This is a genomic window from Pseudomonas sp. PDM10 (genome assembly GCF_014852295.1).
Lineage (GTDB): Bacteria > Pseudomonadota > Gammaproteobacteria > Pseudomonadales > Pseudomonadaceae > Aquipseudomonas.
On the sequence record NZ_JACVBJ010000006.1, the window covers coordinates 1 to 115343 of the forward strand.

Below are 115343 nucleotides of genomic sequence, written 5' to 3' on the forward strand. Positions count from 1 at the left end.
GCAGTGAAACGATGCATCGCCGATGGTAGTGTGGGGTTTCCCCATGTGAGAGTAGGTCATCGTCAAGATTAAATTCCGAAACCCCTATCTGCGTATGCAGGTAGGGGTTTTGTTTTGTCCGCAGGAAAGTTCGTACAGCAATACCGGACGGCTCCCGGCTGTCACAGTCTCCCGACAATGCTAAGGTTCGGCCCTAGTTTTTGTATTTTTCCAAGGAAGCCTTTATGCCGGACGCGACGTCCCTCAGTGCTGGTTTTATGGTGGTTCACGGCAACCGCCTGGACGAGTTGCGCAGCCTGGTGGTCAGCTGGATGCGGCGTTACCCGCTGGCTCCTTTGGAAAATGAAATTGCCCTGGTACAGAGCAACGGCATCGCCCAATGGCTGAAGCTGGCACTGGCGGAAGACCCTGAAGACGAGGACATGGGTGGCTGCGGAATCGCAGCAGCCATCGACGTGCAGTTACCGGGTAGCTTCATGTGGCAGCTCTATCGCATGGTGCTTGGCCGTGACGAAATCCCGGTCAAATCCCTGCTCGATAAAGCTCCTTTGACCTGGCGCCTGATGCGTCTGCTTCCGCAGTTGATCAATCAACCTCACTTCGAACCGCTGCAACGTTTCCTTACCCATGACACCGATTTACGCAAACGCTATCAGTTGGCTGAGCGGCTGGCGGATTTGTTTGACCAATACCAGGTGTATCGTGCCGACTGGCTTGAAGACTGGGCCGAAGGTCGCCATCAATTACGAAATGGTAGAGGCGAAACCAAACCTCTGACCGCGGCTAACTGTTGGCAGGCAGAGTTGTGGCGTGCGCTGTTGCTGGATGTGGGTGAACAAGGCATGGCGCAAAGCCGAGCCGGCGTCCATCAACGGTTTATCGAGCGCATCAACAGCCTCGACGTAGCCCCCAGCGGATTGCCTTCACGGGTGATCGTTTTCGGGATTTCTTCACTGCCCGCTCAAGCCCTGGAAGCACTGGCGGGGCTGGCCCGGTTCAGCCAGGTTCTGCTCTGCGTACACAACCCGTGTCGTCACCATTGGGCAGACATCGTCGCCGATAAAGACCTGTTGCGGCATCAATACAAGCGTCAGGCTCGCAAGAGCGGAATGCCGGTTGCGCTCGACCCGCAAACCCTTCACCAGCATGCCCATCCACTATTGGCGGCGTGGGGCAAGCAGGGGCGGGACTATATCAATCTGCTCGACAGCTACGACGATCCCAACAGCTATCGCTCGGCATTCCGCGATGGCCGTATCGACCTGTTCAGCGATAGCCAGCCACAGAACATGCTCAATCAATTGCAGGACGACATTCTTGAGTTGCGTCCCTTGAACGAGACTCGCGAGCGCTGGCCAGCTGTCGATCCGGCGAAGGACGAGTCGATCCGTTTTCACATTGCCCATAGCGCCCAGCGCGAAGTGGAGATCCTCCACGACCAGTTGCTTGCACGCTTCAGTGCTAATCCGGAATTAAGGCCTCGCGATGTGATCGTGATGGTCCCGGACATCGACAGTTACGCACCGCATATTCGTGCGGTATTTGCTCAGCTTGAACGCCACGATCCACGTTTCATTCCCTTCACGCTCGCAGATCAAGGCCAACGTGGTCGTGACCCGTTACTGATTGCTATCGAACATCTGCTCAAGTTGCCCGACAGCCGTTTCCCCGTGAGCGAGATCCTCGATCTGCTGGATGTTCCTGCGCTGCGCGCTCGCTTCGGTGTAGAGGAACGCGATCTGCCGACCCTGCACCGTTGGATCGAAGGCGCAGGCATCCGTTGGGGCATGAATGCCGAGCAGCGCGCGGGTCTCGGTCTGCCGCAGGAGCTGGAACAAAACAGTTGGCGTTTCGGTCTGCGACGGATGCTGCTCGGTTATGCCGTGGGCAGTGCCAGTGCCTGCGAGGGTATCGAACCCTACGACGAGATCGGTGGTCTGGATGCCGCGCTCATTGGGCCTTTGGTCGCGTTGCTGGACGCATTGGAGATTGCCCACCAGGAGCTCTCTCTACCCGCAGCTCCTAAACAATGGGGCTTTCGATTGCACGCACTCGTTCAGTTGTTTTTCCTGGCCAGTAACGAGCATGACGACTACGTGTTGGCCCAACTCGAAGAGCTGCGTGAAACCTGGCTTGAGACCTGTGAGTCAGTTGGTTTGCATGATGAACTGCCGTTGACCGTGGTCCGTGAAGCCTGGCTCGCCGGTCTTGATCAGGGCCGCCTGTCCCAGCGTTTTCTGGCCGGTGCGGTTAACTTCTGCACTTTGATGCCCATGCGAGCGATCCCGTTCAAACTGGTCTGTCTGCTGGGCATGAATGACGGGGACTACCCGCGTGCACAACCGCCACTTGACTTCGATCTCATGGGCAGTGATTACCGCCCTGGCGACCGCTCCCGACGCGAAGATGACCGCTACCTGTTGTTGGAAGCGCTGTTGTCGGCACGTGACCAACTCTATATCAGCTGGGTCGGTCGCAGCATTCGCGATAACAGTGAACGCCCCGCGTCAGTACTGATTGGCCAATTGCGAGATCATCTGGCCAGCGGTTGGCGACTGCATGATGTCGACGAAGATCTGCTTGAGGCCATCACTCAGGAACATCCACTGCAACCGTTCAGCGCCCGCTACTTCCATGAAGGCGATGACTTGTTCAGCTACGCGAATGAATGGCAGGTGCTGCATCAAACCAGTGAGCCGTCGACTGATATCGAAGTCCTTGATCCCTACATTCAGGAAGAGCCGCTGAGTCTCGGTCAACTGCAGGATTTCCTGCGTAATCCTGTACGACATTTCTTCAGTCAACGACTGAAGGTGTACTTCGAAGCGGCTGAAATGCCCTTGGCTGATGAAGAGCCATTTGTACTCGATGCGTTGCAACGTTACAGCCTCAGCGACAGCTTGCTTGAAGCGGCGCTGAGGCATCTGGATAGCACCGACCAGGTACTGGAAGCACAGGCAAAACGTCTGCAAAACAGTGGGCTTCTGCCCATGGCGGGGTTCGGCGAATGCCTTCAGCGCGAGTTGATCGAACCGTTGCCTGATCTGTTGCAGCGTTACCAACAGCTTTTGGCGTTATGGCCAACACCGCTCACCAACGCTCTGCCAGTGAGTCTGGAGTTGCTGGGTCTGCGCCTGGAAGGTTGGCTCAGCGGCCTGCATCAACGTGCGGATGGTGGCTTGCTATCAGTCACTACAATCCCCAACAGCATCGGCTCAATCAAGTCTCGCAAATGGCATCGGCTGACACGGCCATGGGTCAATCATCTGGTTGCCTGCGCCAGTGGTATGGCGATGACCACCGCGTTGGTGGCCAGCGACGACAGTCTGCTGCTCGGTCCGATGCCGGAGGATGCAGCCTTGCGGATTCTGGGCGACCTGTTAATGGCTTGGCAAACGGGCATGCGTCAACCACTGCCGATTGCGGTGAAGACCGGCTTCGCATGGCTGGGTCAAACTGATCCGGTCAAAGCCCAGGCCGCAGCCCGCAAGGCCTATGAAGGCGATGGCCTGACCACCGACGGCGAGCGTCGCGAAAGTCCGGCACTCGCCCGGCAGTTTGCCGACTTCGACTCGCTTGCCGCAGACGAAACCTTCCCGGATTGGTGCAACGCGTTGTACCGGCCGTTGCTTGAGGCGCCTTGGCGTTCATTGAACAGCGAGGAGGCGCGCACATGACCACAAAACCTCTGGCTTTGGCATTTCCCCTGCGCGGCAGCCAATTGATCGAAGCGAGCGCCGGGACCGGCAAGACCTTCACCATTTCCGCGCTTTATCTGCGTCTGGTCCTTGGCCACGGCGCAGAGTCGAGCGGCTTCGGACGTGAACTGTTGCCGCCGCAAATCCTGGTTGTGACGTTCACCGATGCGGCGACCAAAGAATTGCGCGAACGTATCCGCACGCGTCTCGCTGAAGCTGCACGGTTTTTCCGTGATGAAACACCGGCGCCCGATAGCCTTATCGCGGAGCTTCGTGAGGAGTACCTTCCCGAGCAGTGGTCCGGCTGCGCGAACCGTCTGGACATCGCCGCGCAGTGGATGGACGAGGCGGCAGTTTCGACCATCCACAGTTGGTGCCAGCGCATGTTGCGCGAACACGCGTTCGACAGTGGCAGTCTGTTTACCCAGACCCTGGAAACCGATCACAGCGATTTGCTGGGCGAAGTCTTGCGCGATTACTGGCGCCTGTTTTGTTACCCGATGCAAGGTGATGCGCTGAGCTGGGTGCGTGGGAATTGGGGCGGTCCGGCAGCCTTGCTGCCGCGAGTACGCGGTTTGTTCGCCAGTGAGCGAGACAGTGTTGAAGGTAAAGAACCTGCCGAGCTGATCACGGCGTGTCTGCAAGAGCGACGGGCAGCCTTGCTCGAGCTCAAGATGCCCTGGCGCCAGTGGGCAGACGAATTGCTTGCTATCTGTCACCAGGGTGTTGCGGGCAAGAGCGTCGACGGTCGCAAGATGCAGGCGCGCTATTTCGAACCCTGGTTCGAAAAGATCAGGGCCTGGGCTGAAGACGAATCCCTTGAGCAACTGGATATCGGCACCGGATTCACGCGCCTGACTCCCGAGGGTATGGCCGAAGCCTGGAAGGGTGAAGTACCCAGTCATCCCGGGTTGGACGCCATGCCCGGCCTCAAGGCCAGTCTCGATGGATTGCCGACACCTGATGCCGCCGTGCTGCAACACGCCGCCCAGTGGGTCGGTACTCGGTTCGAGGAAGAAAAGCGTCGCCGTGCGGAGATGGGCTTCGATGACATGCTGCTCCGCCTCGATGCAGCGTTGCAATCCGATGGCGGTGAGCGGCTGGCGACCCTGATTCGCGAGCAGTTCCCGGTCGCGCTGATCGATGAGTTCCAGGACACCGACCCGGTGCAGTACCGGATCTTCGAGAGCATCTATCGCATCGAAAACAACAACCCCGAATGCGGTCTGTTCCTGATCGGCGACCCCAAGCAAGCGATCTACGCATTCCGCGGTGCCGACATCTACACCTACCTGCGCGCCCGTCAGGCCACTGCTGGCCGACTGCATACCCTGGGTACGAATTTCCGTTCCAGCCATGGCATGGTCAGAGCGGTAAACCATGTGTTCGAGCGCGCCGAGTCTCGCGAAACCGGTCGGGGCGCGTTCCTGTTTCGTGAAAAGAGCGGCGAGAACCCGGTACCGTTCCTGCCGGTCGAATCCCAAGGGCGCAAAGAAGTTCTGCACATCGACGGCCAGGTCGTGCCCGCCCTGAACATCTGGCACCTGTCCGCCGATCAGCCGCTGTCCGGCGCGGTGTACCGACAACAACTTGCCGCCGCCTGCGCCAGTGAAATCACCACTTTGCTTAACGGTGGGCAGCACGGTCGCGCGGGTTTCATACAGGACGGCAAGGACTTCAGAGGTCTGTTGCCAGCGGATATCGCGATCCTGGTCCGCGACGGTAAAGAGGCCCAGGCTGTGCGCGGCGAACTCTCCGCCCGTGGCGTGCGCAGCGTCTATCTGTCGGATAAGGATTCAGTGTTCGCCGCCCAAGAGGCCCACGACGTACTGACCTGGCTCAAGGCCTGTGCCGAGCCGGATGTCGAGCGTCCACTGCGGGCCGCGTTGGCCTGCATCACGCTGAACCTGTCGCTGGCTGAACTCGAGCGGCTTAATCAGGACGAACTGGCCTGGGAAGCTCGGGTCATGCAGTTCCGCCATTATCGAGAGCTCTGGCGCAAGCAGGGCGTGTTGCCCATGCTGCGGCGATTGCTGCATGACTTCCAGCTGCCTCAGACATTGATCACGCGCAGTGACGGCGAGCGGGTGCTGACCAATTTGCTGCACTTGTCCGAATTGCTGCAACAAGCGGCCGCCGAACTCGATGGTGAGCAAGCGCTGATCCGTCATTTATCCGAGCATCTGGCGTTGTCCGGTCAGGCCGGCGAAGAGCAGATCCTGCGTCTTGAGAGCGACGAACAACTGGTCAAGGTCGTGACCATTCACAAGTCCAAGGGGCTTGAGTATCCCTTGGTGTTTCTGCCGTTCATTTGCTCGGCGAAACCGGTGGATGGCAGCCGTCTGCCGCTGCATTACCACGACGCCACGGGCAAGGCCCAAGTGACCTTGAGGCCGACTGCCGAGTTGATTGTCCAGGCGGATGATGAGCGTCTCGCCGAGGATCTGCGTTTGCTTTACGTGGCCCTGACACGGGCGCAACACGCCTGCTGGCTCGGAGTGACGGATCTCAAGCGCGGCAATAACAACAGCTCGGTGCTGCACTTGTCAGCATTGGGCTATCTGCTGGGCGGCGGAGCGCCATTGGCCGAGTCGGCAGGCTTGAAGCGTTGGCTGGAAGACCTGCAGCAGGACTGTCCTGCTCTGAGCTACGGTGAAATGCCTGAAGCGACAGTCGAGCACTACCATCCACCACGCAACGATGCGACGTTACTGGCTCCGCTGATACCCAAGCGCAAGGCCAGCGAAAACTGGTGGATTGCCTCCTACAGTGCCCTGCGCATTGGCGACAGCATGAGCGTGGGCACTGATGAAGCGCCGGAGAGCCCGCAAGCGCAAAAGCTCTTCGACGATGAACGCCTCGATCCTCAGGCACCACGCGAAGTGGTGGCCGGCGGCGCTGACATCCATCGATTCCCTCGTGGCCCGAACCCCGGCACCTTTCTCCATGGTTTGCTCGAGTGGGCCGGTGACGAAGGTTTCACTGCCACCCCGCAAGCGGTGGAAGACGCCATTGCCCGTCGTTGCAATCGACGTGGCTGGGAAGGCTGGATAACCGCCCTGAGCGACTGGCTGCAGCATCTGCTTACGTCCCCGCTGCATATCGGCGGCGGGCAGGCTCCCGTGGTATTCGAGCAATTGACCCAGTACCGGGTCGAGATGGAATTCTGGTTCGCCAGTCATAAAGTCGATGTGCTCAAACTCGATGAACTGGTGCGCCAATACACCCACAACGGTGTGGCCCGGGTGGCTGCCGAGTCGGTGTTGCTCAATGGCATGTTCAAGGGCTTCATCGACCTGACGTTCGAGCACGACGGCCGCTACTACGTCGCCGACTACAAATCCAACTGGTTGGGCGTCGATGACGCGGCCTATACCGAGCAGGCCATGGAGCAGTCGATTCTCGATAACCGTTACGACCTGCAATACGTGCTGTACCTGTTGGCCCTGCATCGCCAGCTCAAGGCGCGACTGGTCGATTACGATTACGACCGGCATGTCGGCGGTGCGTTGTACCTGTTCCTGCGTGGTACGCGTGCGCCCAGCCAAGGCGTGTATTTTGCCCGTCCACCAAGAGAGCTGATCGAGCGTCTGGACCGGCTGTTCCAGGGCAAGCCAGAACCCAAGGCCGAACCCGCCTGGGAACAGGGAGTTTTGCTATGAGTCGCACCTTCGCTGATTTGCTGCCCACTTCGTTGACAGCCGAAAGCCTGGCGGATCTGGCGCCGTTGAGTCGTGCCGATGACTTGCTGCTATTGCTGACGCGCTGGGTTGAGCGTGGCTGGCTGCGAGCGTTGGATAAAGCCTTCGTTGCCTTTCTTCACGAGCTCGCTCCCGGCGATGATCCACTGGTGCTGCTGGCCGCTGCGTTGGCCAGTCATCAACTGGGCCACGGTCATGTGTGCCTGGATGTGTTCGAGACACTTAAGGAACCGGACTTCGCCCTGTCGCTGCCACCGGAAGGTGACGTGCAAAGTGGCGCAATGTTGTTGCCGTCGCAATTGCTTGAGGCGCTGGACGGTGCCCATTGGTGCAAGGTCCTGGCCTCCAGCAGTCTGGTCGCTTTGGCGGTCGACGGTCGTGAGGCGGCGCAACATCGGCCATTGGTGTTATCGGGCAAACGCCTGTACTTGCGTCGCTACTGGGCTTACGAACGGCGTATCGACACCTCGCTGCGTCAACGCCTGGTCGAACACGAAACCACGCCGGATGATCTGTCCCAACGCCTCACCCGTTTGTTCGGCCCAGCCCAGCCTGGCGAAGTGATTGACTGGCAGAAACTCGCCTGCGCCCTCGCCACCCGCAGCGCATTCAGCATCGTTACCGGTGGCCCGGGGACCGGCAAGACGACGACGGTCGTGCGTTTGCTGGCGTTGCTCCAGGCGCCGGCGGTGGAGGCGGGCAAGCCGTTGCGCATCCGTCTCGCGGCACCCACCGGCAAGGCTGCAGCCCGACTGACGGAGTCCATCAGTCAGCAGGTCAGAACCCTGGAAGTCGATGAAGCCGTACGAGTGAAGATCCCGTCAGACGTCACCACCGTGCACCGTCTGCTCGGCAGTCGTCCCGGTACTCGGCACTTCCGTCACCATGCTGGTAATCGCTTGCCGCTGGATGTCTTGGTGGTGGACGAAGCCTCGATGATCGATCTGGAAATGATGGCCAATCTGCTCGATGCGTTGCCGGCCCATGCCCGTCTGGTGCTGCTCGGTGACAAGGATCAGCTGGCATCGGTGGAGGCCGGCGCCGTGCTGGGTGACCTGTGCCGCGACGCCGAGGCCGGTTGGTACAGCCCACAGACTCGCCTGTGGCTGCAAGCGGTCAGTGGTGAAAGCCTGGATGCCAGCGGTTTGCAGGAAGACACTCAGGGCACTCATCCACTGGCCCAGCAAGTTGTGATGCTGCGTCATTCACGTCGGTTCGGCGAGGGCAGCGGTATCGGCCAACTGGCCCGTTGGGTCAACCAGCAGCAACCCGAACAAGCTCGCAAATTGTTGGCGGCTGGAAGCCATGACGACGTGTTTTCCTTGTCCCTCAAGGGGGAGCAGGACCGGGCGCTGGAGCGCTTGCTGCTTGAGGGGCATGGCGATGGACCGCAGGGTTATCGGCATTACCTGAGTCTGTTGCGCAGCCTGCGGCCACCGCTCGACAGCACGCTTGATGATCCCTGCTGGACCGATTGGGCTCGCCAGGTCCTGCAAGCCTTCGACACCTTCCAGTTGTTGTGCGCCGTACGCAAAGGGCCGTGGGGCGTTGAAGGTTTGAATCAACGCGTGACCGCCGCGCTGCTCAAGGCCCGGCTGATCGACAGCGACCAGCAGTGGTACGAAGGCAGGCCAGTGCTGATGACCCGCAATGACTATGGCCTGGGCTTGATGAACGGCGATATCGGCATTGCCCTCAAGTTGCCGGAACGCGAGGGGCCAGAGGTTGGGAAGCAGGTGTTGCGTGTGGCGTTCCCGCGAAATGATGGTCAGGGCGGCGTACGTTTTGTACTGCCGAGCCGGCTCAATGATGTCGAAACGGTGTACGCCATGACGGTGCACAAATCCCAGGGCTCGGAATTTGCCCACACGGCGTTGATTTTGCCGGATGCCCTGAACCCTGTGCTCACCAAAGAGTTGATCTATACCGGGATTACCCGCGCCAAAAACTGGTTCACCCTGATCGAGCCGCGTACCGGCGTGTTCGAAGAGGCGGTGAGGCGCAAGGTCAAACGCTTGAGCGGGTTGATGCTGGAACTGGATGAGGGGGTTGAATCAAGGGATTGATAAGGACGGTGCCAAGCGTCGGAAACTGACCGAAGTGCCGTAGGACGTGACCTCGCTGGCGTCTGAACGCTGTGCTATCGTTGCGGCATCATTTCGCTACGATCGAAGAGAATCCCTGCATGAAGGTCGCTGTCTGGACGACACAGCGCGTTACCGGGTGCAAACGCGTGCTGTTCGCCGGCCTTCTCTGTTTGTTCACCGGCGTCGTTTTCGCTCAGTCGCAAACGCCTGTGAGCATGGCCGATCAGCGCGCAAAATCCGTCACGCAGGTGGTCCTCGGGATTCTCAGTTATGCCCGTTGGCCTGTTGAGCCAGCACAACTGCGCTTGTGCATCGTGGGCCCCACCGAATACACCGACGATCTGGTCAAAGGCACGACCCAGGCCACCGGTCGTCCCGTCACGGTGCGACGTCTTTTGGCCGACAACCCGTCGATTACCGGTGAGTGCGATGCGGTGTATATCGGCAAACTGAGCAGTGATGAACGCAGCCGGCTATTCGCTTCGTTGGCAGGGCGCCCGGTGCTGAGCATCAGCGAACGCGACGACCCCTGCACCGTCGGCAGTCTGTTTTGCCTGCGGGTCAGCGATGAGCAAGTGTCCTTTGAAGTCAACCTGGATTCCGTCGCCCGAAGCGGCGTGCATATTCACCCCAATGTGTTGCAACTGTCCCGCCGCAAGCCGGCGGCGCCATGAGTCTTTTCAAGCCGGATAGCCGCCCAACCTTGCGCTCGGTCATCGGGCGCGGACATTTGATCGTCGCACTCGTGGGTGTGGCCATGGCCAGCATCTCGCTGACGTTGCTCGGCGTACTGGCCTTGCGGGTCTATGCCGACCACAATTTGCACCTGATTGCGCGCTCGATCAATTACACCGTGGAAGCGGCGGTGGTGTTCAACGACAAGTCTGCCGCTAGCGAAGCGTTGGCATTGATTGCGTCCACCGAAGAAGTGGCCGATGCCCAAGTGCTGGACGAGCAAGGCACGTTGCTGGCTCGCTGGGAACGGCCGGAAACGGGCTTGTTCTCGGATCTCGAAATGCAGATTGCCAAGGCGTTGCTGGAAAAACCGATCAGCATGCCAATCGTCCATCAAGGTCAGGAAGTCGGCAGCATCCAGCTCACCGGTCACGGGGGCAGCCTGTTGCGATTTTTGCTCAGCGGTCTGGTCGGCATCGTCCTGTGTACGGCCGTCAGTGCCTGGGTGGCGCTCTATCTGGCGCGCCGACAACTTCGCGCAATCACCGGCCCATTGCGCAGCCTGGCGTTCGTGGCTCACGCCGCCCGCAGCGAGCGAGCCTTCGATCAGCGTGTGCCACCCGCCGCCATCGCCGAACTCGACAACCTGGGCAATGACTTCAATGCCTTGCTCGATGAGCTCGAATCCTGGCAAACCCACCTGCAAAGCGAAAACGAAACCCTGGCCCACCAGGCCAGCCATGACAGCCTCACCGGGTTGCCGAATCGGGCGTTTTTCGAAGGCCGGCTGATTCGAGCGCTGCGTAACGCCAACAAGCTCAATGAGCAAGTGGCGGTGCTGTTTCTCGACAGTGACCGGTTCAAGGAGATCAATGATGGTTTCGGTCATGCCGCTGGCGATGCGGTGTTGGTGGCCGTGGCCAATCGGGTTCGTGCGCAACTGCGTGAAGAGGATCTTGTGGCGCGTTTGGGGGGTGACGAATTTGCCGTCCTGCTGACGCCGCTGCACAGGATCGAGGACGCCGAGTGGATTGCCGACAAAATCATCGCCAGCATGGAAGTACCGATTCCGTTGCCGGGCAATATCCAGGTGTTGACTTCACTCAGCATCGGCATCGCCGTGTACCCCGACCATGGGACCACACCGGGTGCTTTGCTTAACGCCGCCGACGCGGCCATGTACCAAGCCAAGCGCCTTTCCCGAGGCGCACAGCACACGGCAGGGGCGGAGTACCCTGTCGCCGATGTTCAAACCAGGAGCTGATTTTTGTGTTCTCACTGACCCGGCGTTCTCTGCAATTTTTCACGTTCACCTTATTGATGACCTTGCTGGCATTGACCGGTTGCCAGACGGCGCCGCAAAAAGGCCTGACCCCGGCGCAGGTCGCTGTGCTCAAGCAGCAAGGTTTCGAATTGACCGACGAGGGCTGGGCCTTTGGCCTGTCCGGCAAAGTGCTGTTTGGCAGTGACGACGACAGCCTCAACCCTGCCAGTACCGACATCGTCGAGCGTATCGGCAAGGCGTTGCTGGGTGTCGGAATAGAGCGAGTGCGGGTCGACGGCCACACCGATACGTCAGGCAAAGAGTCTTACAACGAACAGCTCTCACTGCGCCGCGCAAAAAGCGTCGGCAAGGTGCTGACCGTTGTCGGGATGAAAGAACAAAACATCCAGCTGCGCGGCCTCGGCAGCAGTGAACCGGTTACTTCCAACAACACGCCGGCCGGCCGTACCGAGAACCGCCGGGTGTCGATCGTGGTGAGCGCCGACTAATCGGCGAACAGGGTCTCGCGACTTTCCCCCATCAACAGACCCTGATTCCGCTCAGTCACCTCCCGGATGTAATCCCACAACAGGGTGATCCGCTTGAGCTTGCGCAGGTCTTCGCGGCAGTACATCCAGAACTGTCGAGTGATGTTGATTTCCTTCGGCAACACCGGCAGTAATCGCGGATCCTGGGCCGCCAGGAAGCACGGCAGAATCGCCAGCGACCGCCCTTGCTGTGCGGCCACGAATTGCGCAATCACACTGGTGCTGCGCAGGTTGGCACTGGCGCCGGGCAACACATTCGCCAGGTACAACAGCTCCGAACTGAACGCCAGATCGTCGACATAGCTGATGAATGAATGCTTGCCCAAGTCTGCCGGGCGGCGGATCGGTGGGTGCTTGTCGAGATAATCCTGAGTCGCGTAGAGCTGTAATTTGTAGTCGCAGAGTTTGCAGCAGACGTATGGACCATGCTCCGGGCGCTCCAGGGCGATGACGATGTCCGCCTCGCGCTTGGACAGGCTGATGAAGTGCGGCAGCGGCAGGATGTCCACGGAGATTGCCGGGTAGGCGTCGACGAAATGGCTTAGCTGCGGAGTGATGAAAAAGCTGCCGAAGCCTTCGGTGCAGCCCATGCGCACATGCCCGGACAAGGCAACGCCTGAACCCGAAACCTGTTCACAGGCCATGTGCAGCGTGCTTTCGATCGACTCGGCATAACCGAGCAACCGCTGGCCTTCGGCGGTCAGGACAAAACCGCTGGTCCGGGATTTCTCGAACAGCAACGTGCCCAACGCGGCTTCCAGCGAGCTGATGCGTCGCGACACCGTGGTGTAGTCGACCGCCAGGCGCTTGGCAGCGGTGCTGGCCTTGCGGGTGCGGGCGACTTCAAGGAAAAACTTGAGGTCATCCCAGTTCAACGAGCCTAGAGACGTGATGTTTTTTTGCATGATGGACCGGCTTTTATGTGCGTTCTTATTAGAAGTTTGCACATCTATACTCCAAAAACAGTCCGAGAACCAACTCGCGACACACGTCTCGTCTCAAGGCGACAGTCTCGCCTTGGCTATACAGATAGCTCTCTAAATAAGAACAACTTCCCGGAGACCCAACATGAACGTATCGCTCACGCCAAACGAAACCACTGTCCAAACGGTAAAACTGTTGATCGACGGCGAGTGGGTCGAGTCCCAAACCACCGAGTGGCACGACATCGTCAACCCGGCGACCCAGCAAGTGCTGGCAAAAGTTCCGTTCGCCACCGCACAGGAAGTAGACGCTGCGATCAGTGCCGCCCATCGCGCCTTCCAGACCTGGAAGCTGACGCCGATCGGCGCGCGGATGCGCATCATGCTCAAGCTCCAGGCGTTGATTCGCGAACACTCCAAGCGCATTGCCGTGGTGCTCAGCAACGAGCAAGGCAAAACCATCGCCGACGCTGAAGGCGATATCTTCCGCGGCCTGGAAGTGGTCGAACACGCCTGCTCCATCGGCAGCCTGCAAATGGGCGAGTTCGCCGAGAACGTTGCGGGCGGCGTCGATACCTACACCCTGCGTCAACCAATCGGCGTTTGCGCTGGCATCACGCCGTTCAACTTCCCGGCGATGATTCCGCTGTGGATGTTCCCGATGGCCATCGCCTGCGGCAACACCTTTGTGCTCAAGCCGTCCGAACAGGACCCGATGTCGACCATGCTGCTGGTGGAACTGGCGATCGAGGCCGGTGTTCCGGCGGGCGTGCTCAACGTCGTTCATGGCGGTAAAGACGTGGTGGATGCGCTCTGCACCCACAAGGACATCAAGGCTGTTTCCTTCGTCGGTTCGACCGCCGTCGGCACTCACGTCTACGACCTGGCCGGTAAACACGGCAAGCGCGTGCAATCGATGATGGGCGCGAAGAACCACGCCGTTGTGCTGCCGGATGCCAACCGCGAACAAGCGCTCAATGCGCTGGTCGGTGCCGGTTTCGGTGCGGCCGGGCAACGCTGCATGGCCACCTCCGTGGTGGTGCTGGTGGGCGCGGCCAAGCAATGGCTGCCTGACCTGAAGGCGCTGGCGCAGAAACTCAAAGTGAATGCCGGCAGTGAGCCGGGCACTGATGTCGGCCCGGTGATTTCCAAAAAGGCCAAGGCGCGAATTCTGGATCTGATCGAGAGCGGCATCAAGGAAGGCGCGAAGCTGGAACTGGACGGACGCGATATCACGGTTCCAGGCTTCGAGAAGGGCAATTTTGTCGGCCCGACCCTGTTCTCCGGCGTAACCCCAGAGATGCAGATCTACACCCAGGAAATCTTCGGTCCAGTGCTGGTGGTGCTGGAAGTCGATACCCTCGATGAGGCCATCGCACTGGTCAACGCCAACCCGTTCGGCAACGGCACTGGCCTGTTCACCCAAAGCGGTGCAGCGGCGCGTAAGTTCCAGACTGAAATCGACGTCGGCCAGGTCGGCATCAACATCCCGATTCCGGTGCCGGTCCCGTTCTTCAGCTTCACCGGTTCGCGCGGGTCCAAACTCGGCGACCTCGGTCCGTATGGCAAGCAAGTGGTGCAGTTCTACACTCAGACCAAGACTGTCACCAGTCGCTGGTTCGATGACAACAGCGTCAACGACGGTGTGAACACCACCATTAACTTGCGTTAAGGAGCCGAACATGAAAATCGCTTTTATCGGTCTCGGCAACATGGGCGCGCCGATGGCGCGCAACCTGATCAAGGCCGGCCATTCGTTGAACCTGGTCGACCTGAACAAAACCGTCCTGGCGGAGCTTGAGCAACTGGGCGGCAGCATCAGCGCTTCGGCGCGTGAAGCGGCTCAAGGCGCAGAACTGGTGATCACCATGCTGCCCGCCGCGGTGCATGTGCGCAGCGTGTGGCTGGGTGAAGACGGCGTGCTGGCGGGTATCGCCAAGGGCGTGCCGGCAGTCGATTGCAGCACCATCGATCCGCAGACGGCGCGTGATGTTGCGGCGGCGGCGGCCAAGCAAGGCGTGGCCATGGCGGATGCGCCGGTGTCGGGCGGTACCGGTGGTGCAGCAGCCGGGACCCTGACCTTTATGGTCGGCGCTACCCCTGAGCTGTTCGCCACCCTGCAACCCGTGCTGGCGCAGATGGGCCGCAACATCGTCCATTGCGGCGAAGTCGGCACCGGGCAAATCGCCAAGATCTGCAACAACCTGCTGCTGGCGATCTCGATGGTCGGTGTCAGCGAAGCGATGGCGCTCGGTGATGCGCTTGGCATCGACACAACGGTGCTGGCCGGGATCATCAACAGTTCCACCGGTCGTTGCTGGAGTTCGGAGATGTACAACCCGTGGCCGGGTATTGTCGAAACGGCGCCGGCCTCGCGCGGTTATACCGGCGGTTTCGGTGCGGAACTGATGCTCAAGGATCTGGGGCTGGCCACGGAAGCGGCACGTCAGGCGCACCAACCGGTGATGCTCGGCGCAGTGGCCCAGCAGTTGTATCAGGCGATGAGCCAGCGTGGGGAAGGTGGCAAGGACTTCTCGGCGATCATCAACAGTTATCGCAAGCCGCAATAATCGGGTTGGAAAACTGTGGGAGTGAGCCTGCTCGCGATAGCGGTAGATCAGTTATCGTCGATGTTGAATGTGCTGGCCTCATCGCCAGCAGGCTGGCTCCCACAGGGGCAGCATGTCCCCATAGCTATTTACCGGGAAATCACGTCGGGTGATCTCCCGGTTTTTTTGCATCAGGCAAACACGAAATACTTGCGCACGGTTTCAACCACTTCCCACGTGCCTTTCATGCCCGGCTCGATGACGAAAATATCACCGGCGCGCAGATGGATCGGCTCTTTTCCTTCTGGGGTGATGATGCAGTACCCCTCGCGGAAATCGCAGTATTCCCACTTCACGTATTCCACATACCATTTGCCCGGCGTGCAGATCCAGGTGCCCATGATCTTGCTGCCGTCTTCGCTGGTATAGGCGTTGAGGTTGACGGTGTGCGGGTCGCCTTCGAGTTTTTCCCATTTGCAGGCGTCGAGCACCGGCAGTGGGTGGGTATCGCGAAGAACGGTAATAGGTGCGGTCATGTGGACTCCGGGGCAGTGGACTAGAGAACTGAAGTCGCACCCTATAGCGCCCGTCCACCGGTCAGTTGTCTGTGCTCGACATTGAGCTGTCCAGAAACGCGCATTGCCCTCAAAGATGAAAGCCCAGGGGTAAAGTCTGCCCCTCAGGGGAGAGTCAAGGCGTGCAGCAAGGCCTTCGCATAACCTGGCAGCGTCTCAAAGTCCCGCGCACAGAGCAGGAGTTTGCGCATGGCCCAAGGTTCTTGCAGGGCGAGGCGGTTGAAGGATTGTTCGCCGCGCCAGCGCTCGACTGCCGCGAGGGGCACGATCGCCAGCCCGGCCCCCCGAGCGACCATGCGCATCACGCCATCGAAACCGTCGGCGCGGATGCGGATTTGCATGCGTGACCCGGTGTGCAGCGCCTGTTCTTCCAGGTACACCGCCAACGCGCCGTTGGCGTTCAGGCCGACATAGTCGTGGTGCAAGGTGTCGTTGAAGCTCACGACATCTTCGGGTGCCAAGGGATGATCGCGGGGCATTATCAGCACCAGCGGATCGTCGCGAAAAGGGCGGGTCTGCAGGTCATCGGTGTCCACGGCGTCAGAGACGATGCCCAGGTCTGCCGCCCCTTGGCGCAAGGCGTGGGTAATGCGTGCACTGGGCAGTTCTTGCAGATCGATGTCGAGGTTGGGGTGGCCCCGCAGAAAATCAGCGAGCAACTCCGGCAGGTATTCGGTGATTGCCGTGGTGTTGCACAACAACCGCACCTGGCCTTTGACGCCATTAGCGTATTCCGCCAGATCCTGCTGCATGCGTTCGGCTTGTTGCAGGAGAACGCGGGCGTGTTGCGCCAGGGCCTTGCCGGCCGGGGTCGGGCTGACACCGCGGCGACCTCGCTGCAGAAACTCGATTCCCAACGAAGCCTCCATGGCGCGGATGCGCGCACTCGCTGCTGCCAGGGACAGATGACTGCGAGCCGCGCCGGCGGTGATGTTGCCGCTGTCGAGGATGTTCAAGTAAAGACGCAGGTCGGTCAGGTCGAAGTGCATGGTGTGTCCCAAAGATCGTTCCCACGCTCCTGCGTGGGAATGCCTCACTGGACGCTCTGCGTCCGCTTCGGCATGTGACGCGGAGCGTCACGGGCTGCATTCCCACGCAGAGCGTGGGAACGATCATGTCTCTTGCTGAGCAAGAGGCTGCCTCAGTATATGGCAGATTTTCAAGCAGCCAATCCGGGCTCACGATAGCGCCATGAATACTCTCGCTGCGTTCTATCAAAACCTCGGTTTGGCCCTTTCATTGATGGTCATCGCGACCTTTCTGCTGGCCGGGATGATCAAGGGTGTGATCGGCCTCGGTCTGCCGACCATCGCGATGGGTTTGCTCGGTCTGGCTATGGCGCCGTCGCAGGCTGCCGCGCTGCTGATCATCCCCGCGACGCTCACCAATGTCTGGCAACTGGCATTCGGTGGGCATCTGCGGGGGTTGATCAAACGGTTGTGGCCGATGCTGCTGGCGATCTTCATCGGCACCGGAGCCGGCACGTTGTGGATCGGCATGGCCGGCGGTCATTGGGTCGTGCGGGGATTGGGCGCGGCGCTGTTGCTCTATGCGTTGAGCGGATTGTTCCTGCCGACCTTGCGTGTCGGCCGTCACACCGAGCGCTGGCTCGGTCCGCTTGGCGGCCTGTTGACGGGCGTCATCACTTCGGCCACCGGCGTCTTCGTGATTCCGGCGGTGCCTTATCTGCAAGCCTTGAGCTTGAGCAAGGATGAACTGGTGCAGGCGCTGGGTTTGTCGTTCACCGTCTCGACCCTGGCCCTGGCCGCCGGCCTGTTATGGCGCGGCGCACTGGGCGGTGGCGAGTTAAGTGCGTCGTTGCTGGCGCTGATCCCGGCGGTGCTCGGCATGTTGCTGGGGCAATGGCTGCGCCAGCGGATCAGCGCCGTGCTATTCAAGCGTGTGTTCTTCATCGGCCTGGGCGTGCTCGGCGGCCACCTGCTGATCAGCGGGTAGCGGACGACGGGCTGAGCATGTCGATGGCGCGGATATCGAAATCCCGTTCCAGGTACTCATCGCGCTGCTCGAGGAATTGCTTCATGTGCGGCAGGTTCGAATGCACGTCCAAGTGAGCCTGGGACTGCCAGATCTCGTAGAAGATAAACAGCGTCGGGTCCTGTTTGTCGCGCAACATGTGGTATTCGATACAACCGGGTTCGGCGCGGCTCGCTTCTACATAACCACTGAAAAACGCTTCGAAGGCGTCGGATTTTTCAGGGCGGGTCTTGGCGTGCAGAATGAAGCCTTGCATTTCACTCATCAGAAATCTCCTCAAGTTCAGAATCGGCGCAAGTCTATGGCAACAATCGCCTCTCGATTCGTGCGTATTGGTCAAATGAATTTTGTGAATTCAGCGCTTATTCCGCGCGAGGCAGATCGCTACTCTGCCGCCATCGAATTCCAACCTTCCGAGACTTCCCATGAAAAAAGTCCTGTTGCTCAATGGCGGCAAAAAATTTGCCCACTCCGATGGCCGCTACAACGCCACCCTGCATGAAGCCGCGCTGAGCGTGCTGGATCGCGGCGGCGTCGACGTGAAAGCCACCTTCATCGACGAGGGTTACGACGTCGCCGAAGAAGTCGCCAAATTCCTCTGGGCCGACGTGATCATTTATCAGATGCCCGGCTGGTGGATGGGCGCGCCCTGGACCGTCAAGAAGTACATCGATGAAGTCTTCACCGAAGGCCATGGCAGCCTCTACGCCAGTGATGGCCGCACCCGTTCCGACTCGTCGCAAAAGTACGGCAGCGGTGGTCTGTTGCAGGGCAAGCAATACATGTTGTCCCTGACCTGGAACGCGCCGCAGCAAGCCTTCGACGACCCGACCGATTTCTTCGAAGCCAAGGGCGTGGACGCAGTGTACTTCCCGTTCCACAAGGCCAACGCCTTCCTCGGCATGACCGGTTTGCCGACGTTCCTGGCTGTCGATGTGATGAAACGCCCGAATGTCGAGGCTGACGTGGCGCGCTATGAGCAGCATTTGACCGAGGTGTTCGGCCTTAAGGCATGAGGCTCGGCTACTATCGATACTTGGAGCCCGAACCTGTAGGAGCACGGCTTGCCGGCGATGGCGCTCTTGAGGACGCCATCGCCGGCAAGCCGTGCTCCTACAAAAAGCGATTTATGCGCTGTGCGAAATTATCGATAAGGAACATCCGTGAAAGCCAGATCCGATGAGTTGCAGATTTTCGTCTGCGTGATTGAATGCGGGTCGATTTCCGCTGCGGCCGAACAGGTCGGGCAAACACCTTCAGCGGTCAGCCGTACGCTGTCGCGGCTGGAGGCGAAACTCGATACCACGCTAATCAACCGCACCACGCGGCGCATGGACCTGACCGAAGAGGGCAAGTATTTCTTCGAGCACGCCAAGCTGATTCTCGATCAGATGGACGAGCTGGAAGAGCGCCTGACCTCACGTCAGCAAACCCCGTCCGGGCGTCTGCGGATCAATGCCGCATCGCCGTTCATGCTGCACGCCATCGTGCCGTACATCGACGAGTTCCGCCGGCTCTATCCGGACATCCAGCTGGAACTCAACAGCAACGATTTGATCATCGATTTGCTCGAGCAAAGCACCGACATCGCCATCCGTATTGGCACGCTCGCCGACTCGACCTTGCACGCTCGATCCCTGGGTTGCAGTCCGCTGCACATCGTCGCCAGCCCGGCGTATCTTGAAAAACATGGAGTACCGGCTGAAGTGGCGGATTTGTCCGGACACACGCTGCTGGGCTTTACCCACAACGAAGGCCTCAACCAATGGCCGCTGCGTTACGTTCACGGTGATCGTTGGCCGATTCAGGCGTCGATCAGCGCCTCCAGCGGCGAGACGATCAGGCACTTGGCGCTGGAAGGCCAAGGCATTGCCTGCCTGTCGCACTTCATGACGATTGATGACATCCGCGCCGGACGTTTGCAGGTGCTGCTGGCGGATTTCAACAGCGGCTATCGTCAGCCGATCAATGCCGTGTACTACCGCAACTCGCAACTTGCCCTACGGATTCAATGCTTCCTGGACTTCATCCAAGGCAAATTGGCGGCTTATGCGAACGCGGATTTCAAGGGCTGATTCGTGACCCCTGCGCAAGAGTGAATTGGGCAACGCTGTCTGTTTCCACAGGCATCGGTCCTCAATACTGGCTGCATCACTTATTAACGCAGGGAGTTTCTCCATGAACGTATTCGTAACCGGCGCTGCAGGTTTTATCGGCGGCTCCATCGCCACGGGGCTGGTCCGCGCCGGCCACAAGGTCACCGGCCTGGTGCGCAACGCCGAACAAGCCAATGAACTGAGCGCTCTGGGTATCACCCCGGTGCTCGGCACGCTTGACGACAGCGCCCTACTGGCCGAACAGGCTCGCGCTGCCGATGCCGTGATCAACGCCGCCAGCAGCGACCATCGCGGCGCGGTGGAAGCGTTGCTCGATGCACTTCGCGGTTCCAACAAAGTGTTCCTGCACACCAGCGGCTCGAGCATTGTCGGCGATGCGTCGGGCGGCAAATCCAGCGATGTTATCTATTACGAAGACAACCTGCCGGCACCGACCGTCGACAAGGCTGCGCGCGTGGCCATCGACAACCTGATCCTGGCCGCAGCAAAGGACGGGGTGAACTCGGCAGTCATCTGCAACACCCTGATCTACGGCCACAGCCTGGGCGTGAATCGCGACAGCGTGCAGTTGCCGCGTTTGGTGAAGCAGGCGCGTAAAAGTGGCGTGGTCCGGCATGTCGGTACCGGCCAGAACATCTGGTCCAACGTGCACATCGAAGACGTGGTTTCCCTGTACCTGCTGGCGCTGACCAAAAACGTACCGGGCACCTTCTACTTCGTCGAAAGCGGTGAAGCATCGTTCATCGACATGACCACTGCGATTGCCCAAGCGCTGGGTCTGGGTGAGCCACAAGACTGGCCGCTGAAAGAGGCCGAAGCCGAGTGGGGTTATGAAATGGCCAACTATGGCCTGGGCTCCAACAGCCGGGTTCGCGGTAAAAAGGCGCGGGAGTTGCTGGGCTGGGTGCCGAAGCGGGCATCGGTGATTGAATGGATTCGTGACGAGATGGTTTGAGTTCGCTTTAAACCGAGTCATCGTTCATCGTCGGAACGCCGCCCGGAGCCGGCTCGCTCCCACATTTGATCTCCACTCGACACAGATTTTGTGTACGACGGAGATCCACTGTGGGAGCGAGCCTGCTCGCGATTGCGTTTTCAGCAGCCCAACAACTGGCCGGGCCGCCTTCAATTCCGTAACATCCGCCCCCTCTTTTCCCGCCTGTATTTAGATCAGACATGAAACCCAAACATCTGCGCGCCGATGTCCTGGCCGGGCTCACCACGTCTTTCGCTCTTCTACCCGAATGCATCGCCTTCGCGCTGGTTGCCCACCTCAATCCATTGATGGGGCTTTACGGCGCTTTCATCATTTGCACCTTGACCGCGCTCTTCGGCGGGCGACCGGGCATGGTGTCCGGTGCTGCCGGATCAATGGCCGTGGTGATCGTCGCGCTGGTGGTGCAGCACGGTGTGCAGTATTTGCTGGCTACCGTGTTGCTGGGTGGGTTGATCATGCTGGCGTTCGGGCTGCTGAGGCTTGGCAAGTTGGTGCGCATGGTGCCGCACCCGGTGATGCTCGGCTTCGTCAACGGCCTGGCGATCATCATTGCCCTGGCGCAGCTGGAACACTTCAAGAGCGGTGACGTCTGGCTCAGCGGCACGCCGCTGTACCTGATGGCGGGGCTGGTTGCCGTGACGATGGCCATCGTCTACGTGCTGCCGCGCCTGACGCGCGCCGTACCGCCGGCGCTGGTGGCGATTCTGGGTGTCGGGCTGGCGGTTTATCTGCTCGGTCTGCCAACCCGCACCTTGGGTGACATGGCGCACATTGCCGGCGGCTTGCCGACCTTTGCGCTGCCAGACATCCCTTGGAGCCTGGAAACCCTGCGCATTATCGCCCCTTACGCAATATTGATGGCATTGGTCGGTCTGCTGGAAACCTTGCTGACCCTGAACCTCACCGACGAGATCACCGAGAGCCGTGGCTACCCGGATCGCGAGTGTGTGGCGCTGGGCGCGGCCAACATGGTTTCCGGTGTGTTTGGCGGCATGGGCGGTTGCGCCATGATCGGGCAGACGGTGATCAACCTCAGTTCCGGCGGTCGCGGTCGGCTATCCGGTGTGGTGGCCGGGGTGATGATTTTGCTGTTCATCCTCTTCCTTTCGCCGCTGATCGAGCGCATCCCGCTGGCCGCATTGGTCGGGGTGATGTTCGTGGTGTCGCAGCAGACCTTCGCCTGGGCCTCGCTTCGGGTGTTGAACAAAGTGCCGGTGAATGACGTGTTGGTGATCATCGCGGTAACGGTCATTACGGTGTTCACCGATCTGGCCACTGCGGTCCTCTGCGGGATCATCATTGCAGCGCTGAACTTTGCCTGGCAGCAGGCCCGGCAGCTTTACGCCGACAGTCATCTGGAGACCGATGGCAGCAAGCTTTACCGCGTACATGGCACCTTGTTCTTTGCCTCTACCACGGCCTTCCTCCGGCAGTTCGATCACACCAATGACCCGGTTCAAGTGGTCCTGGACTGTCGCCATCTGAGCTTCGTCGACTACTCGGCCATCGCCGCGCTGAATGCGCTGCGAGAGCGCTATGCCAAGGCCGGCAAGCACCTGCGCGTGCTGCACTTGTCTGAACGCTGCAAGAAACTGCTCAAACGCGCCCGCGTGAATCACGACTAACGCCCAACTCCGGCAGGCGGCTGATCGTTCCCACGCTCTGCGTGGGAATGCCTTACCGGACGCTCTGCGTCCGCTCTTGGGACGCAGAGCGTCCCTGGCTGCATTCCCACGCAGAGCGTGGGAACGATCATGTAAATAACTCCCCTCGATTTTCATAACCTACGACCGCTCATACCTCTGCGCGACAACCCTTATCCCTCCACGAAAATTACTTTCACCTCGTTTGAAAGTCACACCTCGAAATGTTTTATGAGTTTCACAACCCATTCGACGTGACCCTTTCGAGGAGTACCGCATGACACCGTCCTTCGGCTATTGGCTGCTGGTTTACGCCGCCATCGCCATCATCGCGCTGATCGTTCTGATCGCCCGTTACCGACTCAATCCGTTCATTGTCATCACCTTGGTGTCCATCGGCCTGGCGCTGCTGGCCGGGATGCCGCCGTCGGGCGTGGTGGGGGCGTATGAGGCGGGTGTCGGCAAGACGCTGGGCCATATCGCACTGGTGGTCGCGCTGGGCACGATGCTTGGCAAAATGATGGCCGAGTCCGGCGGTGCCGAGCAGATGGCGCGAACGTTGATCGACCGCTTCGGTGAGAAAAATGCGCACTGGGCGATGGTCTGCATCGCTTTCCTTGTCGGACTGCCGCTGTTCTTCGAAGTCGGTTTTGTATTGCTGGTGCCGATCGCATTTACGGTGGCGCGGCGCGTGGGCGTGTCGATTCTGATGGTCGGTTTGCCGATGGTCGCCGGGCTCTCGGTGGTCCACGCGCTGGTGCCGCCACACCCGGCGGCGATGCTGGCAGTGCAGGCTTATCAGGCCTCGGTGGGGCAGACCTTGCTCTACGCGATCCTGATCGGGATACCGACCGCGATCATCGCCGGTCCCCTCTACGCCAAGTTCATCGTTCCGCGCATTCAACTGCCGGAAGATAACCCGCTGGAGCGTCAGTTCCTTGAGCGTGAACCGCGCGACAGCCTGCCAGGTTTCGGCATCACCATGGCGACCATTCTGCTGCCGGTGGTGCTGATGCTGATCGGCGGCTGGGCCAATCTGATTTCCACGCCGGGCAGCGGTTTTAATCAGTTTCTGTTGTTCATCGGCAATTCGGTGATCGCCTTGCTGCTGGCGACCTTGCTGAGCTTCTGGACCCTCGGTCTGGCCCAGGGCTTCAACCGCGAATCGATCCTCAAATTCACCAACGAATGCCTGGCTCCGACCGCCAGCATCACTTTGTTGGTGGGCGCGGGCGGTGGCTTGAACCGGATTCTGGTGGACGCTGGTGTCACTGACCAGATCGTCAGCCTTGCCCAGGTATTCCACCTGTCGCCGCTGTTGATGGGCTGGCTGTTCGCTGCATTGATGCGCATCGCCACCGGTTCTGCCACGGTGGCCATGACCACCGCGTCGGGAATCGTCGCGCCGGTGGCCATTGGTCTGGGTTATCCCCATCCAGAGCTGTTGGTGCTGGCGACGGGCGCGGGGTCGGTTATCTTTTCCCACGTCAATGACGGCGGTTTCTGGTTGATCAAGGAATACTTCAACATGACCGTCGCCCAGACCTTCAAGACCTGGACGGTGCTCGAGACCATTATCTCGGTCGTCGCCTTCGGTCTGACCGTTGGCCTTTCTTGCCTGCTTTAGCCGGAGTCGCCCGCCATGGACATCCTCTACCAGATCCGCGCCCGTCAGGATTCCTTCAGCGCGGGCGAAGGACGCATCGCTCGGCTGATGCTCGACGACGTAGGATTTGCCTCCGCCGCCAGTCTCGATGAACTGGCGCTGCGAGCGGAAGTCAGCACCGCCACGCTCTCGCGTTTCGCTCGCACCGTCGGCTGCCGCGACTTGCGCGATCTGCGCCTGCAACTGGCCCAGGCCAGCGGCGTCGGCAGTCGCTTTTTGGACCCGGCGGGCACGCCCGAGCAGTCGGCGTTCTATGGGCAAATTGTTGGCGATATCGAATCGACCCTGCGCCAGCATCTGTCGGCCTTCGACGAATCACGTTTCGCCGACGCGGTGAAATTGCTGGGCAAGGCGCGGATGATTCACGCCTTCGGCATGGGCGGTTGCTCGACCTTGTGCAGTGATGAATTGCAAGTGCGGCTGGTGCGATTCGGCTACCCGATTGCGGTGTGCCACGACCCGGTGATGATGCGCGTCACCGCCGCCAGCCTCGATGCCGAACGCGTCGTCATTGCCTGCTCGCTGACCGGCATCACCCCCGAATTGCTCGAGGCCGTCGAGCTGGCGCGCAGCTACGGCGCACGAATACTCGCCATCACCCGGGCCGACTCGGCGCTGGCGCAATTGGCTGATGTGCTGCTGCCGCTACAAGGTGTCGAAACCTCGTTCATCTATAAACCCACGGCAGCGCGCTACGGCATGTTGCTGGCCATCGACGTGCTCGCCACCGAGCTGGCGCTGGCCAATCCTGAAGACAATCAAGAGCGTCTGCGGCGGATCAAACTCGCCCTCGACGATTACCGCGGCGGCGACGATCATTTGCCGCTGGGAGACTGACATGATGTACGACACGCTGATCCGCAACGCCCTGATCATCGACGGCAGCAACGCGCCCGGTTATCCCGCCGACGTGGCGATTCTGAACGGCCGCATCGAGCGTATCGGCGACTTGCACGATGCCCGCGCCACCGAAGAAATCGACGCCGCCGGCCGCGTGTTGGCGCCAGGTTTCATCGACGTGCACACCCACGACGACACCGTGGTGATCCGCCAGCCGCAGATGCTGCCCAAGCTCAGCCAGGGCGTGACCACGGTGATTGTCGGCAACTGCGGGATCAGCGCTTCGCCGGTGAGTTTGCGCGGCAATCCGCCCGACCCGATGAACCTGCTCGGCACCGCCGCGGCGTTTGTTTATCCCAGGTTCAGCGACTACCGCGCAGCCGTCGAAGCGGCGCACACCACGCTGAACGTGGCCGCACTGGTCGGCCATACGGCGCTGCGCAGCAACCACCTCGACGATCTGTTTCGCACCGCCACGCCGGACGAAATCAGCGCAATGCGCGAGCAACTGCGCGACAGTCTTGAGGCCGGTGCGTTGGGCCTGTCCACGGGGCTTGCTTATGCCAACGCGTTCTCGGCTTCCACCGATGAAGTCATGCAACTGACTGAAGAGCTGACCGCCTTCGGCGCGGTCTACACCACCCATTTGCGCAGCGAATTCGAGCCGGTGCTGGAGGCCATGGATGAGGCGTTCCAGATCGGCCGTCATGCCAAAACACCGGTGATCATTTCCCACCTCAAATGTGCCGGCGCCGGTAACTGGGGGCGCAGTCCCCAACTGTTGGCGGCCCTTGAACAGGCGGCGAAAACCCACCCGGTAGGCTGTGACTGTTATCCCTACGCGGCGAGTTCATCGACGCTGGACCTCAAGCAAGTCACCGACGCTCATCGCATCACCATCACCTGGTCAACGCCGCACCCTGAAGTGGGTGGCCGTGACCTGATGGACATCGCCGCCGAGTGGGGCGTGCCGATACTGGATGCCGCTCGACGCCTGCAACCGGCCGGCGCGGTGTATTACGGAATGGACGAGGCGGACGTACGAAGAATCCTCGCGCATCCGCTGTCGATGGTCGGCTCTGACGGATTGCCGGAAGACCCGTTTCCGCATCCACGCTTGTGGGGCGCATTCCCACGTGTACTCGGACATTTCAGTCGCGACGTGGGGCTGTTTGCGCTGCACACCGCCGTGCACAAAATGACCGGGTTGTCGGCAGCGCGATTTGGCTTGAAGGAACGTGGCGAAATCCGTGAAGGACATTGGGCGGATCTGGTGTTGTTCAATCCTGTGACGATTCGCGATGTGGCGGATTTCAATGATCCGCAACGGGCGGCGGAAGGTATCGATGGGGTTTGGGTCAACGGTGTCTTGAGCTACAGCGAAGGCCAGGCAAACGGCAGAAGGGAAGGGCGGTTTCTGGCACGGCAAGGGGACTTGCGTGAGGGATTCCGGTAACCATTCCGAGCGCTGCGTCACAGTGATGGCACATTGAGACTAAAGAAAGCCATTACCAAGCCGAAGCGCTGACATCTCGCCCGGCTACACTCTGGGCCTTATCAGTCTGGGAGCAACTCCATGAGCTTCGGTAAAACCACCCCGATCCTGCGGATTTTCGATGAAATCAAGGCCGTGGAGTTCTACGTCGACTTCCTGGGATTCAAGATCGACTGGCAGCATCGTTTCGAGCCCGACTTTCCGTTGTACCTGCAAGTCTCCCGTGGTGAGTGTGTGCTGCATCTATCCGAACACCATGGCGACAGCACACCGGGCTCGGCGTTGCGGATCGAGACCGATGAGCTGGAGGCCTTTCAGCAACAATTGCTGGCCAAGGAATATAAATTCGCATACCCACAGATCCAGGCGATGCCGTGGGGCAGCCAGGACATGACGATCAGTGATCCGTTCGGCAATCGGTTGGTATTTACCAATGCGATTTGTGTGTAAGGCGGATTGATCGTTCCCACGCTCTGCGTGGGAATGCAGCCCGGGACGCTCCGCGTCCCAAGAGCGGACGCAGAGCGTCCATTGAGGCATTCCCACGCGGGAGCGTGGGAACGATCAGGTGTGATTACACCCGGAAGTGGCTGACCATCTGCTGCAACTGACTGCCCAACCGCGCCAGTTCAACACTGGACGCTGCCGTTTCGTCGCTGGCGGCGGCGGTCTGTTCGGACACGTCGCGCACGTTGATGATGCTGCGGCTGATCTCTTCGGCCACGGCGCTTTGCTGCTCGGAGGCGGCAGCGATCTGCTGGTTCATCGACTGGATGTTGGACACCGTGCGGGTGATGTTTTCCAATGACACGCCAGCCTTGCGAGTCAGCGCGACGCTGCTGTCGGTCAGGGCGCGGCTGTTGTTCATCACCGCCGACACTTGTTGCGTGCCGTTCTGCAGACCGGCCACCAGGCCTTCGATTTCTTCGGTGGATTTCTGCGTGCGCTGAGCCAGGCCACGGACTTCGTCGGCAACCACGGCAAAGCCTCGACCGGCTTCACCGGCACGGGCCGCTTCGATGGCGGCGTTGAGCGCCAGCAGGTTGGTCTGTTCGGCCACGGCCTTGATCACGTCCATGACGCTGCCGATCTTGTCGCTTTCCTGTTGCAGCACGCTCATGGCTTCGGTGGAGCGCGCCACTTCGGTGGCCAAGCGTTCGATCTGGGCGATGGCTTCGTTCACCACCTTATCGCCTTCGCGGGCTTCGCCGTCAGCAGCGGCGGCCGCCTGGGAGGCTTGTTCGGCGTTGCGCGCGACTTCCTGCACGGTGGCCGTCATCTCGTGCATGGCGGTGGCAACTTGATCGGTTTCGATCTTCTGGCTATTGACCCCGGCGCTGGTTTGCTCGGTCACGGCGGACAGCTCTTCGGCAGCGCTGGCGATCTGGGTGACGCCGTCGCGGATGCCGCTGATCAAGTCGCGCAGGGTTACGCCCATGCGAGCGATGCCTTGTTGCAACACGCCGAGTTCGTCGCGGCGAGTCACTTTGACGTCCTGGGACAGGTCGCCGCTGGCGATGCGTTCAACCACGGCCAACGTGTCGCGCAGCGGGCCGGTAATCTGACGGGTGATGATCACGGCAGCAATGATGCCCACCAGCAACGCCAGCAAAGTGCTGATCAGCTGCAGGGTGCGAGCCTGTGCGCTTTCGATGTCACGGCGGTCGAGCTGGATCTGATACAGCTGATCGCTCAGGGTCACGATGGCGGCGCCCTGGTCGGTCATTTCCTTGCGCGCCTGCACCGCATCGCTGTTCGCCGCTTTATAAGCCTGCAAGGCGCTGCGGTAGTTGGTCAGTGCGGTTTCCAGCTGACGCAAGGCGTCTTGCTGAGTGTCGGCGAAATGCACATTGAGGGGTTTCAGGCTGGCGATCGCTACGTCCAGTTGGCCGACGGCTTTTTGCTCGGTCTCGGCGTTGGTGGTCGCGGTGTAGCCGCGCACTTCGTAGCGGGCCAGCAAGAAGGCTTCCTTGGCCGCCGTGATGGCCTGGAATTGTTCGAAGCGCTGGTCGCTCAGAGGCATTTGCTGCACGCGGGTGTTGATGGCGTTGATCAGCGTGTTCGCGGTCTCGGCATTGGCGCCCATGGTGTCGCGCGCGCTGTTCCCGGTGCGGTACGCGCTGCGCATTTTGTTCAGGGACGTCTTGTAGGCGTCGATGACGGCGCCTTGCTCTTTGAGCAGCTTGAGGTTTTCCGGGCTCTTGAATTTCACCAGCAGCGCTTGTTGCTGAGCGGAGAACGCCTCGAGCGTGGTCTGGACATTCTGTGCGGCAGTTTCATCGCCGTTGGTCAGCATGTATTGCAGGCGTACTACACGCAGCTTGGTCAGGCCGGCATTGAGCTGGGTGATGTCGCTCATCCAGTTGCTGCGGTCAATCAGTCCGCCCAGGCTTGTCCAGCCGGTCAGGGCGAGGACGCAGGTCAGGGCCAGGACCAGGCCGAACCCCAGGCCCAGCTTCATGTTCACGCTGATATTGCCGAACCAGCTATTCATCAAAAGTCCTCCAGGAACGTTGTGCTTCTAGATCGTCGGTTGGCTGGAAGATTGTTGTTTTTGGTAGCCAGCAAGGTGTGTAGCAGGACTGTATCGGCAGCAATTACGAGAGCTGAATGGTTTTTGCGGGACCGATGTGTAACAAGGCTTTTGCAGGTCTTAAGCTTTTTTTCACATGCGTTTCACCGACTGCCGACGCCAGCCTCTTTACTCTCGCCGCACCGAATGAACGTGATGCGTGCCGGCGAGGCGGTTTGATGTGGAATTGAGACTGAATCTGTTCGGGGTAAAACGCTCGATTGATCTGAGCCGTTTTGCCCGCTATCGCAATGCGGCTGTCGTGCTCGCCTCGGCGCTGCTGGTGATTCCGCTGACGGTGTGGCTGTTGCAGCCGGCCGCTGTACCGGACCTGGCCCATGGCAATGTGACCGGCGCCCGGGTGTTGGCGGCCGATTGGGCCAAGGGCAACGTAATCGTGCTGGTGCGTCACGTTGAACGCTGCGATCATTCCAGCGCCGCCTGCCTGAGCGGTAACGATGGCATTACCGCTCGCTCTCGCAGCGTCGCGGTGGGTGTGGGTGCGCAGTTCGAACAACTGGGGCTGAACAAGGCCGACATTTACAACAGCCCCATGTTGCGTACAGCGCAGACCGCGGGTTACATGTTCAACAAGGTCGGGGTTGGTGAAGAATGGTTGATCAATTGCAAGGGCACCATGCTGCGTGATGCTCTGGCGCACAAGGTGGCCGGGCGAAACCTGATTCTGGTGACCCACAGCGAATGCATGTCGCAACTTGAGAAAGACCTCAAGTTGCCGGCGTCTACGCTTGGCTATGGCGCTTCTTTGTTTATCTCGGCCGAAACGCCTCTGGCACCCCGCATGCTCGGTTTCATCGAAGCCTCGGACTGGCGCTCGATGACTGCCGAATGAATTCACTTTCTGGATCAGGACACACGATGTTGACTTCTTCCCGTTACCGCTTTTATTGGGTGAACTTTGGCATTCCGCTGGCCTGTGCGGTCGTGGTTTTCCTGATGTTCGACCTGACCAAAATCGACATCGCTTTCAATGATCTTTTTTATGATCCGATCACGCAGACGTTTCCGCTGGATCATATCCAACTGTTCGAAAAGATCACCCATAAATGGGCGCGGATCATCCCGAACTGGACCGGTGAAATAGCGATCATCGGCGCTTTGCTGTCGTTTCTCTGGCCGCGTCTGAAGGCCGAAAAGCATTCGAAAATCATCGCATTCCTGGAAAAAATCAAAGTCGCGCCGGTGCTTCGGTTCGCCACCAAGCACCGCCGGGACTTCCTCTATGTGGTGCTCGCGTTCTCCATCAGCACTGGGGTGATCCACTACCTCAAGGGCCACACCAGCGTGTACTGCCCGGTCGAAACGACCCAGTACGCGGGGAAAATCGAGCATAAGGAGTGGTATCAGAATTTCGATCTGCTGAAAGTCGCCGGCAAGGGGCGCTGCTGGCCGGGCGGACATGCCTCGGGCGGTTTCACCATGCTGGCGCTGTACTTTGTGGCGCGCCGCTACCGCTGGCGCTATTCCAAAGCGATCATGTACGGCTCGCTGCTGCTCGGTTTTGTCTACGGCACGACGCGGGTTGTGCAGGGCTGGCACTACATGTCCCACACCTTTTGGGCCGGGATCTTCGTATGGCTGGCGTGTTTGCTGACAGCGTTGGCGTTCTATGGGCGAGCCCGGCTGGAGCTACCGGTGCTGCAAGCGCATGAGCGACCTAAAAGCGTTGCACAGACGCAAACGGTTAGCTGATTCAAAAGACTTGAACAATAAAACCCGCCAGTCCTGAAGAGGGTGGCGGGTTTTTGTTATCCGTCTTGTGGGGCGGTGTTCGGGAGATTGCCTTTTCAGCAGGCTCGCTCTTACGAAAAAACAACGGGCTAAAAAAGGTATACGGGGTGAATTCTTAACAAAGTGTGAACAACTGGTGTGATCTATTAATAGCAACCCTTGCTATCCCTTAACGCCTGGCTGGCCATGCCAAGTGAGCCCTTGATTGAAACGCCCCCTAATTCCATCGCCGGCTGCAAAACGTTTTGTGCCCGGAAAAGCTGTTCGCAAGTTAAGCATCGTCGCGGTCATCCTACTGATTGGCGCCGCGATGGTCGGGTACTGGATGTTTATACCGCCGGCGCCATTTGTTCCGTTGAGTGGCCTGGATCCTTCTGCCGTGTCGATGATTGCCTTGGGCGACCAGGGCAGTGGTGATCTGCAACAGTGGCGGGTGGGGCAGGCCATGGAGAGAGTCGCGGACAGAGACGGGCGGCTGGACATGGTCGTGTTGTTGGGCGACAACTTCTATGGCAAACCGCTGACCAGTACCCACGACCTTGGCTGGCAAATGAAATTCGAGCGCGTCTATTGGGGCCAGTGGCTGAGTCATGTGCCGTTTTACGCCGTACTGGGCAATCACGATTACCCCAAGTCGCAAAAGGTCGAGCTCGAATATGGCCGGCAGCGCAAGGGCTCGGGTCGCTGGCAGATGTCGAGCAATTTCTACGTCAAGGATTTCGGCAGCGTCGATGGGCGCCCGTTGGTGCGAATGGTGTTCCTCGACACCTCGGCGCCACGGGAATCCTTTCAGCGCCAGATCGACATGCTTGACCAGGCCTTCCAGCAACCAGGACCGGCACCGGTATGGCGCATCGCGGCGGCCCATCACCCGGTCCGCAATCATGGCCAGCATGGTGAGGACGGTGAACTGGTCAACCTGTTGTTGCCCGCACTGGAACGCAACAAGGTCGACGTGTTCCTGGCCGGGCACGACCACAATCAGCAACTGCTGCTTCGCGCCGCCGAGCCAGCTTGGGTGGTTTCCGGGGCTGGGGGCCAGAAACTCTACGCCCTTGGCGCCGGAGGGCAGGACAGCTCGTTTGCCACCGCGCACGCCGGTTTTGCCAAACTTGATTTGAGTCCCGGCCAATTGCGGCTGGCCTACTATGACGATCGAGGCAACCTGGAAACCGGTTATCGTTGGGACCGGGATTGTCAGTGGATGGCCAAAGGCTGTCTGTTGCCCGACGTTGCGCAAAAGGTGGTCGTGCAATAACACGATGAGCGCTTAGCGGTACTCGGTACTCGGCGCCGGGTTGATCAACGCCGTCAACACATGATCCTGCCAGCGCCCGGCGATACTCAGGTAGGCCTTGGCATAGCCCTCACGTTCAAATCCCAGGCGCTCCAGCAGCCGCGCACTGCGTTCATTGCCAGGGATGTAATTGGCCATGATCCGGTGCAGCTTCTGCTCATCGAACATGTAGCCGATTCCCGCTTCCAGTGCTTCCTGCATCAAGCCTTGGCCCTGATGAGATTCGTCGATGTGGTAACCGAGATAGCAGGCCTGAAACGCCCCGCGAGTGATGCCGCTGAAGTTGCAGGCGCCGATCATCTGGCCGTTGTCCGGATCCAGCAACGCGAAATGCACCGCCAGGCCTGCCTGGAAAGCGCTGGCTTGCACCTCAAGGCGCGGGCGGATGCGTTCCGGGCTGTGGTAATCGACGGGGCGAATCGGCGACCACCGGGCGAGATGCCTCAGGTTGCGCCGGTAGAAGTCGCTTTCCAGCGCCGCCTGTTCAGGGTCGAGCACTGCCAGCGTCAAGCGTTTACAAGGTAGGGACAACAGCGGCATAGGGCGCTCCGGTTCACAGGGATCGTCGCGCAAGCATTGCGTGGCCTGCGGAAAAACTCAAACCGCCAGCGGCAACGTCACGATAAAGATACTGCCCTTGCCGTCACCGTCGCTCATGCCGATCACCGTGCCGCCATGGGCTTCGACCAGCTCGCGAACGACTGTCAAGCCAATGCCCAGGCCCGCGCCATTGAAGCCGACCGCGTGAACATCCTGCACAAACGGGTCGAAGATAAACGGCAGCGCCTGAGCGGAAATACCGATGCCGTCATCGCAAATGCTCATCTGCAGCACGTCGTCCTTGGCCATGACCGAAAGCGTGACATTACCGCCCGATGGCGTGTATTTGGCTGCGTTGCCCAGCAGGTTGCCGAGAATCTGCGTGAGGCGCACAGGGTCGCCGTTCACCGTCAGCGCGCACTCGGGCAGTTCGGCGGTGAAGTGCAAATGGTGAGCCGTCATCACCGGGCTGCACACGTCGATGGCCTCGTGGATGATCTTCACCATATCCACGATCCGGCAATCGAGGCGCAACTTGCCGGTGCTGGCGCGGGAGACGTCGAGCAAATCGTCCACCAGCCTCGACATGTGCTGCACCTGGCTTTCGATAAGTGCCTGCATGCGCGGCAGTTCCTCACTGGGCACGCGCACCAGACGCCCGGCGATCATGCTGATGGGCGTCAGCGGGTTGCGCAGTTCGTGGGCCACCAAGGTGAGGATGTTGCGTTGTTGTTCCAGGGTGTGTTCGGCCGAGGCTTGCAGGTCTTGCGCACTCAGGGCCGCGATCACCAATTGCGCGTTGGCTTCACGCATCTCCAGAAACAATCGTTGTTCTTCCTGCGTGCGTTTTGGTTTTTCTGCATCGGACTGCGCCAGCAAAATCGCCAGCACCAATTGCTGATTAGCCTCGATCAGTTGCTCGACCTGTTGGCTGCCGACCAGCCGGGTGTTGGCATCGCTCAGCTCTTTTTGCAGCGCCGCCAGCACCGCCCGAGCCTCAACAGTCTTCTGGCCGAGCAGGAACAGTTCGCGAGCGGCAGTGGCCATCGCTTGCTCGTTCTTGCCATTGGCCTCACTCATGGTTTTTGCTCATCCGTCGTCTTTGCCCAAACGCTGCCGGGTTGGCCGGCCACCGAGTAAGCCTTCCTGGTCTGGCAACATCTCGCCGATCTGCAAGCCGTTATCGTCGATGCGATACAGGCGCAACTCATCGGAGTGAGCGCTGGCCCGTACTTTGACCACAGCCATGATGCGCAGCAATCGGCTCTGAACTTCAATGTAGCGCTGAACGATGATGGCGTCGGTGAGAAATGCCGTGCCGTAAGGACTGAAACGCAGGTCGGTGTAGCGGTCTTCCAGCTCTGAGGTCATCAACACGCTGACCCCGGCACTCGTTAACGCCGTGACCATGCGCGACAGTGACTCGCGAAAGTCTTCGCGGAAGGTCGGCGCCAGCGCCAGTTCGAAGCCCGACAACGAATCGATCACCACACGGGTGGCTTTCAACCGGCTGATCTCGCTGAGCAGCAATTGCACGATTTCGTCGATGGACAGGTCCGGGGCGCGGCTGTCCACGAGACCGACCTGTCCGCTCTGGATCAGGCCCGCAAGGGTGGCGTTTTGCGAGTGGTTGGGCCGTTGTTCGAACACCGCGATCACACCGGTTTCGCCATTGCGCGCGCCTTCGGCCAGGAAGGTAGCCGCCAGAATGCTCTTGCCCGAGCCCGACGGCCCGGCCACCAGCAAGGAATAACCACGGGGCAGGCCGCCGCCAAGCATCTCGTCGAGCTGTGGCACGCCCATTTTCAAGCGCTTGATGGGGAACTCCAGCGGTGCTTCAACGGGGTTGAGGGCCGCAGGCGCAAAGACCTTGATCCCCGACGTCGCGATACGGAAGGTGTGCAGCCCTGGCAGCGTCGGCTGGCCGCGCATCTTCATGATTTCCATCTTTCGCACCATGGAGTTGCGCTGAACGCTCTGGCGCAGCCAGATCAGGCCATCGGCCACGGTGAAAATCGGGTTGGTGTCGGTTTCGGTGAAGTATTCGCCAATCAGGAAGGTCGTCGCCTGCCAGGTGGTCATCAACATGCCCAGCTGCTGAACGAACTGCGGCAGGTTGTTATTCGGGTTGTCCTGGGTCTGGCTGGCCAGCACCACCGAACGGAATGAGTCGACGAACACCAGTGACGGGGAGTGAGCCTCCACCTCGCTGACGATGCGCCGCAGCACTTCGTCCAGATTCCCGGCCAGGGTGTCGTCAGCCAGGTTGATGTAGCGGATCGACTGATTGATCGCTTCGCTGTCGAAAAAGTCGAATTGCTGCTGGTAACGCAGCATCTTCAGCGGCGGCTCGCCGAGCACCGTAAAAAACAGTGCGGGGCGCTCGGGCGTCGCCAGGGCGAACATCATCTGATGCGCCAGGGTGGTTTTGCCGCAGCCAGGCGGGCCTGCGATCAGGTTGAACGAAAACTCCGGCAATCCTCCGCCCAGCACCTCGTCCAGTCCTGGCACGCCGGTGGCCAGTCGGTTGATAGTCACTTTGGTGCTCATGGCGAATTTTCCTGCGAAGGGGTGTCGCTCAAAGAAGGTTCCCACACGCCACGAAGCAAACGTGCGGTGAGCGAGGGCCCGATCAGCGTGGTCAGCAGTTCGTAAAGCGTAGTCAGCAACACTTCACCGAAAAACAGCGCATCGGCTTCGCTTTGCTCAACGAGTACGGACTTGAGGGCGGTCAGATCCAGGGAGGCCTGCACACTGTCATAGGTGCCGGCCAGACGCGGATGGTTGGAGGCGCACAGATGAAGGCTGCGGCGATACAGCGCGGCAACCCCTTGTTGGCCGATGATGGGCGTGAGGGCTGCGTCCATATCCTGCAATATTGATGCGATCGCTTGCGCGACTGTTGCAATGTCAGCGTTGGGGCCAACGCGGTGCGCCAGAGAAGCTACGATCTGGCGGCTCTCATCGCTTAGCGTGGACATGGCTAACTGATATCTGATGGACAGTGTTTGATGGTACACCCTATGGCGGTGTCGGGAGTGGTTTGCGTCAGGGCCCGAAAACCTGACTCTTTCTAGTGCATGGCGCTATAAAGTCCCCGGTTCGCTGCACAAGCAAGGAAACATTGGCTTTTTTGGCGAAATGGGATCCGCTTTTGGATCGTTTAAAGTGCCCGTAGATACCGTTTTGAACCCACTGAAAACAAAACAGCAGGCAAAAAAAAGCCCGCGGGAGGGCGGGCAAACCATAGTTTCTTGAATGAGCGAGCGCAATGTACCCGTTGGTGGAAGGTCGTGGGGTGAAGAAAAATTCATGTCGATGAGTGCCCGCCGCTTCACACCCGTGAGACACGCCTACGGCAAATGATCCGCCGCAAAGTCCGCTTCCGAGCGCGCCCGCAAACGGCCCTTGCGGCAGGCCTGCTGGAATCGTTCGAAGTCGCGCTCATTCTGTGCGGTGTAGCTTTGCGCATACTTGAACAGCGCGTCGGCCAGCGCATCGCTTTTGCCGATGTAGCCGCTGATGTGTGCGGCGTTTCCCGACGATTTGGCGTGGGCGCGGGCCAACGCGCGACCACAAATGCGACCGTAGGCGGCGAAGGTTTCAGCGTCGAACGTCTCGAGTTCCGCCGAGACTTTCATATCGCGCAATTGGCGAACATAGAAGTGTCGACCGCTGGGGCCGGTGGTCCAGCCGAGGAACAGGTCGCTGGCCGATTGCATCAACCGTTGACCATCGACCACGCGCTGACCGTTATGCCGCACCCGCGATTTTGTCTTCACATAATCGGCAAGCACCGAACGACGTGCCTCCTTGAACTGCAGGAACAGCGGGAACTCCTGATCATCGGTCAGCAGCGCCACCAGGCATCGAGTCCCGACGCTGCCCACACCGACCACTTTGAACGCCATGTCCTGAACGTGAAAACGCGACAGCAGCTCGCGGCGGTCGGCTTGCAGCGTGCCGGGATAGTCGCGCATGAATGCGTCGTAAAGCGCACGCCAGTCCGACAGGCGCAGCCAGTCGTCGTCGGCATCCAGCAGCGTGGTGTTTTCGTGTAAATGGAAAATTTCCGGCAGGTCATCGCGAATGATCAGACGGCCCTGTGCGTCACGGTCACTGATTTTTGGCAGCAGTTCAGCATGGGTACGCCGTTCAGCTTTCTCGATGGCGCGCTCTACATGCTCCAGGGTCGCTTTGCTCGCCTGCTGCCGCAGATCGCGGTAACTGATGGACTCGTACCAGGTTTCCATGGCGCTTTGTTCGGCGCATTCGAGCATGGTCTGCTGGTAGGCGCCGACCACCTGGCGGCAGACCGTTTCTTCGACCGTGTCGCCATGGCGCAGGTCGCGCGCTGCCACCACGAAACTGGCCACCAGCCGTTTCAAGTCCCACTCCCAAGGGCCGGGATGGGCTTCGTCGAAATCGTTGACGCTGAACAGCAGATTGCGTTCCGGCGTTGCAAAACCGCCGAAGTTCATCAGGTGACTGTCGCCGCAGATGGGCGATACCAGCCCCATGTTGGATGTTGCGGCCAAGTCGTGGGCTTGCAACAGCGCGTTGCCGCGATAGAAGGTGAACGGCGAGACCAGCATGCGGCCGTAGCGCACCTCGACCAGCGACTTGATGCGGCCTTCACTGGACGTTTTGATCAGCGGCAGCGGGTCGCGATTTATTTTCCCCATGGCCGCCTGCGAACTGCGGGAGCAGTTCTTGCGAGCATCCTTGCCTTGCTTCAAGCGGTCGTTGAGGTTGGTCATGTGGGCTCGTTTGATGAGTGTTTTCGTACGCGTGAGAGATGAGTGTAGAAGGGCTTCGGGTCTTCATCCGAAGAGTTTTGGCTTTGATCGTGGGAACAAAAAAAGGCATCTGCGATAGTCTCGTCAGGTGCCTTTTTATTAAGGAGGTTTATGCTTGTTTTGCTTCAGCTTCCATCATCACAAGGATCTGCTGCTTGGTAGCTTCAGTCAGTACTTCGCTGTAGACACGCTTTTTCTGTTCCGATTTGGCATTGCGAATAATGTCGTCGGCGACCTCGGCTCGGACGATGGTGCCGGTGAGGGAGCGTACGATCTCTGAGTGATCGATTTCCAGACCTTGGGGTGCGATGCGTAGAACGCGAGTTCCATCGACCGACACGCTCGTCACGTAAAAGCCAATGCCCTGCAATTCAAGTGTCTGGTCGAACGGCTGGTTGCTGTCCGTCGCATCACCCGAGCTCAGGCTTAATGAAAGGCTGTAGTTGGCCACCTCATTGCGCCGAGCGGCGTTGCGCATCAGGTATACCTGAACCGTGTATTCGCCATCGGCGGGCAATAGTCCCAGAAAGTGATTGCCCATGATCGATCCGTTAAACAACGCGTAGTCCGCACCTTTTGCGGTGATGTTGAAGTAGGCGGAGGTGTTGGAAGACTTAAAGTCCACGGTCATCATTTGACCGGCCTTGGCGTTTAGACGGTACTGCGCGGTGAGCGGGCCTTTGATGGAACGGGCGAACTTGACGGTGTCGGAGCCCTTGTTGAAGGTGACCTGCTCGACATGAGGAGCGATTTCGGTGGCTGCGTGTACAGGCACAGAAACCATGGCGACCAGGACGGCTGCGATCCATACGTCTCAGCTATGAATGGAGATTGCCTGTCAACGGATCAAATGTGGACGATCGGGTTACTTCGTCTTGTTATCGGGTAGACCATCGTGCTCGTGCTCGTGCTCGTGCTCATGCTCCTGGCTATTGCGAGTGCTGGTGTGCTGATGGCTACAGCAACTGTCATGCTCAGCACTTTCACCATGCTCATGTCCGCCATGCCCATGCCCATGCCCACGGTGCATGAAAAAATGCATCAGTGGACAGGCCAGTAGTAGCAGGAATGGCAGATACGGAAGAACGTGAGCCCTGTGCTCGGTGAACAGGAAATAACCAGCGATGGCCAGGAAGCCTAAAAAGTACCAGTTAGTTCCCCTCGCGCGGTGCTGGGGCAAGTTATGTTGATTCATGATGACACTCCTTGGAGGGCGACGGGAGAGACGGCCATGACGCAAGGCCACTTCCAATTTTGCTGAAGCGCTATCGTAGGTGTGAGCATAGCGAGCCAGAGCATCGGTTTACGTGTCCAATGCGTTGGATATTTAGGGCGGTGAGTCGCATAAAGTATCAAGGCAGATTCTTCCTTTTCAGTTGCCGATTAGCCTCGGCCATGTCCTTATCAAATTGGCGCACGCCGCGAAAAAGTTGCACCCCGACCAAGACCGGGCACAGCAGGAAAATCGCTGCTATGGCGAACGATTTGCCGGTCAGCCCTAACAGGTAAACCACCGTTGCAATGCCCATGATGCTCACCAGAAGACAGATAATTAAAACTTCGCGGTTCATGATTTAGCCTCCTGACTCAAGCCAATGCGGGCACGCTTCAGCAGCGCGGAGTTGGCGATTACCGATAGGGAGCTGAGTGCCATAGCGGCGGCAGCGATGATGGGATTTAGCAGTCCAAAGGCCGCGATTGGAATGCCGATACTGTTGTAGATGAATGCCCAGAACAGGTTTTGTTTGATCTTGACCATGGTTGCGCGCGACAGCTTGATCGCGTTGACCACGTCGCGGACATCGTTCTTGAGCAGGATAATGCCGCCGGTTTCCTTCGCTACATCGGAACCCGAGCCAATGGCGATACCAATGTCAGCGGTGGCCAGGGCAGGGGCATCATTGACTCCATCACCAACCATGGCCACGACCTGCCCTTCGCTTTGCAATTGACGGATCACTGCGACCTTGTCGTCCGGCAAGACCTCGGCAATCACTCGCTCAATGCCGACCTGTCGCGCGACTGCTTCGGCAGTACGGTGGTTGTCACCGCTCAGAAGCACGACCTTGATGCCGCTTGCCTGCAATGCCGCAACAGCTTCAGCCGCTTCGGGTTTAATGATGTCGGCCACAGCAATCACCCCAACCAAACGGTCGTCGACACCGACCAGCATGGCGGTCTTGCCATCGGCTTCCAGGCGGATGAGGTGCTCCTCGGCCGCCTCAGTCGCAATGCCTTGGCGGGCGAATAAACGCCGATTGCCCAGCCAGATTTTTCGACTGTCGATATTGCCTTCGATGCCGTGACCGGCGATCCCATTGATGCCGGTCGCTTTCGGCAGGCTGATGTCGCGATGCCGGGCGGCGCGCACTATCGCTGCTCCAAGCGGATGTTCTGAACCGGACTCCACGGCGGCAGCGAGCTTCAAGACCTCGTTTTCCGACGCTGTGCCGAACGAAATCACGTCGGTTACATTGGGTTCGCCTCGGGTAATGGTGCCGGTTTTGTCGAACACCACCGTACTCAATTTTTCTGCCCGCTCCAGAACTTCGCCGCCCCGGATAAGGATGCCGTTATCAGCCCCCTTGCCAACACCGACCATTAACGCGGCGGGCGTCGCCACGCCGAGTGCGCAGGGACAGGAAATGATCAGAACGGCGATAAAGGCCAACAGCCCCTGCGGGAAATTCCCCGCAAGAGACCAGCCGACCAGCGCCAACAGCGCGACGGCCACCACCGCAGGCACAAAATAGCCAGTGACCTGATCGGCCAAGCGCTGGATCTGCGCGGTGCTGCTCTGTGCCTCCTCGACCATCTTGATGATCTGCGCCAGTGCGGTATCGGCACCGATCCTGCTCGCCTTGAAAGTGAGCACACCACTGCCATTGAGCGTACCTCCAATCACCGGACTGCCCGGGTGTTTGTCGACCGGCATCGACTCGCCGGTCAGCATGGACTCATCTACCGTTGACTGACCCTCACTGACATCGCCATCGGTAGGGATTTTTTCGCCAGGCTTGACTACCAGCAACTCGCCGGCCATGACGCTTTCAGCGGGCAAGTCGACTTCTCGCCCATCACGAATCACATGCGCGATCGCCGGTTTGAGATCGAGTAAGCGCCGTACCGCGGCGGAGGACTTTTTCTTGATGATCTCCTCCATGTACCTACCCAGCAGTACGAAGGCAATGATGACCGCCGACACTTCGAAATAGACGTCGCGCTCGGCCACCTTCACCGGCAGGACGTCCGGGAAGAACAGCACCGCGACACTGTAGAAATAGGCGACCGACGTGCCGAGGGCGATCAGGAAATCCATGTTGATGTTACGGGTGCGAATGGCGTTCCACGTCCCCTTGTAGAAACTCCAGCCACCGATGAACTGCACCGGAGTGACCAACAGGAAAAGCCATATCCCCCAGGTAAACCAAGGGAGCGCAGGGATCGGCACCCAAGTCAGTAGCGTGGCGCCGGCGGCGAGCGCGATGAAAGCGCCCGCACGCAAAAGCGCCAGGGCCAGTACACCGGTGAGGGCGATAGTCACGCGGGTTTTCATCGCCTTCAGTTCTCTTTCTGGCGACTCGAAGGTGCGCAGGCAGGTATCGCTGCAAAAGTAATAGCTGCGTCCGCCACGTTCCCGTGACAACGCTGTGGTCTTATCGACCATCATTCCGCAGATCGGATCTTTCGCCATGTTCCCTGATGCAAACGCCGGCTGGTGCTGGCTGTGCTGCATGTGTGATTCGTTCATCACTGTCTCCTGCCTGAAGCGGCTATCAAGACTTGCCATGGAGCTTGCCGAACAACCAGGCAAACAAGGTGCCGACTATCGCGCCCCATACGGTCAAGACCAGCAGTGGCCAGACGAAAGCCGTTAACCCATAGTCTTGCGGGGCTTGAAGACGACCGAAGTCGAGTCCATGGAACAAGGCGTTGAGAAAAGCGATACCTTGCGCCGGCCATAGCGCATAGAGCAGCGCACAGACCGTGTAGGAAATAGCCATGGTCAGGGCCAGAGCAATGCCGGTTTTCCAGGGCGCGTTCATGATTGTTTTCCTGAACTGGGAGGCGCGTCAGTAGGGATGTCGGGACTGCGGGGGGGTGACCAGGGCAGGAACGCCGGCGTCAGTTCACAGTAAGTGCGGTAGGCATCGCCGAAGTGCGCAAGCATCTCCCGTTCTTCCCGCTTCGCGAGCTTGGCGTAGACGAACAGGAGGATTGGAAACATCACCAGGGTAATCAATGTCGGCCACTGCAATAAAAAGCCAAACATGATCAGCACGAAGCCAACGTACTGCGGGTGACGGATCCGCGCATAAGGCCCGTCGAGCGCTAGTTGCCCAGTACTTTGGGCCTTGTAGAGTACGCGCCACGCGGCCGCCAATAACCAGAAGCCGCCAGCGACCAGCAAGTTGCTGATAATGTGAAATGGCCCCCAGTGCGGGTTGACCTTCCAGCCCAGAACGGTTTCGAGCAAATGCCCTGCATCGTGCGAGAGGAAGTCGATGCCAGGGAAGTTGCGAGTGAGCCAGGGCATCAACAGGTAGATCGTCAGCGGGAAACCGTACATCTCGGTAAACAGAGCCACCAGAAACGCCGAGAACATACCGAAGGAGCGCCAATCGCGACTCGTCTTCGGCTGGGCGAAGCTGAAGGCGAACAAGATAAACACCAGTGAGTTGATGATGACCAGCGACCAGAGACCGTAGGCCGATTCAGTATGGTTCATGGTAGGTACCCCTCTTTGCCGCGTGTGTTTGCTGTTCGCCTTTTGCTGATGGTCGCCGTGGTCATGGTGCATAAACAGGTGCATAAGTGGGCAGGCTCAACACAGATGGGTGCGATTTACGTTGACCCACCCAGCACCAGAGTCATATGTGCAGCAGCGCTGCTGCACATTTACTTTTTCATTGGCGTTTCCATCATGGACGACTGCTGCTCCATCATCTGCATCATCATGTCCATCATGCCTTTGCCTGTTCCGTCCTTAGCGCCAGACATGCCCATACAACCCATTGCACTCTGCTCCTTGCTCATCATGGCTATGCTGTCCTTCATCACTTTCATGCCTTCTTGCATGGCGGCCTGGCGTTCAACAGGCGTTTTAGCCGCTGCCGCTTTGTCATGTGCTGCCTGCATTTTCTGCATTTGCTCGGTCATGGCTTTTGTCATGGCGGTCGATGCGGGGGCTGTGTTCTCGGCTGAGTCAACGGGTGCGTCGGCTGGGTGATGCGTGTCCTCGGCAGAGGCAATGAGTGCGCTGCTAGCCAAGATGGCAGCTAGAACAAATTTAGAGTGCATTTGCATGGTGAACTCCTGAGATTGTGAGAGGTAAGCAGGAATAACCGAGCCGCGAAAAAGCGACGCAGCAGGACAGAGCAATCAGTGCTCTGCCACTCTGAGGCAGGGGGTTAATCGTTGAAACGGACGAAAGTCAGGCGGGCTGGGACTTGCGGCGGTGCGGAGCGCTTAAGCACAAGAGTGGCGAAGGAGGATTTTTCCTCAGGGTCAAACACCATCATTATTACTGCCGCAGTTAACAGTAAAAGGACGGCCCAATAGATAGGATCCAACGCAGGAATCTGCGCTGCAGGTTTTATCGCCGTGGCAGTGTCCTCACAGTTTTGAAGGCAACCACTGGTGTGGAGAGCATGACCATCCACTACATGCAGCTCAGCATTGTGTGGCGCGGCTATATTGTGATTCGGTTGCACCAAACAACCCTGGATTGCCATCACGGCCACAGCTAGCACCCATCCCACAAGGATGAGGTGTAATAGGCTTTGGTGGTGACGGCGGAACCAGTACATGAAGTACAACCCTCGACTTATTACGTCGTATTGATTTTCAGTCTAGCTAGCAAAGCAAAGGAGAGGTTGATCAAAATCAAACTAATGGATGGTTCGATGATCTAGGTCGAGGCTCGCCTTGAATCGGTGGTGAACGGAGACTTCATGCTCAGCAGCCTCGATCAGTTCCGGATCCCAGCCATGCTCATTCAGGATGGTGCTGGCCATGGAGCGCATGCCGTGGCTGACCAAGCGGTCTTGGAAACCCATACGTTTCAACGCTATGTTGGCAGTCTCGCTGTTGGCGTGGGTGCGTGGATTTCTGTCCGCCGGAAACACGTACTCCCTGTGGCCGCTGTGGGACTTGTGTGCCTCCAGCAGCGCAAGTGCCTGTTCAGACAATGGGACGGTATGCGGGCGCCGCTTTTTCATGCGCTCCGGGGGGGGAGGGAGGATGGTCCAGATACGTCTGTCGAAGTCGATGTCTACCCATCGGGTGGTAAGCGCTTCGGCAGGACGGGTCATGGTGTGCAACTGCCATTCGATCAGGCAGCGGGTCGTTCTTTTGGTTGCGGCGTTGGCAATTTCCAGGATGGGCTCCGGAAGCTCATCAGGTGATAGCGATAGATCCCAAGGTGCAACGCAACATTCAGAACGAAGCCAAACGAGCGGAGACAGAACACACATTCGAGAGCGTCGCTACCGCTTGGTTTGAGCTGAAGGAGGACTCCGTCACCCCAGCGTACGCCGAGGACATTTGGTGGTCGCTCACACTGTATTTCCGGACCTGAAAACAACGCCGCTTTCGAAAATTTCCTTGTGCAAGTAGCTCACGTGCCTCAACGACTTTCTTTCGAGCGTTCGCCAACGAGAGCTCTGGATAAGTGCCCAGTCCCATGTTGATACGGTTCTTGGTTATCGGATCGCGGTAGTTGAAGTTCCACAGCATTGAGCCGGTGCTCCTGACCCGGAGCTGGAGGCCGTCACCATCGCTGAGGACATAATCGTTGGCTTTAGCTTTGACTGCCTTGAGCTGGCGGCCTGAAAGGCGGAGGGCTGGAGCAGGCATGAGAGCTACCTCTAACACCGTTTTGGTATCCCAAAAAAAGCACCGGATGCCTTGGAATACCATTTGGAATACAAAAAGCGCAGGAATTCAAAAAAGCCTCTAAGGACCCCGACCCTGGCAGCGCTGAAGGCCTTGTGTTTACTGGATTTCAGGCACAAAAAAAGACGTCCGTGGACGTCTTTAGATGATGAAGTGGTGGAGCCGGGGGGATTTGAACCCCCGTCCGCCAGTACTCCGCTGTCGGTACTACATGCGTAGCCGTGTCTATTAAGTTAACCCTCAGCGACCCGACGGGCAGGGTGCTTTGGGCGAGTTGTGTAAGTTTTAGCCGCTTCGTCCACAACGTACTGCACGGCGATTCTGTTCTATATGACAATCACTTTGGGTTTACAGACATCCCCTGATGATTGCTGGACCCGAAGGTACCAGAAGGGAAGGGCTAAGGCTGCTTACGCAGCGAGAGCGTATTCCCCGTAGGTTTCGTCATTGGCAACTATAGAAAGTTGCAACAGTGGATTTACGAGTTCTGTTACCAACTCGGCATGCACCTAAAGTTTCGCAACCGGCGTCGAATCCTAAACGGCCCCGAGCCTGTTGCTCTGTGAATCAAAGTGAGCAACAAGCCTGCGCAGTGTACGCCAACACACGTCAGAAGGCCAACCCGAAGGTGGCCACGAGTGATCATGGGTTGGGTTCGTTGCTCAGTTTGTCAGCGCCAATGCCTGGATGGCCTCGGTGGCGCATTTCTTGTCGTCCCCGGCGGCTTTTGAAGTTTTGGCGCTGGCCAGCAGTCTTTTGATCTCCGGTGCGTTGGTGGAGGTCGCTGGTAGCGCATTCACTTTGGCTTCGAGCTCCTGCAGCTTGCTCGTACAAAGGTCGTTGTCCGCTGCAAACACGGGAGAGGCCAACATTGCAGCAGACATGAACAAACCAGCGAGTGCGGTACGTTTCATGGATATCTCCTAGTACTGATGGTCTCGGTGCTGCCGTATGAGCGGGCGGTTCGGCCGAGTCGAAAAACAAGCCACGATGGATGAGGCCTACTTAAAAGACCACGGCGCTGCGCAGGAATTCGGTTTTTAGAGAAAGGCTATGAAAAAACTGTTTGTCAGAAGCAATGAGCAATTTCGCCAGCTGCTACAGATCGCGTTATGGCTTAACTGTACAGCCGCCAGCCTGTTGCTCTTTGAATCCTGATGAGCAACAAGCGTGCGCGGTATACGTCAACAAGGCCCAGATGGCCAACCCGAAGGTTGGCCTTATGCTGGGTTACTTCCCGCCTTTGTTCGCGTTCTTGAGTTGCTGGATAGTTTGTTCGGTCTCGGCGATGCAGTCGTCAGTCCCTTCCTTGGTGCCTTTTGCCTGATCGGCTTTGGCTTTCGTGACGCTTTCCATTACCTGATCAGCCATCTCCGGAGGAGTCTGTGCCTTGGCATTTTCGATGGTTTTCAGGTTGACCGTACAGAGGTCGTCAGCGGCAAACGAGGTGGGCGCCATCAGCGAGACAGTAACGAACAGACCTAACAGTACAGAACGTTTCATGTGTACCTCCTTGAACTGAGAGGCCAGGCTGCGCTGGCCGTCAGGACGGGCTGCCGAGTTGGGGTAAAGCCCGGTAACGTCCGGGCTTATTCTGTGGACTATGGCAGCGCATCAGGGTTCTGTTTATCTTGCAAGACCCTCGCCTGCGTTACCCGATCCACCAAATAGACTAGCCCGTGGTAATCAATTCCGCCGTGCTGCGTCAGACCGATTTCACAGGTGCGGCTGGTCGAAATCCCCTCGCTGCACTGCTGCACCGCATTCTTGAGCGTGCGCAACGAATGTGCGTTCAGTTCCGGCGTAGTAAAGCCCTTATCCCCCGCAAAACCGCAGCAGTGAATGCCTTCGGGAATGACCACGTTTTTGCTGCATTTACGCGCCAGATCAATCAGCGCCTGACTTTCGCCAAGGTGCTGCGTGCTGCAAGTGACGTGCACCGCAATCGGGGCTTCCTGCGGTGTGAAATCGAGGCGATCCATCAAGTGCGTACGGATGAAGCGCACCGGGTCGTACAGGTCCAGGCGCACATCGCCCAAGTCCTGAACCAGCCGTAACGTACACGGACTGGTGTCGCAGTAGATCGGGTCGAGCCCGCCGCGACTGGCATGCAGCAAGGCGCCGATCAGCTCCTGGCGTTTGTGTTCGGCCTGTTTGGCGTAACCTTTGGAGGCGAACGGTTGACCGCAGCAGAGGTTGTCCAGGTTGTCCGGAAATACCACTTGGTAACCGGCCTTTTCCAGCAGCCCACGGGTTTTGTCGTACAGCGACATTTGCTCTTTATCACCCGCCGCCGGGCCCATTGCCCGCGACACACACGCCGCGAGATACACCACTCGAGGGCGATCGTCCGACACGATCGGGCTGAAACGAATGGCTTTTTCCGGTTGCGGCATGGCATTGGTCCATTGCGGAACCTGACCTTTGGATAGGCGCGTCAACGTCGCCGACAGTTTTGCCAAGCGTGGAGCCCCCAACAGCATCCGCGCGCCATTGGCCACGTGCAGGGTGAAACGCGCGCCTTGCAGCGCAGTGGCGAAATTACCTTCCAGCCAATTGGCCGTTTTCGTATGAGTTGCCTGCCGACTACGGAGCTTTTTCACCAGCTCGCCGGTGTTGATTCCTACAGGGCAACGTTGCGCGCAGAGGCCGGTGGCGGCGCAGGTGTCGATGCCTTGGTATTCGTAAGCGGCTTCGAGTTCGGTGGTGTCCACGCCAGCGCGTTTCTTCGCTTGAATATCACGCCAGATCACGATGCGCTGGCGCGGGCTCAGGGTCAGTCCTTTCGACGGGCAGACCGGTTCACAGAAACCGCACTCGATGCACTTATCCACAATCTCATCGGCGGCCGGCAACGGCTTCAGGTGCTTGAGGTGGATCTGCGGATCCTCGCTGAGCACCACGTCCGGGTTGAGAATACCGTTGGGGTCGAGCAGGCGTTTAAGCTGCCACATCAACTGGTAGGCATCGCTGCCCCATTCCAGTTCGACAAAGGGTGCCATGTTGCGCCCGGTGCCGTGTTCAGCTTTCAGCGAGCCGCCGAACTCCACGGCTACCAGTTGCGCCACGTCGTCCATGAACGCCTGATAGCGTGCGACTTCTGCCGGGTTGTTGAAGCCTTGGGTGAAGACGAAGTGCAGATTGCCTTCCAGCGCGTGTCCGAAAAGGATCGCTTCGTCGTAGTGATGTTTGTCGAACAGCTCGATCAGGCGGTTTACGCCGATGGCCAGTTGTTCAACCGGGAACGTCACGTCTTCGATGATCACCGTGGTGCCGGTTTTGCGCACGGCGCCGACAGCGGGGAAGGTGTCTTTGCGGATCGCCCAGAGCCGGGCGTTTTCCACCGGGTCTTCGGTGAAGTCGACTTGTTTTTCCACCGGGAAAGAAGTCAACGACGCCATGATGTGCGCCAGTTGTTCCTGTAGCAACGTGGACGATGCGGCGCGGGATTCGATCAGCAGCGCGCAGGCATTGTTCGACAGTTGTTGTACGAAAACGGGCATGCCGGGTTTGTCCTGCACCGAACGCAGACTGCGTCGGTCTAGCAGTTCCACGGCCGACACCGGTTGGCTTTTCAGCACAGTCACGGCGTTGCAGCAGGTTTCCACATCCGGAAACACGATCAGCGCTGAGGCCTTGTTCGGGTGGTCGATCACCGTGTCGTAAGTCACCGCGCTGATGAAGCCGAGGGTGCCTTCGGAGCCCACCAGCAAGTGGCTCAAGATATCCACAGGCTCGTCGAAATCCACCAGCGCATTGAGTGACAGCCCGGTGGTATTTTTCAGACGGTATTTGTGGCGAATTCTCGCCGCCAGTTCGGCATTGGCGCGGGTTTCGCGGCCCAATGTTGCCAAGCGTTCAAGCAGTGACGCGTGGCTCTCACGAAACGCCGCAACACTCGCCGCATCTTCAGTATCGAGACGGCTGCCGTCGGCCAGCACCAGACGAATGCCAGCCAACGTGTGATAGGTGTTTTGCGCCGTGCCGCAGCACATGCCGCTGGCATTGTTGGCGACGATGCCGCCGATTTTACAGGCATTGATCGACGCCGGGTCCGGGCCGATCTTGCGCCCGAACGGCGCCAGCCACGCGTTGGCCTGTGCGCCGATCACCCCCGGTTGCAGGCGGATTTGCGTACCTTGCCCGCGAATCTCGCGACCGTTCCAGTTATCCCCCAGCACGATCAACACCGAGTCGCTGATGGCCTGGCCGGACAGGCTGGTGCCGGCGGCGCGGAAGGTCACCGGAACTTGATCCCGTTGCGCGAATTTGAGCAGCGCCACGACCTCATCTTCCGACTCGACACGAATCACCAGTTTTGGAATCAACCGGTAGAAACTGGCGTCAGTGCCAAAGGCCAACGTCGACAACGGATCGTCGAAACGTCGCTCCAGGGGAATCAGTTGCTGCGCATCTCGCAGGAAAGCCGCGGGTAGATTCATTGGTCCTCCAGGATCATGACCACGAGGTCTTTCGGTCCGTGAGCGCCGTAGGCCAGGACCTGCTCGATGTCAGCGGTTTTTGACGGACCGGACACCAGCAGGGCGTTGGTCGGCATGCCTTGGGCCCACTCGAATTCCTGCTGCACTTGATAGAAGTTGTCGCGGATTTCACTGGCCTTGAGCAGGGCGAAATGCACGGGCGGCACCAGGCTCATCAGGCGCGGTTCTTCCCGCGTCGGCCAGAGAATCAGGCTACCTGTGGCGGCGATTGCGCCGAGGGTGCCGGTCAGGCTGGCCGGCGTGTCGTTGAACAATTCGGTCTTCCACTCTTCAACCGGACGGTCGTAGGACTTGAGCGTTGGCAGATCAGGATTTTTCGCCCAGTGCTGAGTGACGCGTTGCCCGTGAGGTGTAGTCGGTGCAATCAATAAACTCGGCAATTGACGGTCCCGTAACAACCGAGCAAGCAACGAAGGCCAGCCTTCGCCGGACGTCAGGTGGATTTCGGTGTGCACCGCTTCCATCAGTTTGCGCAGCTGTGGGATGCGTTGCTCGGCCGTGTAGGTGTAGGGCGCTGTCACCAGTTCGATGTCGAATTCGTCAGGCACTGGTGTGGTCCCCGCGAGACTGTTCCGCAACTTGGCGAGGATATTTTGCTTGGCGCTCATCAGCGATCTCCCTGTTTGGCCAAATGCTCACGGGCCATGTCATGCAGTGAGCGGGCAGCGGGTTTCGGTGCGCTGTGGTTTTGCGTCCAGGGACCGACGTTACTGGGTGCCAGTGCTCGCAATCGAGTGGCGAAGAAGCCGAACAGTCGATAAAGCGTGGGTGAGCTGTTGAGCTTCGCCCAGGCATTCCAGATAAACCGTTCTTTGCGCGAGTACTTGCTGCCCTGGCCGCGCATCACTTGATGAGGGCTGTCCGGGGCTTTGACGTTCTCTTCCCGTAGGCGACGCAGCAACGCCGGGATCGGAATTTTTACCGGACAGACTTCACCGCAGGCGCCACACAGCGACGAGGCACTCGGGTGGTCCGGGACTTTCGCCAGGCCGACCATGTGCGGGGTGATGATTTTTCCGATAGGCCCAGGGTAAACCTCCCCATAGGCGTGGCCGCCGATTCGGGTGTAGACCGGGCAATGATTCATACAGGCGCCACAGCGGATGCAGTTCAGGGTCTGGCGCAATTCGCTGTCGGCGAAGGCCTGGCTGCGACCATTGTCGAGCAATACCAGGTGCACTTCCTGAGGGCCGTCGAGTTCATGTTCCTTACGCGGGCCGGAGATCATGTTGACGTAGGTGGTGATCGGCTGGCCGAGGGCTGAGCGGGTCAGCAGTGACAGCAGCGGCACCACATCGCGCAGGTTTTCCACGACTTTTTCGATGCCGGTGACGGCGATATGCACCGGTGGCACGGTGGTGGTCATGCGCCCGTTGCCTTCGTTTTCCACCAGCAGCAAGGTGCCGGTTTCGGCCACGGCGAAGTTGACGCCAGAGACGCCGATGTCCGCTTCGAAGAATTTCTGCCGCAAGACCTTGCGACCGATCTGAATGAGTTGGTCAACGTCCTTGGTGTATTCCACGCCAAGTTTGTCGTGGAACAAGGACGCGACCTGACCGGCATTCTTGTGGATCGCCGGCATAATAATGTGTGAAGGCTTCTCGTGGTCGAGCTGGACGATGTACTCGCCCATGTCCGATTCCAGGCATTCAATGCCCTGTTCAGCGAGGAAGTGATTCATTTCCATCTCTTCGCTGACCATCGATTTGCCCTTGATCACTTGCCGCCCCTCGTGAGCGCGGATGATCGAGAGGACGATGCCATTGGCTTCGTCCACCGTTTCCGCCCAGTGCACTGTCACACCGTTGCGGGTCAGGTTCTGTTCAAGCTGCTCGAGCAGGTCGGGCAACTTGGATAACGCACGGGCACGGACAGCATTGCCCAGCGCTCGCAAATGTTCTCTTTCGTGGGCATCGCTGAAGGACGCTGCCCGTTTTGTCATCAGCGAATCCATCGCTGTGCGAAAGTTGTTTCGCAGTTGCTTGTCATCCAACGCCTTGTGAGCGCGGATGCGAAAATCTTCTTCCACGGCAACCGTAGGAATAATCGCGGAAGCGTTCATAGAACACCTCCGGTTCGCTGCCAAAGAAAACTGGCCAGATGTTGGCCGCGTAGCGCTTCCTTCTGTTTCTCCAGCGAGCCGTTGATGTTCATCAGACAACCACAGTCGGCACTCAGTACCTTGTGCGCGCCGGATTCCTTCAACGACCGGGTCTTGTCAGCCACCATCGCGCCGGAAATGTCTGGCATACGGACGCTGAAAGTCCCACCGAAGCCACAGCATTCACTTTCATGGCTGTGGTCGACTCGCTCCACGTTACGCAGCTGCGCCAACAACTCGCGGCCATGCAAGTGGGTGTTCATCTCACGACGTGCCGAGCACGACGTGTGCAACGCTACTTTGACTGGCTCGCCACTGTCCTTGAGCTGCACCTTGCAGACAAACAACAAAAACTCGGCCAGTTCATAAGTCCGGGCAGCCAGCGCCTGAACCTGTTTCAGCGTGTCCGGCTCGTCCTTGAACAAGTCGGCGTAGTGTTCGCGCAACATTCCGGCACACGATCCCGACGGCACCACCACCGGATAGTCCCCGGCAAACAGCGCCAGTTGCGAGCGTGCCACGGTCCGCGCCTGCTCGGTGTAACCCGAGGTGTAGGCCGGTTGTCCGCAGCAGCTTTGCCCCTGCGGATACTCGACACGAATGCCTTCGCGTTCCAGCAAGTGAATCGCGTCCATCCCGGCTTCGGGGTAGAACAAATCCACCACGCAGGTTCCGAACAGGTAGACCCGTGACGGTTTCTCGCTGGGGTATTGCCGAGGCTCGGGCAGTGGCGGGGCGACGCGGGTCGCATTCGGCACAGCGTTGTAAAAAAGCTCGCTCATCAGGCGTGTCTCCGGGTGGTCCCGGTTATCCGTCTGTCGAGGCTGCTGAAATATAGAGAGACAAGCTTTCAGCAGCCTTACAGACCGGGTTGTGAATAGCTGACGCCGGAATCGTGGTCCGGCGTCGGTTTTTGCTTTTTATCGTGTAGTACTTAGTGCACCAGCATGCCGGTGAACCAGTAGGCCTGAGCCAGGGTGATCAAACCGACGATCGTTGCAAAGAACAGGCTGTGCTTGAGGGTGAAACGGAACAGATCCGACTCCTTGCCCACCAGACCTGTCGCGGCGCAGGCGACGGCGATCGATTGTGGCGAGATCATCTTTCCGGTCACGCCACCGCTGGTGTTCGCCGCAACCAGCAATACATCGTTGACGCCGATCTGGTGCGCAGTGGTCGCTTGCAGCGAACTGAACAGTGCGTTGGACGAGGTATCGGAACCGGTCAGGAACACACCCAGCCAGCCGAGGAACGGCGAGAAGAACGGGAATGCTGCGCCGGTGCCTGCCAGAACCAGCGCCATGGTCGAGGACATGCCCGAGTAGTTAGTGACGAAGGCAAAGGCGAGCACCATGCCGATGGACAGAATCGGCCAGCGCAGCTCGTAGAAGGTCTCTTTCAAAGTGGTAAGACCAGTTTTGACATTGATCTTCAGTATCAGCATCGAGATCAGCGCGGAGAAGAAAATCGCTGTGCCGGTCGCGGAAATCGGGTCGAGTTTGAACACCGCCGGGATAGCGGTCGGGGCGGCCACGATCGGTGCGACCTTGATTACCATTTGGTCCAGGTGCGGGATTGCGAAGTTGAACACCCAGCTGTACATCGACCCGCCAGCGGCAAACATCGCCTTGAAGGGTTTCAAGGTCCAGATGGTCACCAGCACGGTGAGGATCAGGAACGGTGACCAGGCTTTGAGAATTTCACCGAAGCTGTAGGGCGAAGCCACGGTGCTGCGCGGCAGGCCGAAACCGCCAGCGCTGGCGCTCACCACGGAAGCCGAGACGGCACCGACGATGTGTTGGCCTGCGGCGCGTTTCGGTTGCCAGACTTTCAGGAACAGTGTCAGGGAAATCAGGCTGACCAGGGCCGAGGTGATGTCCGGCAGTTCCGGGCCGATGAAGTTCGACGTGAAATATTGGGTGATGGCAAAGCTCAAGCCGGCCACCAGTGCTGCGGGCCAGGTTTCGCGAACGCCGCGCAGGCCATCCATCATGAACACCAGCCAGAACGGCACAAACAGCGACAGCAGCGGCAGTTGGCGGCCCGTCATGGCGCCGATCTTGAACGCGTCGATACCCGTAACCTGCCCGGCGACAATGATCGGAATCCCCAGGGCGCCGAAGGCAACCGGTGCGGTGTTGGCGATCAGGCACAGACCCGCGGCGTACAACGGGTTGAAGCCCAGTCCTACCAGCAGTGCGGCGGTAATCGCGACCGGCGCACCGAAACCGGCGGCACCTTCCAGGAAGGCGCCGAAGCAGAAGCCGATCAGCAGCACTTGCAGGCGCTGGTCGTCGGTAATCGACAGCACCGAGCTACGGATCACTTCGAACTGACCACTCTTGACCGTCAGTTTGTAGAGGAATACCGCCGCCACGATGATCCAGGCAATCGGCCACAGACCGTAGGCGAAGCCATAGCCGGCGGCGGCGAAGGCCATGTCGACGGGCATCTGGAAGGCGAAGATCGCCACGGCAATGGACAAGGCCAGCGTGATGCTGCCGGCCACGTGTCCTTTGAGTCGGAACACGGCCAATGCCAGGAAGAAAAACACGATGGGGATAACGGCCGCGAGCGCGGACACGCCGAGACTGCCGAGCGGAGAATAGAGCTGTTGCCAGGTTTGCATATGGGGTGGCCCCTAATTGTTGTTGGTCAGGCACTGGTCAGCGTTCTTGGATAATTGGTAATACCAATTTACAATCGCTGTTGGCTAGGGTAAAAGCGTTGTAGGCGGCGTGTCAATTTGCCGCCCTAAAACTTTTGTCGAATGCGCGGTGCAGAAGTCATTTAGTCCGCTCGACCAAATGCCGTCTGGCAGGTGCTGACACAGCCCTGATAGGCCAGAATAGACACCCCGGCGAGCCGTCGGGATCGTGGAGAAATGAGTTATGGGGTTTGATCAGATTCGTCAGCGCCGTTTGTCTGACGATATTGTCGAGCAGCTCGAGGGGATGATTCTCGAGGGCACGCTGAAGGCGGGTGAGCGCTTGCCGGCCGAACGTGCGTTGGCTGAGCAGTTCGGCGTGTCACGCCCCTCGTTGCGCGAAGCGATTCAGAAACTGGCGGCCAAAGGCTTGCTGGTCAGTCGCCAGGGCGGGGGCAATTATGTGGTGGAGTCGCTGGGGTCAACCTTCAGTGATCCGCTGCTGCATCTGCTGGAAAGCAACCCTGAAGCGCAGCGCGATCTGCTGGAATTTCGTCACACCCTGGAAGCCTCCTGTGCCTATTACGCAGCCATGCGTGCTACGGACGTTGATCGCGAGCGATTGACCGCGGCCTTCAACGAATTGCAGGACTGCTATACGCGTCACGACGAGGTAAGTCGGGCGGAAGAGGGCGCGGCGGATGCGAAATTCCACCTGGCCATTGCTGAAGCCAGTCACAACGCGGTGTTGCTGCACACCATTCGCGGGTTGTTCGATCTGCTCAAGCGTAACGTGGTGACCAACATCGGCGGGATGTACAAGCAGCGTACGGAAACCCGCGACATGCTGATCACCCAGCACCGGGAGTTGTACCTGGCGATTATTGAAGGAAGGGCCGAGCAGGCGCGGGAAGTCTCCAGTCGACACATTTTGTATGTGCAGGAAGTGCTGGAAGAAGTGCGTCAGGAAGTGCAGCGCATGGCCCGGGCGGAGCGGCGCAAGGGGATGTAGTCAGTAAGTACTGTGGTGATTGTGCGATCTCCTTCGCGAGCAAGCCCGCTCCCACATTAGATCGATGTCAGGCATCAATTTATGTCCAGACAAGGTCCAGTGTGGGAGCGGGCTTGCTCGCGAAGGCGGCTTCGGGCAGAAGGAAAATTAATCTTCCTTGCCCTTGTTGCGCACCGCGCGCTGCAACTCGCGACCGGCGTCGCGTTCGCGTTCGGTATCACGCTTGTCGTATTCCTTCTTGCCTTTACCCAGAGCGATCTCGCACTTGACCATGTGCTTGCTCCAGTACCAGGACAGGCACACACAGGCGTAACCTTTTTGCTGCACGGCCGTGGCCAGCTTTTCCAGCTCGCGGCGGTTGAGCAGCAACTTTCGGGTGCGGGTCGGATCAGCGATGACGTGGGTGCTGGCGGTCATCAGCGGCGTAATGTGGCTGCCGAGCAGCCAGGCTTCGCCATCCTTGAGCAAGACGTAACTGTCAACCAGTTGCAGCTTGCTTGCCCGCAGACTTTTTACTTCCCAGCCGGCCAGGACCAGACCAGCCTCGAACTTATGCTCGATGAAGTAATCGTGTCGCGCCTTTTTATTTTGCGCGATGGTCCCTGTTGGGTGTTTCTTCTGTTTAGCCATAGGGGCGGCATTATAGGGAGTTGCAAGCGAGTCGGCTACGGTATCGCTACGTGCTTGAGCAGGTTGATTGAATCCCGGACAATGCGGCCTCTTTTTTGAACGCTTGGGCGTGATAACGATGTCGACAGACAAGGTTTCTGTCCACGGCAGTTGGGCTAGCCGCTGGGTCTTCATACTCGCCGCGACCGGTTCGGCCGTGGGCCTGGGTAGTATCTGGAAATTCCCGTACATGGTCGGTGTCTACGGCGGTGGCGCCTTCGTGCTGATGTTCCTGGCCTGTATCGCGCTGATCGGTGTGCCGGTCATGCTGGCCGAAACCTTGATCGGCCGTCGTGCACGTCAAAGCCCGGCCAACGCCTTGAAGGTTTTGGCGCTGGAAGCCGGGCACTCGGGTAAATGGTCCTGGGGCGCATTCGCCGGGATGATCACGGCGTTGCTGATCCTGTCTTTCTATAGTGTGGTGGGCGGCTGGTCGCTGGATTACATCATCGATATGGGCCGTGGCGACTTCCAGGGTGCAACGCCCGACCAGGTTGGCGCTTACTTCGGCAATGTGATCGCTGATCCGTGGCGCCTGACACTTTGGCACACGATTTTCATGCTGCTGTCGGCCGTGGTGATCGCCAAAGGCGTGGTCGCGGGGCTGGAACGCAGCTTGCGAATCATGATGCCGCTGCTGTTTGTCATGGTGATTGTTCTGCTGGGTTACAGCATGACGACCGGGCATTTCATGGAAGGCGTGCATTTCATGTTCGACTTCCACCCTGAAAAAGTACTCGACGGCTTGCTGCCAGCCATGGGGCACGCGTTCTTTTCGCTGAGCGTGGGTGTCGGTTCAATCATGATCTACGGCGCTTATATGCCAAAGAATTCGTCGATTTCCGGCACCATCGTTGGCGTGGCACTGCTCGATACCTTCGTTTCCCTGGTGGCCGGTCTGGCGTTGTTTCCGATTGTGTTCGCTGGCGGCCTGAACCCAAGCGAAGGTCCTGGCTTGATGTTCGTCAGCCTGCCCTTTGCGTTTGGTAACGTAGCGTTCGGCCAGTTGATGGGCGTAGTGTTCTTCGTGCTCGTAGCGATTGCAGCCTGGAGTTCGGCGATTTCCCTGCTTGAGCCGATGGTGGCTTACCTGGTTGAACGCACGAAAGTCAGCCGCGCCTGGGTGACTTTTTGGCTGGCCTTCATTTGCTGGTTTGTCGGTCTGGGCACGGTGTTTTCCTTCAATATCTGGAAGGAAGCCAAATTTTTCGTGAACGAAGGCGGGATGTTCCACCTCTATCAATGGGGCGCGGCCGGTGGCCTGGACTTCTTTGGTGTGATCGATTTCTTCACCTCGCGGATCATGTTGCCACTCGGTGGTTTGTGTTTCGTGGTGTTTGCAGGCTGGGTGATGGGCCGTGAAGCGGTACGCGACGAATTGTCGATCCGCAACCCTGCGTTGTTCGCCCTGTCCTTGTTCTTGATGCGCTATGTGGCGCCCATCGGCATTCTCGTAGTATTTGCCGCCCAGCTGTGGAAGTGACGCTGACATGACGACACACATTCAACGTTCGGCCCTGCTGCCGTATCCGGCGCAAGCGCTGTATGACCTGGTCAACGACGTGGCGCGTTACCCGGAATTTCTGCCGTGGTGCTCAACGGCGGAAGTCCTGGAGAGTTCTCCTGAGCATATGCGCGCTAGCGTCGGCGTGGCCAAAGGTGGCCTCAGCCAGCATTTCGTGACGCGCAACACACTGGTGCCCGGGCATTCGATCGAGATGAACCTCGAGGAAGGCCCGTTCAATCAATTGCATGGCGTCTGGGTGTTCAAGCCGTTGGGCGAGAAAGCCTGCAAGATCAGCCTGGACCTGTCGTTTGATTACGCCGGACCGATTGTCCGCGCGACCCTGGGGCCGTTGTTCAATCAGGCGGCCAATACGCTGGTGGATGCCTTCTGCCAGCGCGCCAAGCAGATGCATGGTTGAGGCCATGATCGACGTTGAGGTGGTGTATGCCGCCATAGATCGTCAGGTGCTTCTCTCGGTGATGGTTCCAGCAGGAGCAACCGTACGGGCGGCTTTGCTGGCATCAGGCATTGGCGAGGCGTTTTCGGAGCTGGATCTGGCCAGTTGCCCGGTGGGGATCTTCGGTAAAGTGATCGCTGATCCGGACAAGTATCCTGTCCAGTCTGGAGATCGCATTGAGATATACCGGCCATTGCTGGCTGATCCGAAAGAAGTTCGTCGGTTGCGCGCAGCCAAGGCTGCTGAGGCCAAAAACCGGAGTCAGTGACTCGCTCAAATGCTGGACAATAAAAAACCCGGACATACCGGGTTTTTTATTGCGTCGCAAATTATTGCGGCGAGGTTTCCAAAGGTTCTGGAGTCGGGACTGGAACGGTTTCTACACCGTCGACATCCTTCTGGATCTGGTCCAGCAACGAACCTGGCTTGACCGGTTTTTCTGGTTTCGGCTTCTCGGCGTTTTCTGCTGGCGCAGCAACTGTAGTGCCGCTGTCCTTGCCGAGAATGGCTTCGTCGCGGCTCACGCCTGGCATGAAATCACCAGAGAGGCTGACAAGCTGGTCATTTGGGTTGAAGATAACGCTAATGCGTTCCTGTTGGCGTTCGCCGCCACCCGGTTGCAGGCTGTACAGATAATCCCAGCGATCGGCATGGAACGTGTCGGTCAACAGAGGGTTGCCCATGATAAACCGTACTTGCTTGCGGGTCATTCCCGGGCGTAACTGGTCTATCATGTCCTGCGTGACGACATTGCCCTGCTGGATGTCGATTTTGTAAACCCCGGGGAATGAACAACCGGCGAGTGCGAGCAGTCCCACAAAGGTGAAACTGGTTAGCAAGAGCTTGGTGTTTTGCATCGGTGGGCGACTTCCACTATCTTGGCTGGGACAACGTAAACGCCGATCATACCCGCATTAAGAGAAGCTGCGAAGCAGCATCGCGAGAAAGCTGACCATGGTTGAAAATAGCGAACTACGCAAAGCCGGCCTCAAAGTGACCCTTCCACGGGTCAAGATTCTGCAAATGCTCGATTCCGCCGAGCAACGCCACATGAGTGCCGAGGACGTCTACAAGGCGCTGATGGAGGCTGGTGAGGACGTCGGTCTGGCCACGGTTTACCGTGTTCTGACCCAGTTCGAGGCAGCTGGCCTTGTGGTGCGGCACAACTTCGACGGAGGCCATGCGGTCTTCGAGCTGGACGACGGCAAGCATCACGACCATATGGTCAACGTCGAGACCAGTGAAGTGATCGAATTCTTCGACGAAGAAATCGAGCGACTGCAGAAGGCAATCGTCGACAAGTATGGCTTCGAGATGGTTGATCACAATCTTGTGCTGTACGTGCGCAAGAAAAAGTAAGCATGTCGCGCGAATTTAAGGTTCGCGAAACGAGCGAAGGCGACCCCAGGGTCGCCTTCGTGCTTTCTGCCGTTCTTAAATTTTGGCGGTGACGACCATTTTCCTGGCGTGAGCCAGAGATTCCTTTGTAAGGTCGATGCCTCCCAGCATTCGCGCCACTTCTTCGACACGATCGTTCTTGCTCAACTTGGCGACGGCTGTGTGAGTGGCATCTTCGCCGCGCACTTTGTGTACGAATAGATGTTGATGTCCCTGGGCAGCTACTTGTGGCAAGTGAGTGACTGTCAATACCTGCCCGCGCTCCCCAAGTCGCCGCAGCAATTGGCCCACGATTTCGGCGGTCGGACCACCGATACCCACGTCCACTTCGTCGAACACCAGGGTTGGTACGCGGGAGGTCTGCGCGGTGATCACTTGAATCGCCAGGCTGATCCGTGACAATTCGCCGCCGGATGCCACTTTTGCCAGCGCTTTCAAAGGTTGGCCCGGGTTAGCACTCACCAGCAGCTCTACCTGCTCAAGGCCATTGGGTAGCAGTTCATCACTACTGTTGGGGCGCAGCTCGATAGTGAAGCGCCCACCAGGCATGCCCAGTCGCTGGATTTCATGCTCCACGGCGCTGGCCAGGCTGTTCGAGGCCTGATGGCGCAAATCGCTGAGCTCGCGAGCCTTTTCCTGATAGTGACGGGCATAAGAGGCCAGTTCATCGCTCAATCGCTCGATGGATTCGTCGTTGGCATTCAGGGTTTCGATTTCATCCAGCAAGCGCTGCTGCATCTCGGCCACTTCGGTGGGCTGGATGCGGTGTTTGCGCGCCATGGTATAGATCGCATCAAGGCGTTCTTCCAGGTATTGAAGACGCGCCGGATCGGCATCGAAGTTATCAAGGAAGCGGTTCAGTTCTCCCACGGCTTCTTCGACCTGGATCTGTGCACTGGTCAGCAGGCTGCTGGCTTCGCCCAGGGCTCCAATCGAATTGTTGACGCTCGAAAGGCGATTGAGGCTGGCGGTGAGGGCGTTCAGCACATTCCCGGAATCACTTTCGCTGCATTGTTCGACCACTTGCCGGCAAATGCCCAGCAGGGTTTCGGCGTTGGTCAGGTTCTTGTGTTCTTGTTCCAGCTGCTCCAGCTCACTTTCGCCGAGGCCGAGGTTTTCCAGCTCTTCGAGTTGATAACTGAGCAATTGATGGCGAGCGCGCTGCTCATCGCCGGAATTGGAAAGGCGTTCCAGCTCCTGGCGGGTCTGGCGCCAGCGTTGGGCGGCCAGGTGTACCTGGCGGGCAAGGTCTGTTGCACCCGCGTACTCGTCGAGCAGACGGCGATGCGTGTCGGTCTTGAGCAGGGATTGATGTTCATGCTGGCTGTGGATATCGATCAGCAGTTCACCCAGAGCCTTGAGGTCGCCGAGGGGGCAGGGCGTGCCGTTGATGTAGCCACGTGAGCGCCCTTCGGCGGTGATCACCCGGCGCAGAATGCACGGGCCGTCGCTCTCCAGGTCACGCTCGGCCAGCCAGGCACTGGCTTCCGGGATATCGACCAAATCGAAGGTTGCCAGGATATCGGCCTTGTCGGCACCGGGACGGACCACGCCGCTGTCGGCGCGATCGCCCAGGGTCAGGCCGAGGGCGTCGAGCATGATCGACTTGCCGGCGCCGGTTTCCCCGGTGATCACGCTCATTCCGCGATCGAGTTCGAGATCGAGATGTTCAACGATGGCGTAGTTATGTACGGACAGGTGCACCAGCATAAAGGCCGCTCCCAGGCTTTAGGTCTGGTTATTTATACAGTGTTTTGTTTCTGGCTGACAATGCCCTCCCTTAGCTCGATTTGCTTGATCCGACGAAATCCTTAGTGCACCAGGGAATGACAATGCAGCTGTTTTTTGTAGGGTTAATAAATAAGCGCCCCTTGAAGCTGAATTTTGCGGCCCCATATAGCTGGGCAGAAGCGCGAGTTGAGCTCGCGGACGATATTGAAAGGAGAAATCTATGGCTGACGAACAGACAGTGGATACGCAAAATCTAGACGCCGATCAGGCTGCCCAGGTCTCGGGTGATGAACTGGCGGCTCGTGTTCAAGTGCTCGAAGAGCAATTGGCTGGCGCTCATGATCAGGCTTTGCGTGTAGCGGCTGATCTGCAGAACGTCCGCCGTCGCGCCGAGCAGGATGTAGAAAAGGCTCACAAGTTCGCCCTGGAGAAATTCGCCGGTGACTTGTTGCCGATCATCGACAGCCTGGAGCGCGGTCTGGAGTTGTCCAGCCCGGACGATGAAAGCATTCGTCCAATGCGCGAAGGCATCGAGCTGACCCTGAAAATGTTCCAGGACACCCTGAAGCGTTATCACCTGGAAGCGATCGATCCGCATGGCGAACCATTCAACGCCGTTCAGCATCAGGCAATGGCCATGCAGGAAAGCGCCGACGTCGAGCCGAACAGCGTGCTCAAGGTGTTCCAGAAGGGCTATCAGCTCAACGGTCGCCTGCTGCGCCCGGCCATGGTCGTGGTCAGCAAGGCGCCGGCACCGGTTTCGCCTTCGATTGACGAGCAGGCTTGAAATTAGCCGCAAGGCCCCCATTTAGAAGTCAAGCGTTTAAGTGCTACCGCAGATAGCCACCACTGCTGCGGCAACCAAATCCAAAGTTTCGGGAGAGTGAACATGGGCAAAATTATCGGTATCGACCTGGGGACTACCAACTCCTGCGTCTCCGTGCTTGAAAACGGCGTAGCCAAAGTTATTGAAAACGCTGAAGGCACGCGTACCACGCCGTCGATCATCGCTTACGCCAACGATGGCGAAATCCTCGTTGGTCAATCGGCCAAGCGTCAGGCTGTGACCAATCCGCACAACACCCTGTATGCGGTGAAGCGTCTGATCGGTCGTAAGTTCGACGAAGAAGTCGTACAGAAAGACATCAAGATGGTCCCGTACAAAATCGCCAAGGCTGATAACGGCGATGCGTGGGTTGAAGTGAACGGCCAGAAAATGTCGCCGCCACAAATCTCGGCTGAAATTCTGAAGAAAATGAAGAAGACCGCCGAAGACTACCTCGGCGAGCCAGTGACCGAAGCGGTGATCACTGTTCCGGCCTACTTCAACGACAGCCAGCGTCAAGCCACCAAAGACGCCGGCCGCATTGCGGGCCTGGACGTAAAACGTATCATCAACGAACCAACCGCAGCCGCTCTGGCTTACGGTATGGACAAGGCGAAGGGCGATCACACCGTGATCGTTTACGACTTGGGCGGCGGTACTTTCGACGTTTCCGTGATCGAAATCGCTGAAGTCGATGGCGAGCACCAGTTCGAAGTTCTGGCCACCAACGGTGACACGTTCCTGGGCGGTGAAGACTTTGACATTCGTCTGATCGACTACCTCGTTGACGAATTCAAGAAAGAAAGCGGCATGAACCTTAAGGGTGATCCGCTGGCCATGCAGCGCCTGAAAGAAGCCGCTGAAAAAGCCAAGATCGAACTGTCTTCGAGCAATTCGACCGACGTGAACCTGCCGTACATCACTGCAGACGCCACTGGTCCTAAGCACTTGAACGTGAAAATCTCCCGCGCCAAGCTCGAAGCGCTGGTAGAAGACCTGGTTCAGCGCACCATCGAACCTTGCCGCATCGCTCTGAAAGACTCTGGCATCGACATTGGCGCCATCAACGACGTGATCCTGGTCGGCGGTCAGACCCGTATGCCACTGGTTCAGAAGCTGGTGACCGAGTTCTTCGGTAAAGAAGCGCGTAAAGATGTGAACCCGGACGAAGCCGTTGCCATGGGTGCTGCTATCCAGGGCGCAGTATTGGCCGGTGACGTGAAAGACGTTCTGCTGCTGGACGTTAGCCCGCTGACCCTGGGTATCGAAACCATGGGCGGCGTGATGACCGCGCTGATCGAGAAAAACACCACGATTCCTACCAAGAAATCGCAAGTGTTCTCGACTGCCGACGACAACCAGGGCGCTGTGACCATTCACGTGTTGCAAGGTGAGCGTAAGCAAGCCGCTCAGAACAAGTCTTTGGGCAAGTTCGACCTGGCCGAGATTCCACCAGCTCCACGTGGCGTGCCACAAATTGAAGTGACCTTCGACATCGACGCCAACGGCATTCTGCACGTAGGCGCCAAAGACAAGGCTACCGGCAAGACTCAGTCGATCGTGATCAAGGCCAACTCCGGTCTGTCCGAGGAAGAGATTCAGCAGATGATTCGCGATGCTGAAGCCAACGTCGACGCAGATCGCCAGTTCGAAGAGCTGGCAACCGCTCGCAACCAGGGCGATGCGCTGGTTCACTCGACTCGCAAAATGGTCGCAGACGCTGGCGATAAAGTGACTGCTGAAGAGAAGACTGCAATCGAAGCTGCTGTTGTTGCGCTGGAAGCCGCTGTCAAAGGCGACGACAAGGCCGCGATCGAAGCCAAGGTTGAAGAGCTGTCGAAAGTCTCCGCTCCAGTAGCGCAGAAGATGTACGCCGAGCAGGCTCAACCTGCTGAAGGTGCTGCACCGCAAGGCGAATCGGCTGAGAAGGCTGACGACGTCGTCGACGCTGAGTTCGAAGAAGTCAAAGACCACAAGTAAGTTGTTGGTCGGCCGGTTGACTGCCTTTAGGCGGTGACTGGTAGGATGTCGCCGCGCGGGGGCTTGCTCCCGCGTTGGCGTGTCTGGAGTTAGCGAATTTTTACAGCGTGCGACAAAGGCGGAGTGAGTGGCTTGTTCGTTAGGGCAAGTTCGGATGCCTGGGCGCCATAGCCAAGGCGCTGCGACGACTCATAGCTCGCTATGGGGAGGAGCGGCAACGCAGGGTTTGGTGTTCAGGCGCCGGAATTGCCTAACGAACAAGCCATTCAGTCCGCCCCCGTGTTGGCGGTATGGCCGGGAATGCTCCTGCTTTTCGAGCCGAAAGTACCGCATTGAATCAAAGACCAGGATCGTTGAATTGACGTGAGTTGGGTCCGGGCCTGTATTGGGGCTCAACGAGTTTGGCAAGGCTCAGGAGAGGTTTGCCGAACGTCCTTAAGAGTGCAAAGACTTATGGCAAAGCGTGACTATTACGAAGTGTTGGGTGTTGAGCGTGGCTCAAGCGAAGCAGACCTGAAAAAGGCCTACCGCCGCCTGGCGATGAAGCACCATCCAGACCGTAATCCCGATGACAAAGCGTCGGAAGATATGTTCAAGGAGGCCAACGAGGCCTACGAAGTCCTGTCCGATTCCAGCAAGCGCGCGGCGTACGACCAGTACGGTCATGCCGGTGTCGACCCAAGCATGGGTGGCGGCGGTGCCGGGTTTGGCGGTCAGAACTTCTCCGACATCTTTGGTGATGTCTTCAGTGACTTCTTCGGCGGCGGTCGCGGCGGTTCTCGTGGCGGCGCTCAGCGTGGCAGCGACCTGCGTTACACCCTGGAACTGAATCTGGAAGAAGCGGTGCGCGGTACAACCGTGAATATCCGTGTTCCGACATTGGTCAACTGCAAACCGTGCGACGGTTCGGGTGCTAAGAAAGGCTCCTCGCCGATCACTTGCCCGACGTGTGGCGGTATCGGTCAAGTCCGTATGCAGCAGGGCTTTTTCTCGGTGCAGCAGACATGCCCGCGCTGCCATGGCCAGGGCAAGATCATTTCCGATCCTTGCGACTCGTGCGACGGTCAGGGTCGTGTCGAAGAGTACAAAACCCTCTCGGTGAAAGTGCCGGCGGGCGTTGATACCGGTGATCGAATTCGTCTGTCCGGCGAAGGCGAGGCGGGGGCTCAGGGTGGTCCGACTGGCGACCTTTACGTGGTGATCAACGTGCGTGAGCACGCGATCTTCCAGCGCGACGGCAAGCACCTGTTCTGCGAAGTGCCAATCAGCTTTGTCGATGCTGCGCTGGGTGGTGAGCTGGAGATTCCGACCCTTGATGGTCGAGTCAAACTGAAAATCCCTGAAGGCACTCAGACCGGCAAGCAGTTCCGTGTTCGCGGCAAGGGCGTTGCGCCAGTGCGCGGCGGCGGTGCTGGTGACTTGATGTGTCGTGTGGCGGTCGAAACCCCGGTCAACCTGGGTCGTCGTCAGCGCGAATTGCTGGAAGAGTTCCGCAGTTCGCTGGCGGACGACAACAGCCATTCGCCTAAAACCACGGGTTGGTTCGAAGGCGTGAAGCGCTTCTTCGGCGATTTGTAAGGAGTCGGCATGCGACGTATAGCTGTGATGGGCGCTGCCGGGCGCATGGGCAAGATTCTGGTCGAGGCGGTGCAGCAACGCGCGCCGCTGACCGGGCTGACGGCAGCCATCGTACGCCCTGGCAGTACGCTGATTGGCGTGGACGCTGGTGAGCTGGCCTCGCTGGGACGTATCGGCGTTCCACTGTCCGGCAATCTGGACGCGGTGGCTGATGAGTTCGACGTGCTGATCGACTTCACGCTCCCGGAAGTCATGCTGAAAAACCTGGCGTTCTGCCGTAAGGCGGGCAAGGCCATGGTGATCGGCACGACAGGGCTGGACGCCGCGCAGAAGCAGCTGCTGGCCGAGGCCGGCAAGGATATTCCGATCGTGTTCGCCGCCAATTTCAGTGTCGGTGTAAACCTGTCGCTGAAGCTGCTCGACATGGCTGCTCGTGTGCTGGGTGATGACGCGGATATCGAGATCATCGAGGCTCATCATCGGCACAAGATCGATGCGCCTTCAGGTACGGCTCTGCGTATGGGTGAAGTCATCGCAAGCGCCCTGGATCGTGATCTGCAGAAGGTCGCGGTGTATGGTCGCGAAGGTCATACCGGTGTTCGCGAGCGTGAAACGATCGGCTTTGCCACTGTTCGCGGTGGTGATGTGGTTGGCGATCATACGGTGCTGTTCGCCTGCGAGGGTGAGCGGCTGGAGATCACGCATAAAGCGTCCAGTCGCATGACCTTCGCCAAAGGCGCGGTACGTGCTGCGTTGTGGCTGGACGGTCGTGAGCCGGGTCTTTACGACATGCAAGACGTACTCGATCTGCGTTAAGATGCGCCCGAAATCGGGTTCAAATCGTGAGTTTGAGCCCGGTTTTACTTCGCCAAGCGACGTCCTGTCGCATTCCCCGGCCTTTTAGGCTCATTGGCGGTAGACCAAAAATGCCTTTTTCTGTAAGCTACAGCTTTAGTGTGTCCACTAAAAGCGCGCAGAATTATTCGGTGAAGAAGCGGGGTGACGTGTCCATACGTCACTCCGCTTTTTTACAACCTGCGATCGCCCTTTCAGGCTTTATTTACGGGAGGTCTTCTTGACTAAGCCAGCCATACTCGCCCTTGCTGATGGCAGCATTTTTCGCGGCGAAGCCATTGGAGCCGACGGCCAAACCGTTGGTGAGGTGGTGTTCAACACCGCCATGACCGGCTATCAGGAAATCCTTACCGATCCTTCCTACGCCCAACAGATTGTTACCCTGACTTACCCGCACATCGGCAACACCGGCACCACGCCGGAAGACGCCGAGTCCAACCAAGTCTGGTCCGCTGGCCTGGTCATTCGTGACCTGCCGCTGGTTGCGAGCAACTGGCGTAACACGATGTCTCTGTCCGACTACCTGAAAGCCAACAACGTTGTGGCAATCGCCGGTATCGACACTCGCCGCCTGACGCGCATCCTGCGTGAAAAAGGCGCGCAGAACGGCTGCATCATGGCCGGTGACAACATTTCCGAAGAAGCCGCCATCGCCGCCGCCCAGGGTTTCCCTGGCCTCAAAGGCATGGACCTGGCGAAAGTCGTCAGCACCAAAGAGAAGTACGAGTGGCGCTCGACTGTCTGGGATTTGAAAACCGACAGCCACGCGACTATCGAAGCCTCCGAGCTGCCGTACCACGTGGTTGCCTACGACTACGGCGTCAAGCTGAACATCCTGCGCATGCTGGTCGAGCGCGGTTGCCGCGTGACCGTAGTGCCTGCACAGACACCAGCAGCTGAAGCGCTGGCATTGAAGCCGGACGGCGTGTTCCTGTCCAACGGCCCTGGTGATCCGGAGCCTTGCGACTACGCGATCCAGGCGATCAAAGATGTGCTGGAAACCGACATTCCGGTGTTCGGTATCTGCCTCGGTCACCAACTGCTGGCCCTGGCCTCCGGCGCCAAGACCCTGAAAATGGGTCACGGTCACCACGGTGCCAACCACCCGGTCCAGGATCTGGATACCGGTGTGGTGATGATCACCAGCCAGAACCACGGTTTTGCGGTAGACGAAGCAACCTTGCCAGCCAACGTCCGGGCGATTCACAAATCACTGTTCGACGGCACCCTGCAAGGTATCGAGCTTACCGACAAGAGCGCCTTCAGCTTCCAGGGTCACCCTGAAGCCAGCCCTGGCCCGAACGACGTAGCACCACTGTTTGATCGCTTCATCAATGAAATGGCCAAGCGACGCTAATCGCTCGCCGTGATGTAGCAAAGCTTGAGGGCGGTCCCGACGCCGGTGGCCCCCTCAAGACTTCAAAGATTGAACAAGACGGCTTGCCGACTGACCTGCGGATTTGAGTGACAAACCCATGCCAAAACGTACAGACATTAAAAGCATCCTGATTCTCGGCGCTGGCCCGATCGTGATCGGCCAGGCCTGCGAATTCGACTACTCCGGCGCCCAGGCCTGTAAAGCCCTGCGCGAGGAGGGTTACCGCGTCATCCTGGTGAACTCCAACCCAGCGACCATCATGACCGACCCGGACATGGCCGACGCCACCTACATCGAACCGATCAAGTGGCAGACCGTTGCCAAGATCATCGAGAAAGAACGTCCGGACGCGCTGCTGCCAACCATGGGCGGCCAGACCGCTCTGAACTGCGCGCTGGACCTGGAGCGCGAAGGCGTTCTGGAGAAGTTCGGCGTAGAGATGATCGGCGCCAACGCTGACACCATCGACAAGGCTGAAGACCGTTCGCGCTTCGACAAGGCGATGAAATCCATCGGCCTGGACTGCCCGCGTTCGGGTATCGCCCACAGCATGGAAGAGGCCAACGCGGTCCTCGAAAAGCTCGGCTTCCCGTGCATCATCCGTCCGTCCTTCACCATGGGCGGCACCGGTGGCGGTATCGCTTACAACCGTGAAGAGTTCGAAGAAATCTGCGCCCGCGGCCTCGACCTGTCGCCGACCAAAGAGCTGCTGATCGATGAATCCCTGATCGGCTGGAAAGAATATGAGATGGAGGTTGTCCGCGATAAGAAGGACAACTGCATCATCGTCTGCTCGATCGAAAACTTTGACCCGATGGGCGTGCACACCGGTGACTCGATCACCGTTGCTCCGGCACAAACCCTGACGGACAAGGAATACCAGATCATGCGTAACGCCTCGTTGGCGGTACTGCGTGAGATCGGCGTGGAAACCGGCGGCTCCAACGTTCAGTTCGGCATCTGCCCGGACACCGGCCGTATGGTCGTGATCGAGATGAACCCGCGTGTATCCCGCTCTTCGGCACTGGCCTCGAAAGCCACAGGTTTCCCGATTGCGCGTATCGCCGCCAAGCTGGCGATCGGCTACACCCTGGACGAGCTGCAGAACGAAATCACCGGCGGCGCTACTCCTGCATCCTTCGAGCCGTCCATCGACTACGTCGTCACCAAGCTGCCACGCTTCGCCTTCGAGAAATTCCCGAAAGCCGACGCACGCCTGACCACTCAAATGAAGTCGGTCGGTGAAGTCATGGCCATCGGCCGGACGTTCCAGGAATCCCTGCAGAAAGCCCTGCGCGGTCTTGAAGTGGGCGTTTGCGGTCTGGACGAGAAGCTCGACCTGAGCAACCCGGAAAGCATGAGCGTGCTCAAGCGCGAACTGACCGTGCCGGGTGCCGAGCGTATCTGGTACGTGGCTGACGCCTTCCGCGCCGGCCTGTCGGTCGAAGACATCTTCGGCATGAACATGATCGATCCGTGGTTCCTGGTGCAGATCGAAGATCTGATCAAGGAAGAAGAGAAGGTCAAGACCCTGGGTCTGGCCAGCATCGACCGCGACTTGATGTTCCGCCTCAAGCGCAAAGGCTTCTCCGACATGCGTCTGGCCAAGCTGCTGGGCGTGACGGAGAAGGCTCTGCGTCGCCACCGTCACAAGCTGGAGATCTTCCCGGTCTACAAGCGCGTTGACACCTGCGCAGCCGAGTTCGCCACCGATACCGCCTACATGTACTCGACTTACGAGGAAGAGTGCGAAGCCGCGCCATCGGGCCGCGACAAGATCATGATCCTCGGCGGCGGTCCAAACCGTATCGGCCAGGGCATCGAGTTCGACTACTGCTGCGTACACGCGGCGCTGGCCCTGCGCGAAGACGGTTACGAGACCATCATGGTCAACTGCAACCCGGAAACCGTTTCCACCGACTACGACACCTCCGATCGCCTGTACTTCGAGCCAGTGACCCTGGAAGACGTGCTGGAAATCTGCCGCGTCGAGAAGCCGAAAGGCGTGATCGTCCAGTACGGCGGCCAAACCCCGCTGAAACTGGCGCGTGCCCTGGAAGAAGCTGGCGTGCCGATCATCGGCACCAGCCCTGACGCAATTGACCGTGCCGAAGACCGTGAGCGCTTCCAGCAAATGGTTGAGCGCCTGAACCTGCGTCAGCCGCCAAACGCCACCGTGCGCAGCGAAGACGAAGCGATTCGTGCCGCCACCAAGATCGGTTACCCGCTGGTGGTGCGTCCGTCCTACGTATTGGGCGGCCGTGCGATGGAAATCGTCTACGAAGAAGAAGAGCTCAAGCGCTACCTGCGCGATGCGGTGAAAGTGTCCAACGACAGCCCGGTGCTGCTCGACCACTTCCTCAACTGCGCCATCGAAATGGACGTGGATGCGGTCTGCGACGGCACCGACGTGGTGATCGGCGCGATCATGCAGCACATCGAGCAGGCTGGCGTTCACTCCGGTGACTCCGCATGCTCCCTGCCGCCATACTCGCTGCCTGCACACATCCAGGACGAGATGCGCGAACAGGTCAAGAAAATGGCCCTGGAACTTGGGGTTGTCGGCCTGATGAACGTTCAGTTGGCGCTGCAAGGCGAAGACATCTACGTCATCGAAGTCAACCCGCGCGCTTCCCGTACCGTACCGTTCGTGTCCAAGTGCATCGGTGTTTCCCTGGCAATGATCGCGGCTCGCGTGATGGCCGGTAAGACCCTGAAGGAAATCGGCTTCACCAAAGAAATCATTCCGAACTTCTACAGTGTGAAAGAGGCAGTGTTCCCATTCGCCAAATTCCCTGGCGTGGACCCGATCCTGGGCCCAGAGATGAAGTCCACCGGTGAAGTGATGGGCGTGGGCGACACCTTTGGCGAAGCATTCGCCAAGGCCCAGATGGGCGCCAGCGAAGTGCTGCCGACCGGCGGTACTGCGTTCATCAGCGTGCGTGACGACGACAAGCCACTGGTTGCAGGCGTGGCCCGTGATCTGATCAACTTGGGTTTCGAAGTGGTCGCCACTGCCGGTACTGCCAAGCTGATCGAAGCCGCAGGCCTGAAAGTACGTCGTGTGAACAAGGTGACCGAAGGTCGTCCGCACGTGGTCGACATGATCAAGAACGACGAAGTCACTCTGATCATCAACACCACCGAAGGCCGTCAGTCGATCGCTGACTCCTATTCCATTCGTCGTAATGCCTTGCAGCACAAGATTTACTGCACCACAACTATTGCTGCTGGCGAAGCTATCTGCGAAGCGCTGAAGTTCGGTCCCGAGAAGACCGTACGCCGCTTGCAGGATCTACACGCAGGATTGAAGGCATGATCAAGTACCCAATGACCGTCAAGGGCGCGAAGGCCCTGGAAGAAGAACACACTCACCTGACCAAGGTCGTCCGCCCGAAGCTCAGCCAGGACATCGGCACGGCCCGCGAGTTGGGTGACCTGAAGGAAAACGCCGAATACCACGCTGCTCGTGAGCAGCAAGGTATGGTTGAGGCGCGGATTCGTGACATTGAAGGCCGGATTCAGAATCAGGTCATCATTGATGTCACGACCATTCCTCACACCGGTAAAGTGATTTTCGGTACCACCGTTGAAATCGCCAATGTCGAGACTGACGAGCGCGTCACTTACCACATCGTGGGTGAGGATGAGGCTGACTTCAAACTCGGCAAGATTTCGGTCGGCTCGCCACTGGCCCGCGCCTTGATAGCCAAGGAAGAGGGTGATGTGGTTGCCGTGAAAACGCCTGGCGGCGTTATCGAGTACGAGATTGTCGAAGTACGCCACATCTAAACGAAGGCGCCCGCTACGTGCGGGTGCCATGCTTTGGCAGCTGACTCAGATGTTGTGGGTCGGCGGCCTGTGGCTGTTGCACATTGGTCTGCTGCCGGTGCTGGGCCGAATTGGTTTGGCGCCGCTGCTGATCGACGAAATTGCAGGCATGCTTGATGCGCTGATGGTGGGGTTCGCCGCAGCGTGTGTGATTTTTCAGGCTTTGGTGCTGGTTCAGGCCGAGGGCCTTGCCAGTCTATGGCGCGATATTCGCGGGCAACTGCTGATGATGGCGCTGTATGCGTGTGCGATGTATGTCGCGGTGCGTATCGGCTGGCCAGATGCCGTGCGTTGGCAGGTGTTCAGCTATCTTGTTCTGGGGTTTTCCGGGCTGGTGCTGGTGTTGCAACCGGTGCCTGGGTGGAGTGGCAGGGTGCGCGAAGCACACCCTTGACCCTTGTCATCACTTGAAGCGATGAACGTTCGACAGCTGCTTGTTGACGCTGAAGTTCTTGCGGTAAATCAGTGCCATCTTGCCGATGACCTGAACCAGGTCCGCTTTGCCGACCTTGCACAGTTCTGCAATGTTCGCCAGGCGCGACTCGCGATCGAGGATGTTGAGCTTGATTTTAATCAGCTCGTGATCCGCCAAAGCGCGTTCAAGTTCGGCTAACACACCTTCAGTCAAACCGTTGTCAGCCACAGTCAAAACTGGTTTCAGATGGTGGCCAATGGATTTGTACTGTTTCTTCTGCTCTTGAGTGAGCGGCATAATCTGACCCCTGCGTCTGATCTTGTAAAAAGCGGCGGCCAGTTTACCCGAGCGAGTACGGGACCGCCCAGTTAATCACGACCCGTTTTATTTTCGAGGTGGCCCGTGGCCCGTTCCAAGACAAGCCTTAAGTGGCTGCAAAGACATGTTAATGATCCCTATGTGAAGCAGGCGCAGAAGGATGGTTACCGCTCGCGTGCGAGTTACAAGCTTCTGGAGATCCAGGAGAAATACAAACTGATCCGTCCAGGTATGAGCGTTGTCGACCTGGGAGCGGCGCCCGGCGGCTGGTCGCAGGTCACCAGTCGGCTGATCGGTGGTCAGGGGCGCCTGATCGCCTCGGACATCCTGGAAATGGACAGCATTCCGGACGTGACTTTCATCCAGGGTGACTTCACCCAGGACGAAGTGCTCGCTCAGATCCTTGAAGCCGTGGGTAATTCGCAGGTGGACCTTGTGATTTCCGATATGGCCCCCAATATGAGTGGTACGCCTGAGGTGGACATGCCAAAAGCCATGTTTCTATGTGAGCTGGCTCTTGATCTGGCGGGCCGGATACTCAAGCCGGGTGGTAATTTCGTGATCAAGGTGTTTCAGGGCGAAGGGTTTGATGCTTACGTGAAGGATGCTCGTCAGAAATTCGACAAGGTCCAGATGATCAAGCCGGACTCTTCCCGTGGCAGTTCCCGCGAGCAATACATGCTGGCTTGGGGCTACCGCGGCCGTAGTGAGTAAATCGGGGTTTTTTTGCGGGTCGATAGGATTTTCGTATTTCGCCCCGTGAGCATTAGCGAATATTGTGTAGAAAGTGTTTCACAAAGGGTTACAGACGGCGCCTGCCAGAGTCGTAGGTAATGTAGTAAGTTAGGCCGGTGAATATCATGCGAAGCGCGCGCCATTAGCGGAGCTTGCTTCAGAGGGTAGTTAATTGAACGATATGGCAAAGAATCTGATCCTGTGGTTGATCATCGCGGCTGTCCTGGTGACAGTGATGAACAACTTCTCCAGCCCTAATGAGCCGCAGACCCTCAACTATTCCGACTTCATCCAGCAGGTCAAGGATGGCAAGGTCGAGCGCGTAGCAGTTGACGGCTACGTGATTACCGGCAAACGCAACGATGGCGACAGCTTCAAGACCATTCGTCCGGCAATCCAGGACAACGGTCTGATCGGCGACCTCGTGGACAACCATGTCGTAGTCGAAGGCAAGCAGCCTGAACAGCAAAGCATCTGGACTCAGCTCCTGGTCGCAAGCTTCCCGATCCTGGTGATCATCGCCGTATTCATGTTCTTCATGCGGCAGATGCAGGGCGGCGGCGGTGGAAAGGGCGGTCCAATGAGCTTCGGCAAGAGCAAGGCGCGCCTGCTCTCCGAAGATCAGGTGAAAACCACCTTGGGTGACGTTGCCGGTTGCGACGAAGCCAAGGAAGAGGTTGGTGAGTTGGTCGAGTTCCTGCGTGATCCGGGCAAATTCCAGCGTCTGGGCGGTCGCATTCCTCGCGGCGTGCTGATGGTGGGTCCTCCGGGTACCGGTAAAACCTTGTTGGCCAAGGCTATTGCCGGCGAAGCCAAAGTGCCGTTCTTCACCATTTCCGGTTCTGACTTCGTCGAAATGTTCGTCGGTGTCGGTGCCAGCCGTGTTCGCGACATGTTTGAACAGGCCAAGAAACACGCTCCATGCATTATCTTCATCGATGAAATCGACGCCGTCGGTCGCCACCGTGGCGCCGGCATGGGTGGCGGTCACGACGAGCGCGAGCAGACACTCAACCAGTTGCTGGTAGAGATGGACGGCTTTGAAATGAATGACGGCATTATCGTCATCGCTGCAACCAACCGTCCGGACGTACTGGACCCTGCGTTGCTGCGTCCGGGCCGTTTCGACCGTCAGGTTGTCGTCGGTCTGCCGGATATCCGTGGTCGCGAACAGATTCTCAAGGTCCACATGCGAAAAGTGCCAATGGGTGACGATGTCGCTCCGGCTGTAATCGCTCGTGGTACCCCTGGTTTCTCCGGTGCTGACCTGGCTAACCTGGTGAACGAAGCGTCGTTGTTCGCGGCCCGTGCCGGCAAGCGCATCGTCGAAATGAAAGAGTTCGAATTGGCCAAAGACAAGATCATGATGGGCGCCGAGCGCAAATCCATGGTCATGTCCGAGAAAGAGAAGCAGAACACCGCTTATCACGAAGCAGGTCACGCAATTGTTGGTCGTGTCGTGCCTGAGCATGATCCGGTCTACAAGGTGTCTATCATTCCTCGCGGTCGTGCGCTGGGTGTGACCATGTTCCTGCCGGAAGAAGATCGCTACAGCCTGTCCAAGCGTGCGTTGATCAGCCAGATCTGCTCGTTGTACGGCGGCCGTATTGCTGAAGAGATGACCCTGGGCTTCGATGGTGTGACCACCGGTGCGTCCAACGACATCATGCGTGCCAGCCAGATTGCACGGAACATGGTAACCAAGTGGGGCTTGTCGGAAAAACTCGGTCCGTTGATGTACGCAGAAGAAGAGGGTGAAGTGTTCCTCGGTCGCGGCGGTGGCGGTCAGGGTGCAAGCTTCTCCGGTGAGACAGCCAAGTTGATCGACTCCGAAGTGCGCAGCATCATTGATCAGTGCTACGGCACAGCCAAGCAGATCCTCACCGATAACCGTGACAAGCTCGACGCCATGGCTGATGCCTTGATGAAGTACGAAACGATCGACGCTGATCAGATCGACGACATCATGGCGGGTCGTACGCCTCGTGAACCTCGCGACTGGTCGGGCGGCACCGGTACCTCCGGAACGCCTCCGGTGGCACAGGATCCGCGTCCGGAAACACCGATCGGCGGTCCGGCTGCTGACGTTTAAGGTTTGAAATGACTTCTGTTCAGTCCTCGACCCGGTTGCCTTGCGGCAATCGGGTTCTTGATTTAGCCCTGACGCACGTCATGGGTATTCTCAATGTCACTCCCGATTCCTTCTCTGATGGCGGCCAATATAGCCAGCTCGATGCGGCTTTGCGCCACGCTGAGGCTATGGTGGCGGCTGGCGCGACGTTGATTGATGTCGGTGGCGAATCGACCCGGCCGGGTGCCAGGGTGGTTTCACCGCTGGAAGAGCTTGAGCGCGTAGCTCCGGTCGTCGAGCGAATTCACCGAGAGCTGGATGTCATTATCTCGGTCGACACTTCCACGCCAGCTGTGATGCGCGAAGCCGCACGACTTGGCGCTGGGTTGATCAATGACGTGCGCTCGCTGCGGCGCGATGGCGCTCTGGATGCGGCCGCAGCCACTGGCCTGCCAGTCTGTCTGATGCATATGCTCGGTGAGCCGGGCGACATGCAGGACAATCCGCAGTATCAGGACGTCACGAAAGAGGTGGGCGAGTTCCTCGCTGAGCGCATGGCGCAGTGTGCGTCGGTAGGAATTACAGCGGATCGGGTCATCCTTGATCCGGGCTTTGGCTTCGCAAAAACCTTGCAGCACAATCTAAGCTTGTTCAAGCATATGGAAGCCTTGCATGCCTTGGGGCGGCCCCTGTTGGTCGGGGTTTCGCGAAAGAGCATGATAGGTCAGGCGTTGAATCGCCCGGTCGGAGAGCGCCTGTATGGCGGTCTGGCGCTCGCAGCACTGGCTTCGGCCAAGGGGGCGCGTATATTGCGCGTCCATGATGTGGCCGAAACCGTCGATGTGGTGCGAATGATCGCCGCAGTGGAATCAGCCGAATAAGAATGATGGAGTACTTATGACTAAGAAATACTTTGGCACCGACGGCATTCGTGGTCGGGTCGGCGAATATCCGATTACTCCTGACTTCATGCTCAAACTCGGCTGGGCTGCTGGTATGGCGTTCCGCAAAATGGGCGCCTGCAAGGTATTGGTGGGCAAGGATACTCGGATCTCTGGCTATATGTTCGAATCTGCGCTCGAGGCCGGACTTACTTCGGCTGGTGCCGATGTCATGCTTCTGGGGCCGATGCCGACACCGGCCATTGCCTACCTGACGCGTACCTTCCAGGCCGAAGCGGGCATCGTGATCAGTGCCTCGCACAACCCTCACGATGACAATGGCATCAAGTTTTTCTCCGGGAAGGGCACCAAGCTTCCTGATGAAGTCGAACATATGATCGAAGAGTTGCTCGACACCCCGATGACCGTGGTTGAGTCGAGCAAGATCGGCAAGGTATCGCGCATCAACGATGCTTCAGGCCGTTATATCGAATTCTGCAAAAGCAGCGTCCCGACCGGCACCAGCTTCGCGGGCATGAAGATCGTGATCGACTGCGCCCATGGCGCGACCTACAAGGTTGCGCCTAGTGTATTCCGTGAACTGGGGGCCGATGTCGTTGTACTTTCTGCTCATCCTAACGGCCTGAACATCAATGAAAATTGCGGTTCGACCCATATGGAACCGCTGCAAGCTGCCGTATTGGCCGAGCATGCTGATTTGGGTATCGCCTTTGACGGTGATGGTGATCGGGTTCAGATGGTCGATCATACCGGTGCTGTCGTCGATGGTGATGAGTTGCTGTTTATCATTGCTCGCGACCTGCATGTGCAAGGCAAGTTGCAGGGGGGGGTGGTCGGTACGCTGATGAGTAACCTGGGGTTGGAACTCGCCCTGGCGGATCTGGCAATTCCTTTTGTGCGGGCCAATGTTGGCGATCGGTATGTAATCTCCGAGTTGCTTGAGCGCGACTGGCTGGTGGGTGGTGAAAATTCGGGCCACATTGTCTGCTTTAACCACACCACTACCGGTGACGCGATCATTGCCGCATTGCAGGTATTGATGGCGTTGAAGGCCCGCTCCGAGGGGCTGGCGCAATCGCGTCAGGCGCTGCGCAAGTGTCCTCAGGTGCTGATCAATGTGCGATTCGGTGGCGGCGCGAGCCCCCTCGATCATCCGGCAGTCAAAGAGGCCAGCGAGCGCGTGACCCAGGCCATGGCTGGTCGTGGGCGCGTGTTGTTGCGCAAGTCCGGGACGGAGCCGCTGGTGCGGGTCATGGTCGAAGGTGAGGACGAAACACAGGTTCGCGGCTACGCCGAAGAGCTGGCAAAACTGGTTACTGAAGTTTCTGCCTGATTTCGGCTTGCCAGCCATGATTGTGTTGGGTAACATCTGCGCCCACTTTGACCGACGAGGTACAGCATGCGTCGCCCTATGGTAGCTGGTAACTGGAAGATGCACGGTACCCGCGCCAGCGTCGCTGAGCTGATCAATGGCCTTCGTCATCTGGCCTTGCCGAGCGATGTTGATGTAGCGGTATTCCCGCCTTGCTTGCATATCAATCAAGTGATTGATGGCCTGGAAGGAAAGTCGATTTCGGTCGGCGCGCAGAATTCTGCGGTGGAATCCATGCAAGGTGCATTGACCGGTGAGATTTCGCCGAGTCAGTTGGTGGATGCAGGTTGTTCCCTGGTGCTTGTCGGGCACTCCGAGCGCCGCCAGATAATGGGCGAGCAGGACGGAATGCTGATTCGCAAGTTCGCAGCGGCACAGGCATGTGGCTTGATTCCGGTGTTGTGCGTAGGGGAAACCCTTGAAGAGCGCGAAGCTGGAAAAACTCTTGAGGTTGTCGGGCGTCAGCTAGGCAGTATCATTGAGGAGCTCGGTGTTGGTGCTTTTGCAAAGGCAGTAATCGCTTACGAGCCGGTCTGGGCCATTGGTACCGGGCTGACTGCTTCGCCGCAACAGGCGCAGGATGTGCACGCAGCCATTCGCGCTCAGTTGGCGGCAGAGAATTCTGAGGTCGCACAAGGTGTGCGGCTTCTATACGGCGGCAGCGTGAAGGCGGCCAATGCGGTCGAACTGTTCGGCATGCCGGATATCGATGGGGGGCTCATTGGTGGGGCTTCCCTGAATGCAGATGAGTTCGGTGCGATTTGTCGCGCCGCGGGAAACTGAAAAAATGCTGGAAACAGTCGTAGTCGTTTTTCATCTGCTGGGTGCATTGGGCGTAGTTGCTCTGGTATTGCTGCAGCAGGGTAAAGGTGCGGATGCTGGCGCGTCTTTCGGAGCAGGTGCTTCAAATACTGTGTTCGGAAGCCAAGGTTCCTCTACCTTTCTTAGTAAGTTTACTGCTATACTTGCCGCCGGTTTCTTCATAACCAGCTTGGGGTTAGGTTACTTTGCTAAAGAGAAGGCTCATCAGCTGACTCAAGTAGGTTTGCCAAACCCGGCAGTGTTGGAAGTTCCAAAGCAACAGCCGGCTTCTGATGATGTACCGGTGCTTCAAGAGCAAAAGTCGGCTACTCCAGCGACTGACGTGCCTCCAGCTCAAGAGCAAAAGTAAGAAGGGTTTCAAACGTAGTATTGCCGAGGTGGTGGAATTGGTAGACACGCAACCTTGAGGTGGTTGTGCCCATAGGGTGTAGGGGTTCGAGTCCCCTTCTCGGTACCAATTATCAGGAGAGCCCGCTGTTGCGGGCTTTCTTGTAGGTGGAAGGTTACATTGACCCTGTCAGGGATCGGTCGTATACTTCCGCCCCAGCTTTGTCGCGGGGTGGAGCAGTCTGGTAGCTCGTCGGGCTCATAACCCGAAGGTCGTCGGTTCAAATCCGGCCCCCGCAACCAGTTTAAGGAGCCCCTTTTAAGGGGCTTTTTGTTAGCTGGACACTTTCAACGCCGCTGTTCGACGGCGTTTCAAGGATGGGCGTTTCGCCCATTTTTTTATTTTGCACAGCATGCACATACATGCACGAGGGGGTTCAGGTGTCGAGCAAGCTAGAAGAGTTGCAGGCCTTGCTGGCCCCGGTGGTCGTGGCCCTAGGCTATGAATGCTGGGGTATTGAGTTTTCGGCTCAAGGTCGCCACTCAATGTTGCGCGTTTATATCGATAAAGAGGGCGGCGTGCTGGTGGACGATTGTGCCATTGTCAGCCGTCAGATCAGTGGTGTTCTGGATGTTGAAGATCCAATCGCCGTTGAATACACCCTTGAAGTTTCCTCGCCTGGCATGGAACGCCCGCTGTTCACTATTGAGCAGTTTGCAAAATTTGCCGGTGAACAAGTGAAGATCAAGCTGCGCTCGCCTTTTGAAGGCCGGCGCAACTTTCAGGGCCTTCTGCGCGGTGTAGAAGAGCAGGACGTCGTGGTGCAGGTAGAAGACCATGAGTTCCTGTTGCCGATCGATATGATCGACAAGGCCAACATTATTCCCAGTTTTGACTGAGACGCGGATCCCGCGGATCCAATGGCTTGCGAAAGGCGAGGCGTACGATGAGCAAAGAAGTACTGCTGGTTGTTGAGTCGGTATCCAATGAAAAGGGCGTACCGGCAAACGTAATTTTTGAAGCGCTGGAGCTGGCTCTGGCCACTGCTACCAAAAAACGTTTTGAGGACGAAGTCGATCTGCGTGTGGAAATCAATCGCCACACCGGTGCTTACGAGACTTTCCGTCGCTGGACTGTTGTCGAAGAGGCAGACCTGGACGATCCGGCCATCGAAACCTGGCCGAGCAAGGTTGCAGAAACGCATCCTGGTGCTCAGGTTGGTGATGTAGTCGAAGAAAAGATCGAATCCATCGAGTTCGGCCGCATCGCTGCACAGACTGCCAAGCAAGTCATCGTGCAGAAAGTTCGCGAAGCCGAGCGCGCTCAAGTGGTTGATGCCTATCGCGAGCGCCTGGGAGAAATCATCTCCGGCACCGTGAAGAAAGTGACCCGCGACAACGTGATCGTCGACCTGGGCAACAACGCCGAAGCGTTGCTGGCTCGTGAAGACATCATTTCTCGCGAAACCTTCCGGGTTGGCGTGCGTCTGCGTGCGCTGCTCAAGGAAATCCGCACCGAGAACCGCGGCCCGCAGCTGATCCTGTCGCGTACTGCGCCAGAAATGCTGATCGAGTTGTTCCGCATCGAAGTGCCGGAAATCGCTGAAGGCCTGATCGAAGTAATGGCTGCTTCCCGTGATCCGGGTTCGCGCGCCAAGATCGCGGTCCGCTCCAAGGACAAACGCATCGACCCGCAAGGCGCTTGCATCGGTATGCGCGGTTCGCGCGTCCAGGCAGTGTCGGGTGAGTTGGGCGGTGAGCGTGTGGACATCGTCCTGTGGGACGACAACCCGGCTCAGTTTGTGATCAATGCAATGTCGCCGGCTGAAGTGGCGGCAATTATCGTTGACGAAGATGCCCATGCAATGGACATCGCCGTTGGCGCAGACAATCTGGCTCAGGCCATTGGTCGGGGTGGTCAGAACGTGCGTCTGGCTAGCCAGTTGACTGGCTGGACCCTGAACGTGATGACCGAATCGGACATCCAGGCTAAGCAGCAAGCAGAAACCGGCGACATCCTGCGCAACTTCATCGACGAGCTGGAAGTCGACGAAGACCTGGCACAGGTGCTGGTAGATGAAGGCTTTACCAGCCTGGAAGAGATTGCCTACGTACCGTTGGAAGAAATGCTCAACATCGACGGCTTTGACGAAGAAACCGTCAACGAGCTTCGCGCTCGCGCCAAGGATCGTTTGTTGACCAAAGCCATCGCTACTGAGGAAAAGCTGGCAGACGCCCATCCGGCCGAAGACCTGCTCTCGCTTGAGGGTATGGACAAGGATTTGGCGATGGAACTGGCGGTGCGCGGCGTAATTACCCGCGAAGACCTGGCCGAGCAGTCTATTGACGACCTGCTCGACATCGACGGCATTGACGATGATCGTGCCGGCAAGTTGATCATGGCCGCCCGAGCCCACTGGTTCGAGTAATTAGGCGCGGCCTGAGGAGAGAAGTGCATGACGCAAGTCACGGTGAAACAACTGGCCGATGAGGTCAAAACACCGGTAGAGCGCCTGTTGCAGCAGATGCGTGAGGCAGGTCTGCCGCACACCGCCGCCGAAGAACATGTGACTGACAGTGAGAAGCAATCTTTGCTGACTCACTTGAAAAGCAGCCACAAGGCGAAAGTGGAAGAACCACGCAAGATCACACTGCAGCGTAAAACCACCAGCACCCTGCGTGTTGCTGGCAGCAAAAGCATCAGTGTTGAAGTACGTAAAAAGAAAGTTTTCGTACAGCGCAGCCCGGAAGAAATCGAAGCCGAGCGCAAACGCGAACTGGAAGAACGTCGCGCAGTAGAAAATGCTGCACGTCAGAAGGCTGAAGAAGAAGCCAAGCGTCGCGCCGAAGAAGAAGCGCGTCGCCAGCCAGCTGCTGCGCAATCCGCTACTAACGACGCCGTTGCAGCACCTGCTGCAGTTGCCGAGCCAGTACGTGAAAGCGCGCCGGTTGTGGCTGCTGCACCAGCGCCGTCTGCCGATGTTCGCAACAAGCAGAACGAACAGCGCCGTCCGGACAAACCACGTGCCGACGATAACAGTCGTCGTGGCAGTGGCGATGGTGAGCGCAAAAACGCTCCGCATCGTGCTTCGGTCAAAGAGAAAGCGCCTGCTCCACGCGTTGCCCCACGTACTACCGACGAAGAAAGCGATGGCTTCCGTCGTGGTGGTCGCGGCAAGGCCAAGCTGAAGAAACGCAACGCTCACGGTTTCCAGAGCCCAACCGGCCCTGTAGTGCGCGAAGTGAAGATCGGCGAGACCATCACTGTTGGCGATCTCGCCCAGCAGATGTCGGTCAAGGCTGCTGAAATCATCAAGTTCATGTTCAAACTGGGTACTCCAGCGACCATCAACCAAGTACTGGATCAGGAAACTGCCCAACTGGTTGCTGAAGAGCTGGGCCACAAAGTGACCCTGGTCAGCGACACCGCCCTGGAAGATTCCCTGGCCGAGTCCCTGAAGTTTGAAGGTGAAGCGTTCTCCCGTGCTCCAGTCGTGACCGTAATGGGCCACGTTGACCACGGTAAGACCTCGCTGCTCGACTATATCCGTCGTGCCAAGGTAGCTGCTGGCGAAGCCGGCGGTATCACCCAGCACATCGGTGCGTACCACGTTGAAACTGATCGCGGCATGGTCACGTTCCTCGATACCCCGGGTCACGCTGCGTTTACCGCAATGCGTGCTCGTGGTGCCAAGGCGACTGACATCGTGATCCTGGTAGTTGCAGCGGACGACGGCGTGATGCCGCAGACCATTGAAGCTGTCCAGCACGCCAAAGCTGCCGGTGTTCCTCTGGTAGTTGCAGTGAACAAAATCGACAAGCCGGGCGCTGATCTCGATCGCATCCGTAGCGAACTGTCGGTTCACGGCGTGACTTCGGAAGAGTGGGGCGGTGACACCCCGTTCGTATCGGTTTCGGCGAAAGTCGGTACTGGCGTGGACGAGTTGCTTGAAGCTGTTCTGCTGCAAGCTGAAGTTCTGGAACTGAAAGCGACTCCTTCGGCTCCTGGTCGTGGCGTCGTGGTTGAATCGCGTCTCGACAAAGGTCGTGGCCCGGTTGCTACCGTTCTGGTTCAAGACGGCACCCTGCGCCAAGGCGACATGGTGCTGGTCGGTTCGAACTATGGCCGCGTTCGCGCCATGCTCGACGAGAACGGCAAGCCAATCAAGGAAGCCGGTCCTTCCATCCCTGTCGAGATTCTCGGCCTGGACGGTACCCCGGACGCTGGCGACGAGATGAGCGTAGTTGCTGACGAGAAGAAAGCCCGTGAAGTGGCTCTGTTCCGTCAAGGCAAGTTCCGCGAAGTCAAACTGGCCCGTGCTCACGCCGGCAAGCTTGAAAACATCTTCGAGAACATGGGTCAGGAAGAGAAGAAGACGCTCAACATCGTCCTCAAATCCGACGTCCGTGGTTCGCTGGAAGCGTTGAACGGTGCCTTGAACGGCCTGGGTAACGACGAAGTGCAAGTGCGTGTTGTCGGTGGCGGTGTCGGTGGTATCACCGAGTCCGACGCCAACCTGGCACTGGCCTCCAACGCTGTACTGTTCGGCTTCAACGTGCGTGCCGATGCTGGCGCTCGCAAGATCGTCGAGCAGGAAGGTCTGGATATGCGTTACTACAACGTGATCTACGACATCATCGAAGACGTCAAGAAAGCCCTCACCGGTATGCTGGGCAGCGATGTTCGCGAGAACATCCTGGGTACCGCTGAAGTGCGTGACGTGTTCCGTTCGCCGAAGTTTGGCGCGATCGCCGGTTGCATGGTTATCGAAGGTGTTGTTCACCGTAACCGTCCAATCCGTGTACTGCGTGAAGACATCGTTATCTTCGAAGGCGAGCTGGAATCCCTGCGCCGCTTCAAGGATGACGCTTCCGAAGTACGTGCCGGCATGGAATGCGGTATCGGCGTGAAGAGCTACAACGACGTCAAAGTCGGTGACAAGATCGAAGTCTTCGAGAAGGTTCAGGTTGCTCGCAGCCTCTAACTCGCGCACTTCAAGGGCCACGATGAGCCGCCGCATGCAGATGCGCAGCGCAGCGTCAGGACTCTAAACGCAACGCCCGGTCTGGCTTTTGTCAGGCCGGGCGTTTGCCGCTTTCAGACCCCATGGGTTTCACCGTGTGGCAGTAACAGGTAACAAGACATGGCAAAAGAATACAGCCGTACCCAACGTATCGGCGATCAGATGCAGCGTGAGCTGGCACAGCTGATCCGTCGTGAAGTCAAAGACCCGCGCGTCGGCCTGGTCACCATTACCGCTGTTGAAGTCAGCCGTGACGTCGGTCACGCCAAGATCTTCATCACCGTGATGGGGCAAGACAACGCTGAAGACATCGCGCAAAGCATCAAGGTGCTCAACTCCGCTGCCGGGTTCCTGCGCATGCAGTTGGCTCGCGAAATGAAGTTGCGCAGCGTTCCACAGTTGCACTTCCACTACGACGAAAGCGTCGTGCGTGGTGCTCATCTGTCGGCATTGATCGAACGTGCGGTAGCTGAAGACAATCAGCATCCGGTTGCGGCAGAAGCCGAAGACACCAAGGAGTAATCGGTGGCTCAGGTCAAACGTATCCGTCGTAACGTCAGCGGCATCATCCTGCTCGACAAGCCATTGGGGTTCACCTCCAATGCGGCGTTGCAGAAGGTTCGCTGGCTACTGAATGCCGAGAAAGCCGGGCACACCGGCAGTCTCGATCCGCTGGCCACCGGCGTGTTGCCGTTGTGCTTCGGTGAAGCCACCAAGTTTTCGCAATACCTGCTCGATTCCGACAAGGGTTACGAAACCCTGGCGCAACTGGGCAAGACCACCACCACGGCCGATGCCGAGGGTGAAGTTTTGCTGGAGCGCCCGGTGACCGTTGGTCGCGCCGATGTCGAAGCGGTACTGCCAAAATTTCGTGGGCAAATCAGTCAGATACCGCCCATGTACTCGGCACTCAAACGTGATGGCCAGCCGTTGTACAAGCTGGCGCGGGCAGGTGAAGTAGTGGAGCGCGAACCGCGTTCTGTTACTATTACGCGCTTGGAATTACTGGCCTTTGAAGGTGATACTGCGCGGCTTGCAGTGGATTGCACCAAAGGTACCTATATCCGCACCCTGGTGGAGGATATCGGTGAGCAACTCGGTTGTGGCGCATACGTTGCTGAACTGCGACGTACCCAGGCCGGGCCTTTCACGCTGGCACAGACAGTCACGCTGGAAGAGTTGGAAGCGGTACATGCCGAAGGCGGCAACGAAGCGGTCGACCGCTTTTTGATGCCCTCGGACAGCGGCCTGCTGGATTGGCCTCTGTTGCAGTTCTCGGAGCACAGCTCGTTCTACTGGCTTAACGGCCAACCGGTACGAGCCCCGGATGCACCGAAATTCGGCATGGTACGGGTACAGGATCACAATGGTCGCTTCATCGGTATCGGTGAAGTGAGCGAAGACGGGCGCATCGCGCCACGTCGACTGATTCGGTCAGAATGACCGGACGAGGGTGGCTGTTAACAGGCACGGTCACTACTCATTTTTAGATACAGGGATTTGTCCCTGGCCTGTTGAAACTGTTTTTTTGAAACAGTTTCCTGATAAAAGGATTGCCTCATGGCTCTCGACGTTCAAGAAAAAGCTCAAATCGTAGCTGACTACCAGCAAGCTGTTGGTGACACTGGTTCGCCAGAAGTGCAAGTTGCACTGCTGACCCACAACATCAACAAGCTGCAAGGTCACTTCAAGGCCAACGGTAAAGATCACCACTCCCGTCGTGGTCTGATCCGCATGGTAAACCAGCGTCGTAAGCTGCTGGACTACCTGAAAGGCAAGGATCTGGGTCGTTACCAGGCTCTGATCGGTCGCCTGGGTCTGCGTCGCTAATAAGCGATTGCGCTAGAGGTTGGTTGTCTGTCGTACGTCAGTGGGTTTCCCGCTGGCGCATGGCAGGCTCCCAGCCTCAAGTTTTATCTGGATACCTGCTTTACCTGGACAATGACAGTCGGGCCGATTCCCGGCGTTGCCCAAGAATTTCGCAAGAAGACAAGTTCCCCAAGAGCCACAAAAGAAGGTAGGACACCGTGAACCCGGTAATCAAAAAATTCCAGTTCGGTCAGTCGACCGTTACCCTCGAGACTGGCCGTATCGCCCGTCAGGCCTCCGGCGCAGTATTGGTCACCGTTGACGACGACGTCAGCGTATTGGTGACTGTGGTCGGCGCCAAGCAAGCCGATCCAGGCAAGGGCTTCTTCCCTCTGTCTGTTCACTACCAGGAAAAAACTTACGCTGCCGGTAAGATCCCTGGCGGTTTCTTCAAGCGTGAAGGCCGCCCTTCCGAGAAAGAAACCCTGACTTCCCGACTGATCGACCGTCCGATCCGTCCGCTGTTCCCAGAAGGCTTCATGAACGAAGTGCAGGTTGTCTGCACCGTCGTTTCCACCAGCAAGAAGACCGATCCGGACATCGCTGCGATGATCGGTACCTCGGCTGCGCTGGCCATTTCCGGCATTCCTTTCGATGGTCCGATCGGCGCTGCCCGCGTTGCGTTCCACGAAAGCACCGGCTACCTGCTGAACCCGACTTACGAACAACTGAAAGCGTCGAGCCTGGACATGGTCGTTGCCGGTACTTCGGAAGCTGTGTTGATGGTTGAATCGGAAGCCAAAGAGCTGACCGAAGACCAGATGCTGGGCGCGGTACTGTTTGCTCACGACGAGTTCCAGGTGGTGATCAACGCCGTTAAAGAACTGGCCGCTGAAGCTGCCAAGCCGACCTGGACCTGGGCTCCTGCGCCTGAAGCCACTGCTCTGCTGGGCGCTATCCGTGCCGAGTTCGGCGACGCGATCTCCCAGGCTTACACCATCACCATCAAGGCCGACCGTTACGCTCGTCTGGGCGAACTGAAAGACCAGGTGGTTGCCAAGCTGTCCGGCGAAGAAGGTCAACCGACTTCCGCTGAAGTCAAAGCTGCTTTCGGCGAAATCGAATACCGCACCGTTCGCGAAAACATCGTTAACGGCAAGCCACGTATCGACGGCCGCGACACCAAGACCGTACGTCCGCTGAACATCGAAGTTGGCGTTCTGCCGAAGACCCACGGTTCGGCTCTGTTCACCCGTGGCGAAACCCAGGCTCTGGTTGTTGCAACACTGGGCACCGCCCGTGACGCACAGCTGCTGGACACCCTGGAAGGCGAGAAAAAAGACCCGTTCATGCTGCACTACAACTTCCCTCCGTTCTCGGTAGGTGAGTGTGGTCGCATGGGTGGCGCTGGTCGTCGTGAAATCGGTCACGGCCGTCTGGCTCGTCGTTCGGTTCAGGCCATGCTGCCTGCTGCTGACGTGTTCCCGTACACCATCCGTGTTGTGTCGGAAATCACCGAGTCCAACGGTTCGAGCTCCATGGCTTCGGTCTGCGGCGCTTCCCTGGCTCTGATGGATGCCGGCGTTCCGATGAAGGCACCGGTTGCCGGTATCGCCATGGGTCTGGTTAAAGAAGGCGAGAAATTCGCCGTCCTGACCGACATCCTGGGTGACGAAGACCACTTGGGCGACATGGACTTCAAAGTAGCGGGTACCGCCAAAGGTGTGACCGCGCTGCAGATGGACATCAAGATCAAAGGCATCACCGAAGAAATCATGGAAATCGCTCTGGGCCAAGCCCTGGAAGCGCGCCTGAACATCCTCGGTCAGATGAACCAGATCATTGGCCAGTCGCGTACCGAGCTGTCGGAAAACGCTCCGACCATGATCGCGATGAAAATCGACACCGACAAAATCCGTGATGTCATCGGTAAAGGCGGCGCGACCATTCGTGCGATCTGTGAAGAGACCAAGGCTTCGATCGACATCGAAGACGACGGCTCGATCAAGATCTTCGGCGAAACCAAAGAAGCTGCTGAAGCTGCACGTCAGCGCGTTCTGGGGATCACCGCAGAAGCTGAAATCGGCAAGATCTACGTCGGTAAGGTTGAGCGCATCGTCGACTTCGGCGCATTCGTCAACATCCTGCCGGGCAAGGACGGTCTGGTTCACATCTCGATGCTGAGCGACGCTCGCGTAGAGAAAGTGACCGACATCCTGAAAGAAGGCCAGGAAGTGGAAGTACTGGTACTGGACGTGGACAACCGCGGCCGTATCAAGCTGTCCATCAAAGACGTAGCAGCAGCCAAGGCTTCGGGCGTTTAATCACTCCCCACGCCTGACCGCTTCAACGTTGTAAAAAATGCCCCGCAGTGAAAGCTGCGGGGCATTTTTTTGCCTGCGAAAAAATGATGCGAGCCATGAAGTTGCCTGACCCCAAAGTCAGTGCTAGGTTTAGCCCACTGCCCGTGTAGCTCAGTTGGTAGAGCAGCGCACTCGTAACGCGAAGGTCGCAGGTTCGATTCCTGTCTCGGGCACGAGCGACACGTTGTTTTCAGATGATCCCGAATGGTTCTGAAGGCCAGACAAACCGGGCTTCAAACGGTTTTTTTGCGTCAGAGAGATCCTTGATGATCCAGATCCATCTTCCATTCCTCAGATCAAAGAGAACGCCATGACCGTTAAAGAATTGACCCAAGAAGCCAGACACGCAGAAGCGCTGAAGAAGTATTTGCTGGATTCGCCCCAGCTAGCCGAAGAAATCAAGGACCTGCCCGCCGACGATCAGAAAGACCAGATCCAGTGGGCATTCGAGGATGAGGCAGAGTCCCAGGGCTTGCAGCCGTGGGAACTGACGCTCAAGTACACCTCAACGCCTGAAGAGTTCGAGGCTGCGCGCCTTGTTCTGCACAAGGAGGCTGCCGAGGTGTTGGGCGTCGAGTGGGAAGAGTACTGCGAGATGAATAATCTGGTGGTCTGACCTGTGGGAGCGGGCTTGCTCGCGAAAGCGGTGAGTCAGGCGACAATTGCGTCGACTGACACGCCCTCTTCGCGAGCAAGCCCGCTTCCACCTATGAAACGGGCGTTTTCTCAATCAAAGGCTCAGGCGCATCGACAGGTCGACAGCTTTCACATCCTTGGTCATCGCACCAATCGAGATGTAATCCACCCCGGTCTCGGCGATCGGTAGCAGCGTGCTTTCGTTGATACCGCCGCTGGCCTCCAGTTTCGCCTGGCCTGCATTCAGACGCACGGCTTCGCGCATGTCATCCAGACTCAATTCATCGAGCATGATGATGTCGGCACCGGCTGCCAGGGCTTCCTTCAGCTCGTCCAGGCTTTCCACTTCGATCTCCACCGGTTTGCCCGGGGCAATCTTGTGCGCGGCTGTAATGGCCTCCGGGATGCCACCGCAGGCGGCAATATGGTTTTCCTTGATCAGGAAGGCGTCGTACAGGCCGATGCGGTGGTTATGGCACCCGCCACAGGTCACGGCGTACTTCTGCGCCAGGCGCAGCCCCGGCAAGGTTTTACGGGTGTCGAGCAACTTCACCTGAGTCTCGGCAACGTAATCCGCCAGGTACTGCGCGCGCGTGGCCACGCCAGACAGCAACTGCAGGAAGTTCAGTGCACTGCGTTCGCCCGTCAGTAGCGAGCGCGCCGGGCCTTCGAGGTGGAACAGCACCTGATTGGGTTTCACCCGCTCGCCATCGCGCACCTCCCAGTGCACCGCAACACGTGGGTCCAGCTGCCGAAACACTGCATCAACCCAGGCTGTGCCACAGATGACGGCAGCGTCGCGGGTAATGATCGTAGCTTTGGCCAGGCGTTCGGCCGGGATCAGCTGTGCGGTGATGTCGCCGCTGCCGATGTCTTCGAGCAACGCACGGCGCACGTTGGCTTCGATTTCGGCGGTCAAATCGGCGAGACGTAGATTCGGCATAACGGACTCCACAAACAAAGTGGCCCGATTATAGGGCCATGGCGCTGGGCAACCCAAGGCATCAGAGGCGTTCCCATCGCTCTGTAACCTGCATTTGGTCGATTCGCCTGAGCAATGGGCACTCAGTCAGCGTTTGTCATAAGCGTCTATTTCAATGGGAAACGCAGAGTCTGCTGGTAGAGGGGACATCTTTTGCAAGATAATCCGCCTTGCTTTTGACGTCATGACTTTGACGTGGATTTGGATTGACGACTTCGAAGATTCACCTTTTCAGGAGGCCTGAATGCACAACGACGGGAATGTAGTGCCTTTGCACAAGGTCGCTACCGACCAGGCGACTCTCTCGCCGCTCGCCCGCCTGCCTGTGATTCTGCTTCAGGTTCGCGACAAGGCCGCTCAACAGCTCAGGCATGGTTTGCAGGAACTGTTCGATAACGCCGACGACACGCTGTTCGAAATGGCCGACCGGGCCCGCAATGACGTCGAACAGAACCTCTTCTTCGAAGCCATGCGCGACTTGCGCCTCAAGCGCAAAAACATCGAACGCGGCTTTCTCGAGCAATTCTTCGCGGCTTTTGTCAGCCTTACCCAGTACGACATCGCTCAATCTGCCTTGCCCCAGACGTTGGCCTTCGACGCTTCGGTGGTGCTGCCCGATGACGACGTGGAGCGCAGCGTGGCAGTGGAGGCGATGGTCAGCAAAGTGCTGAACCGCGACGGCTTCGCCCTGGACCAACTGACCGCCCGACTCAGCGCACTGTTGGGCAGGGAACTGCTCGATCAGCACAATCCCATGGGGCCGGCGATGCTCTGCGAGTACTTTATGCAGGCCGGGCGCAACCTGGGGGTGGAGATCAAGGTCAAGCTGATCATCCTCAAACTGTTCGAGCGCTATGTGCTCAGGGATGCCAATCAGCTCTACACCGAAGCCAATCAGTTGCTGAGCGCCACCGGTGTTCTGCCTGACCTTAAGCCCGCGCCTGCGCGTCGGGCCACGGATCGTGTAGCGGCCAGCGTCGGAGCTGAACCCGCACAGGCCAACACTCGCGCCAGTGGCCCGCCGACCGACGACAGCGTGCAGGAAGTCTTCGCGGCGTTGCAGGAGTTGCTGCTTCACGTGCGAGGCAGTGTCGCGCCGACCCTTGAAGCCAGTGCCCAGACACAGCCGATTTCCACCCGTGATCTCATGCGCCTGCTCTCGCACTTGCAGCAATATGTGCCGGCGCCGGAAGCCCAGGACGACTTCGATCTGCGAAACCAGCTCGAACAACTGCTGACCCGGGTCAGCGTCAAAAGTGGCAAGTCACGCGTGGTCGGGGTGGCTGACGAAGACGTGATCAACCTGATCGCCATGCTCTTCGAATGTATCCTCGATGACCGTAACCTGCCGGATTCGCTCAAGGCGTTGATCGGCCGTTTGCAGATCCCGATGCTGAAGGTGGCGGTGATCGACAAGAGCTTCTTTAGCCGCAGCAGTCACCCGGCCCGACGCCTGCTCAATGAAATCGCCACCGCCGCCATGGGCTGGGGCGAGTGCGATGACCATGAACGCGACAGCTTGTATCTGCGCATCGAGCAAGTGGTGCAACGGTTGCTGAACGATTTTGTCGATGACCCGGCGGTCTTTTCCGAATTGCTTGCGGATTTTCTCGCCTTCACCAGCGATGAGCGCCGTCGCAGTGAGCTGCTGGAGCAACGTACCCGTGACGCCGAAGAAGGCCGCGCCAGGACTGAGCTGGCCCGTCAGTGCGTCGAGCAGGTGCTGAACCAGGCCTTGTTGGGCAAAGTATTGCCGCAGCGGGTGGTGATGTTTGTCCAGGAAGCGTGGAGCCAGGTGCTGCTGCTGACCTGTCTCAAGCACGGCGATCAGTCGGCCGAGTGGCACGCCGATGTGCAGTCCATGGAGCAATTGATCTGGAGTGTGCAACGTCATGATGAGACCGATGCGAGCCTGCGCTTGCTGGCGCTGGTACCTGGATTGCTCAAGTCGTTGCGCGACGGGCTGAGCAGTTCGGCCTTCGATCCGTTCGCCACCAGCGAATTTTTCAGTGAGCTCGAAGCCTTGCACGTTCAGCTGTTCGAACGTCCAGGGCAAAAACTTGAACGGCCTGTCGATACGCCGGTAATGGTCGAAGTGCGGCAGGAAGTCGTCCTGCGAACCGCCGACGAAGGTCCGGTTGATACGGCGTCAGTGCGCTTGCCGGAAGACGATGCCGGCCTGCTTCAGGTCGATCAACTGCGCTTGGGGTGCTGGGTCGAGTTTCAGGAAGACGAAGAAAACACCCTTCGCTGCAAGCTGGCGGCGATCATTGAAGCCACCGGCAAGTACATTTTCGTCAACCGCACCGGGATGAAAGTGCTGGAGCGCAGCCGCACCGGTCTGGCGCTGGAATTCCGTCGTGGCGCGGTGCGCGCGCTGGACGACACTTTGCTGTTCGACCGGGCGCTGGAGTCAGTGATCGGCAACCTGCGGCGCCTCAATCACGGCAAGTGATCGCGTCCCGAGGGTCTATCGCGGCATACTGGGCGTCAACACAGTCGTCGTTGAAGGAACCTGTATGCAGTTGGACCCCGCGAGCGGTTGGTGTCAGGGCGTAGATATTTGCCCCTCGCCCAACTTCAATGCGCGCCCCTCGGACGAAATTTCCCTGCTGGTGATCCACAACATCAGTTTGCCGCCTGCGCAATTCGCCACCGGCAAGGTGCAGGAGTTTTTCCAGAATCGTCTGGATGTCACGGAGCACCCCTATTTTGAAGGGATCGCCGACCTGCGCGTGTCTGCGCACTTTCTGATCGAACGTGACGGCACCGTCACTCAGTTTGTCTCTTGTCTTGAGCGTGCCTGGCATGCCGGCGTCTCGAGTTTCGAAGGGCGGGAAACCTGTAACGATTTTTCCGTGGGCATTGAACTTGAAGGCACGGATGATCTGCCGTTCACCGATGCTCAGTATCAAGCGTTGACGACCCTGACCCGACAGCTGCAAAGCGCGTTCACGGCCATTACCGCACAGCGCATTTGCGGGCATAGCGACATTGCACCCGGGCGTAAAACCGATCCTGGGCCTGCGTTCGACTGGGCACGCTATCGCGCCGCCCTGGCAAAAGAGGAACAACAATGAGTTTTCTGGTGTTGCTGTTGGCGGTCTGGATCGAGAAGTTCTCGGCCCTGCGTCATCGAATTCAGCGCGATGGTGGATGGGTTCGCGAGCTGAACAAGCTTGAGGTCAGTCCGCGTCTGGCGAAAAGTCCGTGGCTGATCCTGGTGATCCTGGTGTTGTTGCCGGTGGCACTGCTGGGTTTGCTGCTACTGGTACTGGACCCGGTGGCTTATGGTCTGCTGGCGTTGCCGGTGCATCTGCTGGTGGTGATTTACAGTCTGGGCCGCGGTGATCTGCTGGCCGGTCTCGGGCCGTTTCGCGATGCCTGGCGCCGGGAAGACCTGCAAGCGGCCGCTCATGTGGCGAACCGCGACCTGGGTATTTGCGCCGATAGCGGCGAACAATTGCTGGAACGGGTCGAAGGGCATCTGCTGTGGGAGGCTTATCAGAGCTTTTTTGCGGTGATTTTCTGGTACTTCTTGCTGGGGCCGGTCGCAGCCCTGAGCTATCGACTGTTGGCCCTGGCCGAAGAACACGGGCAGAACCCGGCCGTGGTCGAGCGCGCCGCCAAACTGCGTCATGCATTCGACTGGGTGCCGGTGCGTCTGCTGGCGGCGAGTTTTGCGTTGGTCGGCAACTTTGTCGCGGTCGGCCGGGTGATGCTGCACGAGTTGCTGAACTGGAACATCAGCGCCGCCCAATTGATCGAGAAGGTCGGGCTGGTTGCGGGTGAAATCCCGGCGCCGGTGGTCGGGCCTGATGGCATCAACAGCCTCGACCGGATCTGGGAACTGCTGCTGCGCGCGGCAGTGCTCTGGTACGCCGGTTTTGCGCTGTGGACCGTCCTTCCTTAGCTCTGAAGTGGACTCCATTGTGGCGAGGGGATTTATCCCCGTTCGGCTGCGAAGCAGTCGCATATTCGGCGCACGCGGTTTGCCTGCATCACCGCGAGGACTGGTTTTACGACTGCTGCGCAGCCGAACGGGGATAAATCCCCTCGCCACAGGGATATCAATCGTCCCAAGTGGGCGTCTCGCCGTTAACCTTAAGTTACAAAACCTCCCGCCGATTTAAGCTATACAGAGCTAGCGCCGAATAGTGGCTATCTGCTGTCGACCCGCGCCTGCCAATAAAAATAAGAAATCAAAGGGAGACTTCCAGTGAAGAGCTTGCTCTATCCCGCCGTCGCGCTGATGAACCGCCTGAGCTTTGGCATGAAGTTCAGCCTGATCAGTGTGCTGTTCCTTGTGCCGATGTTGGTGACCAACTTCTATCTGGTGCGCGATTCTTATCGAGAATTCCAGGGCACCCGGGTCGAACTGCAAAGCCTCGACCTGCTGGGCAGCAGCCTGACGTTACGACGCGATCTGGAAACCCTGAACAACCTGGTGCAGATCAACGTCACCCTTGGTCAGTCCGGCAAGGCCGGCAATGTCGAGTCGCAGATCAGTACCGTGGGGCAAAATGTGCTGACCCGTTTGCAAGGACTGACGGCGATGACCGCGGACCCCGAGCAAATCATGGTTTTCGATGGCAAGCGCGATGAAATGATCGCCGCGTTCAAGGCCCAGCAAACGGAAAACTCCCTGCAAAGCAAAAGCGCGATGATCGGCAAGTTGCTCGGTAACGCACAAATTTTCAGCCAGATCATCGCCAGTCAGGCCGGCCTCAGTCGCGACACCCAGAGCGACATGCGCCAGTTGAGCGAACTCATTACCAATGTCACCCCGCCCGTGACCCAGCTTCTGGGCGAAGGCCGGGCGATGGGTTCTTTTTCGCTGGGGCAGGGCTTTCTCAACTCGGCATCGAGTACCCGTTTTGATGAGTTGCTGGCGCAGATCGAAAAACTGCAGGCCGAATATGCCCTGAAGTTGCAGGACGCGCTGGGCTCCAGCAAAGCGGCGCGGGAAACCCTGGCCGCTCAGGCCGATATCAGCAAGGCATCGTTGAAAAAGGCCAGTGAACTGTTCGAAGAGCAGGTCGTGATGGCCGACACGCTGGATGCGCCGTGGCAGGGCTTTTACGATCAGGTCACGGGCCTGATGGACCAGACCTACCAACTCAATGAAGCGACCCTGAAGTTTCTTGGCACCCAGCTGCAGCAGCGACTGGAGCAGAACCGCACTCACATGGTCTTGCAGGCCGTGGCCTTGTCGGTGGTGTTTGTGCTGATTTTTTACCTTTACGGCGGCTTCTACGCCTCGACCCGCACCACCCTCAAGCGTCTTGGTGCGGTGATGGACAAGGTCGCGGCCGGCGACATGACGGTGACCTTCAGCGCCAACAGCCGCGATGAACTGGGCGAGTTGGGCGAGGTGTTCAACGGCACCGTGAAGAAAATCCACGACCTGATCGAGCGGGTCGGCCAGACCGTCAGTGAGGTCGAGCGCCAGGCCGGGCAGGTGGAGAACGTTTCCGCCCAGAGCAACCAGGCGGTGGCGGGGCAGCGCACGCAGATCGAGCAGGTCGCCACGGCCATGAACCAGATGTCCGCCACGTCCCTTGAGGTTGCACGCAGTGCCGCGGCAGCGGTCAGCAGCGCTCATAGCGTCAACGATGAGACCATCAGCGGTCGCGGGCTGGTGGAATCCCAGCAGGGCAGCATCGCGGCACTGGCCAGTGAGATCGACCAGTCGGTGCTGGTGATCAACCAACTGGCCAGCGACAGCCAGTCCATCAGCCGTGTGCTGGAGGTGATCAAGAGCATCGCTGAACAGACCAACCTCTTGGCGCTCAACGCGGCCATCGAAGCCGCTCGGGCCGGTGAGCAGGGTCGTGGTTTTGCGGTAGTGGCGGACGAGGTCCGGACCCTGGCCAAGCGCACCCAGCAATCGACCGAGGAAATCGAGCAGATGATCGCCAAGCTGCACAGCGGTGTTGGCGCTGCGGTGAAGGCGATGGGGACCAGTCATCAAATGGCCAACGGCACGGTGGGGCAGTCGGAAAAGGTTCAGCAAGCGCTGGAAAACATCCTCGGTGCCGTCGGCATGATCGTCGATCAGAACCAGCAAATCGCCGCCGCCGTAGAGCAGCAGACCGCCGTGGCCCACGACATCGACCAGAATATTGTGGAAATCAACCGCGCCGGTGAGCGTACCGCCGAAGGTGCACACCAGACCGAGGATGCCAGTCGCGCATTGTCGGCTCAGGTGGTGGAGCTCAAGCAGCTGATCAGTGCGTTCCGGGTCTGAAACCACCCCGGCACACCTGTGGGAGCCTTCTTGCGAAAGCGGTTTGTCAGTCGACATCAATGTTGAGTGATAGATCGCTTTGGCGAGCAGGCTCGCTCCCACAGGTTTTTATGCTCCGTCTGTAGTATTTGTTCCCTTTGTTTGTGGCGTTTTTCCTGTTTTCCTCCACCGTCTGGTTTTTGGTCTTTAATCAAGGAAGATCAATCACTTGGACCCGCCCTGAGGAGGCTCGGTAATGTCAGCTGTAACGATTGGAATCCAGGGTCATTGCGCTCATTGCGGGAGCACACTCCTGCTCAAACCCTGGCAACTCAACGCCATTGCGATCAACGAAGCGTTCGCGTGTTCCCACTGCCAGAAAGCGCTACAACTGAACGATCCGAAACAGATCAAGCGCTTCAAGTCCCTCGACTCACTGGCATTATTGCGGGCGAGCACGATGGTCATGGTTTGCACCGCGTTGCTGGTGGCGTTGGTGTTGGAGTGGATCGGGATGTTCAGCGTCGTGGAGCAGCTGAATTTTTCGCTGTTGGCGATTTTCGTCTACTTCGCCGTCATGCGGTTTGCCCGGCACCGACACCACATGACGCTGACGCTGGAAGCCGCCAAGGCCCACGCCGACTGATTACCAGTTGAACAGCTCACAAGCGTTGGCCGTGCTGGCGGCGGCCAATTGCTCGGGACTGATCGCCATGATCCCCGCCAGTGCCGAGCAGATGGCCGGCAGATGCGCCGGGCTGTTGCGTTGGCCGGGGAACATGGCGGGCGCCATGTCCGGAGAATCGGTTTCCAGTACCACCGATTCAAGCGGCAATTCGGCCAGCACACGATGCATGCGCAGGGCCTGAGGCCAGGTCGCGGCACCGCCCAGGCCCAGTTTGAAACCGATCTTGATGTATTCGCGGGCTTCTTCTTTGCTGCCGGCGAAGGCGTGAATGATCCCCGCACGTTTCAAGCGAAACCGCTTGAGCGTGGCAATCACCGCCGCATGGCTGCGTCGCACATGAATCAGCGCCGGAAGATTGAAGTCCGCCGCCAGTTGCAGCTGCGCATCGAACAGTGCCTGTTGGCGTTCACGGTCCAGGGTTTCGATAAAGTAATCCAGACCGATCTCGCCCACCGCGCACAACTGCCGATGACCCGCCAACCGGGTCAGCCAATCATCCAGTTCGTGTAAGTCTTCAGGGCGATGATCATCCAGATACACCGGATGCAAACCGAACGCCGCATGCAGGTCGGGATCGCTTTGCACCAGATCCCAGACCCGCTGCCAATTGCCCTGATAAACCCCCAGCACCACCATCCGCCGCACTCCAAGAGCGCGGCTCTCGGCCAGCAACGCCGTGCGATCCTCGTCGAAGTCCGGAAAATCCAGATGAGTGTGGCTGTCGATCAGCTCCACGGTTCAGTCCTGGCGAATACGCTGCTTGAAGGTCCGCGCGATGGCCTGCACGCCGGGTCGGTAATCCGATTGCTCAATGGCGGCGAGGGCCAGTTCCAGCGCTTTGTCGGCGATGAGCTGATGCTGCTGGGCCATGGCGTTGACCGGCAGCGGCAGGAAATCCAGCAGCTGCGTGTCGCCGAAGGTACCGAGGCGCAGCGGGCGGGTTTTGAGCGGGAAGTCGTGCAAGGCATCGAACACGCCCTGAAGCAGCACGTAGGACGTGGTCAGCAGCGCATCCGGCAAATGGCCCAGACGCTGTAGCAGTTCTTCCATCAACTGTTTGCCGCATTCACGGCTGAACGACTCGCCGTGTTCGATCAGTACCTCGCCTTTGAACCCGTCCAACGCGTCTTTGAAACCGCCCGCCCGCTCCTGGCTGATGCTCAATTCAGGGCGTGCGCCGATCAGTGCGATCTGTTTGGGCAGCGGGTCCAGTAGACTGCGGGTCAGTTGCAGGCTGGCCTCGCGGTCATCACTGATCACCGAACAGAAATGTTCAGGCTCCATGACCCGGTCGATCGCGATGATCGGAATGCCCTTGGCCTGTAATTGGCGGTAGCTGTCATCGCCGGCCGGCAGGCAACTGGCAACGATCAATGCATCGCAGCGTCGGGCCCGGAACAGTTTCAGCAATTGCCGTTCGCTGTCTGGCGCATCATCGGAACTGGCGATCAGCAGCTGATAGCCGCGAGCCCGGGCGCCTTGTTCCAGCAGTTTGGCGATGCGCGCGTAACTGGGGTTTTCCAGGTCCGGCAGAATGAAACCCAAGGTGCGGGTGTGCCGACTGCGCAGCCCGGCGGCTTGGGGATTGGGCGTAAAGCCATGTTGATCGACGACCGCACGCACGCGCTCGACGGTGGCACTGCTGATACGTTGTTGTTCTGCCTTGCCATTGATGACGTAGCTGGCGGTGGTAACGGACACACCGGCCAACTGGGCGATATCACTGAGTTTCAACCCGGGTTTTCCTTGTTTTTTCGAGCTTGCCTCGACATTTTCGCCAATCCTACCCGATTAAGGCAGACGACCATCGTCGCGACGCATCCGACAATTGGACTTCAAGGATGAGACATTATCGAGTAACGTGCCAATCATTCTAGATTAAACGTTTCAGCAAGCGTATTTTCTACGTTATGGGCTCCTTTGCCGGTTCTGCCGCGAAACCGCCAAAAGTGATGACTAAGGGCCTAAGCTGAATCATTCAAAACAATACCTGGCGTCACAAGACGCCAAAAAGGAGAAAGCATGCTCGAGCTCACCATAGAGCAGATATCCATGGGCCAATCGGCTGTGGATAAGTCCGCCGCGTTGCACCTGCTGGCGCAGCATCTGGTCACCGATGGCCTGGTGGCCGAGGGTTATCTCGCCGGATTGCAGGCGCGCGAAGCCCAGGGCTCGACCTTTCTCGGTCAAGGTATTGCCATCCCCCACGGCACGCCGGAAACCCGCGATCTGGTGTTTTCCACCGGCGTGCGGCTGATGCAGTTTCCTGAAGGCGTGGACTGGGGCGACGGTCAAATCGTCTACCTGGCGATTGGTATTGCGGCCAAATCCGACGAACACCTGCGCTTGCTGCAATTGCTGACCCGTGCCCTCGGCGAAACCGACCTGGGCCAGGCGCTGCGCCGCGCCAGTTCCGCCGAAGCCTTGTTGAAACTGCTGCAAGGCGCGCCGCAAGAACTGGCGCTGGATGCCCAGATGATCGGCCTCGGTGTGTCCGCCGATGACTTCGAAGAGCTGGTCTGGCGCGGTGCGCGTTTGCTGCGTCAGGCCGATTGTGTGAGCAACGGTTTCTCTGCCGTGTTGCAGCAGGTCGACGCGCTGCCCCTGGGCGATGGCCTGTGGTGGTTGCACAGCGAGCAAACGGTCAAGCGTCCGGGCCTGGCCTTCGTTACGCCGGACAAACCCATGCGTTACCTCGGCCAGCCGCTCAGCGGTCTGTTCTGCCTGGCCAGTCTCGGTGAGGCCCATCAGGCCTTGCTCGAACGCCTTTGTGCGTTGCTGATCGAAGGTCGCGGCCACGAATTGGGCCGCGCCACCAGCAGCCGTAAGGTTCTCGAAGTCCTGGGCGGTGAGTTGCCGGCCGATTGGCCGAGCGCTCGCATCGCGCTGGCCAACGCCCACGGCTTGCACGCGCGTCCGGCGAAGATCCTCGCGCAACTGGCGAAAAGTTTTGAAGGTGAAATCCGCGTACGCATCGTCGATGGCCAGGACAGCGCGGTGTCGGTGAAGAGCTTGAGCAAACTGCTCAGCCTCGGTGCCCGTCGTGGTCAGGTGCTGGAATTTGTTGCCGAACCGAGCATCGCCGCCGATGCCTTGCCAGCCTTGCTGGCCGCCATCGAAGAAGGCCTCGGTGAAGAAGTCGAGCCGTTGCCAGCCGTGAGCCAGCAGCGCGAAGTGATCGCCGATGTGGCCGAGGTAATCCTCGCGCCAGCCTCCGGCAGTCTGGTTCAGGCCATCGCCGCCGCACCGGGCATCGCCATCGGCCCGGCGCACATCCAAGTGCTGCAAACCATTGATTACCCGCTGCGCGGCGAGTCTGCCGCGATCGAGCGCGAGCGTCTCCAACAGGCGTTGGCGGACGTGCGTCGCGACATCGAAGGCCTGATCGAACGCAGCAAGTCCAAGGCCATTCGCGAGATTTTCATCACCCACCAGGAAATGCTCGACGACCCGGAATTGACCGATGAAGTCGACACCCGTCTCAAGCAGGGCGAAAGTGCCGAAGCGGCATGGATGGCGGTGATTGAAGCGGCGGCCAAACAACAGGAATCGCTGCAGGACGCCTTGCTCGCCGAGCGTGCCGCCGACTTGCGTGATATCGGCCGCCGAGTGCTGGCGCAACTGAGTGGCGTCGAAACCCCGAGCGAGCCTGAGCAACCGTACATTCTGGTGATGGATGAAGTGGGTCCATCCGATGTCGCCCGCCTTGATCCGGCGCGCGTCGCCGGCATCCTCACCGCCCGTGGTGGTGCTACCGCGCACAGTGCGATTGTCGCCCGAGCCCTCGGTATTCCGGCGTTGGTCGGCGCCGGCCCGGCCGTGTTGCTGCTGGCACCGGGTACGCCGTTGCTGATTGATGGCCAACGCGGTCGCCTGCACGTGGACGCCGACGCGGCGACCTTGCAGCGTGCCACCGAAGAGCGCGATACCCGCGAGCAGCGTTTGAAAGCCGCCGCCGAACAACGCCATCAACCGGCACTGACCACTGACGGTCATGCAGTCGAAGTGTTCGCCAACATCGGCGAAAGCGCGGGCGTGACCAGCGCGGTGGAGCAGGGTGCCGAAGGCATTGGCCTGCTGCGCACCGAACTGATTTTCATGGCCCACTCGCAGGCGCCGGACGAGGCGACCCAGGAAGTCGAATACCGTCGCGTCCTCGATGGCCTGGCAGGTCGGCCGCTGGTGGTGCGCACCCTCGACGTTGGCGGTGACAAACCGCTGCCCTATTGGCCGATCGCCAAAGAAGAAAACCCGTTCCTCGGCGTGCGTGGTATTCGCCTGACCCTGCAACGTCCGCACATCATGGAAGCGCAATTGCGCGCGTTGCTCCGTGCGGCGGACAACCGTCCACTGCGGATCATGTTCCCCATGGTCGGCAGCGTCGACGAATGGCGCCAGGCCCGGGACATGACCGAACGTCTGCGTCTGGAAATTCCGGTTGCCGACTTGCAATTGGGGATCATGATTGAAGTGCCGTCGGCTGCATTGCTGGCGCCGGTGCTGGCCAAAGAGGTCGACTTCTTCAGTGTAGGCACCAATGACCTGACCCAATACACCCTGGCCATCGACCGTGGTCATCCAACCTTGTCGGCCCAGGCTGACGGTTTGCACCCGGCGGTGCTGCAATTGATCGACATCACCGTGCGCGCGGCGCATGCCCACGGCAAGTGGGTCGGCGTGTGCGGCGAGTTGGCGGCCGATCCGCTGGCGGTGCCAGTGCTGGTTGGTCTGGGTGTGGACGAGCTCAGCGTGTCGGGTCGCAGCATTGCCGAGGTCAAGGCGCGGGTTCGCGAACTCAGCCTGGCCCAGACCCAAATCCTTGCCCAACAGGCCCTGGCCGTGGGCAGCGCCAATGAAGTGCGCGCACTAGTGGAGGCCCTGTAATGGCCAAGATCCTGACCCTGACCCTCAACCCGGCGCTGGACCTCACCGTCCAGTTGCCGCTACTTACCCCCGGCCAAGTCAACCGTAGCGACGAGATGCACACGCATGCCGCCGGTAAAGGCGTGAACGTGGCACAAGTGCTGGCGGACCTTGGGCATCAGCTCACGGTCAGCGGTTTCCTCGGGGAGGATAACCTTCAAGCGTTCGAAACCCTGTTCGCCAAACGCGGCTTTGTCGACGCGTTCATCCGTGTACCGGGGGAGACGCGCAGCAATATCAAACTGGCGGAAAGCGATGGGCGCATCACCGACATCAACGGTCCCGGCCCCTTGGTCAGTGAAGCCGCGCAGCAGGCGTTGCTTGATCGACTTGATCAAATAGCGCCCGGTCATGACGCGGTCGTCGTTGCCGGCAGCCTGCCTCAAGGCATCAGTGCGCAGTGGTTGCAGGCGTTGATTGTGCGCTTGAAAAATCTCGGTTTGAACGTGGCGCTGGACAGCAGTGGCGAAGCCTTGCGGGCCGCGCTCAATGCCGGTCCGTGGTTGATAAAGCCGAACACCAAAGAGCTGGCCGACGTGATGGGCTGCGAGATGGTTTCGGTCGCGGCACAGGCTGAAGCCGCGAGCCGCTTGCATGCTCAAGGCATCGAGCACGTGGTGATCTCCGACGGCGCCGATGGCGTGAACTGGTTCAGTGTCGGCTCGGCGATGCATGCCACGCCGCCCAAGGTCAGTGTCGTCAGCACTGTGGGCGCAGGCGATTCGTTACTGGCCGGCATGCTCCACGGTCTACTCAGCGCCGACACGCCTGAACAGACCCTGCGCACCGCCACGGCGATTGCCGCGATGGCCGTCACCCAGATCGATTTCGGTATTGGCGACGCCACGCAGTTGGCGCGGCTCGAACAGGGCGTGCGCGTGCGCCCCCTGACAGAACAATAAGAGGGTTTGTCATGAAGTTAGCCATTGTTACGGCCTGCCCGAACGGCATGGTCACCAGTGTGCTGTGCGCCCGTTTGCTCGACGCGGCGGCCCAGCGTCAGGGCTGGAGCACCAGTGTCGAAGTCAACGATGCCGCGCACCCTGAACGCCAATTGTCGGCGGCCACGATCGAGGCGGCCGAGTGGGTATTGCTGGTGACCAGCGCGCCGGTGGATATGTCGCGGTTCGTCGGCAAACGGGTGTTCCAGAGTACCCCGGCGCAAGCCCTGCAAGATGTTGAAGCGGTGCTGCGTCGCGGTGCTGAAGAGGCTCAGGTTTACGTCGCCCCCGAAGCCGTGGCCGAGCCTGCCGCACTCGTGAAAAACGCTCCGCGTCTGGTCGCGATTACCGCGTGTCCGACCGGCGTCGCTCACACCTTCATGGCCGCTGAAGCCTTGCAGCAAGCGGCCAAGCGTTTGGGCTACGAACTGCAAGTGGAAACCCAGGGCTCGGTCGGTGCGCGCAACCCGTTGAGTGCAGAGGCGATTGCCGATGCGGACGTGGTGCTGCTGGCCTGCGATATCGAAGTCGCCACCGAGCGTTTTGCCGGCAAGAAGATTTACCGTTGCGGCACCGGCATCGCCCTCAAACAAGCCGAGGCGACGCTGAACAAAGCGTTGGCCGAAGGCACGCAGGAAACTGCTTCGAGCGGTGCCAAAGGCCCGGCCAAGCAAGAGAAAACCGGCGTCTACAAACACCTGCTGACCGGCGTGTCGTTCATGCTGCCGATGGTGGTGGCGGGTGGTCTGATGATCGCCTTGTCGTTCGTCTTCGGCATCACCGCGTTCAAGGAACCGGGCACGCTTGCGGCGGCGCTGATGCAGATCGGCGGCGAGACCGCGTTCAAGTTGATGGTGCCGCTGCTGGCGGGTTACATCGCCTACTCGATCGCCGACCGTCCGGGCCTGGCTCCGGGGATGATTGGCGGTCTGTTGGCAAGCACTTTGGGCGCCGGTTTTATCGGCGGGATCATTGCCGGTTTCATCGCCGGTTACGCGGCGCAGGCGATCAACCGTTATGCGCGCTTGCCACAAAGTCTTGAGGCGCTCAAACCGATCCTGATCATCCCGTTGCTGGCGAGTCTGTTCACCGGTCTGGTGATGATCTACGTGGTCGGCAAACCGGTAGCCGGAATGCTCGAAGGGCTCACGCACTTCCTCGACAGCATGGGCACCACCAACGCAATTCTGCTCGGTGTATTGCTGGGCGGAATGATGTGCGTCGACCTTGGCGGGCCGATCAACAAAGCCGCGTATGCGTTCTCGGTGGGGCTGCTGGCGTCGCAAAGTTATGCACCGATGGCCGCAACCATGGCGGCCGGCATGGTGCCGCCGATTGGCCTGGGCATCGCCACGATTATTGCGCGGCGCAAGTTCGCCCAGACCGAACGCGAGGCCGGTAAAGCGGCGTTGGTGTTGGGGCTGTGCTTCATCTCCGAAGGCGCGATTCCGTTTGCCGCGAAAGACCCGCTGCGAGTGATCCCGGCGAGCATTGCCGGTGGTGCGCTGACCGGTGCGTTGTCGATGTATTTCGGCTGCAAACTGATGGCGCCGCACGGCGGGTTGTTCGTGCTGGCGATCCCGAATGCGATCAATCATGCGCTGCTGTATTTGCTGGCGATTGTGGCCGGGAGTTTGCTGACGGCGGTGGTTTATGCGGTGGTCAAGCGGCCGGAAGTCGTTGAATTGGCGATAGAGCCAGTCAGCGCCTGACACCAAACCCTGTGGGAGATTCTATGGTTGAGGGAAAGCCCTCAACTGGCTTTTGGCTGATATTCGCTTTGCCCTTTCAGCAAGGCGAATACCACCCGAGCAAGCTTGCGAGCCAGCATCACCAGCGCCTGAGTTGCGCGTCATTCAAGGCTCACTCGTAGCTGCTGAGATACAGCATTAGGTCCTTGGGAAGTTCAATCATTGCGAGATTCTCGATGGCTGTAACCTGCCCGGCGGATAGTAGATGGCTTGCCATGGCATCCTCTTCTTCATGCCAAGCCATTATTGGCATCAGGGCATCCGTTGTAATGGACCGGGACAAATCCACCTCGAATACAGCCAAGTCACCGTTTTCAGGTATTCCGTAAATCTGAAACTTCAGTTTGTATTTCATGGTTCAACTGCTCTGGTTTTATTTGCTGGCTTTGTCTGGGTCCCCGTCTCCGGATTGAACTCACCGAGGTGTTTTCCACGCTTGTTGTACTTTTCTAGCGCCCCATGTTGAGAGTCCCATTCGTAGATCGTACCGTCTTCATCTTTCCATCTATCGCGTAACCCACCGCCTTTTTTTGGAGTTTTAGGTGTTGCGCGTTTGAGCCCTGGGAACGCAGGGAAGCTGTTCGGTCTGGGGTGATAGCTGTGATCCCCCGGCAACACACTCAGCATAATGTAGACCGGCTCTACACCTGTGTCGGCAGGGAACCAGATGATCGCATCCTGATACTCGGGCGGATGCTCCGGGTTCACTAGTGCTTTATTGGCTTGCTCGGTGGGCGGGTACACCCATACAGACGGTAGTTGCGAGGCGCCTTCCAATGCAGGAATTCCCAGTACAACGTCAGGATTCGCTGCTGGCGTCCAGGTCAGGCCAATTCCGTTACCGATGTCAGCAACAAACTTATCGCCTTCTTGAGTGGCCTTGATGACCGGGACAAACTCCCAGTCTTTTTTCCCGCCTGTGTAAAAGCCGTAAGCGTTGACTGAGCCATCCGGTAATGTCTTTACGTTGATACGGACACGGGTTCGCCCCGTATCCAGCAATGCGTATTGCTCGTTTTGGTAAAAGGCGCTGTCTGGAGAAATGCTGGCGTTGGGCATCAATAGCGCAACTGTCCCGACCGCTGCACCAGTCGCTACAACCGCTGAGCCTGTTAGTAGACGCAGAGCAAGAGAACCGCCGAGACGTTGGGATATGACGCCACCCGTTGTCGAGGACCCCACCAGTTTCAGTGGAATCCCTTCGGCGGTGATCGCGACCCCGGTGCCAAGCACGGCCCACAACCCGTAGTCAGTCAGTTTCTCGACGGGGACAAAACCGGCCGGGTTGTCGTGATTAATGACGCCGTCGGGGAGGTTGCAGCTTTTGGCGAATACGCAGCCTCGTGTGGCGAACTGTTTGCTCTGTTCGACTTCTTTGAAGATGCGATCTTCATAAGCCTGTTGCCGGGCGAGCATGTCGTCGTAAGTCTTTTGCCTCGCCTCACGCTCGGCTAACTCAGTCGGGGTCATGTCTCGCAGGTAACGGTATCCAATGCCCGAGCCGCCGCCACCAGTGCTGTGTTCCCAGACTTGCGGGATGTCCTTGTCGCGTGCCATAGGCGTCCTTTTTCGCGTGTGTCCGGAGCAGCCTCGAACCTATCCGGGGCGCTCGGGTATTGGCGTTAGGACGTTTCCTAAAAGCGGCGCTGAAATTTCCTATTTCTTGGTGTTGCAAGGGTTTTGGTGGCGAGTCAGCATGACCGCGTTATCCTTCATCGCGGGCAAGCCACGCTCCCACAGGGTTTAACATTCAACGAAAATCTGTTGCACCGCTTTCGCGAGCAGGCTCGCTCCCACAAGGGGATCTGTGGCGTTGGCAGGTTTTGTGTCATGCCCGGGTCATACGTGCGTGTTTTAGTTTTCCTTTTTCAGGGAGAACACCATGAGCGAATTCGACCTCGGCCGTCGTCGTGTCATACAAGCCGTCGGTGCCGGGCTGTTGTTGCCAGGCCTGGCGCCGGCGGTGATTGCCTCGGTCAAGGATCGGCCGCAACTCACTGATGGCGTGCAGTCCGGCGACGTGCTGGGCGATCGGGCGATGATCTGGAGCCGATGTGATCGTCCGGCGCGCATGGTGGTGGAATGGGACACCCGCAGCCTGTTCAGCAACCCCCGTCGTTTTGTCTCGCCATTGGCCGTGTCCGATACCGACTTCACTGCCCGGGTCGAACTCACTGGCCTGCCCGCCGACCAGGCGATTTTCTACCGCGTGCACTTCGAAGACGCCCAGAGCGGCGTCACCAGCGAACCCTGGTTCGGCCACCTGCGCAGCGTGCCGCAAACCCGTCGCGACCTCCGTTTCGTCTGGAGCGGCGACACCGCCGGCCAGGGCTTCGGCATTAACCCGGACATCGGCGGCATGCGCATCTACGAAGCCATGCGTTTGCGCCTGCCAGACTTCTTTATCCACAGCGGCGACACCATCTACGCCGACGGTCCGATACCTGCGCAGCTCACCACAGAGAGCGGCCGCGTGTGGCGCAACATCACCTCTGAAGCCAAGAGCAAAGTCGCCGAAACCCTCGACGACTATCGCGGCAATTACCGCTACAACCTGATGGACGAAAACATCCGCCGCTTCAACGCCGAGGTTCCGCAGATCTGGCAGTGGGACGACCATGAAGTGGTCAACAACTGGTCGCCGGGCAAGCAATTGGATAATCGCTATAAGAGCAAAGATATCCACAGCCTGGTCGGTCGCGCGCGTCAGGCCTGGCTCGAATACGCACCGATGCGGTTGCAGAGCGCCGATGGCGGCGGGCGGATTTATCGCAAGCTCGGTTATGGGCCATTGCTTGATGTGTTCGTGCTCGACATGCGCAGCTATCGCGGGGCCAATGATGACAACCTGGGCGCCGCTAAACCTTTCCTTGGCCGCGAACAACTGGACTGGCTCAAACTTGAGTTGAAGGCCTCCAAGGCCCAGTGGAAAGTCATCGCCGCCGACATGCCCATCGGCCTCGGCGTACCGGACGGTGAAGTCAGCCCCGGCGTGACGCGTTGGGAAGCGGTGGCCAACGGCGACCCGGGACCGGCTCAGGGCCGTGAACTGGAAATCGCCGAACTGCTGGGTTTCTTGCGGGCGCAGCAGGTGCGCAATTTTGTCTGGCTGACGGCGGATGTGCATTACTGCGCCGCGCACCATTACCACCCGGACCGTGCGGCGTTTCAGGATTTCGAACCGTTCTGGGAGTTTGTCGCCGGGCCTTTGAATGCGGGGAGTTTCGGGCCTGATTCGCTGGATAAGACCTTTGGTCCCGAGGTGGTGTTCGAGAAAGCACCACCGGCACAGAACACCTCGCCGTTTGCTGGGTTTCAGTTTTTTGGTGAGGTGAATATTGATGGGCAGACGGGGGAGATGAGTGTGGTGTTGCGGGATCTGGATGGGGTTTCTGTTTTCGAACAGAAATTGCAGCCAGTCTGATAGAACCACCCCTCACCCCAGCCCTCTCCCCAAAGGGGAGAGGGAGCCGACCGAGGTGTCTTGCGCTATGCATCGACCTGAAGGTCCGAGTCGATTATGGATTCAACGCAGCTCTTTCAGGTCGCAGATTTTCTACAGAAACCCACGGTCAATCCCCTCGCCCCTTTGGGGAGAGGGTTAGGGTGAGGGGGCGATTTCAGACCTGGATCACAATGTTCGAGTCGCAGCAAACCTGAGAATCTGTTCCAGCACTTCGTTCATCTGATCAATCACTTCCAGATTGCTAAACCGCACAACCTCAATACCTTGCTGCTGAAGGTAAAGCGTTCGACGCCGGTCATGTATTTTTGCCGCCGTCTCGTAATGCTGACCACCGTCCAGTTCGATGGCCAACTTCAGTTCCACGCAATAAAAATCCAGGAAGTACGGCGGGCATGGAAACTGCCGACGGAATTTCAGATTGGCGATTTGCCGAGAACGAAGTTTTTGCCAGAGCAGCAGTTCGCAGTCGGTTTGGTGGGTACGCAGGTGGCGGGCGAATTGGCGTTGGTTGGGAGTGGGGCGGGTGGGCATGCTTCACGTCCGTGTGAAGGGGGATGGAGGTTTTACTGTAGCCGAGGTTTTGTCGTTTGCCTGTAGAACCACCCCTCATCGGAACGCCGCTCGCCCATCCCTCTCCCCACGGGGGAGAGGGGGAAAGGGAGCAGACCGGGGCCCTTTCAGAACCTGAGTTCGACTCGATTTTTCAGGTCGATGTATTACGTGAGACACCTCGGTCAGTCCCCTCGCCCCTTGGGGAGAGGGCTAGGGTGAGGGGGGACTTTTAGTAGACGTCGCGGCGGTAACGACCTTGCTCGATCAACCGATCGACCTCGGCAATTCCGAGTATTTCGTTGAGCACGTGATCCACGCCTGAAGCCATCCCCTGCAAGCTGCCGCAGATGTAAATGACCGCACCCTCGGCCAGCCATTGCTTCAGCAAATCAGCCGACTCACGCAAGCGATCCTGTACATAGATCTTCTCAGCCTGATCCCGCGAGAACGCCAGGTCCAGTCGCTCCAGATCCCCCGAAATCAACCATTCTTCCAGCTCATCGCGACACAGATAGTCATGCTCACGATTGCGTTCGCCGAACAACAGCCAATGACGTTGCTGGCCATCGGCGATCCGCGCCTTGAGCAAACTGCGCAGCCCGGCCAGGCCGGTGCCGTTGCCCAGCAGGATCATCGGCAGCGGTTCGACCGGCAGGTGGAAACCGCTGTTGCGCCGCACGCGCAGGCTGATGGTGCCGCCCACCGGGGCGTGTTCGGTCAGCCAGCCGGAGCCGACGCCCAGGCTGCCGTCAGGATGCAGTTCCTGACGCACGATCAGTTCGAGGATGCCATCGGCGGCGATTGAGGCGATGGAGTATTCGCGCATGGCCAGGGGCACCAGCGCATCCACCAGCGCCTGGGCATGCAGGCCGACCAGGTGAGCTCTGTTTTCCGGCAGTTGTCGACTGGCAAGGGCTTGCTCCAGTGGTTGCGACAGGCCATCGAGCGTAACCGTGGCCCGCCCGTCAATGCCCAGGCCATCAAGGAAATGTTCGATCGCCCACGGACAATTGCGCGGCAATACTTCCACCAGGTCACCGGCCAGCCAGCTGCTGGTGGTGGGGGCGGTGAGACCGAGCAGGTAAACGCCTGAACCGCTGCTGTCAGGATTGAGCAGCTCACGGCGGGTCAGGTTCCAGTTGTCATAGCTTGGCGCTTGCCAGGTGTCCACGGGTGCCTGTCCGGTCAGCAGGCCCAGTTGCTGCTGCCAGTGACGCAAGGCGTAAGGGTCGCCGCTGTCGACCTCCACCGGCGCGAACAGGGTCCTGCCGCCGTGCTCGCCGAGCCACGTGTGCAAGCGTCGAGCGAATCCGCAGAAGTGCTGATACTGCCGATCACCGAGGCCGAGCACGGCGTAGTTCAGGCTTTCCAGGCTCAACGTACGGCCCAGCACTTTGCGCTCAAACCCTCGGGCGCTGTCCGGCGCTTCGCCGTCGCCGAAGGTGCTGACGACGAACAACGCATTGCTGGACTCACGCAAGTCTTGCTCGCTGACGTCCGCCAGCGGCTGAACCTTCACCGGCAGGCCCGCAGCCTGCAATTGCCCGGCGGTCTGCCACGCCAGTTGCTCGGCAAAGCCGCTCTGGCTGGCAAAGCCGATCAGCCATGCCGGTGCGTCATTGTCCGGTTGTGCGAGCCCTTTGCGGGCATCCTTGATCTGTTTTTTCTTGCTGCGACGATCGAGGTACAACAACCAGCCCGTGATGAAAAACAGCGGCATCGTGAGCGAGCTGATTGTCAGGATGATCCGCCCGATGATTCCGAAATAGCTGCCGACGTGCAGCGCGTAAATGCTGGTCAGCAGTTGCGCCTTGAGGCTCTTGTCGCTATAGCGATCATGGCGCGCGACGATACCGGTCGCCGGGTCCAGCGTGATCTGGTTCAGTGCGCGGTCGTGGGGCGAGCTGTTCAACAGGTAGAACACGGTGGCCGGTTTTCCGGCCACGGGCGGCATGCGGATGTTGTAGGCACTCAGTGCCGGGCCGGCGGCGCTGTAGATGCTGCTCCACATCGCGGCGTAATCGGCGGTGGGGGCCGGGCCGCTTGGCGCAGGGCCGCGACCGCTGCGGGCGCGCTCGTTCTGCGGTGAGTCGGAAAGCAATCGGGTCAGGCCCTTGTTGTACCACTCATAGGACCAGGACAAACCGGTGAGCGCGGCCAGGAGGTAAAACACCAGGCACCAGGTACCGGCCACCGAGTGCAGATCCCAGTTGAAGCTGCGGCCTTTTTTCTTCCAGTCGAGGGTCAGCCAGGCGCGCCAGCTTTTCCACTGACGCGGCCAGCGCAGGTAAAGACCGGACAGGCAGAAGAACAGCAGAATCAGCGTGCACGCGCCGGTGATTTGCCGACCGGTATCGCCCATGGCGAGGAAGCGGTGCAGTTGCAGCATCAGGCCGAAGAAATCCTGGCCAGTGGCGTCGCCCATGAACTCGGCGGTGTACGGGTCGAAGTAGCGCATCTGCCCACGTCGTTCGCCCGGTGGCGGGGTAAAGATCACCCGCGCGGCGTTACCGCTGTCGGTTTCGACCCAGAGCATCGAGACTTTCTTGCCCGAGGCGCCCTCGATTTTTTCCACCAGTTCGGCGGGCGGCAGGACGCCGGCGACCTGCTTCTCGACCTGCAACACAGAAGGGTTCAGCGCACGCAGGATTTCATCCTGAAACGACACCGTCGCCCCGGTGATGCCCATCAGGGCCAGGACCAGTCCGGCGCTGATGCCGAAAAACCAGTGCAACTGGAACAGGGTTTTCTTCAACACGTCACTCGCCTTGTTCGTTCGAAAATAATGATCACGGCGCGCATTATGCCGTGGGTTATCGAGAAACATTCTTTATTACGCACAAAAGCCCCGTTCATAGAGATGAACGGGGCTTGTCGCTGATTTCAGTTTCCATTCTCAACTGTAGGAGCACAGCTTGCTCGCGATGACGGTGTGTCAGCCAACATCAATGTTGAATGTGCCGGCGTCATCGCGAGCAGGCTCGCTCCCACAGGATCAGAAGTGGAAGTTGGCGCTCAGCAGGGCGGTACGACCCGCCGCCACGTGGGCGTAGTGCGTCTGGAACACCTGGTCGAAGTAACGCTTGTCGGTCAGGTTCTGCACGTTGAGTTGCAGGTCGACGTTCTTGGTCAGGGCGTAGCTGGCCATTGCGTCGTAGCGCCAGTAGGACGGGATCTCCACCGAGTTGGCGATGTTGCCGAACTGCGAGTCGACGAACGTGGCACCGGCGCCGACGGTCAACTTGTCCGGCACCAGGTCGTAGGTCGACCAGAACGTGAAGTTGTTCCGTGGGGTACTTGGCATGTGATTGCCTTCATCGACGGCGAGGGTGGTTTTGACCACTTCGCTTTCCATGTAGGTGTAGCCGCCGAAGACTCTCCAGTTACGGGTCAGCTTGCCGCTGTAGCTCAGTTCCAGACCATTGACCCGCTGCTCGCCGTCCAGCACTTGCGTGGTGGCGCCATCCGGATCGTTCATGCGCGCGTTGGTTTTTTCGGTGCGAAACAGTGCGGCGGTCAACGACAGGTCGTCACCGAAGAAATCCCATTTGGTACCGATCTCGTAGTTGCGGTTCTTTTCCGGGTCCAGATCACTGTTGTTCGCCGCCAGTTCCAGGCCACCGTTGCCGCTGGTTTCACCAGACGGGTTGCTGGAGGTGGAGTAGGCCGCGTAGATGCTGCCGTTAGGCAACGGGTTGTAGACCACGCCGATCTGGTAGTTGACCAGGTCGCTGGTGTTCTCACGGGAGAAGTCGTTCGCTGGCACGGTGCTGCTGGCGTTGGCGTGGCCGCTGGATTTGACCTGGTAGTTGTCGTAACGCAGGCCCAGGTTCAGGGACCATTGCTCGTTGAACTTCAGCGTGTCGAACACGTAGGCCGCAGCGGTTTTGGTGTCGGTGTCGGTGAACGCGGCGCTGTCGGTGATCGAGCCGTTCCAGTGATCCCCAGGCGTCGGGTTCTGCAGGCTGGTGCAGTCGCCAGAGTTGAACAGGGCGCGGTTGCAGCGGGTGCCGCTGGCGGTCGAGGTCAGGATGTACGGGCGGTTGTGGGTATCTTGATAGGAAAACTCAAGGCCGGTAACCAGGCTGTGCTCGATGGCGCCGGTGTTGAACCTGGCGCTCAGGTCGGTCTGGTTGATCCAGCCGCTGGACGTCGAGTTACGGCTTTTCGCGCCGCGATACACGCTGCCAAGCGCCGCGTTGCCCTTGCTGTCGTCCGGGTTGGTGACGATGTAATCGAGCGTCGAACGGGACATGCGGAAGCTGTTCGACACGGTCAGGTCATCATTCAGATCGTGTTCGATCTTGATGGTGCCGCTGTCGTTGCTGGTCTGGCGATAGTCGCGACTGGTGAGGCCGTAGAAGTTGTCACGATCGACATGCACAGGTTTATCGACGTTGTACTTGCTGCGGTTGGGGCTCAAGGTCAGCAGGAGGCCGTAGTCGGGCATGTCGTCGGTTTCGACGTGGTAGTAGCCGACGGTCAGGCGAGTGTCGGTACCCAGGCCGAACGCGAAGGAAGGTGCCACGCCCCAACGGCTGACATCCACGGCATCACGGCCGGCGACGTTGGCTTCGTGCTTCATCAGGTTCAGACGAAAGGCCGAGGTGTCGGTCATCTGCTGGTTCAGGTCGAGGGTGGTGCGCTTGGTCTGGTCCGAGCCCCAGGTGAAGCCGCCGTTGTAGGAATTGCCCAGTTTGGCGGTCTTGCTCACCAGGTTCAGGCTGCCACCGGTGGAACCGGCGCCGGTGAAGGCTGACCCCGGGCCCTTGCTGACTTCGATCGATTCTATGTCGAAGATCTCGCGGCTCTGGGAGGCCGGGTCGCGCATGCCGTCGATAAACACGTCGCTTTCGGCGTTGAAGCCGCGAATGATCGGACGATCGCCGGCCGGGTTGCCGCCCTCGCCGGCACCGAACGTGATGCCCGGTGTGGTGCGCAGCGCGTCGACCAGGCTGGTGGCGCCCGTGTCGCGAATCACTTGTTGTGGAATCACGGTGACGCTTTTCGGCGTTTCGCGCAGCGGCGCGGTGTATTTCTTGTTGGCCGAGGTATCAGTCTTGTAGGAAGTCTCATCCTGGGCTTCGCCGTTGATAGCGGTAGCGCCCAGGGAAATCACGTTGCTCGGTGCTTTTTCGTCGATCTTTTCAGCCGCGAAAGCCATGTGGCCCGCAGAGCTGGCAGTGATCGCCACGCCAATTGCAGACGCGAGCAAGCGCGGTGAACTGACCGGTAATTGTGGTTGTTGGCGTGACATGAGAATTCCCCTCCCCAAGGATTTGAGGCCGCGGAATATAGGGTAAACAGGTATTTGTATCAATTGCGAAACGTTACTATTCGCGACAAATTTACATTCTTTACAATTTGTCCTTACGGTTTCGGGTGTCTCGTTCGTCGTAGGGGTTTTACAGAGTCAATAAGAATCAATACCATTGGCGCCCCTTTGCCTTCAGGTGTCATCCCATGCTGCTGCACATTCCCGGCGTGTTCGCGAAAGAAGAAGTGCAGCGCATCCGCGAGGCTCTGGAACAGGCAGATTGGGCCGACGGCAAGATCACCGCCGGCTACCAGTCGGCCAAGGCCAAGCACAATTTGCAACTGCCTGAAGGTCACCCGCTGGCCAAGGAAGTCGGCGCGGCGATGCTGGAACGGCTGTGGAAAAATCCGCTATTCATGTCAGCTGCGTTGCCGCACAAAGTCTTCCCTCCGTTGCTGAACTGTTACACGGCCGGCGGCAGTTTCGACTTTCACATTGACAACGCCGTGCGCCAGCCCAAGGGCAGCATCGAGCGGGTGCGCACCGATTTGTCGGCCACTCTGTTCTTTAGCGAACCGGCCGACTACGACGGTGGCGAGCTGGAAATCCAGGACACCTTCGGCACCCAACGGGTGAAGTTGCCCGCCGGCGACATGGTTCTGTACCCCGGCACCAGCCTGCACAAGGTCAACGCCGTGACGCGCGGCACTCGCTACGCTTCGTTCTTCTGGACCCAAAGCCTGGTCCGCGAAGACAGCCAGCGCGCCTTGCTGTTCGAGATGGACGGGGCGATCCAGCAGCTGACCCAGGACATGCCCGACCATCCTTCGCTGATTCGCCTCACCGGCACTTATCACAACCTGTTGCGTCGCTGGGTCGAGGTATGAGTTATCAACTGCGCCGTGAGGAAGTCCTCGACGGTGATCGTCTCAAAGCCATGCTCGAGGAAAGCCCGGCGCGCGCGGCACAGGCGATTCTGATCGCCGCCCGCGAAGGTGTGCTCGATGCTCAAGCCTTGCTCGGGCAGATTCTGCTGGATGGACAGGGCATCCAGCAGGATCAGCCGCTGGCCTTGCGCTGGTTCGAGATTGCCGCCAAGGGCGGGCACTTGATGGCGCGCAATATGCTCGGACGGTGCCATGAACATGGTTGGGGTTGCGTTGCCGACGCCGCCGTTGCGGCGAGGCATTATCGTCAGGCCGCCGAAGCCGGACTGGATTGGGCGATGTACAACTATGCCAATCTGCTGGCGACCGGGCGCGGGCTGATCGAGGATCAACTGCAAGCACTGAATTTGTATCGCCGCGCGGCTGAGCAAGGGCATGCAAAGTCGATGAACCTGCTGGGGCGTTATCTGGAAGATGGGCGGGTGTGTCCCGCAGATCCGCAAGCTGCGCGTGACTGGTATCGACGCTCGGCGGTCGGCGGGGATTTTCGCGGGCAGTTCAGCTATGCCGCCGTGCTGGCGGATGACGGGAATATCGATGAGGCGTTGGTCTGGTTACGCAAGGCACTGGACGGTGGGAATCTGAATTTCCTGCGGGTTGCCAGTAAGGCGTTGGCGAGCGCGACGGATCCGAAAATTCGAGCGTTGGCGGTGGATTATGCCCATCGCTGCGCCGAACTGAAGTACGATCTGAAACCCCTGTAGGAGCTGTCGAGTGCAACGAGGCTGCGATCTTTTGATCTTGCCCTTAACAATCAAAAGATCGCAGCCTCGTTGCACTCGACAGCTCCTACAGGGGGGGCGGTTTTTTTTTTGGAGATGGATTTCAGACACAAAAAAGCCCATGACACGTCATGGGCTTTTTGCGTTTCGCGTGTAGCGCTTACACGTAAAACGACTTCAGCGGCGGGAAGCCATTGAACTCAACGGCGCTGTAGCTGGTGGTGTAAGCACCGGTCGACAACCAGTACAAACGGTCACCAATCGCCAGGTTCAACGGCAAGCCGTACTTGTAGTTCTCGTACATGATGTCGGCGCTGTCGCAGGTCGGGCCGGCGATGACCACTTCTTCCATTTCGCCTTTCTTCTCGGTCCAGATCGGGAACTTGATGGCTTCGTCCATGGTTTCGATCAGGCCGGAGAACTTGCCCACATCCGTGTACACCCATCGCTCTACCGCGGTACGGGATTTACGGGCGACCAGCACTACTTCGCTGACCAGGATGCCGGCGTTGGCGATCAACGAACGGCCCGGTTCCAGGATGATTTCCGGCAGGTCGTCGCCGAAGTCTTCCTTGAGGAAACGGATGATTTCTTCAGCGTAGGTTTCCAGGCTGTTGGTGCGGGTGATGTAGTTGGCCGGGAAGCCGCCGCCCATGTTGATCAGCTTCAGGTGAATGCCGTCTTCTTCTTTCAGGCGTTCGAAGATCACTTTGACCTTGGCGATCGCCGCGTCCCAGACGCTGATGTCGCGCTGTTGCGAGCCGACGTGGAACGAGATGCCGTACGGCACCAGGCCCAGGTCGCGAGCGAGGATCAGCAGGTCCATGGCCATGTCGGTCTGGCAGCCGAATTTGCGCGACAAAGGCCAGTCAGCAGTGGTCGAGCCTTCGGTGAGGATGCGCACGTAGACTTTCGAGCCCGGTGCAGCCTTGGCGATGTTGCGCAGGTCGGCTTCGGAGTCGGTGGCATACAGACGCACGCCCTTCTCA

Annotated in this window: 95 protein-coding genes, 3 tRNA genes, 1 other RNA gene and 6 pseudogenes (1 of these 105 running past the window's edge); 62 read left to right on the forward strand and 43 right to left on the reverse strand. The window is 58.9% G+C overall.

Going from position 1 to position 115343, the window contains the following annotated elements; genetic code table 11:
* Positions 1 to 224 precede the first annotated feature (224 nt).
* From recC to IB252_RS20485, 6 genes are all read left to right on the forward strand, one after another.
* On the forward strand, positions 225 to 3677 hold the full coding sequence (gene recC, locus IB252_RS20460) for an exodeoxyribonuclease V subunit gamma (protein WP_192410081.1): 3453 nt from the start codon (positions 225 to 227) through the stop codon (positions 3675 to 3677).
* The gene (gene recB, locus IB252_RS20465) at positions 3674 to 7360 is read left to right on the forward strand and encodes an exodeoxyribonuclease V subunit beta (RefSeq protein ID WP_192410082.1); all 3687 of its coding nucleotides are present in this window, start codon (positions 3674 to 3676) and stop codon (positions 7358 to 7360) included. The genes recC and recB overlap by 4 nt, the downstream gene beginning before the upstream one ends.
* On the forward strand, positions 7357 to 9465 hold the full coding sequence (recD, locus tag IB252_RS20470; RefSeq protein ID WP_192410083.1) for an exodeoxyribonuclease V subunit alpha: 2109 nt from the start codon (positions 7357 to 7359) through the stop codon (positions 9463 to 9465). The genes recB and recD overlap by 4 nt, the downstream gene beginning before the upstream one ends.
* A gap of 119 nt (positions 9466 to 9584) precedes the next feature.
* Positions 9585 to 10160: a YfiR family protein gene (locus tag IB252_RS20475; protein WP_192410084.1), complete on the forward strand. Its 576-nt coding sequence runs from the start codon at positions 9585 to 9587 to the stop codon at positions 10158 to 10160.
* Positions 10157 to 11425, forward strand: a complete 1269-nt coding sequence (locus IB252_RS20480) for a diguanylate cyclase domain-containing protein (RefSeq protein WP_192410085.1) — start codon at positions 10157 to 10159, stop codon at positions 11423 to 11425. The genes IB252_RS20475 and IB252_RS20480 overlap by 4 nt, the downstream gene beginning before the upstream one ends.
* A gap of 5 nt (positions 11426 to 11430) precedes the next feature.
* Positions 11431 to 11934, forward strand: coding sequence for an OmpA family protein (locus IB252_RS20485; protein WP_192410086.1), 504 nt, complete (start codon positions 11431 to 11433; stop codon positions 11932 to 11934).
* Here IB252_RS20485 and IB252_RS20490 read toward each other — a convergent pair.
* Positions 11931 to 12878: a LysR family transcriptional regulator gene (locus tag IB252_RS20490; protein ID WP_102616410.1), complete on the reverse strand. Its 948-nt coding sequence runs from the start codon at positions 12876 to 12878 to the stop codon at positions 11931 to 11933. The two genes, IB252_RS20485 and IB252_RS20490, sit on opposite strands and share 4 nt — an antisense overlap.
* Before the next feature lie 163 nt (positions 12879 to 13041).
* On the opposite strand from IB252_RS20490, the gene IB252_RS20495 reads away from it, so the two are divergent.
* Positions 13042 to 14568: a CoA-acylating methylmalonate-semialdehyde dehydrogenase gene (locus IB252_RS20495; protein WP_192410087.1), complete on the forward strand. Its 1527-nt coding sequence runs from the start codon at positions 13042 to 13044 to the stop codon at positions 14566 to 14568.
* A 10-nt stretch (positions 14569 to 14578) separates the two neighbouring features.
* Complete coding sequence (mmsB, locus tag IB252_RS20500; RefSeq protein ID WP_074873572.1) at positions 14579 to 15466, forward strand: 3-hydroxyisobutyrate dehydrogenase; 888 nt, start codon at positions 14579 to 14581, stop codon at positions 15464 to 15466.
* Positions 15467 to 15636: 170 nt separating this feature from the next.
* On the opposite strand, the gene IB252_RS20505 is transcribed toward mmsB, so the two are convergent.
* Both IB252_RS20505 and IB252_RS20510 read right to left on the reverse strand, forming a co-directional pair.
* Positions 15637 to 15981: a cupin domain-containing protein gene (locus IB252_RS20505; RefSeq protein WP_007946320.1), complete on the reverse strand. Its 345-nt coding sequence runs from the start codon at positions 15979 to 15981 to the stop codon at positions 15637 to 15639.
* A 143-nt stretch (positions 15982 to 16124) separates the two neighbouring features.
* A complete protein-coding gene (locus IB252_RS20510) occupies positions 16125 to 17009 on the reverse strand; it encodes a LysR substrate-binding domain-containing protein (protein WP_192410088.1) in 885 nt (294 codons plus the stop codon).
* Positions 17010 to 17211: 202 nt separating this feature from the next.
* On the opposite strand from IB252_RS20510, the gene IB252_RS20515 reads away from it, so the two are divergent.
* Positions 17212 to 17976 carry a sulfite exporter TauE/SafE family protein gene (locus IB252_RS20515; RefSeq protein WP_192410089.1) on the forward strand — a complete coding sequence of 255 codons (765 nt, stop codon included), beginning with the start codon at positions 17212 to 17214 and terminating at the stop codon, positions 17974 to 17976.
* Here IB252_RS20515 and IB252_RS20520 read toward each other — a convergent pair.
* A complete protein-coding gene (locus IB252_RS20520; protein ID WP_008149093.1) occupies positions 17966 to 18280 on the reverse strand; it encodes a putative quinol monooxygenase in 315 nt (104 codons plus the stop codon). The genes IB252_RS20515 and IB252_RS20520 overlap by 11 nt on opposite strands.
* Positions 18281 to 18440: 160 nt before the next feature.
* On the opposite strand from IB252_RS20520, the gene IB252_RS20525 reads away from it, so the two are divergent.
* The 8 genes from IB252_RS20525 to IB252_RS20560 all read left to right on the forward strand — a co-directional run bounded on the left by IB252_RS20525 (position 18441) and on the right by IB252_RS20560 (position 27223).
* Positions 18441 to 19031: an NAD(P)H-dependent oxidoreductase gene (locus tag IB252_RS20525; RefSeq protein WP_192410090.1), complete on the forward strand. Its 591-nt coding sequence runs from the start codon at positions 18441 to 18443 to the stop codon at positions 19029 to 19031.
* 147 nt (positions 19032 to 19178) lie between these two features.
* Positions 19179 to 20090 (forward strand): LysR family transcriptional regulator, encoded by a 912-nt coding sequence (locus IB252_RS20530; RefSeq protein ID WP_074873581.1) that lies wholly within the window; start codon positions 19179 to 19181, stop codon positions 20088 to 20090.
* Between the two features lie 103 nt (positions 20091 to 20193).
* Complete coding sequence (locus IB252_RS20535) at positions 20194 to 21087, forward strand: NAD-dependent epimerase/dehydratase family protein (RefSeq protein WP_192410091.1); 894 nt, start codon at positions 20194 to 20196, stop codon at positions 21085 to 21087.
* A 221-nt stretch (positions 21088 to 21308) separates the two neighbouring features.
* The gene (locus tag IB252_RS20540; RefSeq protein ID WP_192410092.1) at positions 21309 to 22754 is read left to right on the forward strand and encodes a SulP family inorganic anion transporter; all 1446 of its coding nucleotides are present in this window, start codon (positions 21309 to 21311) and stop codon (positions 22752 to 22754) included.
* A 295-nt stretch (positions 22755 to 23049) separates the two neighbouring features.
* Positions 23050 to 24399 carry a GntP family permease gene (locus IB252_RS20545; RefSeq protein WP_192410093.1) on the forward strand — a complete coding sequence of 450 codons (1350 nt, stop codon included), beginning with the start codon at positions 23050 to 23052 and terminating at the stop codon, positions 24397 to 24399.
* Between the two features lie 15 nt (positions 24400 to 24414).
* Positions 24415 to 25275, forward strand: coding sequence for a MurR/RpiR family transcriptional regulator (locus IB252_RS20550; RefSeq protein ID WP_192410094.1), 861 nt, complete (start codon positions 24415 to 24417; stop codon positions 25273 to 25275).
* Position 25276: 1 nt separating this feature from the next.
* Positions 25277 to 26734 carry an N-acyl-D-amino-acid deacylase family protein gene (locus tag IB252_RS20555; protein ID WP_192410095.1) on the forward strand — a complete coding sequence of 486 codons (1458 nt, stop codon included), beginning with the start codon at positions 25277 to 25279 and terminating at the stop codon, positions 26732 to 26734.
* 120 nt (positions 26735 to 26854) lie between these two features.
* Positions 26855 to 27223, forward strand: coding sequence for a glyoxalase superfamily protein (locus IB252_RS20560; RefSeq protein WP_192410096.1), 369 nt, complete (start codon positions 26855 to 26857; stop codon positions 27221 to 27223).
* Positions 27224 to 27347: 124 nt separating this feature from the next.
* On the opposite strand, the gene IB252_RS30630 is transcribed toward IB252_RS20560, so the two are convergent.
* Both IB252_RS30630 and IB252_RS30635 read right to left on the reverse strand, forming a co-directional pair.
* Positions 27348 to 28211: a methyl-accepting chemotaxis protein gene (locus IB252_RS30630; protein WP_412548179.1), complete on the reverse strand. Its 864-nt coding sequence runs from the start codon at positions 28209 to 28211 to the stop codon at positions 27348 to 27350.
* Positions 28206 to 29267: pseudogene (locus IB252_RS30635) on the reverse strand (methyl-accepting chemotaxis protein); the annotation flags it as partial. The gene IB252_RS30630 and the pseudogene IB252_RS30635, both read right to left, overlap by 6 nt.
* 259 nt (positions 29268 to 29526) lie before the next feature.
* Between IB252_RS30635 and IB252_RS20570 the strand changes: the two are divergent.
* From IB252_RS20570 to IB252_RS20580, 3 genes are all read left to right on the forward strand, one after another.
* Positions 29527 to 30198 carry a histidine phosphatase family protein gene (locus IB252_RS20570; RefSeq protein WP_192410098.1) on the forward strand — a complete coding sequence of 224 codons (672 nt, stop codon included), beginning with the start codon at positions 29527 to 29529 and terminating at the stop codon, positions 30196 to 30198.
* 26 nt (positions 30199 to 30224) lie between these two features.
* Positions 30225 to 31058 carry a phosphatase PAP2 family protein gene (locus IB252_RS20575; RefSeq protein ID WP_192410099.1) on the forward strand — a complete coding sequence of 278 codons (834 nt, stop codon included), beginning with the start codon at positions 30225 to 30227 and terminating at the stop codon, positions 31056 to 31058.
* A 244-nt stretch (positions 31059 to 31302) separates the two neighbouring features.
* Positions 31303 to 32355, forward strand: a complete 1053-nt coding sequence (locus tag IB252_RS20580; RefSeq protein ID WP_225607530.1) for a metallophosphoesterase — start codon at positions 31303 to 31305, stop codon at positions 32353 to 32355.
* A gap of 12 nt (positions 32356 to 32367) precedes the next feature.
* Here the strand turns inward: IB252_RS20580 and rimJ are convergent, their stop codons facing one another.
* From rimJ to IB252_RS20645, 14 genes and pseudogenes are all read right to left on the reverse strand, one after another.
* Positions 32368 to 32934, reverse strand: a complete 567-nt coding sequence (gene rimJ / locus IB252_RS20585; protein ID WP_192410100.1) for a ribosomal protein S5-alanine N-acetyltransferase — start codon at positions 32932 to 32934, stop codon at positions 32368 to 32370.
* A gap of 57 nt (positions 32935 to 32991) precedes the next feature.
* A complete protein-coding gene (locus IB252_RS20590) occupies positions 32992 to 34014 on the reverse strand; it encodes a sensor histidine kinase (protein WP_192410101.1) in 1023 nt (340 codons plus the stop codon).
* A gap of 9 nt (positions 34015 to 34023) precedes the next feature.
* Positions 34024 to 35484, reverse strand: coding sequence for an ATPase domain-containing protein (locus IB252_RS20595; protein ID WP_192410102.1), 1461 nt, complete (start codon positions 35482 to 35484; stop codon positions 34024 to 34026).
* Positions 35481 to 35801: a hypothetical protein gene (locus IB252_RS20600; protein WP_111450482.1), complete on the reverse strand. Its 321-nt coding sequence runs from the start codon at positions 35799 to 35801 to the stop codon at positions 35481 to 35483. The genes IB252_RS20595 and IB252_RS20600 overlap by 4 nt, the downstream gene beginning before the upstream one ends.
* Before the next feature lie 486 nt (positions 35802 to 36287).
* The gene (locus IB252_RS20605; protein ID WP_111450481.1) at positions 36288 to 37694 is read right to left on the reverse strand and encodes a DUF2252 domain-containing protein; all 1407 of its coding nucleotides are present in this window, start codon (positions 37692 to 37694) and stop codon (positions 36288 to 36290) included.
* Positions 37695 to 37842: 148 nt separating this feature from the next.
* Entirely contained in the window at positions 37843 to 38517 is a 675-nt protein-coding gene (locus tag IB252_RS20610) for a hypothetical protein (protein WP_225607531.1), read from the reverse strand.
* A gap of 81 nt (positions 38518 to 38598) precedes the next feature.
* A complete protein-coding gene (locus IB252_RS30460; RefSeq protein ID WP_192410103.1) occupies positions 38599 to 38928 on the reverse strand; it encodes a DUF2933 domain-containing protein in 330 nt (109 codons plus the stop codon).
* Positions 38929 to 39085: 157 nt separating this feature from the next.
* Positions 39086 to 39304: a hypothetical protein gene (locus IB252_RS20620; RefSeq protein ID WP_192410104.1), complete on the reverse strand. Its 219-nt coding sequence runs from the start codon at positions 39302 to 39304 to the stop codon at positions 39086 to 39088.
* Complete coding sequence (locus IB252_RS20625; RefSeq protein WP_225607532.1) at positions 39301 to 41469, reverse strand: heavy metal translocating P-type ATPase; 2169 nt, start codon at positions 41467 to 41469, stop codon at positions 39301 to 39303. Before IB252_RS20625 ends, IB252_RS20620 begins: the two co-directional genes overlap by 4 nt.
* A 40-nt stretch (positions 41470 to 41509) precedes the next feature.
* Positions 41510 to 41779: a DUF5676 family membrane protein gene (locus IB252_RS20630; RefSeq protein WP_192410105.1), complete on the reverse strand. Its 270-nt coding sequence runs from the start codon at positions 41777 to 41779 to the stop codon at positions 41510 to 41512.
* Positions 41776 to 42462 carry a methyltransferase family protein gene (locus IB252_RS20635; protein WP_225607542.1) on the reverse strand — a complete coding sequence of 229 codons (687 nt, stop codon included), beginning with the start codon at positions 42460 to 42462 and terminating at the stop codon, positions 41776 to 41778. The genes IB252_RS20630 and IB252_RS20635 overlap by 4 nt, the downstream gene beginning before the upstream one ends.
* A gap of 36 nt (positions 42463 to 42498) precedes the next feature.
* Positions 42499 to 42552 (reverse strand): annotated as a pseudogene (locus tag IB252_RS30640) (DUF2933 domain-containing protein); the annotation flags it as partial.
* Between the two features lie 80 nt (positions 42553 to 42632).
* Positions 42633 to 43040 carry a hypothetical protein gene (locus tag IB252_RS20640; RefSeq protein WP_192410107.1) on the reverse strand — a complete coding sequence of 136 codons (408 nt, stop codon included), beginning with the start codon at positions 43038 to 43040 and terminating at the stop codon, positions 42633 to 42635.
* 653 nt (positions 43041 to 43693) lie between these two features.
* A pseudogene (locus tag IB252_RS20645) lies at positions 43694 to 44143 on the reverse strand (tyrosine-type recombinase/integrase); the annotation flags it as partial.
* Here IB252_RS20645 and IB252_RS30200 point away from each other — a divergent pair.
* Positions 44143 to 44339: pseudogene (locus IB252_RS30200) on the forward strand (phage integrase central domain-containing protein); the annotation flags it as partial. The pseudogenes IB252_RS20645 and IB252_RS30200 sit on opposite strands and share 1 nt — an antisense overlap.
* On the opposite strand, the pseudogene IB252_RS20650 reads toward IB252_RS30200, so the two are convergent.
* The 9 genes and pseudogenes from IB252_RS20650 to IB252_RS20690 form a co-directional block, all read right to left on the reverse strand.
* Positions 44337 to 44591 (reverse strand): annotated as a pseudogene (locus IB252_RS20650) (Arm DNA-binding domain-containing protein); the annotation flags it as partial. The pseudogenes IB252_RS30200 and IB252_RS20650 overlap by 3 nt on opposite strands.
* 193 nt (positions 44592 to 44784) lie before the next feature.
* Positions 44785 to 45178, reverse strand: a transfer-messenger RNA (tmRNA) gene (gene ssrA, locus IB252_RS20655).
* A gap of 114 nt (positions 45179 to 45292) precedes the next feature.
* Positions 45293 to 45544, reverse strand: a complete 252-nt coding sequence (locus IB252_RS20660; RefSeq protein WP_111450480.1) for a hypothetical protein — start codon at positions 45542 to 45544, stop codon at positions 45293 to 45295.
* A 316-nt stretch (positions 45545 to 45860) separates the two neighbouring features.
* Positions 45861 to 46133, reverse strand: coding sequence for a hypothetical protein (locus tag IB252_RS20665; RefSeq protein ID WP_192410108.1), 273 nt, complete (start codon positions 46131 to 46133; stop codon positions 45861 to 45863).
* 98 nt (positions 46134 to 46231) lie between these two features.
* The gene (locus IB252_RS20670; protein ID WP_192410109.1) at positions 46232 to 49072 is read right to left on the reverse strand and encodes an FAD-binding and (Fe-S)-binding domain-containing protein; all 2841 of its coding nucleotides are present in this window, start codon (positions 49070 to 49072) and stop codon (positions 46232 to 46234) included.
* Positions 49069 to 49740, reverse strand: a complete 672-nt coding sequence (locus IB252_RS20675; protein WP_192410110.1) for a LutC/YkgG family protein — start codon at positions 49738 to 49740, stop codon at positions 49069 to 49071. Before IB252_RS20675 ends, IB252_RS20670 begins: the two co-directional genes overlap by 4 nt.
* The gene (locus IB252_RS20680) at positions 49740 to 51194 is read right to left on the reverse strand and encodes a LutB/LldF family L-lactate oxidation iron-sulfur protein (protein WP_076028708.1); all 1455 of its coding nucleotides are present in this window, start codon (positions 51192 to 51194) and stop codon (positions 49740 to 49742) included. Before IB252_RS20680 ends, IB252_RS20675 begins: the two co-directional genes overlap by 1 nt.
* Positions 51191 to 52015, reverse strand: coding sequence for a (Fe-S)-binding protein (locus IB252_RS20685; RefSeq protein WP_111450476.1), 825 nt, complete (start codon positions 52013 to 52015; stop codon positions 51191 to 51193). Before IB252_RS20685 ends, IB252_RS20680 begins: the two co-directional genes overlap by 4 nt.
* A gap of 152 nt (positions 52016 to 52167) precedes the next feature.
* Positions 52168 to 53862 (reverse strand): lactate permease LctP family transporter, encoded by a 1695-nt coding sequence (locus IB252_RS20690; protein WP_192410111.1) that lies wholly within the window; start codon positions 53860 to 53862, stop codon positions 52168 to 52170.
* Between the two features lie 262 nt (positions 53863 to 54124).
* On the opposite strand from IB252_RS20690, the gene IB252_RS20695 reads away from it, so the two are divergent.
* Positions 54125 to 54892: a GntR family transcriptional regulator gene (locus tag IB252_RS20695; protein ID WP_008149047.1), complete on the forward strand. Its 768-nt coding sequence runs from the start codon at positions 54125 to 54127 to the stop codon at positions 54890 to 54892.
* A gap of 147 nt (positions 54893 to 55039) precedes the next feature.
* Here the strand turns inward: IB252_RS20695 and smpB are convergent, their stop codons facing one another.
* The gene (gene smpB, locus IB252_RS20700; RefSeq protein ID WP_008149046.1) at positions 55040 to 55522 is read right to left on the reverse strand and encodes an SsrA-binding protein SmpB; all 483 of its coding nucleotides are present in this window, start codon (positions 55520 to 55522) and stop codon (positions 55040 to 55042) included.
* A 118-nt stretch (positions 55523 to 55640) separates the two neighbouring features.
* On the opposite strand from smpB, the gene IB252_RS20705 reads away from it, so the two are divergent.
* The 3 genes from IB252_RS20705 to IB252_RS20715 are packed head-to-tail and all read left to right on the forward strand — an operon-like array spanning position 55641 to position 57793.
* Complete coding sequence (locus IB252_RS20705; RefSeq protein WP_008149045.1) at positions 55641 to 57044, forward strand: sodium-dependent transporter; 1404 nt, start codon at positions 55641 to 55643, stop codon at positions 57042 to 57044.
* 7 nt (positions 57045 to 57051) lie between these two features.
* Positions 57052 to 57486: a type II toxin-antitoxin system RatA family toxin gene (locus IB252_RS20710; protein ID WP_008149044.1), complete on the forward strand. Its 435-nt coding sequence runs from the start codon at positions 57052 to 57054 to the stop codon at positions 57484 to 57486.
* Positions 57479 to 57793, forward strand: a complete 315-nt coding sequence (locus IB252_RS20715; protein ID WP_192410112.1) for an RnfH family protein — start codon at positions 57479 to 57481, stop codon at positions 57791 to 57793. The genes IB252_RS20710 and IB252_RS20715 overlap by 8 nt, the downstream gene beginning before the upstream one ends.
* 61 nt (positions 57794 to 57854) lie before the next feature.
* Here IB252_RS20715 and IB252_RS20720 read toward each other — a convergent pair whose 3' ends face one another.
* The gene (locus IB252_RS20720; protein WP_008149042.1) at positions 57855 to 58382 is read right to left on the reverse strand and encodes an outer membrane protein assembly factor BamE; all 528 of its coding nucleotides are present in this window, start codon (positions 58380 to 58382) and stop codon (positions 57855 to 57857) included.
* A 97-nt stretch (positions 58383 to 58479) separates the two neighbouring features.
* Between IB252_RS20720 and fur the strand changes: the two genes are divergently transcribed.
* Entirely contained in the window at positions 58480 to 58884 is a 405-nt protein-coding gene (gene fur, locus IB252_RS20725) for a ferric iron uptake transcriptional regulator (RefSeq protein WP_003197684.1), read from the forward strand.
* 75 nt (positions 58885 to 58959) lie between these two features.
* On the opposite strand, the gene recN is transcribed toward fur, so the two are convergent.
* Positions 58960 to 60633 (reverse strand): DNA repair protein RecN, encoded by a 1674-nt coding sequence (gene recN / locus IB252_RS20730; protein WP_192410113.1) that lies wholly within the window; start codon positions 60631 to 60633, stop codon positions 58960 to 58962.
* Between the two features lie 241 nt (positions 60634 to 60874).
* Between recN and grpE the strand changes: the two genes are divergently transcribed.
* From grpE to IB252_RS20770, 8 genes are all read left to right on the forward strand, one after another.
* On the forward strand, positions 60875 to 61441 hold the full coding sequence (gene grpE / locus IB252_RS20735) for a nucleotide exchange factor GrpE (RefSeq protein WP_111450471.1): 567 nt from the start codon (positions 60875 to 60877) through the stop codon (positions 61439 to 61441).
* Positions 61442 to 61543: 102 nt separating this feature from the next.
* Entirely contained in the window at positions 61544 to 63460 is a 1917-nt protein-coding gene (dnaK, locus tag IB252_RS20740) for a molecular chaperone DnaK (RefSeq protein ID WP_008149038.1), read from the forward strand.
* 453 nt (positions 63461 to 63913) lie between these two features.
* Positions 63914 to 65038, forward strand: coding sequence for a molecular chaperone DnaJ (gene dnaJ / locus IB252_RS20745; protein WP_008149037.1), 1125 nt, complete (start codon positions 63914 to 63916; stop codon positions 65036 to 65038).
* 9 nt (positions 65039 to 65047) lie between these two features.
* Positions 65048 to 65854, forward strand: a complete 807-nt coding sequence (gene dapB, locus IB252_RS20750; protein WP_192410114.1) for a 4-hydroxy-tetrahydrodipicolinate reductase — start codon at positions 65048 to 65050, stop codon at positions 65852 to 65854.
* Positions 65855 to 66113: 259 nt separating this feature from the next.
* A complete protein-coding gene (carA, locus tag IB252_RS20755) occupies positions 66114 to 67250 on the forward strand; it encodes a glutamine-hydrolyzing carbamoyl-phosphate synthase small subunit (protein WP_123365215.1) in 1137 nt (378 codons plus the stop codon).
* A 118-nt stretch (positions 67251 to 67368) separates the two neighbouring features.
* Complete coding sequence (gene carB / locus IB252_RS20760; RefSeq protein WP_192410115.1) at positions 67369 to 70590, forward strand: carbamoyl-phosphate synthase large subunit; 3222 nt, start codon at positions 67369 to 67371, stop codon at positions 70588 to 70590.
* Positions 70587 to 71063, forward strand: coding sequence for a transcription elongation factor GreA (gene greA / locus IB252_RS20765; protein WP_007933522.1), 477 nt, complete (start codon positions 70587 to 70589; stop codon positions 71061 to 71063). The genes carB and greA overlap by 4 nt, the downstream gene beginning before the upstream one ends.
* 28 nt (positions 71064 to 71091) lie before the next feature.
* The gene (locus IB252_RS20770; RefSeq protein WP_192410116.1) at positions 71092 to 71496 is read left to right on the forward strand and encodes an MFS transporter; all 405 of its coding nucleotides are present in this window, start codon (positions 71092 to 71094) and stop codon (positions 71494 to 71496) included.
* A gap of 9 nt (positions 71497 to 71505) precedes the next feature.
* Here the strand turns inward: IB252_RS20770 and IB252_RS20775 are convergent, their stop codons facing one another.
* Complete coding sequence (locus IB252_RS20775) at positions 71506 to 71814, reverse strand: YhbY family RNA-binding protein (protein WP_008005472.1); 309 nt, start codon at positions 71812 to 71814, stop codon at positions 71506 to 71508.
* A 105-nt stretch (positions 71815 to 71919) separates the two neighbouring features.
* On the opposite strand from IB252_RS20775, the gene rlmE reads away from it, so the two are divergent.
* The 17 genes from rlmE (at position 71920) to IB252_RS20860 (ending at position 87876) form a co-directional block, all read left to right on the forward strand.
* On the forward strand, positions 71920 to 72549 hold the full coding sequence (gene rlmE / locus IB252_RS20780) for a 23S rRNA (uridine(2552)-2'-O)-methyltransferase RlmE (protein WP_111450466.1): 630 nt from the start codon (positions 71920 to 71922) through the stop codon (positions 72547 to 72549).
* Positions 72550 to 72751: 202 nt separating this feature from the next.
* Positions 72752 to 74662 carry an ATP-dependent zinc metalloprotease FtsH gene (gene ftsH, locus IB252_RS20785; protein WP_111450465.1) on the forward strand — a complete coding sequence of 637 codons (1911 nt, stop codon included), beginning with the start codon at positions 72752 to 72754 and terminating at the stop codon, positions 74660 to 74662.
* 8 nt (positions 74663 to 74670) lie between these two features.
* Positions 74671 to 75522, forward strand: a complete 852-nt coding sequence (gene folP, locus IB252_RS20790) for a dihydropteroate synthase (RefSeq protein WP_192410117.1) — start codon at positions 74671 to 74673, stop codon at positions 75520 to 75522.
* A 16-nt stretch (positions 75523 to 75538) separates the two neighbouring features.
* Entirely contained in the window at positions 75539 to 76876 is a 1338-nt protein-coding gene (gene glmM, locus IB252_RS20795) for a phosphoglucosamine mutase (protein ID WP_111450463.1), read from the forward strand.
* 66 nt (positions 76877 to 76942) lie between these two features.
* Positions 76943 to 77698, forward strand: a complete 756-nt coding sequence (gene tpiA / locus IB252_RS20800; RefSeq protein ID WP_192410118.1) for a triose-phosphate isomerase — start codon at positions 76943 to 76945, stop codon at positions 77696 to 77698.
* Between the two features lie 4 nt (positions 77699 to 77702).
* Positions 77703 to 78086 carry a preprotein translocase subunit SecG gene (secG, locus tag IB252_RS20805; protein ID WP_017336473.1) on the forward strand — a complete coding sequence of 128 codons (384 nt, stop codon included), beginning with the start codon at positions 77703 to 77705 and terminating at the stop codon, positions 78084 to 78086.
* 22 nt (positions 78087 to 78108) lie between these two features.
* Positions 78109 to 78194 (forward strand) — tRNA-Leu (locus IB252_RS20810).
* 96 nt (positions 78195 to 78290) lie between these two features.
* A tRNA-Met gene (locus IB252_RS20815) sits at positions 78291 to 78367 on the forward strand.
* 138 nt (positions 78368 to 78505) lie between these two features.
* Positions 78506 to 78964: a ribosome maturation factor RimP gene (gene rimP / locus IB252_RS20820; RefSeq protein WP_010463487.1), complete on the forward strand. Its 459-nt coding sequence runs from the start codon at positions 78506 to 78508 to the stop codon at positions 78962 to 78964.
* A 47-nt stretch (positions 78965 to 79011) separates the two neighbouring features.
* Positions 79012 to 80493, forward strand: coding sequence for a transcription termination factor NusA (gene nusA / locus IB252_RS20825; protein ID WP_008024459.1), 1482 nt, complete (start codon positions 79012 to 79014; stop codon positions 80491 to 80493).
* A 27-nt stretch (positions 80494 to 80520) separates the two neighbouring features.
* The gene (gene infB / locus IB252_RS20830) at positions 80521 to 83049 is read left to right on the forward strand and encodes a translation initiation factor IF-2 (RefSeq protein ID WP_008149017.1); all 2529 of its coding nucleotides are present in this window, start codon (positions 80521 to 80523) and stop codon (positions 83047 to 83049) included.
* A 159-nt stretch (positions 83050 to 83208) separates the two neighbouring features.
* Positions 83209 to 83610 (forward strand): 30S ribosome-binding factor RbfA, encoded by a 402-nt coding sequence (gene rbfA / locus IB252_RS20835; protein ID WP_008149016.1) that lies wholly within the window; start codon positions 83209 to 83211, stop codon positions 83608 to 83610.
* Positions 83611 to 83613: 3 nt separating this feature from the next.
* Positions 83614 to 84531 (forward strand): tRNA pseudouridine(55) synthase TruB, encoded by a 918-nt coding sequence (gene truB / locus IB252_RS20840; protein WP_074873678.1) that lies wholly within the window; start codon positions 83614 to 83616, stop codon positions 84529 to 84531.
* Positions 84532 to 84648: 117 nt separating this feature from the next.
* Positions 84649 to 84918 carry a 30S ribosomal protein S15 gene (rpsO, locus tag IB252_RS20845; protein ID WP_003176135.1) on the forward strand — a complete coding sequence of 90 codons (270 nt, stop codon included), beginning with the start codon at positions 84649 to 84651 and terminating at the stop codon, positions 84916 to 84918.
* 197 nt (positions 84919 to 85115) lie between these two features.
* Positions 85116 to 87221, forward strand: a complete 2106-nt coding sequence (pnp, locus tag IB252_RS20850; RefSeq protein ID WP_111450462.1) for a polyribonucleotide nucleotidyltransferase — start codon at positions 85116 to 85118, stop codon at positions 87219 to 87221.
* Positions 87222 to 87360: 139 nt separating this feature from the next.
* A tRNA-Thr gene (locus IB252_RS20855) sits at positions 87361 to 87433 on the forward strand.
* 137 nt (positions 87434 to 87570) lie between these two features.
* Positions 87571 to 87876: a DUF6388 family protein gene (locus tag IB252_RS20860; protein ID WP_111450461.1), complete on the forward strand. Its 306-nt coding sequence runs from the start codon at positions 87571 to 87573 to the stop codon at positions 87874 to 87876.
* 114 nt (positions 87877 to 87990) lie between these two features.
* On the opposite strand, the gene nadC is transcribed toward IB252_RS20860, so the two are convergent.
* On the reverse strand, positions 87991 to 88839 hold the full coding sequence (gene nadC / locus IB252_RS20865; RefSeq protein WP_192410119.1) for a carboxylating nicotinate-nucleotide diphosphorylase: 849 nt from the start codon (positions 88837 to 88839) through the stop codon (positions 87991 to 87993).
* 283 nt (positions 88840 to 89122) lie between these two features.
* Between nadC and IB252_RS20870 the strand changes: the two genes are divergently transcribed.
* The 5 genes from IB252_RS20870 to IB252_RS20890 all read left to right on the forward strand — a co-directional run bounded on the left by IB252_RS20870 (position 89123) and on the right by IB252_RS20890 (position 95753).
* On the forward strand, positions 89123 to 91333 hold the full coding sequence (locus IB252_RS20870) for a DUF1631 domain-containing protein (protein WP_192410120.1): 2211 nt from the start codon (positions 89123 to 89125) through the stop codon (positions 91331 to 91333).
* 64 nt (positions 91334 to 91397) lie between these two features.
* Entirely contained in the window at positions 91398 to 91958 is a 561-nt protein-coding gene (gene ampD / locus IB252_RS20875; RefSeq protein WP_008149001.1) for a 1,6-anhydro-N-acetylmuramyl-L-alanine amidase AmpD, read from the forward strand.
* Entirely contained in the window at positions 91955 to 92791 is an 837-nt protein-coding gene (ampE, locus tag IB252_RS20880; RefSeq protein ID WP_192410121.1) for a regulatory signaling modulator protein AmpE, read from the forward strand. The genes ampD and ampE overlap by 4 nt, the downstream gene beginning before the upstream one ends.
* Before the next feature lie 306 nt (positions 92792 to 93097).
* On the forward strand, positions 93098 to 95128 hold the full coding sequence (locus IB252_RS20885; RefSeq protein ID WP_192410122.1) for a methyl-accepting chemotaxis protein: 2031 nt from the start codon (positions 93098 to 93100) through the stop codon (positions 95126 to 95128).
* Between the two features lie 235 nt (positions 95129 to 95363).
* Positions 95364 to 95753: a hypothetical protein gene (locus IB252_RS20890; protein WP_192410123.1), complete on the forward strand. Its 390-nt coding sequence runs from the start codon at positions 95364 to 95366 to the stop codon at positions 95751 to 95753.
* Here the strand turns inward: IB252_RS20890 and IB252_RS20895 are convergent, their stop codons facing one another.
* Positions 95754 to 96530, reverse strand: a complete 777-nt coding sequence (locus IB252_RS20895) for a TatD family hydrolase (RefSeq protein WP_192410124.1) — start codon at positions 96528 to 96530, stop codon at positions 95754 to 95756.
* Between the two features lie 3 nt (positions 96531 to 96533).
* The gene (gene cra / locus IB252_RS20900) at positions 96534 to 97529 is read right to left on the reverse strand and encodes a catabolite repressor/activator (RefSeq protein ID WP_192410125.1); all 996 of its coding nucleotides are present in this window, start codon (positions 97527 to 97529) and stop codon (positions 96534 to 96536) included.
* 288 nt (positions 97530 to 97817) lie between these two features.
* Here cra and ptsP point away from each other — a divergent pair, with 288 nt between their 5' ends.
* From ptsP to IB252_RS20915, 3 genes are read left to right on the forward strand one after another with little or no spacing between them, the layout of a single operon-like run.
* Positions 97818 to 100679, forward strand: a complete 2862-nt coding sequence (ptsP, locus tag IB252_RS20905) for a phosphoenolpyruvate--protein phosphotransferase (RefSeq protein ID WP_111450453.1) — start codon at positions 97818 to 97820, stop codon at positions 100677 to 100679.
* A complete protein-coding gene (gene pfkB, locus IB252_RS20910) occupies positions 100679 to 101620 on the forward strand; it encodes a 1-phosphofructokinase (RefSeq protein ID WP_192410126.1) in 942 nt (313 codons plus the stop codon). Before ptsP ends, pfkB begins: the two co-directional genes overlap by 1 nt.
* An 11-nt stretch (positions 101621 to 101631) precedes the next feature.
* Positions 101632 to 103371, forward strand: a complete 1740-nt coding sequence (locus tag IB252_RS20915; RefSeq protein ID WP_192410127.1) for a PTS fructose-like transporter subunit IIB — start codon at positions 101632 to 101634, stop codon at positions 103369 to 103371.
* 41 nt (positions 103372 to 103412) lie between these two features.
* Here the strand turns inward: IB252_RS20915 and IB252_RS30205 are convergent.
* The 3 genes and pseudogenes from IB252_RS30205 to IB252_RS20925 form a co-directional block, all read right to left on the reverse strand.
* Positions 103413 to 103505 (reverse strand): annotated as a pseudogene (locus IB252_RS30205) (IS110 family transposase); the annotation flags it as partial.
* A gap of 17 nt (positions 103506 to 103522) precedes the next feature.
* Positions 103523 to 103765, reverse strand: a complete 243-nt coding sequence (locus tag IB252_RS20920; RefSeq protein WP_192410128.1) for a hypothetical protein — start codon at positions 103763 to 103765, stop codon at positions 103523 to 103525.
* Positions 103762 to 104967 carry a colicin E3/pyocin S6 family cytotoxin gene (locus tag IB252_RS20925; protein WP_192410129.1) on the reverse strand — a complete coding sequence of 402 codons (1206 nt, stop codon included), beginning with the start codon at positions 104965 to 104967 and terminating at the stop codon, positions 103762 to 103764. Before IB252_RS20925 ends, IB252_RS20920 begins: the two co-directional genes overlap by 4 nt.
* A 325-nt stretch (positions 104968 to 105292) precedes the next feature.
* On the opposite strand from IB252_RS20925, the gene IB252_RS20930 reads away from it, so the two are divergent.
* Positions 105293 to 106834, forward strand: a complete 1542-nt coding sequence (locus IB252_RS20930; protein WP_192410130.1) for an alkaline phosphatase D family protein — start codon at positions 105293 to 105295, stop codon at positions 106832 to 106834.
* Between the two features lie 207 nt (positions 106835 to 107041).
* On the opposite strand, the gene IB252_RS20935 is transcribed toward IB252_RS20930, so the two are convergent.
* The 3 genes from IB252_RS20935 to IB252_RS20945 form a co-directional block, all read right to left on the reverse strand.
* Positions 107042 to 107407 carry an endonuclease domain-containing protein gene (locus tag IB252_RS20935; protein ID WP_192410131.1) on the reverse strand — a complete coding sequence of 122 codons (366 nt, stop codon included), beginning with the start codon at positions 107405 to 107407 and terminating at the stop codon, positions 107042 to 107044.
* A 250-nt stretch (positions 107408 to 107657) separates the two neighbouring features.
* Positions 107658 to 110186, reverse strand: a complete 2529-nt coding sequence (locus tag IB252_RS20940) for a PepSY domain-containing protein (RefSeq protein WP_192410132.1) — start codon at positions 110184 to 110186, stop codon at positions 107658 to 107660.
* Positions 110187 to 110423: 237 nt separating this feature from the next.
* Positions 110424 to 112685, reverse strand: a complete 2262-nt coding sequence (locus IB252_RS20945) for a TonB-dependent receptor (protein WP_192410133.1) — start codon at positions 112683 to 112685, stop codon at positions 110424 to 110426.
* Between the two features lie 206 nt (positions 112686 to 112891).
* On the opposite strand from IB252_RS20945, the gene IB252_RS20950 reads away from it, so the two are divergent.
* Both IB252_RS20950 and IB252_RS20955 read left to right on the forward strand, forming a co-directional pair.
* Positions 112892 to 113572 (forward strand): Fe2+-dependent dioxygenase, encoded by a 681-nt coding sequence (locus IB252_RS20950; protein ID WP_111450445.1) that lies wholly within the window; start codon positions 112892 to 112894, stop codon positions 113570 to 113572.
* Complete coding sequence (locus IB252_RS20955; protein WP_192410134.1) at positions 113569 to 114336, forward strand: tetratricopeptide repeat protein; 768 nt, start codon at positions 113569 to 113571, stop codon at positions 114334 to 114336. The genes IB252_RS20950 and IB252_RS20955 overlap by 4 nt, the downstream gene beginning before the upstream one ends.
* Before the next feature lie 178 nt (positions 114337 to 114514).
* Here IB252_RS20955 and IB252_RS20960 read toward each other — a convergent pair whose 3' ends face one another.
* Positions 114515 to 115343, reverse strand: partial view of a type III PLP-dependent enzyme gene (locus IB252_RS20960; protein ID WP_027924486.1) — the 3' portion only. 335 nt of this gene lie beyond the right edge of the window; only the last 829 of its 1164 coding nucleotides appear in the window; its start codon lies beyond the right edge, outside the window; it ends in the stop codon at positions 114515 to 114517.

Excerpts from the sequence above, each read along its gene's own strand:
- recC (WP_192410081.1), top strand. The coding sequence starts at position 225 with ATGCCGGACGCGACGTCCCTCAGTGCTGGTTTTATGGTGGTTCACGGC.
- recB (WP_192410082.1), top strand. The coding sequence starts at position 3,674 with ATGACCACAAAACCTCTGGCTTTGGCATTTCCCCTGCGCGGCAGCCAA.
- recD (WP_192410083.1), top strand. The coding sequence starts at position 7,357 with ATGAGTCGCACCTTCGCTGATTTGCTGCCCACTTCGTTGACAGCCGAA.
- IB252_RS20475 (WP_192410084.1), top strand. The coding sequence starts at position 9,585 with ATGAAGGTCGCTGTCTGGACGACACAGCGCGTTACCGGGTGCAAACGC.
- IB252_RS20480 (WP_192410085.1), top strand. The coding sequence starts at position 10,157 with ATGAGTCTTTTCAAGCCGGATAGCCGCCCAACCTTGCGCTCGGTCATC.
- IB252_RS20490 (WP_102616410.1), bottom strand. The coding sequence starts at position 12,878 with ATGCAAAAAAACATCACGTCTCTAGGCTCGTTGAACTGGGATGACCTC.
- IB252_RS20495 (WP_192410087.1), top strand. The coding sequence starts at position 13,042 with ATGAACGTATCGCTCACGCCAAACGAAACCACTGTCCAAACGGTAAAA.
- mmsB (WP_074873572.1), top strand. The coding sequence starts at position 14,579 with ATGAAAATCGCTTTTATCGGTCTCGGCAACATGGGCGCGCCGATGGCG.
- IB252_RS20505 (WP_007946320.1), bottom strand. The coding sequence starts at position 15,981 with ATGACCGCACCTATTACCGTTCTTCGCGATACCCACCCACTGCCGGTG.
- IB252_RS20510 (WP_192410088.1), bottom strand. The coding sequence starts at position 17,009 with ATGCACTTCGACCTGACCGACCTGCGTCTTTACTTGAACATCCTCGAC.
- IB252_RS20515 (WP_192410089.1), top strand. The coding sequence starts at position 17,212 with ATGAATACTCTCGCTGCGTTCTATCAAAACCTCGGTTTGGCCCTTTCA.
- IB252_RS20520 (WP_008149093.1), bottom strand. The coding sequence starts at position 18,280 with ATGAGTGAAATGCAAGGCTTCATTCTGCACGCCAAGACCCGCCCTGAA.
- IB252_RS20525 (WP_192410090.1), top strand. The coding sequence starts at position 18,441 with ATGAAAAAAGTCCTGTTGCTCAATGGCGGCAAAAAATTTGCCCACTCC.
- IB252_RS20535 (WP_192410091.1), top strand. The coding sequence starts at position 20,194 with ATGAACGTATTCGTAACCGGCGCTGCAGGTTTTATCGGCGGCTCCATC.
- IB252_RS20540 (WP_192410092.1), top strand. The coding sequence starts at position 21,309 with ATGAAACCCAAACATCTGCGCGCCGATGTCCTGGCCGGGCTCACCACG.
- IB252_RS20545 (WP_192410093.1), top strand. The coding sequence starts at position 23,050 with ATGACACCGTCCTTCGGCTATTGGCTGCTGGTTTACGCCGCCATCGCC.
- IB252_RS20550 (WP_192410094.1), top strand. The coding sequence starts at position 24,415 with ATGGACATCCTCTACCAGATCCGCGCCCGTCAGGATTCCTTCAGCGCG.
- IB252_RS20555 (WP_192410095.1), top strand. The coding sequence starts at position 25,277 with ATGATGTACGACACGCTGATCCGCAACGCCCTGATCATCGACGGCAGC.
- IB252_RS20560 (WP_192410096.1), top strand. The coding sequence starts at position 26,855 with ATGAGCTTCGGTAAAACCACCCCGATCCTGCGGATTTTCGATGAAATC.
- IB252_RS30630 (WP_412548179.1), bottom strand. The coding sequence starts at position 28,211 with ATGGGCGTAACCCTGCGCGACTTGATCAGCGGCATCCGCGACGGCGTC.
- IB252_RS20575 (WP_192410099.1), top strand. The coding sequence starts at position 30,225 with ATGTTGACTTCTTCCCGTTACCGCTTTTATTGGGTGAACTTTGGCATT.
- rimJ (WP_192410100.1), bottom strand. The coding sequence starts at position 32,934 with ATGCCGCTGTTGTCCCTACCTTGTAAACGCTTGACGCTGGCAGTGCTC.
- IB252_RS20590 (WP_192410101.1), bottom strand. The coding sequence starts at position 34,014 with ATGAGTGAGGCCAATGGCAAGAACGAGCAAGCGATGGCCACTGCCGCT.
- IB252_RS20595 (WP_192410102.1), bottom strand. The coding sequence starts at position 35,484 with ATGAGCACCAAAGTGACTATCAACCGACTGGCCACCGGCGTGCCAGGA.
- IB252_RS20600 (WP_111450482.1), bottom strand. The coding sequence starts at position 35,801 with ATGGACGCAGCCCTCACGCCCATCATCGGCCAACAAGGGGTTGCCGCG.
- IB252_RS20605 (WP_111450481.1), bottom strand. The coding sequence starts at position 37,694 with ATGACCAACCTCAACGACCGCTTGAAGCAAGGCAAGGATGCTCGCAAG.
- IB252_RS20610 (WP_225607531.1), bottom strand. The coding sequence starts at position 38,517 with ATGGTTTCTGTGCCTGTACACGCAGCCACCGAAATCGCTCCTCATGTC.
- IB252_RS30460 (WP_192410103.1), bottom strand. The coding sequence starts at position 38,928 with ATGAATCAACATAACTTGCCCCAGCACCGCGCGAGGGGAACTAACTGG.
- IB252_RS20620 (WP_192410104.1), bottom strand. The coding sequence starts at position 39,304 with ATGAACCGCGAAGTTTTAATTATCTGTCTTCTGGTGAGCATCATGGGC.
- IB252_RS20625 (WP_225607532.1), bottom strand. The coding sequence starts at position 41,469 with ATGCAGCACAGCCAGCACCAGCCGGCGTTTGCATCAGGGAACATGGCG.
- IB252_RS20630 (WP_192410105.1), bottom strand. The coding sequence starts at position 41,779 with ATGAACGCGCCCTGGAAAACCGGCATTGCTCTGGCCCTGACCATGGCT.
- IB252_RS20635 (WP_225607542.1), bottom strand. The coding sequence starts at position 42,462 with ATGAACCATACTGAATCGGCCTACGGTCTCTGGTCGCTGGTCATCATC.
- IB252_RS20640 (WP_192410107.1), bottom strand. The coding sequence starts at position 43,040 with ATGCAAATGCACTCTAAATTTGTTCTAGCTGCCATCTTGGCTAGCAGC.
- IB252_RS20660 (WP_111450480.1), bottom strand. The coding sequence starts at position 45,544 with ATGAAACGTACCGCACTCGCTGGTTTGTTCATGTCTGCTGCAATGTTG.
- IB252_RS20665 (WP_192410108.1), bottom strand. The coding sequence starts at position 46,133 with ATGAAACGTTCTGTACTGTTAGGTCTGTTCGTTACTGTCTCGCTGATG.
- IB252_RS20670 (WP_192410109.1), bottom strand. The coding sequence starts at position 49,072 with ATGAATCTACCCGCGGCTTTCCTGCGAGATGCGCAGCAACTGATTCCC.
- IB252_RS20675 (WP_192410110.1), bottom strand. The coding sequence starts at position 49,740 with ATGAGCGCCAAGCAAAATATCCTCGCCAAGTTGCGGAACAGTCTCGCG.
- IB252_RS20680 (WP_076028708.1), bottom strand. The coding sequence starts at position 51,194 with ATGAACGCTTCCGCGATTATTCCTACGGTTGCCGTGGAAGAAGATTTT.
- IB252_RS20685 (WP_111450476.1), bottom strand. The coding sequence starts at position 52,015 with ATGAGCGAGCTTTTTTACAACGCTGTGCCGAATGCGACCCGCGTCGCC.
- IB252_RS20690 (WP_192410111.1), bottom strand. The coding sequence starts at position 53,862 with ATGCAAACCTGGCAACAGCTCTATTCTCCGCTCGGCAGTCTCGGCGTG.
- IB252_RS20695 (WP_008149047.1), top strand. The coding sequence starts at position 54,125 with ATGGGGTTTGATCAGATTCGTCAGCGCCGTTTGTCTGACGATATTGTC.
- smpB (WP_008149046.1), bottom strand. The coding sequence starts at position 55,522 with ATGGCTAAACAGAAGAAACACCCAACAGGGACCATCGCGCAAAATAAA.
- IB252_RS20705 (WP_008149045.1), top strand. The coding sequence starts at position 55,641 with ATGTCGACAGACAAGGTTTCTGTCCACGGCAGTTGGGCTAGCCGCTGG.
- IB252_RS20710 (WP_008149044.1), top strand. The coding sequence starts at position 57,052 with ATGACGACACACATTCAACGTTCGGCCCTGCTGCCGTATCCGGCGCAA.
- IB252_RS20715 (WP_192410112.1), top strand. The coding sequence starts at position 57,479 with ATGGTTGAGGCCATGATCGACGTTGAGGTGGTGTATGCCGCCATAGAT.
- IB252_RS20720 (WP_008149042.1), bottom strand. The coding sequence starts at position 58,382 with ATGCAAAACACCAAGCTCTTGCTAACCAGTTTCACCTTTGTGGGACTG.
- fur (WP_003197684.1), top strand. The coding sequence starts at position 58,480 with ATGGTTGAAAATAGCGAACTACGCAAAGCCGGCCTCAAAGTGACCCTT.
- recN (WP_192410113.1), bottom strand. The coding sequence starts at position 60,633 with ATGCTGGTGCACCTGTCCGTACATAACTACGCCATCGTTGAACATCTC.
- grpE (WP_111450471.1), top strand. The coding sequence starts at position 60,875 with ATGGCTGACGAACAGACAGTGGATACGCAAAATCTAGACGCCGATCAG.
- dnaK (WP_008149038.1), top strand. The coding sequence starts at position 61,544 with ATGGGCAAAATTATCGGTATCGACCTGGGGACTACCAACTCCTGCGTC.
- dnaJ (WP_008149037.1), top strand. The coding sequence starts at position 63,914 with ATGGCAAAGCGTGACTATTACGAAGTGTTGGGTGTTGAGCGTGGCTCA.
- dapB (WP_192410114.1), top strand. The coding sequence starts at position 65,048 with ATGCGACGTATAGCTGTGATGGGCGCTGCCGGGCGCATGGGCAAGATT.
- carB (WP_192410115.1), top strand. The coding sequence starts at position 67,369 with ATGCCAAAACGTACAGACATTAAAAGCATCCTGATTCTCGGCGCTGGC.
- greA (WP_007933522.1), top strand. The coding sequence starts at position 70,587 with ATGATCAAGTACCCAATGACCGTCAAGGGCGCGAAGGCCCTGGAAGAA.
- IB252_RS20770 (WP_192410116.1), top strand. The coding sequence starts at position 71,092 with ATGCTTTGGCAGCTGACTCAGATGTTGTGGGTCGGCGGCCTGTGGCTG.
- IB252_RS20775 (WP_008005472.1), bottom strand. The coding sequence starts at position 71,814 with ATGCCGCTCACTCAAGAGCAGAAGAAACAGTACAAATCCATTGGCCAC.
- ftsH (WP_111450465.1), top strand. The coding sequence starts at position 72,752 with ATGGCAAAGAATCTGATCCTGTGGTTGATCATCGCGGCTGTCCTGGTG.
- folP (WP_192410117.1), top strand. The coding sequence starts at position 74,671 with ATGACTTCTGTTCAGTCCTCGACCCGGTTGCCTTGCGGCAATCGGGTT.
- glmM (WP_111450463.1), top strand. The coding sequence starts at position 75,539 with ATGACTAAGAAATACTTTGGCACCGACGGCATTCGTGGTCGGGTCGGC.
- tpiA (WP_192410118.1), top strand. The coding sequence starts at position 76,943 with ATGCGTCGCCCTATGGTAGCTGGTAACTGGAAGATGCACGGTACCCGC.
- secG (WP_017336473.1), top strand. The coding sequence starts at position 77,703 with ATGCTGGAAACAGTCGTAGTCGTTTTTCATCTGCTGGGTGCATTGGGC.
- nusA (WP_008024459.1), top strand. The coding sequence starts at position 79,012 with ATGAGCAAAGAAGTACTGCTGGTTGTTGAGTCGGTATCCAATGAAAAG.
- infB (WP_008149017.1), top strand. The coding sequence starts at position 80,521 with ATGACGCAAGTCACGGTGAAACAACTGGCCGATGAGGTCAAAACACCG.
- rbfA (WP_008149016.1), top strand. The coding sequence starts at position 83,209 with ATGGCAAAAGAATACAGCCGTACCCAACGTATCGGCGATCAGATGCAG.
- rpsO (WP_003176135.1), top strand. The coding sequence starts at position 84,649 with ATGGCTCTCGACGTTCAAGAAAAAGCTCAAATCGTAGCTGACTACCAG.
- IB252_RS20860 (WP_111450461.1), top strand. The coding sequence starts at position 87,571 with ATGACCGTTAAAGAATTGACCCAAGAAGCCAGACACGCAGAAGCGCTG.
- nadC (WP_192410119.1), bottom strand. The coding sequence starts at position 88,839 with ATGCCGAATCTACGTCTCGCCGATTTGACCGCCGAAATCGAAGCCAAC.
- IB252_RS20870 (WP_192410120.1), top strand. The coding sequence starts at position 89,123 with ATGCACAACGACGGGAATGTAGTGCCTTTGCACAAGGTCGCTACCGAC.
- ampD (WP_008149001.1), top strand. The coding sequence starts at position 91,398 with ATGCAGTTGGACCCCGCGAGCGGTTGGTGTCAGGGCGTAGATATTTGC.
- ampE (WP_192410121.1), top strand. The coding sequence starts at position 91,955 with ATGAGTTTTCTGGTGTTGCTGTTGGCGGTCTGGATCGAGAAGTTCTCG.
- IB252_RS20890 (WP_192410123.1), top strand. The coding sequence starts at position 95,364 with ATGTCAGCTGTAACGATTGGAATCCAGGGTCATTGCGCTCATTGCGGG.
- ptsP (WP_111450453.1), top strand. The coding sequence starts at position 97,818 with ATGCTCGAGCTCACCATAGAGCAGATATCCATGGGCCAATCGGCTGTG.
- pfkB (WP_192410126.1), top strand. The coding sequence starts at position 100,679 with ATGGCCAAGATCCTGACCCTGACCCTCAACCCGGCGCTGGACCTCACC.
- IB252_RS20915 (WP_192410127.1), top strand. The coding sequence starts at position 101,632 with ATGAAGTTAGCCATTGTTACGGCCTGCCCGAACGGCATGGTCACCAGT.
- IB252_RS20920 (WP_192410128.1), bottom strand. The coding sequence starts at position 103,765 with ATGAAATACAAACTGAAGTTTCAGATTTACGGAATACCTGAAAACGGT.
- IB252_RS20925 (WP_192410129.1), bottom strand. The coding sequence starts at position 104,967 with ATGGCACGCGACAAGGACATCCCGCAAGTCTGGGAACACAGCACTGGT.
- IB252_RS20930 (WP_192410130.1), top strand. The coding sequence starts at position 105,293 with ATGAGCGAATTCGACCTCGGCCGTCGTCGTGTCATACAAGCCGTCGGT.
- IB252_RS20935 (WP_192410131.1), bottom strand. The coding sequence starts at position 107,407 with ATGCCCACCCGCCCCACTCCCAACCAACGCCAATTCGCCCGCCACCTG.
- IB252_RS20945 (WP_192410133.1), bottom strand. The coding sequence starts at position 112,685 with ATGTCACGCCAACAACCACAATTACCGGTCAGTTCACCGCGCTTGCTC.
- IB252_RS20950 (WP_111450445.1), top strand. The coding sequence starts at position 112,892 with ATGCTGCTGCACATTCCCGGCGTGTTCGCGAAAGAAGAAGTGCAGCGC.
- IB252_RS20955 (WP_192410134.1), top strand. The coding sequence starts at position 113,569 with ATGAGTTATCAACTGCGCCGTGAGGAAGTCCTCGACGGTGATCGTCTC.